Below are 112,129 nucleotides of genomic sequence, written 5' to 3'. Positions count from 1 at the left end.
TCCACCGCTTCGGCGTCGCGCAGGCCCATGCGCGGATCGCGCGATTTGAGCGAACGATCGAAGGCGGCATTGCTGTCGCTGGTGAAGCGGCCGCCGCGGTTGAAAGGACCGTAGATGGCCAGCACGGCATCGTCGGTGGTGGCCTGCGGCAGGTGCGCGAACAGGCGCTCCACCTCCGACCAGCCCATGATGTGCAGCGTGTTCGCGCTGAACACCGCGTCGTAGCGCGCGGATGGCCAATCGCCGGTCACGTCGAGCTCGATCGGCGGAAGGGTGTTGGGCAAAGCGGCATCGTCCAGCCAGGCGCGGATACCGGGCAGGTGCGCGGCGCGGTCGGAACACTGCCAGGTCAACCACGGCATCGCGGAGGCGAAGTGCACCGCATGCTGGCCGGTGCCGCTGCCGATCTCCAGCACCCGCGTGCATCGCGCAAAGGCCGCGCGCAGCACCGCCAGGATCGGTTCGCGGTTGCGTTCGCAGGCAGGCGCAAACGGCTTGTCCGCCATCAGGCCGGGCGACCGCGCAGCACCCGCGCCGGCAGCATCAGCAGTGCGCCGAGGAAGGCAAACACCGCGTGCAGCGTGATGCCCACCAGCCGGAACGGCAACGCGATCAGCCAGACCACCGGATAAAGCACCAGCGCCAGCAACGCCAGCGGCCAGCAGAACACCAGCAGCAGCAACCAGAGCAGGAAACCGACCATGAGCGGTCCTCCGACGGTGGGGAAGAGCCGACTTTAGCGCGGGCGCGCGCTGCCGCGTAGATGACTGGCGGCATCCCCCGGGATGCGTCAGTGCATGCCCGCCATCGGATCGACGCCGATCAGCCAGCGGTGCAGCCAGAACGCGAAGATCGCCCAGGCAACCACGCCGATCACCACCGCCAGCAGGTCCCCACGCAGCGTGCCGGCCGCATAGCGAACGCCGGTCAGTCGATCGCGCTGGCGCAGCCAGACCGCCATCGGCAGCGACCACGACAGGAACGCGCCGAACAGCACCACGTCGTACAGCATGCCGGTGGCCAGCAGGTGGCCGGAAGCCCACACCAGCACACCCAGCAGCATCGGCTGCCCCAGCGCCGCCTTGATGTGGTTGCGCGGCACGTAGGCCGCGGCCACCAGCACGAAGGCGACCAGGGTGAACAGCGCATTGAGGTGGTCCATCGACGGCGGCGGCGCGTACAGCACCAGCGGCAGGTCCCGCGCCCGGCCGAAACCCCAGCAGATGAGCACCAGGCCGGCCAGCGCCACCAGCGCGAACAGTCCCTTCCAGGTCCGCTCGCCGAAGCGGTCGATCTGCCGCTGGCGCCAGCGCGGGAAGACCAGGGGCAGCACGTGTACGCCGAGGAAGACGAACAGGCCGATGATCATGAGCTGCATCGTGCTTCTCCTTGGAGCGGAACGCGCATGATAGGCGGGCGTCGGCGATGCGCCGTGACGGATGGAGCGATCGCGGCGGGCCGGCTCAGCCGCAGGATGCCACGTCCACCGCCAGCACCGCGCTTCCCGGCGCCAGCGTCGCGCGTACCGGCGCCGCGGTCGGGTGCCGCCAGGCGTCGCCTGGCTCCAGCACAAGATCGTCCAGCTGCAGCCGGCCCTGCGCGCAATACAGCAGCACGGTGTGCGGACCCGGCACGACGTCGGCCGGATCGCGCCATACCGACACCTTCCCGCGCGCGCGCTGGCGGCGGACCATCAGGTTGAAGTCACGGGTGGCGCCGCCGGCCAGCGTCACGGCCACCTGCGCCTCGCCCGGAAAGGCGAACGGCGCGAACGGCTCGGTCAGCGCGTGCGTGCGGCCATCACCCAGCGCCATGGCGAAGCCGGCGCCATCGAGCAGCACGATGGTGCGGTCGATGCCGGGAAAGGCGGAGAACGGCGCGGCGCTGTCGACCTCGGCCACGCTGACGCGCCACAGGAAGTCGTCCATGCCGGCGCCGGGCGGGTCCACGGCCAGCTCGCGGGTGCGACCCTGGCCGTTTTTCCAGGAGCGCGCGGGGCAGTCGCGCAGGTTCAGGATCGGATCGGACACGGCAGGCCTCGACGGCTGAAACCGCCATTGTAGAGTGGGCTTCAGCCCACCATCGGCTCGCGGCAGGTGCTTCGCTTCGGCGTTACGCGCCTACGCTCGGCATGATCGGTTCTGGAAAAGATTCGCCCTTGAACATGGCCAAGCGAATCTGAAAAACAGCCGTGCGTCCTGGACTTGGCGAAGCGATTCTGAAAACCAGCCGTGCGCCCTGGACATGGCGAAGCGATTTTGAAAACCAGCCGTTCGCCCCGAGCGTAGCGGAGCGAAGTCGAAGGGGTGCGTAGCCAGACCGCCGCCCTGCGAGCGGCCAGCTCTGCTCCCATCGGGCGTACCCTGTCCGGGGGGCGCAGGAACCCGGTCCGATGAGGTGAGGCCCACCCTACGCGACGTGTTCGATCACCCGCTCGAACGGCGGCAGCGCGCGCAGCATGCCCGCGCCGTAGCGCTTGGTCACCACGCGCCGGTCCAGCAGCACGATGCGTCCGCGATCGGTCTCGCTGCGGATCAGGCGGCCGCAGTACTGCGTGAGCAGCCGCGTGGCCTCCGGAATGCTGACCTCGAGGAACGGGTTGCGCCCGCGTGATTCGAGCCATTCGGCATAGGTTGCGCCCACCGGATCGGTCGGCACCGCGAACGGCAGCTGCGTGATCACCACCGTCTCGCACAGCTTGCCGGGCAGGTCCAGGCCCTCGCCGAAGGAGGCCAGGCCGAACAGCGTGCTGCCCTTGCCCGCCTCGATGTCGGCGATGTGTTCGGCGATCAACTGCGCCTTGCCCAGCGAACCCTGCGCGCGCACCTTGCGCACCTTGTCGATCGGCAGGCGCTGCAGCACGCGGTCGAGCTTGGCGCGCGAGGTGAACAGCACCAGGTTGCCGGCACTCCAGTCCAGCGACCCGGCCAGCCAGTCGCAGATCGCCTGCGCGTGCGCTTCGCGTGCCTCGGGCAGCGCGTCGATCGCCGGCACCTCCAGACGCGCCTGCCGGCCCAGGTCGAACGGCGAGGGCAGGCTCAGCGTGACGGCCTCGTTCGGCAGTCCGACCGCATCGGCGTAACCGCGGAAGTTGCCGCCCGCGCTCAAGGTGGCCGAGGTCAGCACCACGCCGCTGGCGTTGCCCCACAGCACGTGGCGCAGCAAGCCGCCGGCGGAGACGGAGGAGGCGTGGCAGACCAGCTGCTGGTCGCCGGCCAGGGTCACCCAGCGCGCCAGCGGCGGCGCGTTGTCGGCGTCCTCGCCGGCCCAGGCGCGCCAGGTGCGTTCCTGCCGGTCGAGTCGCTCCAGCGCCATGCCCAGCTCGCGCGAGAGCGCCTCCTGGGTCGGGCCGCCGTCGGTCATTTCCACCACCGCGCGGCGTACGGCGGTGAGCCAGCGCTGGATCTCGGCGGTCTGCAGGTGCAGTGCCTGCGCCTGCATCACCCAGTCCTCCGGCAACTGGCCGAGCGAGCCGCGGTAGATCGGCTCCTTCTCGCCCGGATCGGGCAGCCAGGCCAGGCGGATCGCCTTTTCCAGCTCTTCCAGCCCGTCGCTCAGTTCCTGCAGTCTGGCATCGCCCGCATCGAGGGCGAGCTTGCCCAGCGATTCCTTGTCGGTCAGCGAGTAGGCCGCGTGGACCTGGCGCGCCAGGCGGCTCAACTGGCGCACGCTGGCGCCCAGGTAGACCTCGGCGGCGCCGCGGTCGATCGCCTTGGCCGGCACGTGGTGCGCCTCGTCGAACACGTACACCGTCTCGGCCGGCTTGGGCAGGATCACGCCGCCCCAACCCTCGTCCTCGCCGGGCATGGTCAGGTCGGCCAGCACCAGGTCCTGGTTGGCCACGATCAGTTCGGCATCGGCCACGGCGCGGCGCGCGGCGAAGAACGGGCAATTCATGAAATGGACGCACTTGCGCCCGGTGCAGCCGCCCGCGCTGGTGGTGAGCATCGGCCGCAGCAGGTCGCCGACCGGCTCGGGCGCGGCGTCCATGTCGCCGTTCCACTCGCTGCGCTCGAACGCGCCGGCCAGCTTGGCCAGCGCCTGCTTGTCGCGTTCGGCCGGCGGCCGGGACCACAACGCCAAATCCGCGTCGAAACCCAGGCCGAGCTGGCTGGCCTCCGCACCCATGCTCTGGCGCGCCATCGCCAGGTTGCGCGGGCACAGGTAGCGGCCGCGGCCCTTGGCCAGCGCCACCTTGACCTCGTGCCCGGAAAGCTTCAGGTACAGCGGGATGTCGCGCTCGACCAGCTGTTCCTGCAGCGCCACCGTGGCGGTGGCGATCAGCAGTTTTTTCTTCTGTGCGCGGGCCACCTCCATGCCGGCGATCAGGTAGGCCATCGACTTGCCGGTGCCGGTGGGGGCCTCGATCGCGGCCGCGCCGCCTTCGCTGGCCAGCGCCTTGGCCACTTCGGCGATCATCCGCCCCTGCGCGGCGCGGGGGCGGAAGCCGGGCAGGCCTTCCTTCAGGCGCGCGTAGGCGGCGCGGATCGCGTCCTTGGTGGCATCGGTGAGCATCGTGCGATTCTAGCCCGGGGGGAAGGCTGCCGCCGGCTGCTTGCGCGGCGTGCACGCGGCTAAAGATAGGTTCGTTCCGGTCGATCTTGTGGTAAGCATCAGGCTGGCGGGAAGGGGGAAACGGCAATTCCATGAAACGGCGCTGTTGCCATGCGTGGGCGCATGGCCGGATCGCTTGCCACGGCAAGCGGTCGGGTCGACACGGAGCGCGCGCATGAACCTGCCCCGCGCCACGCCCCTGCAGCCGTTCCGGCACGATCAGGCCGCCTGGCTGGCCCGGCTGGTCGATGCGGCCACGCCGGCCGGCGTCGCCGCGGTGATCGCCGCGTTCGCCCAGTCGCTTGCCGGCTGCCGCGACGCCGCGGTGGTCTGGTCCAGCAGTGGCCGGCCATGGGCCTACAGCGGAAGCGACCGGGCGCCGGACCCGGAGCGCATCGATCGCGCCCAGGATCTGCTGGCCGGCACCGCGTACGACGTGGCCCGGGAAGGCTGCCAGCTGGTGGTGCGGCTGGTGCCGCCCGATCACGCGATGCTGCTGCTGGAACTGGAATGCGAGCAGCGCAGCGAGCCGCTGCAGGCGCAGCTCGAACCGTTCCTGGCGATGGCCGCGCCGCATCTGCAGCGCGTGCTGAAGCTGACCGAGCTGGAGAATTCGCACACCCAGCTGGTGCGTTCCGAGGCGCTGCAGCGGGCGCTGTTCGCCATCGCCGACCTGTCCGGTTCCGAGCTGGACATGACGGACATGCTCAAGCGCATCCACGACATCATCTGCACGCTGATGTACGCGGAGAACTTCTTCCTCGTGCGCCGCGATCTGCAGCGGGACACGATCCGTTTCCTCTACTACGCCGACGCCAAGGACACCGACGCCCCCGATACCAGCGAAGACCTGCCGCTGGAGAGCCTGCGCAACTCGCTCACCTGGCACCTGCTGACCGGCGGCAAGGCACTGCGCGGCAGCCACGAGCAGCTGCGCGAGCAGGTCAGCGGCACCTTCGCCCCCTCCGGCCCCGACAGCGTGGACTGGCTCGGCGTACCGATGCTGCGCGATGGCCAGGCGCATGGCGCGCTGGTGGTGCAGAGCTACCAGCCGGGCATCGGTTTTTCCGACGACGATCGCGCGCTGCTCGAGTTCGTCGGCAACCACGTGCTCACCGCGCTGGAGCGCAAGCAGAGCAAGGACGAGCTGGAGGAACGCGTGCTTCTGCGCACGCGGGAACTGGCCGCCGCCAACCGCGGGCTGCAGCAGGAAGTGCTCGAGCGCCAGCGCGCCGAACGCCTGCAGGCCACGCTGTTCCATCTTGCGCAGCTGGCTACCGCCGACATCGACGAAAGCGAGTTCTACCAGCGCACGCACGCGGTGGTCGGCGAGCTGATCAACGCGGAGAACTTCTTCATCGCGCTGATCTCGGACGATCGCAAGAACCTGGTGTTTCCCTATTACGTCGACGCCGGCGTGCGCAAGGCGCAGGAGCGTCCGCTGGGGCGCGGCCTGAGCGAGTACGTGTTGCGCGCCGGGCAACCGCTGCTGGCCTTCCTCGAGGACACCGTGGCGCTGGCCGGGCAGGGCGAGATCGACCTGGTGCGCGTGGGCCGCCCGGCGGTGTGCTGGCTGGGCGTGCCGCTGCGGGTCGACGAGGAGGTGATCGGCCTGGTCACCGTGCAGAGCTACACACCCTCCGTCGACTACGACCAGGCCGACCAGGAGCTGCTCACCTTCGCCGCCCTGCAGATCGCCAACAGCATCCATCGCCGCCGTGCCGCCGCCTCGCTGCAGCGCGCCTACGCGGAACTCGAGCTGCGCGTGGCCGAGCGCACCTCCGAGCTGCGCCAGGAGATCGCCGAGCGCGAGCGCGTGCAGCACCAGCTTCGCCACGAGGTGATGCATGACGCGCTCACCGGCCTGCCCAACCGCGGTTTCCTGCGCGACCGGCTCGAACGCGTGCTGGGCATCCTGCAGCGCGAGCCGGGCCGGCGCTGCGCGCTGCTGTACCTGGACGTGGACCGCTTCAAGGTCATCAACGACAGCCTCGGCCACCTGGCCGGCGATGCCTTCCTGCAGGAGATCGCCCGCCGCCTGCACGGCTGCGTGCGCGAGCCGGACGTGGTGGCGCGGCTGTCCGGCGACGAGTTCGCGATCCTGCTGGAGGACGTGGAGATCCCCGCCGCCGCGGTAGCGGTGGCCCAGCGCGTGCTCGACGTGCTGAGCGTGCCGATGCAGGTTGCCGGGCGCGAACTGGCGCCTTCGGCCAGCATGGGCATCGCCATCGGCGACAGCACCTACGCCACCGCCGACGAGGTGCTGCGTGATGCGGATATCGCGCTGTACCGCGCCAAGGAGCAGGGCCGCAATCGTTACGAGATGTTCGACGAGACCCTGGCCAAGAACGTCATCGACGTGCTGACCATGGAAGGCGAGCTGCGCCAGGCGCTGCAGCGCGACGAGTTCGAGCCCTACCTGCAGCCGTTCTGCCGGCTCGGGGACGGCGCGGTGGTCGGTTACGAGGCGCTGCTGCGCTGGAACCACCCGGAACTGGGCGTGCTCGGGCCGGCCGATTTCCTGAAGGTGGCGCAGGACAGCGGGCACATCGAAACGATCGACTGGCGGCTGTTCGAACGCGGCTGCGAGCGCTTCCTGCAACTGGCGGACGAAGACACCTTCCTGACCTTCAACGTCTCGGCGCTGCACCTGCGCCACGGCGACTTCGACACGCGCCTGGTGCAGCTGCTGGAGCGCACCGGGCTGCCGCCGTGGCGGCTGATCGTGGAGGTCACCGAAGGGTCGCTGCTGGACAACCCCGAGCAAGTACGCGCCATGCTCGAGCGGCTGCGCGCGATCGGCGTGGGCGCCGCGCTGGACGATTTCGGCACCGGCTATTCCTCGCTGAGCTACCTGCACTCGCTGCCGCTGCGCATGCTCAAGATCGACCGCGCGTTCGTGCACGCGTTGGGCGAGGACGAACACACCACCGCCATCACCGTGGTCGCCGCGATCCTGGCGCTGGCCCGCGCGCTGGGCATCCAGGTGATCGCCGAGGGCATCGAGACGCCGGCGCAGCGGCAGGCATTGCTGAACATGGGCTGCGAGCTGGGCCAGGGCTACCTGCTCGGGCGCCCGGCGCCGATCGGGAAGTGGTTGGCACGCGAGCACGACGCGGAGTGAAGCCCCGGGCGTAGCGGGATGTCGCGCTCCGCCCGTACCCTCTCCCGCCCTCGACGGGCGCCCTCTCCCGGGGGGAGAGGAAACCGCTATGCGACGCCCGTGATATCCCGCGCCACCGCCTCTGCCACGCGGATGCCATCGACCGCGGCCGACAGGATGCCGCCGGCATACCCAGCCCCTTCGCCGGCCGGAAACAGCCCGCGCGTGTTGAGGCTCTGGTAGTCGCCCTCGTTGCGCCGCACCCGCACCGGCGAGGACGTACGCGTCTCCACTCCGGTCAGCAACGCATCGTGCATGGCGAACCCGCGGATCTGCCGGTCGAACAGCGGCAGCGCCTCGCGGATGGCGCCGATGGCGTAGCCGGGCAGGGCCGTGGCCAGGTCGGTCAGATGCACGCCCGGCTTGTACGAAGGCAACACCTCGCCCAGCGTCTGCGAGGGCCGTCCGGCCAGGAAATCGCCCACGCGCTGCGCTGGGGCGCTGTAGTTGCCGCCGCCCATGGCGAACGCATGCGACTCCCAATGCCGCTGCAACGCGATGCCGGCCAGCGGACCGTCGCCGTAGGGCGCGAAATCCTCCGGCACGATGCCGCAGACGAGCGCGGCGTTGGCGTTGCGCTCGTTGCGCGAATACTGGCTCATGCCGTTGGTCACCACACGCCCCGGCTCGGAGGTGGCAGCCACCACGGTGCCGCCGGGGCACATGCAGAAGCTGTACACCGAACGACCGCTCTGGCCGGCCTTGTTGCCGTGGTGGACCAGCTTGTAGTCGGCCGCGCCGAGGATCGGATGGCCCGCCTGCGGGCCGAACCGCGCACGGTCGATCACCGATTGCGGGTGCTCGACGCGGAAGCCGATCGAGAACGGCTTGGCTTCCAGGTACACCCCGCGCGCGTGCAACATCTCGAAGGTGTCGCGCGCGCTGTGGCCGACCGCCAGCACGACGTGGTCCGTGCGCAACTCGCCGCCGCCGGCCAGCCGCACACCGCGCACGTGGCGCGCGCCGGCCGTGTCGGTGTCGACCAGCAGGTCTTCCACGCGCTGGCTGAAGCGGATCTCGCCGCCCAGCGACTCGATCGTCGCGCGCATGGTCTCCACCATTGTCACCAGCCGGAAGGTGCCGATGTGCGGCTTGCTGACGTAGAGGATCTCCTCCGGCGCGCCGGCCTTGACGAACTCGGTCAGCACCTTGCGGCCGTGGTGGTGCGGGTCGGAGATCTGGCTGTGCAGCTTGCCGTCGGAAAAGGTGCCCGCGCCACCCTCGCCGAACTGCACGTTCGACTCCGGATGCAGTTCGCGCTTGCGCCACAGGTCCCAGGTATCTTTGGTGCGCTCGCGCACGGCCTTGCCGCGATCGAGCACGATCGGCCGGAAGCCCATCTCGGCCAGGATCAGCGCGGCAAAGATGCCGCACGGGCCGAAGCCGACCACCACCGGGCGATGCGCCAGCTGCTCCGGCGCCCGCGCGACCGGGTGATAGCTCGTGTCCGGCGTCGGCTGCACGTGGTGGTCATCGGCGAAGCGCGCCAGTAACGCGGCCTCGTCGGCCACGTCCACGTCCAGCGTGTAGATCAGCGCGATCGCGCCGCGCTTGCGCGCGTCGTAGCCGCGGCGGAACACGCTGTAGTCATGCAGCGATGCGGCCGGCAGCTTCAAGCGCGCGAGGATCGCTGACGCCAGCGCCTCGGGCGGGTGGTCGAGCGGCAGCTTGAGGTCGGTCAGTCGCAGCATGGGCTCGCAGGACGTTGGCTGGCACGGGCATGACGCCCGGCTGCGTATTGTCCTTGCGGCGACGGCGCCGGGACAAGGTGCAAGGGGGCGGACCCGCAACACGCCTCCGTAGGGTGGGCTTCAGCCCACCGGCCTCGTGGCGGGAAGCGGTGGGCTGAAGCCCACCCTACGACTGCCCCGGCGCAGTGACGCGTTGCGCCACTTACGCGGCGAGGATGGTCAGGAATTGCTCGCCGGTGGCCTGCGGGTGCAGCAACACCACGCGCGAGCCGTACTTGCGCGCGGCGGGCGTGCACAACTGGCCGTCCTCGGTGACGACCGCCATGGGCGTGGGCTGGCTGGGCTCGCGCCGGCGCCGGTAGACCAGCCCGTGTTGCGGGCCGCCGGCGATGATGCATTCGTAGAAGCTGTCCATGGATCTGCTCGATGGGTTGGAACTCGCGCAGGGACAAGCAGGGCGCGCGCCATCGGGCGACGTCGAATGTGCGGCCGGTCACGCTTCGCGACGTGCCGGAAAACCGGCGCATCGCTTGCGTTCAGCCAGGCGCGACGGCGGGCCGTCGCGCCCGCTTCGTTTACTGCTGGGCGCCGGCCACGAAGTCGGTCTTGCCCAGCTCCGCGCCGGCCTCGCGCAGGATCACGTAGGTGGTCGTGCAGTGGAAATACAGGTTCGGGATCAGGAAGGTGAACAGGTAATCCTGGCCGCTGAAATCCAGCTCGCCGTTGCGCATCTTCAGATGGATCGCCCGCGCCTCGCTGCCGTCGATCTGGCCGGAGTCGAAACCCTGGATGTACTCGATCACGCGGTGGATGCGCGCATGCAGCTGTTCCAGCGTGGTCTCGTTGTCCTCGAACGAGGCCGGCTCCACGCCGGCCAGCCGGGCGGTGCCACGCGCAGCCATGTCGCAGGCGATCTGCACCTGCTTGGCCAGCGGCAGCATGTCCGGGATCAGGCGGGTGCCCAGCAGCACCTCGTCAGTGACGCCCTTGGCCTTGGCGTGCGCCTCGCCCTTGCGCAGCACGTGCGCCAGGTTGGACAGCGCGCGTACGAACACGGGAACGGAAGCCTGGTACATGGAAAGCGACATGGAAAACTCCAGCGTCAGTGGGAAGGATCCTGGGGCAGCGGCGCGGGCGAGCCGGCCGGTTCGGCCAGTGGCACGGTACGCGCGGTGACCCGCGCCGCGATCACCGCGCCGATGGCCAGCATCACTGCCGACAACACGAAGGCCAGCCCCGGCAGGTGCACCGGCGAGGCGGGCGCGATCGAGAAGGCGAACACCTGCGCAAACAGGTACGGGCCGAAGATGCCGGCGAAACTGCCCAGGCTGGTGATCGCGCCCTGCAGGCGGCCCTGCTCGGACGGATCGACCTGGTGGGTCATGATCGCCTGGATCGGCGGCCCGGACAGGCTCCACAGCGCCATCAGCGGGATGCCGGCGAGAAACACCCAGCCCTGGCCGGCCACGCCCATCAGCAGAAAGGCGCCGACGCCGCAGAGCAACCCGGCCAGCAGCACCCGCCGCTCGCCGAAGCGTGGCGTCAGCCGGCCGGTGAGGAAGGCCTGCACCGAGCCGTCGCAGGCGCCCACCAGCATCAGCACGAAGCCGACCGCCTGCGGGCCCCAGCCGTAGCGGTAGTCGGCGTACAGCACGAAGGTGGTCTGCAGCACGTAGTGCGCGAGATAGACCAGGAACATCACCACGCCCAGGCCGAGCACCTGCGGGTAGCGCCGTAGCAGCTTGAGCGAACCCAGCGGATGCGCGCTGTGCAGTTCGAAGCGCGGCGTGCGGCGTTCCTTCGGCAGCGACTCGGGCAGGATGAAAAAGCCGTACAGGAAGTTGCACAGCGCCAGCGCGCCGGCCACCCAGAACGGCAGTCGCAGCGAGATGTCGCCGAGGAATCCGCCCAATCCCGGCCCGACGATGAAGCCCAGCCCGAACGCGCCGCCCAGCACGCCATAGGCCGCGGCGCGCTTCTCCTTCGGCGTGATGTCGGCGATGTAGGCGTTGGCGGTGGTGAAGCTCGCCGCGGTCATGCCGAGCAGCGCCCGACTGACGAACAGCAGCCACAGCGTGGGCGCCAGCGCCAGCACCACGAAGTCGAGCGCCAGGCCGAGGTTGGAGATCAGGATCACCGGCCGCCGCCCGAACCGGTCCGACAGCGCGCCCTGCACCGGCGAGAACGCGAACTGCACTACCGCGAACACGGTGGAGAACACGCCCACCCACCAGGCGGCCTCCGCGATGCCGCCGCCGGCCAGCTGCTCGATCAGGTGCGGCAGCACGGGTATGACGATGCCGAATGCCAGCATGTCCAGCAGCACCGTGACGAAGATGAAGGCCACCGCCGCGCGGCGGCGGCTGTCGCTCAGTTCGGTGTGGGTCGGGTCCATGCGCGGGCCGGGGCGGACGAAGCGCGCACGATAGCGCATCGATGCGCGGCCATTGCTGCACCCCGCGCAACGTCCCATGTCCCCGCGCGCCGCAATGCAGTCGTAGGGTGGGCTTCAGCCCACCATTGGGCACGGTGGGCTGAAGCCCACCCTACGTTTCAGCGGGGCGGTTGCGCGAGTTCGCGCGCGTCGAGATAGCCGTCGCGGTCCCGGTCCATGCGCCGGAACTGCGCCCGCACGTCGGTCTGGAACGCGACCAGCGTACGCGGCGTGCGGCGCGGCCCGGCAGGCAGCTCGGCCGCATCGAGCACGCCATCGCCGTTGGCGTCCATGCGCAGGAAACCGGTGCTCAGGTAGTCGACGTACTCCTGCACGCCGATGCGCCCGTCGCCGTCATGGTCGAACAAGGTCAGGTAGGCCGACGTCGTGGCCGGGTAATCGGCCGCCTCGGCGGCGGTGCCGAGCAGGGCGAGTGAAAGAAGCAGGCAACGCATCGGCGCATTGGAGCACAGCCGCGGCCCGGTCAGGCCGGACACGCCGCGCCGGCTACCCGGTTGCGACCGGCGCGCTTGGCCTCGTACAGCGCGCGGTCGGCGCGGCGCACCAGCGCGTCGGCGTTGGCATCGGTGCCTTCGCGCGCCGCCACGCCGATCGACACGGTAATGGCCTGCGCCAGTCCGTCGAACTCCAGCGGCAACGAAGCGACGTGCGCGCGCAGGTCTTCGGCCAGGGCGGCCGCCGCCGCCAGGCCGGTATGCGGCAGCAGCACCAGGAACTCCTCGCCGCCGATCCGGCCGAGCAGGTCGCCCGGCCGCAGCCGTGTGCCCAGGCAGCGGGCCAGCGCCGCCAGCACGCGGTCGCCACCGGCGTGGCCGTGCCGGTCGTTGATCGCCTTGAAGTGATCCGCGTCGAGCATCAGCACGGCCAGCCCGTGCGGGTCATCGAACCGTTGCCGCGCCGCCTCGTCCAGTCCGAGCCGGTTGAGCGTGCCGGTGAGCGGGTCGGTGCGCGCGAGCCGGCGCAGGTCGGCCTGCGCGAACTCGTTGTACATCAGCAGGAAGGCGATGCTGGCGACCACCGGCTCGATCGCGCTGTAGAGCATGTTGACCACGTTGCCGGGCGTGGGCACCAGGTGGCCCGGCTGCAGCGCGGCGTCGCCGTGCAGCTCGTGCAGGCGCAGGTACCACGCCACGGCGGCCGCCACCAGCACCAGCAGCATCACCCGTTGCGCGATGGAACCGCCCGCCCGCAGCGCATGGCGCAACGGCCAGGCCAGCAGCGCCGAATAGGCGGCCACCATCAGCGCGGCCAGGTCCACCCGCATGCGGTAGTCCGGCTGCACCACGCCAAACCAGACGATGCCCAGCCAGATCACCACACCGATTGCCAGCAGCCACCGGCGGCGCTGGGGCACGCCCAGCAGCAGGCGCAGCGCGCGCGTGGTCTCGGCATAGGAGGCGATCAACACGCCATTGGCCAGCACGATCGACAGCCAGTCGCTGACCTGGCCGCGCAGCGCGGCCAGGATCCAGCCCAGCGCCTGCAACAGCAGCACCACGCCCCAGATGCGCAGGCTGGTGCGCGCGACGCCGGTGTAGGCGCGCGTGGCGACCAGCAGCAGCGGCGCGAGCAGTAGCGCCTGCAGGGCGCCGAGCAGGGCCAGGGTGGCAAGGTCCAGATGCAAAGCGGTGATCGGACGGCGCGCCGGGGTGGCGACGCGCCTTAATCGGCCGCCCGCGGAAAAACTTCAGCGCGCGCCGTGGATGCCTATGAACTGCAGGAATTCGGCGCGGGTGCGGGCGTCGTCGCGGAAGGCGCCCAGCATCTGGCTGGTCACCATCGACACGCCGCGCTTGTGCACGCCGCGGGTCGTCATGCACTCGTGGCTGGCGTCGATCACCACCGCCACGCCGGCCGGGCGCAGGTGTTCCTGGATGCAATGAGCGATTTGCGCGGTGAGCTTCTCCTGCACCTGGAAGCGGCGTGCGTAGCCATCGACCACGCGGGCGAGCTTGCTGATGCCGACCACGCGGTTGGTCGGCAGGTAGCCCACGTGCGCGCGGCCGATGATCGGCGCCATGTGGTGCTCGCAGTGGCTTTCGAACTCGATGTCGCGCAACACCACCATCTCGTCGTAGCCCTCGACCTCCTTGAAGGTGCGCTTGAGGAACTCGGCCGGGTCGTCGGCGTAGCCGGAAAACCAGTCGCGGTAGGCCTTGGTCACGCGGCGCGGCGTGTCCAGCAGGCCTTCGCGCGAAGGGTCCTCGCCGGCCCAGCGCAGCAGCGTGCGCACGGCCTCCTCGGCCTGGGCCTGGGTGACGTCGTTGGGGGTGCCGGGGTCGCTCATGCGGGTGCCTTTGGGCCAGGGGAGTGGCTTGCCACCGGAGTGGCGTTCGCAGCAATCCAGTGTAGCGGCGCTGTCAAGCCGGCGGCCGGAGGGGTGTGCAAAGCGCCGGGCGCAGGACGAACGTAATGTTGACAGTACACAATGTCATGTGTAGCTTACATTCCGAATCTGGAGCGATGCCATGAAACGATCCCTGCGCTACGCCGTGCTGGTCCCGCTGTCGGTGCTCGCGTTCTATGTGTTGTTCGTGCTGCCGGACGTGGACCTGGGCTGGCCGGGTGGGCTGGCCGTGCTGGTCGGCGCCTGGGTGGTCTGGTACCTGCTGTGGGCGACCTGGCAAAGCCCGGCGGCGAATGCCGGCGAGGCGGTGGCCGCCATCTCGCCCGGCGAGCAGCGCGCGTGGATCGGACTGATGTTCACTCTGGCGATCCTGCTCTATTTCGGGCTGCGCGCCCCGCAGATGGTTGCCGCGGATGGCGGCCGGGCGCCGGAGGCGGGCGCGATCGGCGGGCACATCGCGATGCTGGTGATCGCCTGGCTGGTGGTGATGCAGGTGCTGCGCCAGCGCTGGCGCGACAAGGTGCAGGCGGACGAGCGCGACCGCGCCATCCAGGCGCGTGCCACCGAGTGGGCGCGCAGCGGGCTGGCCATCTTCGTCATCGCGCTGGCGGTGACGTTCGCTTTTTCGCCGGTCGACCGGCTGGCCTGGGCAAAGCCGATGACCCTCTCCAACCTGTTGATGGCCGGGCTGATCGGCTCGTGCCTGCTCGAGTACCTGGTGACCGGGCTCGCGTACTGGCGCGACCGGCATTGAGCGCGACCGGCACCCCGATCACCAACGCCATCCGCCGGCTGCGTTTCGAGCACGGCGAGATGACCCAGCAGGCGCTGGCCGATGCCTGCGGCATCACCCGGCAGACGGTGATCGCGCTGGAGGGCGGCAAGTACGCGCCGTCGCTGGAACTGGCCTTCCGCATCGCGCGCACGTTCGGCGCGGGGCTGGAGGATGTGTTCCAGTGGAAGGAATGACAAATTCCGGCCTGCCGGGTACCGGTCTGTTTCCAGGTTGTCTGTAGGGGCCCACAAGTGGGCTCCTACAAGGGGGCGGCGGGCCTGGCTAGACGGTGTCTTCCTCGACGTCGTCGCTCACTTCCGCCGCCACGCCCAGCAACTCCTCCGTGACGTCGCCCGAGAGCGTCTCCACGCCCCGCAGCTTGCGTTCGATCGCACGCGTGCGCACACCGGTCGCGTCGATGTGCTTGCCGGCTTCGTCCAGCTTCTTCTTGACCTTGTCCAGCACGTCGCCGAACTTGCCGAACTCGGTCTTCACCGCGCCCAGGATGCTCCACACCTCCGAACTGCGCTTGGCGATGGCCAGCGTGCGGAAGCCCATCTGCAGGCTGTTGAGCAGGGCGCTGAGCGTGGTCGGCCCGGCCACCACCACGCGGTGCTCGCGCTGCAGCAGCTCGAACAGGCCGGGGCGGCGGATCACCTCGGCGTACAGGCCTTCGGTGGGCAGGAACAACACGGCGAAATCGGTGGTGTGCGGCACCGACACGTATTTGCTCTTGATCCGCTTGGCTTCCTCGCGCACGCGCAGTTCCAGCGCCCGCCCGGCCACCATCGCGGCCTCAGCGTCAGCCAGTTCCTGCGCTTCGAGCAGGCGCTGGTAATCCTCCACCGGAAATTTCGCGTCGATCGGCAGGTACAACTGCTCGGCATCACCCTGGCCGGGCATGCGGATGGCGAATTCGACGCGCTCGTTGCTGCCGGGCACGGTGATCACGTTGGACTCGTACTGCTCGGCCGTGAGCAACTGCTCGAGCAACGCCGCCAGCTGCACCTCGCCCAGGATGCCGCGGCTCTTGACGTTGGTGAGCACGCGCTTGAGGTCGCCCACGCCGCTGGCCAGGCTCTGCATCTCGCCGAGACCGCGCTGCACCGCCTCGAGCCGCTCGGACACCAGCTGGAAGGACTGGCCCAGGCGCGTCTCCAGCGTGCTCTGCAGCTTCTCGTCGACGGTGGCGCGCATCTGCTCCAGCTTGGCCGCGTTGTCCTGCTGGATCGCGCCGAGCTTGGCCTCCAGCGTGGCGCGCACCTCGCCCATCCGTTTTTCGTTGTCGGCGGTGAGCGCGGCCAGGCGTTGCTGCTGTTGCTCGCTGACGCGGTTGAGCGTGAGGGTGACTTCCTCGCGGCTCTTGCGGGCGTCGTCAGTCAGCCGCTGGGCCAGCGCCTGCAGGCCGGCATCGGTGCGCGCGGTGAGGCCGTCCAGGCGCTGGCCGAAGCCGTCGATGCGCTCGGCCTGCTGGCGCGACATGCCGCCGAGCTGCTCGGCGACGTGGTTGCGGAAGCGGTCGAAGCCCTGCTGCAGCTCCTCGCGGCCGGCGCGCTGTTCCTCGCGCAGTGCGCGCTGCAAACGTTCGCCGTCGTCCTTGATCGCATCCAGGCGAACGGTCAGGCCGCTGTCGGCGCGGCCGCGGCGCAGCAGCACCAACTGCAGCGCGAGGATGGCCACGGCGGCCAGAAGCAGGAGAACAAGGATGACGTCGGCAAAAGGCATGGCGGGTTCCGGCAAGTTACCCGCCCAGTTTACGCGCTGGCGTCTCGCCTGCCGCGACGCGACGGACGCAGGCGTTGCCGCAGGAAGCGCAGCGTGGCCTGTTCGAGCTGGCGCGGATGGCCCGCGCAGACCGGGCTGATCGCGCGGTGCAGGCTGCCGTCCTGCCAGCCTTCGAACACCTGCGGATGGATGTAGGACTTGCGGCACACGGCCGGCGTATTGCCGAGCACCCCGGCCACCTGCTTGACCGCGGTCATCAGCGCGTGGCGGCGGGCGCGCTCGCCGCCGGTCTCCGGCAGCGGCGTACAGGCGAGCACGCCGGCGGCCTGCGCGGTGCCGCCCCAGGTACGGAAATCCTTGGCGCTGAAGTCCTCGCCGCAGACCGCGTGCAGGTACTCGTTGACCATGCCCGAATCGACGCTCTGGCGCGCGCCCTCGTCATCCAGGTACTGGAACAGCCGCTGCCCGGGCAGGTGCTGCACGCGGCGCACGATGCGCGCCAGCCGGCGGTCGTCCAGCTCGACCTCCTGTTCCTGCCCGCTCTTGCCGCGAAAGCAGAAGCGCAGGCGTCCGCGCACCACGCGCACGTGGCGCGAGCGCAGCGTGGTCAGACCGTAGCTGTGGTTGTCGCGCGCATAGGCCTCGTTGCCCACGCGGATCAGCGTCTCGTCCAGCAACCGCACCAGCAGCGCCAGCACCTTCTCGCGCGGCAGCCCGGCGCGCGCCAGGTCCTGGCGGACGCGCCGGCGCAGTTTCGGCAAGGCCGCACCGAAGGCCAGCAGGCGATCGAACTTGCCGTGGTCGCGCTGCGTGCGCCAGTCCGCGTGGTAGCGGTACTGCTTGCGACCGCGCGCGTCGCGCCCGGTGGCCTGCAGGTGGCCATCCGGGCTGGGGCAGATCCACACGTCCCGGTACGCCGGCGGGATCGCCAGCGCGCGGATGCGCGCCAGCTCCGCGCGGTCGGCCAGCGGCTGGCCGTCGGCATCGAGGTAGCTGAAGCCCTTGCCCCGGCGCAGCCGGCGGATGCCCGGTTGCGCATCGCTGACATAGACCAGCCCGGCCGCGCGCGCTTGCGCACGCAGGGCGGGATCGGGGGCGCTCGGAAGGCTGCTCATCGCCTGCGAGTGTGGCGGTGGCCTCGATCAAGGCCGCGTGCAGGCGGCTTTGCACCATGCCTGCTGCCCATCGGCGCCAACGGGCGCATGATGGGCCGGTGGTCCGGGCACGGGAGCGGAACATGGAACACGCATACGACTATCTGATCGTCGGCGGTGGCATGGCCGGCGACGCGGCGGCCAAGGCGATCCGCGCCGCCGACGCGACGGCATTCATCGGCCTGGTCGGCGCGGAAACCTCGCCGCCCTACCAGCGGCCACCCTTGTCCAAGGCGTTGTGGAAGGGCGACACGGCGCTCGATTCGGTCGACCTGGGCACCGCCGCCACCGGCGCCGTGCTGCACCTGGGGCGCCGTGTGACGTCGCTGGACCCGGCCGCCCGCCGCGTGCGCGACGAGCGCGGCGACAGCTACGGCTACCGCCGGCTGCTGCTGGCTACCGGCGCCACGCCACGGCGGTTGCCGTTCGCCGCCGGCGACCGGTTGATCCACTACCGCACCGTCGACGATTACCGCCGGCTGCGCCGCTACGCGGTGGCCGGCGCGCACGTCGCGGTGATCGGCGGCGGCTTCATCGGCAGCGAGCTGGCCGCTTCGCTCGCGGGTGTCGGTTGCAAGGTGAGCATGCTGTTCCCGGGCGAGTCGATCGGCAGCGGGCGCTATCCGCCGACTCTGGCGGCATTCCTGGACGATTACTACCGTGGGCGGGGCGTGGATCTGCTGGCTGGCGTCAAGGTGGTCGACGGCCGCGCCGACGACACCGGCGTCGAGCTGGTGTTGTCCGATGGCCGCCACTTGCGCGTGGACGCGGCGGTGGCCGGGCTCGGCGTGACGCCGGACACCGCGCTGGCCGAGCACGCCGGCCTGGCCGTGGCCGATGGCGTGGTGGTCGACGCGCAGCTGCGCACCAGCGACCCGGATATCTGGGCCGCCGGCGATCTGGCCAACTTCTTCAATCCTTCGCTCGGCCGCCGGCTGCGCGTGGAACACGAGAACGCGGCGGTGGAGATGGGCGCGCACGCCGGCCGCGCGATGGCGGGCGCGGGCGGGGACTACACCACCCTGCCGTACTTCTACTCGGACCTGTTCGACCTTGGCTACGAGGCCGTCGGCCTGCTCGATGCGCGGCTACAGGTGGTCGAGGACTGGAGCGAGCCGCATCGCAAGGGCGTCGTCTACTACCTCGAGGGCGGCCGCGTGCGCGGCGTCCTGCTGTGGAACGTCTGGGACCAGGTGGATGCCGCCCGCGCGCTGATCGCGCAGCCGGGGCCGTTCGACGCGGCGTCGCTGCGCGGGCGCATCCCGCACGATGGCTGAACGGGCGACTTTCCTCCCCCGCCCCGGCCCAGCTGCGTAGGGTGGGCTTCAGCCCACCGCCGGCCCGAGCGGGCCTCCCGGCGGGCGTGTTGGTGGGCTGAAGCCCACCCTACGAGAGCCTCGTCGGGAGGCGGTCATTCCACCCGGCAGAACACCGCCTTGAGGTAGCGGCCTTCGGGCACGTCGGCGCGCACCGGATGGTCGGCGCCGGCACCGGCCACCTGCAGCACCTGGATCTCGCGCCCGGCGTTGAGCGCCACGCGGCGCAGCATCTCCAGGAAATCCGCCTCCGCTACCAGGCCCGTGCACGAGCAGGTCAGCAGCAGGCCGCCGGGTGCGATCACGTCCAGCGCCAGGCGGTTCATCGCGAAGTACTTCTTCAGCGCGTCGAACACCTTGCTGCGGTCGCGGGTGAGCTTGGCCGGATCGAGGATCACCGCGTCGTAGCGCTCGCCACGCGCGGCCGCCTGGCGCAGCCAGTCGAAGATATCGGCCTGCTGGAAGTCGACCTCGAGCCGGTTGGCCGCGGCGTTGGCGCGGGCGATGTCCAGGATGCCGGCATCCATGTCCACACCGGTCGCCTCTCGCGCGCCGGCGGCCATCGCGTGTACCGCGAAACCACCCGCATTGCAGCACAGGTCAAGCACGCGCCGGCCGCGGGCCAGCTCGGCAAAGCGGCGGCGGTTCTCGCGCTGGTCGGCGAAGAAGCCGGTCTTGTGGCCGTAGCCGGGAGCGGCGTGGAAGGCCAGTCCGTGCTCGTGCACTTCGACCGGTGCCGGCGGCTCCGAGCTGCGGCAGTCGAACGATTCCTGCTTCTGCACGTGGCTCTCGGCGAACCAGTACAGCCGCGCGCCGGGGAAGTGCTCGAGCAGCGCGGCGTGGATCGCCTCGCGGAATTTCCACATGCCGGCGGCGAAGTATTCGATCACCAGGATGTCCGCGTAGCGGTCCACCACCAGGCCGGACAGGCCGTCGCCCTCGCTGTGCACCACGCGCCAGGCATCGCTGGTGCGGTCCAGTTGCAGCAGTTCGCGGCGCAGTTGCACGGCGCGCGCGATGCGTGCGGCGATCCACTCGGCGTCGACCGCCTCTTCCGGGTCGTTGCTAAGCAGCCGCAGCGCGATGCGCGCATGGCCGTTCCAGAAGCCGCGGCCGACGAAGCGGTCCTTGCTGTCGACCACCTCGACCACGCTCCCCGGCGGCAGCCGCGATTCGGGCTTGTAGACCTGCGCCGACCACACCCAGGGATGGCCGGGCGCGCGGTCGGATTTGAGACGGATGCGCGGCAGCGCGACGGGGTCATGCGGGGAGGGGACGTTCATCGCGACATGATAGCCGGCGTCGCTACCCCCCTGTAGGAGCGCACTTGTGCGCGACCGCCATGCCCGTCGGCGAGGAGCTGCGGCGTTGCCTCTGACCACGTAGGGTGTACGGCAAGGGGCGGTGGGCTGAAGCCCACCCTACGGGTTCCGGGCTAGCGCAGCTTCAACACCAGCCACGACACCACCGCCAGAAGGTTCACGCCGATGCGCGACACCGACGGCCCGGCTACCGCCAGCATGAAACCCTGCGTGCCGAAGCTCCAGTCCAGCCACGGCCGCGCCAGGTGCAAGGTGGTGTGGACGTTGAGGTACGCACCGGCATGCAGCGCGTAGCTGAAAACCGGCGTGGCGATCAGCGGCAGTTGCAGCAACTGCGCCACGCGCGAGAACGCCACGCCGCGATCGCTGCCCTCGACCAGCCACACGCCGGCGACCAGCACGAAGCCGAAAGCGGCCAGCGCCAGCAGCGCATGCAGGGTGTCGTAGGTCGAGCCCATCGCCAGCACGCGCCGCAGCGCACCGGCGGCGCCGTACAGGCCACCGGCGATTTCGAGGATGCCGATGAGGCGGAAAAGGATGTTGCGCACGGGCGGTACCTGCCTGGAAAGCGCGCAGCATAGCGCGAGCTGGCTGCGCTATTCCGCCGATTCCGGCGCGTCGCGTGGCAACATCGGCGGCAAGGCTGCGGGCGCCCGGCCGACACTAGAAGGCAGCCAGCACCAGCAGTCGGACCCCGGCGAGAATCCTTCCGGACCATCGACCGAACGCACCGTCCACTGGAATTCCGCGGCCGGCCGGCAACCGTCAGGGCGTGTCGGCCAGCTCATGCAGGTCGGCGACATGCTGTTCCCACCAGCGGGGCTCGGCGGCGAACGGGAACGCGGCGGGGAAGGCGGGGTCGGCCCAGCGCTGGGCGATCCAGCCGGCATGGTGGACCTGGCGCATCGCGCGCAGCGCGGGCACCAGGGCGAGTTCGGACGGATCGAAGTCGCACATTGAGGTGTAGCCCTCCAGCAGCGCGTCCATCGCGGCGTCGTCGTGCGCCAGCATCCACAGATCCTGCACCGCCGGCCCCGTGCGCGCGTCGTCGAGGTCGACGAAGTGCGGGCCGGCGTCGGTCCACAGCAGGTTGCCGGGGTGGCAATCACCGTGCAGGCGCAACTGGCGCACGGGGCCAATCGCCTCCATCCGTGCGGCGAGGGCTGCATCGAGTCGCTGCACGCCCGCACGGTAGGCCTCGGCCAGGTGCGGCGGCAGCAGCGCAGAGGCCAGCACCGCCTGCGCCGGACGTGTCATCAGCGTGGCGCGGTCGATCCGCTCGCGATGCGCGAAGGCGCGGCGCGAGCCCACGCCATGCAGGCGGGCGATCAGGCGGCCGAGCCACTGCAACTGCTCGGCCGATTCCAGCGAGGGCGCGCGGCCGCCGCGGCGCGGGTAGAGCGCGTAGCGGTAGCCGCCGTGCTCGAGCAGGGTACGGCCGTCGAACGCCAGCGGCGCCACCACCGGCAGTTCGTCCGCCGCCAGTTCGAGCGCGAAGGCGTGTTCCTCGGCGATCGCCGCATCGCTCCAGCGGTTCGGCCGGTAGAACTTGGCGATCACCGGCACGGCGTCCTCGATGCCGATCTGCCAGACCCGGTTCTCGTAGCTGTTGAGCGCGAGCAGGCGCCCGTCCGGCCACAGGCCGCAGGCACCGGCCGCGTCGAGGACGAGATCGGGGGTGAGGTTGACGTAGGGGGCGGCGGTCATGCTTCAGCTACCTCTCCCCGCAGGGGAGACGGAGCTACACGCGCGTTCACCGCACTACCGCCCGCCGCGGCACCACCGCCATGGTCAATCGCGAAACACACACCAGCGCGCCATCCTCGTTCTCGATGCGGATCTCCCACACCTGCGTCGAGCGCCCCAGGTGCAGCGCCCTGGCGGTGCCGGTGACGATCCCGCTGCGCACGCCGCGCATATGGTTGGCGTTGATGTCCAGCCCCACCGCCACCTCCTGCTCGGGATCGAGCGTGAGCAGCGCCGCGGAGCTGCCCAGTGTCTCGGCCAGCGCCACCGAGGCACCGCCATGGAGCAACCCGAACGGCTGGTGCGTGCGCGCGTCGACCGGCATGGTGCCGGCCAGCCAGTCCTCGCCGATCGCGGTGAAGCGGATGCCGAGCGCCTGCATCAGCGTGTTGTCGCTCCAGCCGTTGATGCGTTCGAGGTCGGGTGCCTGCTTCCAGATCGCCATGGGAAAGACCGCGTGAGGGGAAGCGTGCATTGTCCGTCCACGGTGGTCGCGGCGACAATGCACGGGTGTTCACCATCACCTTGTCCCATTCCGGTCGCACCTTTCCCGCCGCGCCGGGCGAAACCGTGCTCGAGGCGGCGCAGCGCGCCGGCATTGCCTTGCCCTACTCGTGCCGCGCCGGCGTCTGCGGCAGTTGCAAGGCCACCTTGCTGGACGGACGCTGTGGCTACCCGCGCAACCCGCCGGTGGCGCTGAGCGGCAGCGCGGGGTCGGCGCACGCGATCCTGATGTGCCAGGCGGTGCCGGCCAGCGACCTGACCATCGCCGCACGCGAGGTGACCTCGGTGGAGGACATCGCGCGCCGGCGACTCACCGTCGAAGTCGCCACCAAACACCCGCTGGCACCGGGCGTCATCGGCCTGGTGCTCAAGCCGGTACCCGGCGGCAAGCCGCTGACCTGGCTGCCCGGCCAGTACCTGGACGTGCTGCTGGAGGAGGGCAAGCGCCGGCCGTTCTCGATCGCCGGCGGCCCGCGCCCGGACGGCAGCATCGAACTGCACGTGCGCCACGTCGCCGGCGGCGGTTTCACCTCATGGGTGCACGAAGGGCTGGTGCCGGGGGCGCGGCTGCATATCGAGGGGCCGCTGGGCACGTTCGTGCCGCGCGAGGATTCGGAGCGACCGATGATCTTCATGGCCGGCGGCACCGGCTTCGCGCCGGTCAAGGCGATCGTCGAGCACTTCCTGGCGTTGGGCACGCGCCGGCCGATGGCGCTGTACTGGGGCGCGCGCAGCGCGGGCGACCTGTACCTGCGCGGGCTGGCCGAACGCTGGGCACGCGAGGCGCCGCACCTGGTCTTTCGCCCGGTGCTGTCCGACCCCGAACAGGCCGCCGCCGCGGGCCTGCGCGCCGGCCTGGTGCACGAGGCGGTGCTGGAAGACCAGCCGGACCTGTCCGGCCACGAGGTCTACATGAGCGGTCCGCCGGCGATGATCGACGCGGGCCGCCGATTGTTCGCCGACGCCGGCCTGCCCGACGAGCGGCTGTACTTCGATTCGTTCGACTACGCGCCGGATGTGCTGGCGCAGATCCTGGCCGGCCGCGCTGGCATCGGCGGATAGAGCGCCATTTGCCGTTGGCTTACTTGCTGCCCTTGGCGACCGGCAACTGCGCCTGCTGCCACGCCAGCACGCCGCCGCCCAGCGTATAGACCTTGCTGAAGCCGGCCTTGACCAGCCGCTGCGCGGCCTTGTCGGAGCCGCGGCCGTCCTTGTCCATCACCACCACCGGCAGTTCCCGCGCCTTGACCAGGTCCTTGTGCTCGGGGTCGAACTGGCTGGGCAGCACGTGGCGCGCGCCGGGCACGTGCATCTTTTCGAAATCCGCGCGGGCGGACAGGTCCACCAGCAGCGGGTTTTCGCGGTTGATCAGCAGCGTGAGCCCGGACGGCGAGAGTTCCTTGTACTTGCGTAGCAGGCGGCCGAATTCCATCGCCACCAGCGCGACCAGGATGATCACGAACAGCGCCGACAGCGCCATGTGATTGCCCACGAACGTGGGGAGCTTGTGCAGGAAGTCGTTCATTGCTCGATGGGCCCGGCCGGATGCGCAAACCGGCGATTATCCGGTAGCGGCGCGGCAGGCGCAAAGGTGGCCCGTATGGAACCCCTTTCGCCGCCGGCGCGAGGGAACAGACGCTACTCGCGCGTGATATCCGGCAGCCCGCTGGTCAGCCACCAGCGCTTCTTCTCCGGATCGAACCGCCAGGTCTGACGGTCGGTCACCGTACGCTCGGCCTGGGTATTGATGTTGACCAGCCCGATCTGCACCACCTGGCGCACCTGCAGCTCGCCATCGGGCACCGGACCGGCGCCTTCGTCGTAGCCCACCACGCGCACTTGCCGGTAGCGCGCCAGGTCCAGCGGCGTCAGCGGACTGGAATCGCGCACCTTTGGATCGACGAACTGCCGCGCGTTCTGGAAATCGCCCCAGCGCAGCGCGCTGGCGTACGCGTTGAGCGTGGTGACCAGCGACTGGTTGCGCTGGTCGGTGGCGCAGCCGGCGCACAGCATGGCGACGGCAGCGAGCAACGGAAGCAGGTAGCGGCGCATGGCGGATCCCCCTCGAGTACCAGGCTTCATTGTGCCCCAGCGCGCCGCTTGGCGACGAAACGCGCCTCCAGCGTGGCGGCCGGGCGCGCGCCGCTGCCGGGCACGGCGCAACGCACGTCGATGCGCGCCTTGCCGCGCTCGGCCAGCGTGGCGAAGAAAGTGCCGAAGTCGGCCTCTTCGGCCAGCCGCGCCTCGGCGCGGAAATCGCTCCATACCGGTTCGAGGTAGCGTACGCGCGAATCGCCCACGAACACGTCGCAGGCTTCGCCGCGGCGCTGCAATGCCAGTTCCACCAGCGCCCAGCCCGCCAGCGTCATCACGCTGGCCAGGCTGCCGCCGAACGCGCAGCCCTTGTCGTTGACGTTCGGCGCCAGCGGCGCGGCCAACGCGAGGCTGTCCCGCGCGACATGGTCCAGGCGCAGGTCCATGGCGCGGGCGAGCGGGATCCTGTCGCGGATGAAGTGCAGCAGGTCGTCGGCGAGCAGTTGGGGATCGGTCACGGCAAAGGCTTCGGTCGAAAAGCGGCAAGTGTAGCGAGCGGCTTACACTGGCGGCCTGTTTGTTGCGTGGATGGCGCGGTGCCACAGGCTTGTTCCAACGGGCAATTGCACGGCCGGCAAATCGTGATCACCCGGCCTGCCGGCACCGCCGCGACCTTCGCGCGCCAGGTGCGTGCGCGCGGCGGCATGCCGCTGTTGCTGCCGGGCCTGGCGCTGCGGCCGGTCGATGATGCCGACCAGGCCCGTGGGCAGTTGCGTGAGGCGCTGCACGCGGACGAGCTGTTGCTGTTCACCAGCCCGGCCGCGGTGCGCTTCGCCGCCGCATGGGAGCCGTTGCACACGCACGCCACGGTGCTGGCGGTGGGGCAGGGCACCGCCGCCGCATTGCGTCGCCACGGAGTGACCGTGCAGGCGCCCACCCGGCACCAGGACAGCGAAGGCCTGCTCGACCTGCCCGCCCTGCACGACGTGCGCCGGCGCCGCGTGGCGCTGATCGGTGCCCCCGGCGGACGCGGCCTGCTTCAGCAGCGCCTGCGCGACGGCGGCGCACGGCTGCGCGAGGTGTGGGTGTACCGGCGCGCCGCGCCGCGACTGGATCGGCGCCACGTCGACGCCGTGCGGCAATTGCGGCCGGACGCGCGGGTGCTGCTGTCCAGCGCGCAGGCTCTGGCGAATCTGCGCCACGCCTTGCCGCCGCAGGCCTGGTCGCGCCTGTGCGCGGTGGTCGCAGTGGTCAGCAGCGAGCGGCTGGAAGAGGCCGCCCGCGATGCCGGCTTTCACCAAGTGCTTCGTGCCGCCTCGGCGATGCCGGCCGACCTGCTCGCCGCTGCCGCGGGCACCCCCCCGTAGGGAACCTCGAACAACTTCCTTTCGCGCGATGCTTTGTAGGGGCCCACTGGTGGGCGATGCTCTTACGCCTGATCGCACCGCCAAAAGCATCGCCCACCAGTGGGCTCCTACAGTTGCCGGAAGCTTACGGAGCTTTTCGAGGTGCCTTGTATGAGCGCACACCGCTTCACGCCGACCATGCGAAGCCCGCCATGCGGGCTGCTAGCATGGCGCGCATGAGCCAAGACGACCTCGCTTCCGACCGTCCCGCCGCGACGCCGGTTCCGGCCGCGACGCCCGCCCCGCGCCCCGCGCGGGCACCCGCCGCGGCTCCGCGCCGCGGCGGCACGCTTGCGCTGGCCCTGTTGCTGGCCCTGCTTGCGCTCGGCCTGGCCGGTTACGTGGCCTGGCGCCAGTGGCAGCAGGCGCAGGGCAGCGCCAGCGACAATCTCGACCAGCGGGTCGGACAGCTCGAAGGCACCCTCGGTACCCTCGGCGATGAACGCAGCTCGCTACGCCAGCGCCTGGGCGACGCCGAGCAGGTCAACCGCAGCCTGCGCGAGGAAATGCTTGGCCAGTCCGAGCGCCTGCGCAACCTGGAGGACGCGGTCGCCAAGCTCTCGGAAAAGAGCCTCTCCGGCCATGACGCGATGTTGCTGGACGAGACCGGAACGCTGTTGCGCATGGGCCAGCAACGCTACGTGCTGTTCCACGACGCGCAGGGCGCCGCGGCCGCCTACGCGCTGGCCGACCAGGCGCTGGCGGCGGTCAACGACGGCGCCTTCTCCGGCGTGCGCCAGAGCATCGCCGCGGAGCGCGAGGCGCTGGAGCAGGGCCTGCCGCGGACCCGGGCGGTCGATACCCTGCAGCAACTGCGCGGCGCGCTGGAAACGCTCCCGCTCGCGCCGCGGGATACGTCCGGCGGCCAAGTCAACCCGGGTGCCTGGGCGCGGATCGGCCGGGCGCTCGGCAGCGTGGTCAGCGTGCAGCGCGACAACGGCGCGCCGCTGGCGATGGCCGACGCCCGCTTCGCCCGCGAACTGGCCGCGCTGGATTTGGCCCAGGCGCAGGCCGCGCTGTTGGCCGCCGACGTCGACGCCGCGCGTGATGCGGTTGCCCGTGCCCAGGCCAGCCTGGCCGCGCAGTTCGATACCCATGACCCCGCCGTCGCCCATGCGCAGGCGCAACTGGCCAGCCTGGCCAAGACCCTGGCGCCGGCTACCCCGGTGCAACTGGGTGCCGCGCTGGCCGAACTGCGCAACCTGCGTGCGGTGCATGCGCTCAGGGCGGCCGACGCCACGCCGGCCCCCGCCGCCAGCACGGGGCAGCGGCCGTGAAGCCGTGGCGCTGGCTGTTGCTGCTGATCGTGGTCGCGGCGCTGGCTGCGTTCGGCTGGCATTGGGTCGCCGAAGATCCGGGTTATGTCCTGGTGCGCCTGCGTGGCTGGCGGGTGGAAACCACCGTGGTAGCGGCGCTGGTCATCGTGCTGCTGGCCTGGGCCATCCTCACCGGGCTGTGGCGGCTGGCGCGCTGGCCGTTCGGCGCGATGACGCGGCGGCACCGCCGGGTCAGCCGGCAGCGCCTGGGCAGCGGCCTGGTTGCGTTGATGGAAGGCCGCCATGGCGAAGCCGAGCGCGACCTGGAACGTGCCGCGCGGCTGGATGACCTGCGCGGTCCCGCCCTGCTCGCGTCGGCCGAAGCCGCCTCGCGTCGCGGCGAGCCGGCGCGCGCACTCGAAGCCCTCAACCGCGCCGGCCAGGCCGCGCCGCAGGCCGCCCGCGTGGTGCGCGCCCGCGTGCTGCGCCGCGACGGCAAGCCGGCCGAGGCACTGGCGCTGCTGGGCCCGGAAGCCGACAGCGGCAACCTCACCCCCGGCGGCTGGCACGAACTGGCGCTCGCCGCGCTCGCCGCCGGCGAGCCCCGCCGCGCCATGGCCGCACTCGAACCGCTGCACAAGAGCGGCGCGCTCGGCTCCCAGCGCTACGCCGCGCTGGAAACGCAGGTGCTGGTCGCCGCCATCAACGCGGCTACGGAAGGCCCATCGCTCAACGCACTGTGGTCGCAGCTGGGCAAGGGCCAGCGCCGTGCGCCGACGGTGATCGACGCCTACGCCCGCCGCGCGGCGGCTTTCGGCCTGACGCTGCCGGCGATGGACGAACTCGAATCCGCGCTGCGCCGCGAGTGGTCGCCGCAACTGGCCGAAACCTGGGGCGCGCTCGACAGCGACGACCTCGACGCCCGCCTGCGCCGCGCCGAAGGCTGGCTCGACGCCCATCCCAACGACCCCGGCCTGCTGCTTGCACTGGGCCGCATGTGCGTGCGCCAGCAACTGTGGGGCAAGGCACGCACCTATCTGGAACGCTCGCTCGCCATCGCGCCCAGTCCCGGCGCCTGGGAGGCCATGGGCGACGCCTGCGTCGGCCAGGGCGACATCCCCCTCGCCCAGCGCTGCTACCGCAATGCGCTGGCGCTCGCCCGCGGCGAGGCCACCGTCGAGCTGCCGCGCGACAGCCGGCTCTCGCATCCGGATACCCGCTCGCTGGCGGTGGAAGAACGCGACGAGCACGGCATGCCGCGGCTGCGCGGCTAAGGCGTCCGCTCGCCATCCGAAGTCCTCTCCCCGTCGGGGAGAAGGTTCGGGTGAGGGCCGGGGCTCGCGGGAAAGGCGGTCGGACACGTTGGCCCGCGAGCGGGCGACCTCGTCCGGACCACCACGCCAGCCACTCGGCACAGGCGTACCATCGCCCCGTTGAAGACCTGCATCGACGGGGTACTTCGCCATGCCCGAATCCCGGCAGACACCGCTCGACCAGTCGGCGGAAGAACTTTTCGTCACCGTCTACGCACGCCTGAAGGCCATGGCCGCCAAGCAGCTGGCCGGACGTCCCCACGGCACCCTGGACACCACCGAGCTGGTGCATGAGCTGTACCTGCGCATGGGGCAGCGCGAAGGGCTGCAGTTCGAACATCCCGCGCAGTTCTTCAGCTATGCCGCGCGCGCCATGCGCCATCTGTTGATCAACCGGGCGCGCGACCGCCTGCGGTTGTGTGCCGGCGGGCAGTGGCAGCGCGTCACGCTGGACCATCGCGCGCTGAAACTGGCCCTGGACACCGCCGAGCAGGCGCTGGCGCTGGATGCCGCGCTGGACGAGCTCGAGCAGGCCGACCCGCGCGCCGCGCAGGTCGTGGAGCTGCGCTTCTTCGCCGGGCTGAGCCTGGAGCAGGTCGGTGAAACGCTCGGGCTCTGCCGGCGCACGATCGATCGCGACTGGCGTTTCGCGCGCGCCTTCATCAAGGCGCGCATGGACTAGCAGGCAGGGCGATCGAGGCCGTCCGGCTGCAAGGTTTCGCCCCGCGCGCTTCTGCCGCCCGAGGTCGTGGACGGGCACGCTGCGGTCCAGGTCGCAAACCGCGCGCATTCGGGGTTTATCGAAGCGCGGGGCATCGTCGGAGAAGGTCGCCATGGCATCCCTACCGTCCTTGCGCGAGCTGTTCGAGGCAGCGCTCCCGCTGCCGGCCGACGCGCGCGCGAACCTGCTGGCCGAACGCTGCCCGGACCCGCGGCTACGCGCGCAACTGGAACGCATGCTGGTGGCCGACGCCACCGAGGGCGAGTTGCTGTCCACCGGCGATGCGGCGCGGGCGGCGCATGCGATCGGCGACGCCAGCGTGGCCGAGGCGCTGCCCGCCGGCAGCTGCATCGGTCCGTTCGAGCTGATCGAGGTGCTCGGCGAAGGCGGCTCGTCCACGGTGTTCCGCGCATGCCGCGAAAACGACGGCGTGCGCCAGGAGGTGGCGATCAAGCTGCTGGCGCGTGGCCTTTACACGGCCGAGGCCCAGCGGCAGTTCCGCCGCGAGCGCGAGGCGCTGGCGCGGCTGCGCCATCCGGGCATCGCGCGGCTGATCGAGGGCGGCATCGCCGATGGCGGCCTGGCCTACATCGCGCTGGAACTGGTCGACGGCCAGCCGATCACGGACTACGCGCGCGAGCGCGCGCTCGGCCTGCGCCAGCGGCTGGTGCTGTTCCTGATGGTGTGCCGCGCGGTGGAGACGGCCCATCGCGCGCTGATCGTGCACCGCGACCTCAAGCCATCGAACGTGCTGGTCACCGCCGAAGGCGACGTCAAGCTGCTGGATTTCGGCATCGCCAAGCTGCTCGACGAGGACATGACCGGCGCCCCCCGCACCCAGCATCGCGCGCTCACCCCGGCTTACGCCGCGCCGGAGCAGTTCGCCCAGCAGCCGGTCACCACCGCCACCGACGTCTATGCGCTGGGCATCCTGCTGGACGAACTGATCAGTGGTCGCCGCCGTGCCATCGGCGCCACGGCGACCACCACCACGCTGCCCTCGCGCACCGATGCGCGGTCGATCGCCAACGCCTACGGGCTCGCGCCGTCGCCGGCCGCGGTGATGCCGATCCGGCGCAAGCTTCGCGGCGACCTCGACAACATCGTGCGCAAGGCCGCGTGCGCCGAACCGGACCGCCGCTACGCCTCGGCCGGCGCGCTGGCCGAGGACCTCGAGCGGCACCTCGACAATGAACCGGTGCAGGCGCACCCGCCCTCGCGCTGGTACCGCGCCGGCAAGTTCGTGGCGCGGCACCGTGGCGGCGTGGCGATCACCGTGGTGTTCCTGCTGGCCATCCTCGTGTCGCTGTCGGTCGCCCTGTGGCAGGCCAGCGTGGCGCGCCACGAAGCGCAGCGGGCCGAGGCGATCCGCGACTTCGTGGTGAACCTGCTCGGCAACACCGCGCCGGACGTGCCCGCCAGCCAGCGCCCGGACGTGCCGACGCTGGTCTACACCGCCGCCGAAAGCCTGCCGCAGGAACTGCGCGACCAGCCCGAGCTGCACGCCGAGTTGCTCTACACGCTGGGCAACGTGCTGCGCGACATGGGCGACTACGAACGATCCGAGAAGCTGCTGCGTGCCGCCGACGCCAACGCCGCGGATCTGCCGGCAAGCTCGTCCGTGCGCGTGCAGAGCCGCATGGGGCTGGTGCGCACGCTGATCCGTCGCAGCCGCTACGACGAGGCCGCACAGCGCCTCGGGCCGTTGTTGGCGATCCCGGCGCGGCGCCTGCCGGCCGACGCGCCGCACGCCGAACTGCTGAAGATCGCGATGGTGGTGGAGGACGGCCGCGGCCACATGGATCGCGCGGTGGCCTACGGCCGCCAGATGATTGCCGCCTATCGCGCCGACTGCGCCGCCGGCCAGCGCTGTGCCGCACTGGCCTTCGCCACCCACGACCTGGCCAGCGTGCTGCTGGACGCCGACCGTATCGCCGAAGCCGGCGTGCTGGCCAACGAGGCACTGGCGCGCAAGCGGCGCGGGGCCACGCCGATGAGCCTGGCCAACACCATCGAGCTGCAATCGAAGATCGCCCTCTACCGCGGCGAGCTCGATGCCGCCGAGGCGTATGCGCGCAAGGCCCAGGCGCTGGTCGATTCGCTCGGCAACAGCCTGCATCGCAAGCCGCTGGAACCAAGGGTGCAGCGCATCGACGTGTTGCTGGCGCGGGAGGACGCCGGCGCCGCGCTGGCCCAGTCGCTCGCCGTGATCGACACGCAGCGCGCGCGCAACGCATCGCGCTGCTCGATCGCCTGGAGCGAACTGCAACAGGCGCGCGCCCGGCTCCTGCTGCAGCATCCGCAAGCCGCCGCCGCACATGCCGCGCGCGCCCTCGCCGATGGCGCCAGCTGCCACCGCGGCCGTGACGTCTCCCTCGCGTTGGCCGAACTCGCCCACGGCCGCGCGCTGGCCGCCACGGGCGACACCAGGGGCGCGGAGGCGGCCTATGCCCGGGCCGCCGCCTCGAACGCGCGCGTGCACGCCGACGACCCGTTGTCGTGGCCGCTGTACCTGATCGAATCCACGCGCCTGGCCCGCGCCCTCGGACATGGCGGGGCCGCCGCGCGCGATGCACGGCAACTGGTCGCCGCGCTGGATCGCGCCCAGGCGCCGTCCAGCCACCCCTGGCGCCTGGAATCGCAACTCACGCTGGCCGCGGTCGCGGTCGACGACCCGGCGTTCGAAACCGCGCTCGGCCGCATCCGCCATTGGCCTGTCGGCACCCGGCTGGCCCGTTGGCACGCCGGCATGAAGCCGCGCCGGTGACGCTGCGGTACGGCGGCCCCGCTCCTTTTGCCGCCAACCTTGAAAGGCCGCTCGATCCTGCGCCATCGCGGGTTCGGCGCTCCGGGCGGTCGTGCACAGGTGCGCTCCTGCAAGTCATCGGGCCGGTGGGCAATTCAGGAATGCCTGGCCGGCGCCGCCGGCATGTCGCAGTTCCCGGTTACGCGGTGTTCCCCGTCCTGAAGCCCTCCTGGCCAGACCAGGCACGGAGGCGCACCACTACACGGGGCAGCATCATGTTCGATCACCGCACTTTCCGGTTCGCCGCCTGCCGGCGCCTGGCCACCAGGCTGGCCATCCTGCTGCTGGCCGCGGCCGGCACCGCGCAGGCGCAACAGCGCAACCGTCCGCTGACCACCGCCAACGCCTCCGGCTGGCTGCAGACCCGCACGCCCAGCGGACGTATCGACAGCGACAATCCATTCTTCCAGCCGCTCGGCAGCAACGGCCGTTCGTGCAACTCCTGCCATCGCCAGGCGCAAGGCTGGACGATCACCCCGAAAGAGCTGCGCCAGCGCTTCGACCGCACGAACGGCATGGATCCGGTGTTCTCGCCGGTCGACGGCGCCGTCTCGCCGCTGGCCGACGTCTCCAGCGTCGAGGCCCGCCGCAGCGCCTACGCCATGCTGCTCGACCGTGGCCTGGTGCGCATCGGCATGCCGATGCCGGACAACGCGCAGTTCCGCCTGACCGCGGTCGACGATCCCTACGGCTACGCCAGCGCGCGCGAGCTGTCGCTGTTCCGCCGGCCGCTGCCGGCGGCCAACCTGATCTGGCTCACCGCGGTGATGTGGGATGGCCGCGAAACCTTCACCCCGTTCAACCCGCCGATGGACGCCGGCATCGACCTGCAGAACCTGCGCACCAGCCTGGCCGCGCAGGCGCGCCACGCCATCGTCGGCCACGAGCAGGCGTCGAGCGCGCCGGGCGGGGACATCATCGAGCGCATCGTCGAGTTCGAGCTGCACCTGGTGGCCGCGCAGATCGATGACAACGCCGCCGGCCGGCTCAACGAGGACGACGCCATGGGTGGCGCCAACATCCTCGCCCAGCAGCGCTTCTGGATCGGGATCAACGACACCCTGGGCAACGACCCCAGCGGCGATGCGTTCGACGCGAAGACCATGCGCCTGTTCGACAGCTGGGACGATCCCGGCGCGCCGTTCCGCCGCGACCGGCGCGGTCGCGCGCGGGCCGCCATCGCGCGCGGCGAGAAGCTGTTCAACTCGATGCCCATCGACATCCGCGGCGTGCGCGGGCTCAACGACCTCACCGGCCAGCGGGTGATCCGCGGCAGTTGCAGCAGCTGTCACAACGCACCCAACATCGGCAACCACTCGGTCGCCTTGCCGGTCGATATCGGCATCGCCGCCGCCAGCCGCCGCACTCCCGACCTGCCGCTGTACACGCTCACCAACATCGCCACCGGCAAGAGCGTGCAGACCACCGACCCCGGCCTGGCCATGCTCACCGGCAAGTGGGCCGACATCGGCAAGTTCAAGGGCCCGATCCTGCGCGGCCTGGCCGCCCGCGCGCCGTACTTCCACAACGGCTCGGCCGCCAGTCTGCGCGACGTCGTCGATTTCTACGACCACCGCTTCGGGATCCACATGAGCACGCGGCAGAAGCGTGACCTGGTGACCTTCCTCTCCGCGCTGTAAAGGCCCGTCGAACCCCGACCCACTGCGAAACCCCATCACCCTCCACACGAGGTCGCCACCATGTCCCGCCCGCTCGCCATCCTCTACGGCGCCGTCGCCTACGGTCTCTTCCTGCTCACGTTCCTCTACGCCATCGGTTTCGTCAGCGGCTTCGCCGTCCCCCGCACCATCGATACCGGCACGACGGCGCCACCGGCCGCCACGCTGGCGATCGATCTGCTGTTGCTGGGACTCTTCGCCGTGCAGCACAGCGGCATGGCCCGGCCGGCGTTCAAGCGCTGGTGGACCCGGTACGTCCCCGCACCGGTCGAGCGCAGCACCTACGTTCTTCTGAGCAGCCTGGCGCTGATCCTGCTGTTCTGGCAGTGGCGCGCGCTGCCTGCGACGGTCTGGCAGGTGGATCATGAGATCGCCCGCTGGGTGCTCTACGCACTGGCCGCAGCTGGATGGCTGCTGGTGCTTTCGAGCACCTTCCTGATCAACCATTTCGACCTGTTCGGCCTGCGCCAGGTCTGGTACTACGCCCACCACCGCCGCGCCGGGTGCGACACGCCGTTTGTCACGCGCGCTTTCTACCGCCTGGTGCGGCACCCGCTGATGCTGGGATTCCTGATCGCGTTCTGGTCCACCCCGGACATGAGCCAGGGCCACCTGCTGTTCGCCGTGATGACAACCGGCTACATCCTGGTCGCGGTCAAGTTTCTCGAGGAGCGCGACCTGGTCGCCCAGTTCGGCGACACCTACCGCAGCTACCAGCGCGACGTGCCGATGCTGTTGCCGTGGCGCGCGGCGCGTGGCCGGCACAACGCGCCGACGGCGTGCCCGTTGGGGCATGCCGCGGGAACGGAGCCACGTCTGCATCGGTGATCCTGCCGGGCTGTCACGCTCTGCTTGCAGGGGCCTACTGGTGGGCAGTCCGGCGGCCGGAAAAGCATCGCCCACCAATGGGCCCCTGCAGGTCCCAGACCCGCTGGTGGGGGCTAGCCGACGACGGGCCGGACCATCACGACATCCCGCTGGGGATCGCTACCCAGGGGAAAGACGTGGTCGCCGACTTCGACGAATCCGCATTTGCGATAGAACGCGATCGCCCGCGGGTTGTGCTCCCACACGCCCAGCCAGGCCACGTCCGAGCCGCGCACCCGCATTGCCGCGAGGCAGGCGTCCATGAGTTGTCGCGCAACGCCCTGGCCGTGCCGGTCGGTGACCACGTACAGGCGCTGGATCTCGCCGGGCGCACGGGCCGCCACGCAAGCCGGCGCGTCCTCCCAGCGAAGCTGGGCAAACCCCACCAGGCGGCTTTTCTCTTCGCACAGCAGGGTAAGCCGGGCCGGGTCGGCGATCTCCCTTGCCTGGATGTCCGGGCCGTAGCTGGTGCGGCAATGATCCGCCATGTCTTCGGGCGCGTTGGTGGCGCCGAAGGTGTCCCGGAAGGTGTGTTCGGCGAACGCTGAAAGTCGCGTGGCGTCGCCGCGGTCGGCCGTTCTCAACGTAGGCAAGCAAACCTCCGACCGCCCGGGGACCATGACTGTGGAACCTGCCCGCAACGCACCCGCGGCCCGGTCCTCACTCAAGATCCACCAGAGCGCAGGTAATCAGGCGCCATCCAGCCCGCGCGCACCCGCGCGCGTTACCGGCGACCGTCACGATACGGCCGCGAACGTCGGGAGTATGTCCGAAACATGGAACTCCAACAGATCCTGTTTCTGGTCATCCTGGTGGGGGCACTGGTCCTGCTGGTGACCGAGTGGGTGCGCATCGACCTGACCGGCGTGCTGATCGTGGTGGCGCTGGCCGCCAGCGGCGTGCTGAAGCCGGCCGAGGCGTTGTCCGGGTTCTCCAGCGATCCGGCGATCCTGCTGGCGGCGATGTTCGTGCTGTCGGCGGGGCTGGCCCAGACCGGCCTGACCGCGCGGCTGGGTTCCTGGATCGGCCGCATGGCCGGCGCGAGCGTCTGGCGGGCGGTGCTGGTGATCATGCCCTGCGTGGCGCTGATGGCCGCCTTCAGCCACCACCTGATGGTGACGGCGATGATGCTGCCCGTGATCCTGGAGCTCAATCGCTCGCACAACCTGCCGGCCTCGCGGCTGATGATGCCGATGGCCTTCGCCGCGTCGCTGGGCACCACCGTGACGGTGATCGCCGCGCCGGCCTTCCTGGTCGCGCGCGATCTGCTGGAGCGCGGCGGCGCCCACGACATCGGCATCTTCTCGATCGCCCCAGCCGGCATCGTGCTCAGCCTGATCGGCACCGCCTACGTGCTGCTGTTCGGGCGCTGGCTGCTGCCCAGCCGCGCGGGCAAGGCCGGCATCGAAGACCGCTTCCGCCTCGAGCGCTACTACACCGAGCTGGTGGTGCTGGCGGACTCGCCTCACGCCGGCAAGACCATGCAGGCGTTCAGCGAAGAGCACGCCGGCCGTTTCCAGGTGGTGGACTGGCTGCGCCACGGCGACTCCCGCCGGCGGCCGTGGCGGCGCAAGCAGTTGGGCGTTGGCGACCTGCTGCTGGTGCGGGCCAGCCCGGACGAACTGGCCGAGCTGCGGAACCAGCAGGGCCTGGCCTTGAGCGCGGTCGTGCAATACGGCGAGGAGATCAAGGACGATGCGCGCGAAGGCCGGGAGGACGACGAGCGCCTGTTGCAAGCCGTCGTCGCGCCGGATTCGGAACTGGTCGGGCGGACCATCGGTACCGTGGACTTCCTGCGCCGCTACGGCGTGGTGGTGGTCGGCCTGTGGCGCAAGCACGGTTTCATTCGCAAGGAACTGTCCAAGATCCAGCTCAAAGGCGGCGACCTGGTCGTGCTCTGGGGCAACCGTGACGCGCTGGACCAGCTCGCGCACGAGCCGTCGTTCCTGCTGCTGGTGCCGTTCTCGCGCAGCGTGCGCGCCCGTCGTGGCCGCGGCTGGCTGGCCGCGATGATCATGGGGCTGAGCGTCGTGGGCGCGGCATCGGGCCTGCTGCCGGTGACGATATCGTTCATGGCCGGGGCGGCGGCGATGGTGGCAAGCGGCTGCCTGACGCTGAAGCAGGCCTACGCGTCGATGGAAATACGCATCTTCGTGTTCATCGCCGGTGCCATTCCGCTGGGCCTGGCGATGGAACAGACCGGCACCGCGACATTGTTCGCCGGGTGGCTTTCCGGCGTGGTGTCCGGCTGGTCGCCGACCTGGGTGCTGCTGGCGATGTTCCTGACCGCCGCGGTGTTCACCCAGATACTGTCCGACACCGCCACCACGATCCTGCTCGGTCCCATTGCGCTGGGCATGGCCGCGCTGCTGCATCTGTCCGCGCCGGCCATGGTCTTCAGCGTCGCCATGGGCGCGGTGGCCGCGTTTCTTACTCCGATCGGGCACCACGGCAACCTGCTGGTGTACGAGCCCGGCAACTACCGCTTCGTCGACTTCGTGCGCGTCGGCACGCCGTTGACCCTGATCCTGGGCCTGGCGCTGGCGTGGCTGGCGCCACTGATCTGGCCCGCGGAGTGACGTCGCCGCCAGCCACCGCCCCTGCAGGAGCCCACTTGTGGGCGATGCTCCTGTCCCCGCCGCCCCACGCTGGAACGCCCGCCCACCCGGCGCGCCAGCGCCCGATGCCGTCCTACTCCGCCGCCTCGGGCGCCCGGAAACTCTTGCTGTAGTAGCCGGACTGGTCGAAACAGCAAACCCGCCGCTTTCCGGAAGCCAGCATGTCGCATGCGTTATCGACGCGGCTCTGGCGGGTCTTGGCCTGTTTGGCCGATTCGACCCAGTGGATCCAGTCCAGGCGGGCGATGGTGGTGGTGTCCTCCCACACCGCCCTGGCCTCCGGAGCGGCAGCGAGGGCGTCGTGCAGGTCGGCCGGCAGTTTCGGCTCCGGCTCCTGCGCCACGGGCGCGATCTCCAGCGTCACCCTCTCGCCCACCTGCGCACCGGCGGCTTCGCGAAGCGCTTCGTCCACCTTGAGCCAGTGGCTCAACTGGCCGTCCGGCTCGAGCGTGGCCTGGAAAGGGTGGCCGTTGATGCTGGCGTCGATCGTCGTCCTGCCGCGTCGCGGCAGGATATCGCTGGCGGCCTTGGGCAGGACCAGAAAGCTCCAGCCGCCATCCTTGCCGGGCTTGGCCGGGCGATGCAGCAAGGCCTCGAACCGGTACGTTGCGGTTGTCTCATGCATGGGCGATGTCCGTAGTGGTCGGGCGCCAGGCCGCGCCGCACCGGTTGCGAAATGCGTTCCGAGCACGGTGACAGGCTCTCGGCCGACGATCCTGGCTCAGGGGCAACAAGACGGCAGGGCGAACAGGTCCGACGATGCGATCGATCGTCGGTGCGGACAGCGCGAGGGTCAAGCCGTGGTCTGCATTGGCCTGGTTTGCAGCTGGGCTAAACCAGCCAGCCGCGTGCGATGCCCTTGCGAGCGAGGATGACAAGTCCGATGCCGACCAGCAGGACGATCGTCTGCATGACGAGCGCCACGGGCCCGGCCAGACGAGCGCCGTCCACCAGCACGAAAAGGCCGAAGTCCTGGATCACGATGCCGATCAGCGACAGGGCCAGGATGACCCACGCCCACTTCCTGCGCAAAAGCAGGCCGATGCAACCGAGCACCCCGCCAAGGACCGCAAGTCCGGTTGCCGCGACGGCCCAGGCCGGCCGCGCGGCGTAAAGGGCTTGCTGGGATGCCGGCAGCCTGGCCAGGTCTTCCGCGGAGAGCCGAAGGTCCGAGACGAAGGCCAGGCAGCCGAGCAGGTTCCATAGCAGCGCGACCACGGCGACAACCTTGAACCAGACGGGTGACGTGTTCATTTCGACCTCCCCAAGTGCGAACGAGCGGGCTGGAAACCGACGGAGTCAAGCAGATCCGTGCAGCGACCGAACAAGGCGATGCGCCGTTGGCCCGGCGGTTGGTGCTATCGCGGTTCGGTGCGCTGCGGTATGACCGCCTGCACCGATATCTCCAGCATCAATTCCGGGCGGAACAAGGAATCGACCTTGACCAGGTTGGCCGCTGGCGGGTTCCTGGCAGGCAGATAGCGGGTGCGGCATTCCCGCAGATCCGAAAGGTGGCCCAGATCGGTCACGAACATGTCCGTGCGCGTGACGTTTCCAAAGGTCAGGCCGACGGCTTGCAATGCCTCACGGATGTTCCTGAATACCTGGTCGCATTGGGCCTTGAAGTCGCCTTTGCCGACGATCTCGCCTTTGCTGTCCATCGAGACTTGTCCCGACAGGGTGACAAGTCGTCCAACCGGCGCGATGACGATGTGCGAGTACCCATGGGCCGGGGGAAGAGCGGCAGGGTTGAGTGCCTGGAAGCCACGTTCCTGCCCGTGCGCGATGCCCGAAAAGCCGAACGCCACGGAGAACACGGCGAAAGCCGCGCCGATGGTCAATGTGGAAGCGCTTGTCTTTCTCATCGCGTGGCTCCTTCGGTTTGATGAGGAATAGTAAGTTCGCCCGGATGATTACAGCGGAGTGAGGTTGGCGTAGGCCGCTACCAGCCACTTGCTGCCGGCGCCTTCGAAGTTCACTTGCAGGCGCGTATGCGCGCCGCTGCCCTCGGCGCTGGTCACTACGCCCTCGCCGAAGCTCGGGTGACTGACGCGTTGGCCGAGTTTGACCGGCAGGGTTTCCTCGAGCGAGGACGTGTCGGTGTAGCGGCCGGCGTAGGCCGGACGGCTGACCTGCACGCGCGGGCGTACCTCGTCGACCAGGCTGGGCGGCATTTCGGCGAGGAAACGCGAGGGGCGGGCGAGCATCTCGGTGCCGTGCATGCGGCGCGATTCGGCGTGGGTGACGACCAGCCGCTCGCGCGCGCGGGTGATGCCGACGTAGGCCAGGCGGCGTTCTTCTTCCAGCCGGCTTTCGTCTTCGGTCGAGCGCTGGCTGGGAAACAGGCCTTCCTCCATCCCGACCAGGAACACCAGCGGGAACTCCAGGCCCTTGGCCGAATGCAGCGTCATCAGTTGCACGCAGTCGTCCCACGCCTCGCCCTGGCCCTCGCCGGCCTCGAGCGCGGCGTGGGAGAGGAAGGCGGAGAGTTCCGTGAGGCCGGCTTCGACGTCGTCCGGGGTCATGGCGAAGCGGCTGGCGACGTTGACCAGCTCGTCCAGGTTCTCCACGCGCGCCTCACCGTTGCCGCGGCTGTCCTTTTCGTAGTGGTCGCGCAGGCCGGTGTGGCTGATGGCGTGGTCGACCTGTTCGGCGATGGTGAGGTTTGGGCTCCCCTCTCCGTCCGGGAGAGGGACCGGGGGTGAGGCTTCGGTCGGAGCAGGAGCACCCGGCGTACCCGCACCCTCACCCCAACCGTTCTCCCGGGGGGAGAGGGTTTGAAAGTCGCGGGCCATCTGGTCGATCAGCGTCAGGAAGGCTTTGACGGCATTCTTGGCGCGGCCGGCCAGTTCGCGGCCATCGGCGAGTTCGCCCAGTGCAGCCTCCCACATCGACGTGTTTTCGGTGCGCGCGCGCCGGCGCAATACATCCAGCGTGCGGTCGCCGATGCCGCGCGGCGGGGTGTTCACCGCGCGCTCGAAGGCGGCGTCGTCATGCCGGTTGGCGGTCAGGCGCAGGTAGGCCAGCGCGTCCTTGATCTCGGCGCGATCGAAGAAGCGCAGGCCGCCGTAGACGCGGTAGGGGATGCTGCGCTGGCTGAGCTGTTCCTCGAAGTTGCGCGACTGGGCGTTGGAGCGGTAGAGGATCGCGCAGTCCTTCGCGTTGCCGTGCTCGTTGACGTATTCGCGGATGCGCTCGATCACGAAGCGCGCCTCGTCCTGCTCGTTGTAGGCGGCGTACAGCGCGATGCGCTCACCGTCCTCGCCCGCGGTCCACAGTTGCTTGCCCAGCCGGCCGCCGTTGCGTGCGATCACGCTGTTGGCGGCTTTGAGGATGGTCGCGGTGGAGCGGTAGTTCTGCTCCAGCTTGATCGTGCGCGCGCCGGGGAAGTCGCGCAGGAACTGCTGCATGTTCTCCACCTTGGCGCCGCGCCAGCCGTAGATCGACTGGTCGTCGTCGCCGACGGCGAACACCTTGCCGACGTTGCCGGCGAGTACGCGGATCCAGGCGTACTGCAGCGCGTTGGTGTCCTGGAACTCGTCGATCAGCAGGTGCCGCCAGCGCTGCTGGTAATGCTCCAGCACGGCCGGGTTCTTCAGCCACAGTTCGTGCGCGCGCAGCAGCAGTTCGGCGAAGTCGACCAGGCCGGCGCGGCGGCAGGCCTCCTCGTACGCCTGGTAGATCTGCACCAGCGTGCGGGTGACCGGGTGGTTGCCGTGCTCGATGGCGTCCGGGCGCTTGCCCTCGTCCTTCCAGCCGTTGATCTGCCAGGTGGCCTGGCGCGGTGGGAAGCGCGACTCGTCCAGCCCCAGCCCGGCCACCACGCGCTTGACCAGCCGCTGTTGGTCATCGGAGTCCAGGATCTGGAAGCCCTCCGGCAGGCCGGCCTCGCGCCAGTGCCGGCGCAGCAGGCGGTGGGCGATGCCGTGGAAGGTGCCGACGGTGAGGCCGGTGGTGCCGCCGGGAACCAGCTGGTCCAGCCGCGCGCGCATCTCGCCGGCGGCCTTGTTGGTGAAGGTGACCGCCAGGATCGCCCACGGCGGCACGTGCTCGACCTGGGTCAGCCAGCCGATGCGGTGGGTCAGTACGCGGGTCTTGCCGGAACCGGCGCCGGCCAGCACCAGGTAGTGGCCGGGCGGCGCGCAGACGGCTTCGCGCTGCGCGTCGTTGAGCGAGTCGATCAGGTACGAAACATCCATTCACCGATTGTAGCGGTGCCTGTCAACCGCGCCGCGCCGCGCGGACGCGGCGCGGCCGGGTTCAACCTTTCTTCACGACGCCGCCGATCACCAGCAGGCCGCCGACCACGATGCCGGCGATGCCCAGCCACTGCGGCACGGCTTTCTCGTGCGTCGCCTCAATCTTCGCGGGACCCAGTTGCGCCACGGTATCGGTCTGCTTGTAGCTGCCGTTGCCCACGGTCACCCAGATGCCGGCGACCAACAGGATGATGCCTACGATGATGAGTCCTGCACGCATGAGCCGTCTCCTCGGTGGTGTTGCGTCCCGATCATAGCGAGCTCGGCCGTGAACAAACGAAAAAAAAGCCCCGAAGGCTAGGGGGAACCTTCGGGGCCGGGGGTTGGATACGAAGCCCAGGGGAGAGGTTCGTATCCTTGGTGACCCGCTCAGGGAGGTGGGCGGGTCGGGGGATGCCGTTGCGTGCATCCGAAACCTTGGATGCGGATCAGGGAGGAAAGTTTCAAGGACGGCGTTCGCGATATCGGGAACAGGTCAGCATCTGTTCATCCGCCGCGCCCTGGCTCCCTCTCCCGCTCGGGAGAGGGCAGGGGTGAGGGGCGGGGCTCGCGGGGAGGCCCGCGCTTGTGCGCTCGTTAAAAACCGCTAACAAAAAATTTTGCAAGCCCCAGCCCCTCACCCAACCCTCTCCCCGGAGGGGAAGGGCGCCAAAGCTGCGTGCTAGTGCGCCTGCTCCCAGTTCGCCCCGACCCCGACATCCACCACCAGCGGCACAGCCAGCTCGGCGGCGCCGGACATGCGCTCGACCACCGCCTGGCGCAGGGTGTCCACGGCGTCTTCCTGCACCTCGAACACCAGTTCGTCGTGCACCTGCATCAGCATGTGCGCGTCGGTGCGCTCGGAAAGGAAGGAGCCCATCGCGATCATGGCGCGCTTGATGATGTCCGCCGCGCTGCCCTGCATCGGCGCGTTGACCGCGGCGCGCTCGGCACCGGCGCGCAGTGCCTGGTTGCGGGCCTTGAGGTTCTCCAGGTACAGCCGGCGGCCGAAGATGGTCTCGACGAAGCCGTCGCGATGGGCCTGCTCGCGGGTGGCGTCCATGAAGGCGCGCACGCCGGCGAAGCGCGAGAAGTAGCGCGCCATGTAATCGCTGGCCTCGCCGCGGTCCACGCCCAGCTGGCGGGCCAGGCCGAAGGCGCTCATGCCGTACATCAGGCCGAAGTTGATCGCCTTGGCCGCGCGTCGCTGGTTGAGCGTGATCTCCTCCGGCGCCACGCCGAACACCTCGGCCGCGGTGGCGCGGTGCACGTCGCCGCCGCTCCTGAATGCGCGCAGCAGCGCTTCGTCGCCGGACAGGTGCGCCATGATGCGCAATTCGATCTGCGAGTAGTCGGCCGCCATCACCACCCAGCCGGGCGGTGCGATGAACGCTGCGCGGATGCGCCGGCCCTCGTCGGTGCGTACCGGGATGTTCTGCAGGTTCGGATCCGACGAGGAGATCCGCCCGGTCGCCACCGCCGCCTGGTGGTAGCAGGTGTGCACGCGGCCGGTGCGCGGGTTGACCATGGAGGCCAGCTTGTCGGTATACGTGGAGCGCAGCTTGGCCAGGCCGCGGTAGTCCAGGATCAGCCGCGGCAGCGCGTGGTCGTCGGCGATCGCTTCCAGCGCCTCCTCGTTGGTGGAAGGCTGGCCCTTGGGCGTCTTCAGCTTGGCGCGCAGGCCCAGTTCGTCGAACAGGATCGCCTGCAGTTGCTTGGGCGAATCCAGGCTGAAGTCGCGTCCGGCGTGCGTGTAGGCGTGGCGCTGCAGTTCCAGCATGCGCTTGCCCAGCTCCTGGCTTTGCTTGCGCAACTCGTCGACGTCGATCAGCACGCCCTTGCGCTCCATGCCCGCAAGGATCGGCGCCAGCGGTACTTCGATCTGCTCGTACACGCGCTTGAGCGCCGGCACGGAGGCGAGCATCGGCTGCAGTGCCTGGTGCAGGCGCAGGGTGATGTCCGCGTCCTCGGCGGCGTAGCGGCAAGCGGTGTCCAGGTCGACCTGCGAGAACGGGATCTGTTTGGCGCCCTTGCCGGCCACCTCTTCGTACTTGATGGTCTGGTAGCCCAGGTAGCGGCTGGCCAGCGAATCCATGTCATGGCGCGTGGCGGTGGCGTTCCAGGCGTAGGAGGCGAGCATCGAATCGTGCGCCAGGCCCTGCACGCCGATGCCGTAATGCGACAGCACGTTGATGTCGTACTTGGCGTGCTGGCCGAGCTTGGGCCGCGCGGGGTCTTCGAAGAGCGGTTTGAGCGCGTGCAGCACCTGATCGCGGTCCAGCTGCCAGGGTGCGCCCGGGTAGTCGTGCGCGACCGGGATGTAGCACGCCTTGCCCGGTTCGATGGAGAAGGACAGGCCGATCAGTTCGGCGCGCATGGCGTCGATGCTGCTGGTCTCGGTGTCGAAGGCTATCAGCGGCGCCTCGCGCAGACGCGCGAGCCAGCGCTCGAACTGTTCGGGCGTGGTGACCAGCTCGTATTCGCCGGGCCGCGCGTCGGCGGCGGTCGGCGCGGCCTGCATCGGCGGCGCGGATGCGACCTCGGGCGCCGGCGTGGCGCCGCCGGTCTCGGCGTCCAGGTCTTTCAGCGCCGCCTTGAACTCGTAGCGGGTGAACAACTCGCGCAGCGCGGCGGTGTCGCGCTCGCGCAGGCTCAGGTCGGTGGGACCCTGCTCGAGTTCCAGGTCGGTGCGGATGGTCACCAGCTCGCGCGAGAGCGGCAGCGTGGGCAGCGCCTCGCGCAGGTAGCCGCCGATCTTGCCGCCGACCTTGTCGGCGTTGGCGATCACGCCCTCCAGCGAACCGTACTCGGCCAGCCATTTGGCCGCGGTCTTGGGTCCGCATTTGGTCACGCCCGGCACGTTGTCGATGCTGTCGCCGGTCAGGCTGAGGAAGTCGACGATGCGCCCGGGCGGCACGCCGAACTTCTCGGTGACGCCGGCGATGTCCAGCGTCACGTTGGTCATGGTGTTGACCAGCGTGACGCGCGGATCGACCAGCTGGGCCAGATCCTTGTCGCCGGTGGAGATGACCACGTCGATGCCCTGCGCCGCCGCGGCGCGGGCCAGCGTGCCGATCACGTCGTCGGCCTCCACGCCGGGCACGCACAGGATCGGAAAACCCAGCGCGCCGACGATCGCCATCATCGGTTCGACCTGCGCGCGCAGGTCATCGGGCATCGGCGGGCGGTTGGCCTTGTACTCGGGGTAGATGTCGTCGCGGAACGTACGCCCGGGCGCGTCGCAGACGAAGGCCAGGTACTCCGGCTGCGCCTTCAGCGTGGCGCGCAGCATGTTGACCACGCCGAACAGCGCGCCGGTGGGCTCGCCGCGCGCGTTGGTCAGCGGCGGCAGCGCATGGAAGGCGCGGTAAAGGTAGGAAGAGCCGTCGATCAGGATGAGCTGTGCCATCGGGCCATTCTCGCACGCGTGCCATGGCGCCGCGGTTCACCGGCCCGCGCCGGGGCCGCTGCTATGCTCGCGCGCACATCCCCGGAGCCATGCCATGAAGCTTCCCGCCGCGCTCGTCCTCGTCCCCGCGCTGCTTGCCGCGCCCGCTTTCGCCCAGTCGGCGCCGCCGCCGGCCAACGTGCCGCCGCCGCCGGGCATGAACGATCCGGGCGTGCAGGCGACCGCGCCCGCTTCGGCGCCGGTGCCGACCGCGGCGCCGGCGCAAAGCGGCACGTCGCTACTGCCGCGCAAGCCCGAACCGATCCGCTCGGGCCAGCCGATGCCCGAGGTCAGCGTGCACAAGCAGGGCGAGGACACCGTGCAGGAATACCGTCGCAACGGCCGGCTCTACATGGTGGTGATCACCCCGCCCAGCGGCATCGCGCAGACGTACATGGTCGATCCGAGCGGCCGGCTGGTGGACGACCACGGCCAGAAACCCACGCGGCCGGTGATGTACAAAGTGCTGGAGTGGGGCAAGTCCAAGCCTGCGCCGGCGGCCTCCACGGGCGACTGAGCCGGACATGGACCTGCGCCAGAGCTGGCTGCTGTTCGCGCTGGGCTCGGCGTTCTTCGCCGCGCTCACCGCGCTGTTCGGCAAGCTCGGCGTGGCGGGGATCAACTCCAACCTGGCCACCTTCATCCGCACGGTGGTGATCCTCGCGGTCACCGCCGGCATCGTGAGCCTGCGTGGCGAGTGGGCAAGGCCGGCGGGCCTGCCATGGCACAGCTGGCTGTTCCTGGTCCTCTCGGGCATCGCCACCGGCCTGTCCTGGCTGTGCTACTACCGCGCGTTGCAGCTCGGGCCGGTGAGCAAGGTCGCGCCGATCGACAAGCTCAGCGTGGCGATGGTGATCGTATTGGGACTGGTGTTCCTCGGCGAGAAGCCGAGCCTGCCGCTGCTGTTGGGCGGCGGGCTGATCGTCGCCGGCGCCATCGTCATCGCGGTGTTTTGAGGGCTGGTGGGCTGAAGCCCGCCCACAAGCCGCTAACCGTAGGGTGGGCTTCAGCCGACCGTCTTCATTCGCCAAAGCGCGTGCGTGAACCGCCTTCCTTGATTCCGGCCCAATCGGGCGGCAAGAACCCCGTGGTCACGAACCGATGAAAGGTGGACCAGGGCCAGTCCCGGACCTGGTCCACATGGCCATGCTTGACCGGGTTGTAATGAATGTAGTCGATATGGGTTCGCAGGTCGCGCTCGTCGCGGATCGCGTGCTCCCAATAGCGTCGCTGCCAGATGCCGCGCTCGCGGCGCGCAGAGCGGGCGGACGAACCACGCCCCGGTAGGTCCCGCGAAAAGCCGGCCTTCAAGTGCGCGATGCGTGTGGCGTAGTCCGCATCGGTGTGCGGCAATGTGCAAAGCAGGTGCAGGTGTTCCGGGAGCACGACCATGGCGTTCACGCGGAAAGGGCGGGCTCGTCGCGCTTCGCGAAGGGTGCTTCGTAACAGCTCGATATGCCTCGTCAGCAAGGCGCTTTCCCGGTTGGCCAGGGTCAAGGTGAAGAAAAAGGTGCCGCCCGGCTGCCATGCGCGCAAGTAATTGCTCATGGCGAACAGAATGAGCTGTCTGGTCGCAGCGCAGGATCAGGGGAGAGCGTCCGGGGAAGTAGGGTTTGGGCGGAGGTGCGGTGGGCTGAAGCCCACCCTACGCCGCCGGACCGTAGGGTGGGCTTCAGCCCACCGTGCCCCCTCAGGCCGGATCGTCCAGCTCGGGATAGTGGCGGAAGATGCCTTGTTCGTTGAACGGCAGGCGACGCGGGGACGCGAGGTAGGCGGCGATGCGCGGGCGCTGGGCGATCTCGTCGGCCAGTGCGCCCAGGCGTGGCGAGCCCTGGCGCAGGCGCCGCATGGCCCGCGGAAAGGCGTAGTCCAGCCCGGCCATCAGCTGGAACAATGACAGGTCGACGTAGGAGTGTTCGCCCAGCGCATGGCGGCCATCGGAGCGCGCGAGTACCTGCTCGAAATAGCCCAGGTACTTGGGCAGCCGGTGCTTGCGCAGGTCGGCCGCGCGCCGCTGCGCTTCCTGCCGCTGGTCCTCGTAGTACAGGCTGGCGGCAATCGGGTGATGGCTGTCGTGCACCTCGGCGACCACGTCGGCGATGGTCAACTGCAACTGGTTGGCGTAGATGCGGCGCGCCTCGCCCTCGGGCACCAGCCGCAGGTGCTGGCCCAGGTAGGCCAGGATGGCGGCGGTCTGCGCGATCAGCAGGTGGCCGGCGCGCAGGATGGGGGGCGCGAACGGCAGCGCGTCCTCGGTGCTGTCGCCGGCGAGGAAGGGATCCATCACCGCGTCGCCGCGGTTGCGGGCGACGTCTACGTAGTCGGCGCCGGCGTCTTCCAGCGCCAGCCGCACGAATTCGCCGCGCCCCGGGATGCCGGTCCAGTAGTAAAGCTCGTATTGCATGACCCTTGCCGTCGCGAGCGGTGTCCGCCCGACCCCGCAGGCTAGGCCAAGGTGTTTCCAGCGGCCGTGAACGGTGCCGTTTGTCGCGCCTGGGCGCGGTCTGGCCCGGCCGATCCGCCGTTCGTCGCAACGGGGCTGTCGGCAGCGGCCGGCCGGCGGGCAGGATCGTTGGGTCGGCCGGCATCGGCCATCGAAGGAGTTCCCCCATGGCCAAGGCACTCGTCCTCGATGCCGAGCTGTCCGCCGCGCCGCGACCTGGCCGCGTGGCGTCCGCGCCGGAGCGGCTCGACCGGCTGGCCGGATCGGCGCTCAGGAAGGCGGTCACCGGCTGGTTCGCCGTGGCGGTGCTCGGCCAGTTCGCCTTCGCCGCTTATCTGTTCGGCTTCTACGGGCGCTCGGCACTGCAGGGCGACTGGGCAGCGTGGAACGATGTCATGCCCCACGGCTACGTGCCCGGCGATGGCCCAGGCAACGCGCTGGTGGCGGTGCACCTGGCGTTCGCCGCCCTGATCATCGCCAGTGGTGCGCTGCAGTTGATGCCGTGGATACGCCGGACGTGGCCGCGCTTTCATCGCTGGAACGGCCGCGGCTACCTGTTTTCCGCGCTGTTGCTGAGCCTGGGCGGGCTGGCGATGGTGTGGGGCCGCGGCGGCGTCGGTGATCTGTCCCAGAACGTGGCGATCAGCCTGAACGCGCTGTTGATCGTATTGTTCGCCAGCCTGGCCTGGCGCGAGGCGCTGGCGCGCCGCATCGACCGGCACCGGCGCTGGGCGATCCGGCTGTTCCTGGCGGTGAGCGGGGTGTGGTTCTTCCGCATCGGGCTGACCCTGTGGATCGCGCTCAACCAGGGACCGGCCGGCTTCGATCCCGAGACCTTCACGGGCCCGGCGCTGACGGTCATCGCATTCGCCCAGTACGCGCTGCCGCTGGCGATCGCCGAACTGTACTTCCGCGCGCAGCGAAGCCGGCGGCCGGCGGCGCAGCTGGCGATGGCGGCGGGCCTGGCGGTGGCGACGCTGGCGACCGGGGCGGGCATCGCCACCGCATCGATGATGCTGTGGCTGCCGCATCTGTAGCATTCCCGCCCGCCGCGGCGATTCGTTGCTATCGTCTGCGCATGCGCACTTCGCCCACCCCTGTAGCACGGCACTGGCTCGTCCTGATGCTGGGCTGGCGCCGGCTGCTGCTCGGGTTGGGCGTGGCGGCCATGCTGGGCTTGCTGCAAAGCACCTGGTGCCCGATGCCGACGGTGCCGCTGGTCGGCCGCGCGATGATCGTGGGGCTGGCCGCTTTGATCGGTTTCGGTTTGTTCGAACGCTGGCCGGCGCGCCTGCCGCGCTGGCTCGCGCGCTGGGTACTGCAGGTGTGGGGCGTGGCGATGGCGGTGCCGCTGGCGGCGCTGGGGCTGTATCTGCTGGACGGCCCCGGTTCGGGCATGCCCTGGCTCGATCCCGACAAATGCGGATTCGTGGCGATGGCCCTGCTCGGCTTGTTGCTGGGGCCGTGGATCGCGGTCGCCGCGCTGTTTCGCCAGCGCGACGATGCGGTGCGCGCCCAGGCACTGGCCTTCGAACTGCAGCGCAGCGAACTGGAGCGCCGCGCCGCCGACGCCCGCTTGCGCCTGTTGCAGGCGCAGGTGGAGCCGCACTTCCTGTTCAATACGCTGGCCAACGTACGCGAACTGGTCGAGGCCGGCTCGCCGCAGGCCTCGCAGGTACTGGACAGCCTGATCGTCTATCTGCGCGCCGCGGTGCCGCGCCTGCAGCAGGCGGCCACCACGCTGGGGCAGGAGATGGAGCTGGTGCGGGTCTACCTGGAAGTAATGCACATGCGCATGCCCGACCGCCTGCATTTCTCGTTGCAGGCCGAGCAGGCGGCACTGGCCTTGCGCTGCCCGCCGATGACCTTGCTTACGCTGGTGGAGAACGCCGTTCGCCATGGCGTCGATCCGAGCGAGGAGGGCGGCCGGATCGAGGTGCGCGCCTGCGTGCGGGAAGGGCGCTGCCGCGCCGAAGTGGTGGATACCGGGATCGGCCTGCAGGCTTCCAGCCGGGGCTTGGGTACCGGGCTTTCGACACTTCGCGAACGCCTGCAACTGGCCTTCGGTGGCGACGCGCAAGTCACGCTGGCGGGGCTCGAGCCGCATGGCGTATGCGCCGGCGTGGATTTCCCGGCGCAGGCCGTCGTCGCATGAGGGATGATCGTCCGACCGCGCTGATCGCGGACGACGAGCCCTTGCTGCGCGCATCGCTGGTACGCCTGTTAGCGCAGGCCTGGCCGCAGCTGGAGGTAGTGGCGCAGGCGCGCAACGGCCGCGAGGCCGTGGCCGCGTTCGAGGCGCAGCAGCCGGACATCTGCTTCCTCGACGTGCACATGCCCGGGCTGTCCGGCGTGGAGGCGGCCCGCCAGATCGGCGACCGTGCGCACCTGGTGTTCGTCACCGCCCACCGCCAGTACGCCGTGGAGGCGTTCGAGCAGGGCGCGCTCGACTATCTGGTCAAGCCGGTCGAGGCGGTACGCCTGGACGCCACGGTGGCACGCCTGCGCGAACGGTTGCGCACGGCGCAGCCGGCGTCCAACACCGAGGCCCTGCTGGAGCAGCTGGCCGCGCGTCTGCTCAAGCCGGAGGCGGCCGGTCCGCTGCGCTGGATCCGGGCGTCGGTAGGGCAGGCACTGCGGCTGATTCCGGTTGAGCAGATCGACTACCTGCGTGCCGAGGAAAAATACACGCGGATCGCCTGGCGCGACGAGTCTGGCAAGCCGGGCGAGGCGCTGATCCGCACGCCGCTGAAGGAACTGGCGGCTCAGCTGGACGGCGGGCAGTTCATGCAGGTGCACCGCGCGGCGCTGGTGAACCTGCACGCGGTGAGCCACGTCACGCGCGGTGCCAATGAAACGGCGCAGGTGCACCTGAAAGGCCGCACCGAGGTGTTGCCGGTCAGCCGCAGCTATCTGCATTTGTTCCGGCAGATGTGAGGGGCGCCGCTCTGAAGCCTTCTCCCCTTCAGGGAGAGGGTTTGGGTGAGGGACGGGGCTGCGGGGAGGGGTCCTGGGAACAGGGCTCCCCCCCTCTCCCCAGCCATCTTTCCGGCGTCGCTGGGGAAGAGGGAGCTGGGCTTTTGGCAAGCCTGGACGGCCGGCATCAATGCCGGAAATGGCGCATGCCGGTAAACACCATCGCCAGGTCGTGCTCGTCGGCGGCGGCGATCACTTCGGCGTCGCGCATCGACCCGCCCGGCTGGATCACGGCGGCGATACCCGCCTCGGCGGCCGCATCGATGCCGTCGCGGAAGGGAAAGAACGCATCGCTCGCCATGACCGAGCCGCGTACTTCCAGCTTCTCGTCGGCCGCCTTGATGCCGGCAATCTTCGCGCTGTACACGCGGCTCATCTGGCCGGCGCCGACGCCGATGGTCTGGCGGTCCTTCGCATAGACGATGGCATTGGACTTGACGAACTTGGCCACCTTCCAGGCGAAGATCAGGTCGTCGATCTGCGCCGGCGTGGGGGCACGTTTGGTCACTACCTTGAGGTCGGTCGCGCTGATCATGCCGGTGTCGGCGCTCTGCAGCAGCAGACCCGAGCCCACGCGCTTGGAGTGCATGCCCGGATGGGCGGCGCGCAGGTCGCCGTCCGCCGGCGCGGGGATCACCAGCACGCGCACGTTGGCCTTCTTCGCGAACGCCGCGAGCGCGTCGTCGGCGTAGCCGGGCGCCAGTACCACCTCGACGAACTGGCGCTCGACAATGGCGCGCGCGGTGACACCATCGACCTCGCGGTTGAACGCGATGATGCCACCGAAGGCGGAGGTGGGGTCGGTCTGGAAGGCCAGGTCATAGGCCTTGGCCGTCCCCTCCAGGCTCACCGCCACGCCGCACGGGTTGGCGTGCTTGACGATCACGCAGGCCGGCTTGACGAAGCTGCGTACGCATTCCCACGCCGCGTCGGCGTCGGCGATGTTGTTGAACGACAGCTCCTTGCCCTGCAGCTGGCGGAATGCCGCCAGCGTGCCCGGCGCCGGGAACATGTCGCGGTAGAACGCCGCGCCCTGGTGCGGATTCTCGCCGTAGCGCAGGTCCATCAGCTTGACGAAGCGGCTGTTGACCTGGCCCGGAAAGGCCTCGTGACCGGCAATGGCGTCATGCGCTTCGTTGAGTTTCAGGCCCGACAGGTAATCGCTGATCGCGCCGTCGTAGTCGGACACGCGGTTGAACGCGGCCACCGCCAGCTTGAATCGGGTGGCGCGCGAAAGGCCGCCCTCGCGCTCGATCGCGGCGAGTGTTTCTTCGTACTGCTCCGGCGAGGTCAACACCGCTACGTCCGCCCAGTTCTTCGCCGCCGAGCGCAGCATCGCCGGGCCGCCGATGTCGATGTTCTCGATCGCCTGTTCCAGCGTGCAGTCGGGCCGGGCCACGGTCTGCTCGAACGGGTAGAGGTTGAGCACCAGCAGATCGATCGGGGCGATGCCCAGCCCGGCCATCACCGCGTCGTCGGTGCCGCGCCGGCCGAGCAGGCCGCCATGCACCTTCGGATGCAGCGTCTTGACGCGGCCATCCATGATTTCCGGGAAGCCGGTGGCGTCGCTGACGTCGGTCACCGCGATGCCCGCCTCGCGCAGGGCTTTCGCGCTGCCGCCGGTGGACAGCAGTTCCACGCCGCTGGCGGCGAGGCGGCGGCCCAGGTCGATCAGCCCGGTCTTGTCGGAGACGCTGAGCAGGGCGCGGCGGATCGGGGTGACGGCGGGCATGGCGGCTTCCAGGGTGGGGGAAGCCGGCGATTATAACGCGGGCAGGCTGGGTTGTCGTTTGGACGTCCAGGCGTCCAAATGCAGTGTACGTGCCCTTCCTAGGAGCCCGCTTGTGGGCGATGCCCTTCGTGCGCGTTCCCCCATAAAGCATCGCCCACAATTGGGCTCCTACAAGGGCGCGGTCGAAAAAGGGGGCTACAGCAGGCCGTGTGCGGCCAGCTTCTTGCGCAGCGTGGCGCGGTTGATGCCGAGCGCGGCGGCGGCGCGGCTCTGGTTGCCGTCGTGGAACGCCAGTACCTCGCGCAGCAGCGGGCCTTCGACTTCGCGGATCACCAGCGCATGCAGGCCTTCGGCGCACTCGGTGTCGCCGATGTCGGCCAGGTAGCGGCGCACGGTACGGCTGACGCACTCGCCCAGCGCGCTCTGCGACGACTGGGTCTCCCGGACGGCCTCGGCAGCAGGCAATCGGACGGCGTTCACAGGCAGTACCTCACGAGCGATGCGGCGGCTGCGTGGGCCGCTGCAAGAGTTTATGGCGGATCCGCGCCGGCAGCGGCGCGCCTGGCATGCGACGGCGCATGCGCGAGAGGGCGAGTGTACCGGCGCGCGCCGATAAATTTAAGTGCTGGCGTCGGCGGCGGGTCTTTTCATTCGAAACCGAATTCGAACGCCACCGCGCGCGTGCCGGGGTCGGCCACCTCGATCAGCAACGCCGCGCTCGCGCCGGGCGCCAGGCCTGCGCGCAGTGCCGCGTTGTCATCGAGGTAGTCGGTCGGATGCAGCCGGCGCATCGCCACGCGGTGGCCGTCGGCATCGGACAGGATCATCGTGACCACCGGATAAGGCTGCGCGAAGGGTGCGTCGTTGCGGACGGTGGCGCTGATCATCAAGGCGCCGGGCACGCTGGGATGCGCCTGCACGTCGCGCGCGACCAGGTGCAGCCGGTGCACGTCGCGCACCAGCGGCAGCTTGCAGCCGAGCGAGGCGCAGGCCTGGCGCAACCAGGTACCGATGGCCGGATCGGCGACCAGCAGGTCGCGCTTGGCCCAGGCGACCTGTGCCGCCAGCAGCAGCGTCAGCAGCGCGCAGGTCAGCACCCAGGGCCACCGCCGCGCGCGTTGGCGCGGCGCGCGCCGCTCGTGCGCGAAGCGTGGGGTAAAGGCCGGCGCGGCGGGCGGCGGTTCGGCCGCGACCGGCACGTCCTCGCGCGGTCGGTAGATCGCCAGTTCGAGCCTGGGGGCTTCCTCCGAGCGCCTGTTTTCCGCCAGCAGCCGGAACGGTTCGGGCGGCAACTGGTCGGCCAGCGTGTCCAGTGCGTCGAACAGGGTTTCGCAGTTGCCGCAGATCACGCCCCCACGCGCCTGCGCCAGCGCGCTCGCGTCGAGCGAGAAGACGGTGCGGCAGTCGGGGCATTGGGCGTACATGCGCGCAAGAGTAAATGGTAAGCCGGCGTTTGTCGGGACCGGTCGTGTGCGCCGGTGCACGGTGCGGCGCCGGATCCCGTCCTTTCCCGGAAGCGGGAGAGGAGGCCTGTCGACTGGGGTGCTTTTTGAAGGAGCGCACCTGTGCGCGACCGCCCTGCATCGCGGTCGCGCACAGGTGCGCCGCTACCGGAGGCTTCGGCTCAGCGGCGGTGCCCGCTGATGCGGACCCAGTCCTCGCGCGTATCCACGCGCAGCTCGTCGAACCATTCGCCGTAGCGCGCCAGCAGTTCGTCCTGCTGGCCGGCCAGGATGCCGGAGATGGCGAATGGCGCACCCGGTTTGCAGGCAGCGGCGAAGGTGGGCGCCAGTTCGCCCAGCGGCCCGGCCAGGATGTTGGCGACGAACACGTCGGCCGGCGCGTGCGGTTCCTCGCCGGGCAGGTACACAGAGAGGCGGTCGGCCACGCCGTTGCGTTCGGCGTTGTCGGCCGAGGCGGTCAGCGCCTGCGGATCGTTGTCCACGCCGACCGCGCCCGGCGCGCCCAGCTTGAGTGCGGCGATGGCCAGGATGCCCGAACCGCAGCCGTAGTCGACCACCTGCTTTCCGGCCAGATCCAGGCCATCGAGCCATTCCAGGCACAGCGCGGTGGTCGGGTGGGTGCCGCTGCCGAAGGCCAGGCCCGGATCCAGTCGCACCACCACCAGGTCCTCGTCGGCGGGTGGCTCGATGTTCCACGGATAGATCCACAGCCGCCGGCCGAACGGCATCGGCCTGAACTGGTCCATCCAGGCGCGCTCCCAGTCCTCGTCGGCGACCTCGCGGAAGGCGAGCTGATCGGGTTCGAGCCACGGCAGCAGTTCGCCCAGCGCCTCGACCAGGCCGCGGCGGTCGGTGCCGGCGTCGAACAGCGCGTCCAGAGTGAGCGTGGGCCACAGCGGCAACTCACCGACGCCAGGCTCGAAGATCGCCTGTTCGTCGGGCGTTTCGGCCTCGGCGTCGCGCAGCGTGATGGAGAGGGCGCCCAGGTCATCGAGGGCTTCCTCCACGCGCGGCTGCTGCTCGGCGCGGAGGGTGAGGGCGAGTTCGAGGAAGGGCATGGGATGGTCTGTGTACTGCGCTTGTTGATCACCGCAGGAGCGCACCCTGTGCGCGACCGTGAGCACGGCGGTCGCGCACAGGGTGCGCTCCTACAGGGGCTGCTGCCGGTCGGACTATTCGCCGCCGGCCTTCTGTTCCTTCTGCTCGGCCATGCGCTTTTCCAGGTAATGGATGTTCTGGCCGCCGTGCTGGAAGCCGGCGTCGGCCATGATGCGTTGCTGCAGCGGGATGTTGCACTTGACGCCTTCGATGACGGTCTCGGCCAGCGCCAGGCGCATGCGGCAGATCGCGGTCTCGCGGTCGGGGCCGTAGACGATCAGCTTGCCGATCATCGAGTCGTAGTTGGGCGGGATGCGGTAGCCGTCGTACAGGTGGGTGTCCACGCGCACGCCCGGGCCGCCCGGCGCCTCGAAGCGCTTGACCGTGCCGGGGCTGGGCATGAAGGTGTCCGGATCCTCGGCGTTGATGCGGCATTCGATGGCGTGGCCGCGGATCTGGATGTCTTCCTGCTTGATCGAGAGCTTCTCGCCGCCGGCGATCAGCAACTGTTCGCGCACCAGGTCCACGCCGGTGATGAACTCGGTCACCGGGTGCTCCACCTGGATGCGGGTGTTCATCTCGATGAAATAGAAGCGGCCGTTCTCGAACAGGAACTCGAACGTGCCGGCGCCGCGGTAGCCGATGCGGATGCAGGCCTCCACGCACACCTTGCCGATCTGTGCACGCTGCTCGGGCGTGATGCCTGGCGCTGGCGCTTCCTCGACCACCTTCTGGTGGCGCCGCTGCATGGAGCAGTCGCGCTCGCCCAGGTGGATCGCGTTGCCCTGGCCGTCGGCCAGCACCTGGATCTCCACGTGGCGCGGGTTCTCCAGGAATTTCTCCATGTACACCATGTCGTTGCCGAAGGCCGCCTTGGCCTCGGACTTGGTCATGGTGACGGCGTTGGCCAGGTGCGCCTCGGTGCGCACCACGCGCATGCCGCGGCCACCGCCGCCACCGGCGGCCTTGATGATCACCGGATAGCCGATCTCGCGGGCGATGCGCATGTTCTCGTCGGTGTTGTCGCCCAGCGGACCACCGGAGCCCGGCACACACGGCACGCCGGCAGCCTGCATCGCCTTGATCGCCTCGACCTTGTCGCCCATCAGGCGGATCACGTCGGCGGTCGGGCCGACGAAGATGAAGCCGGACTGCTCGACCTGCTCGGCGAAGTCCGCGCGCTCGGAGAGGAAGCCGTAGCCGGGGTGGATCGCCTGCGCGTCGGTGATTTCCGCCGCGGCGATGATGCGCGGGATGTTGAGGTAGCTGTCGACCGATGGCGCCGGGCCGATGCAGATCGCCTCGTCCGCCAGGCCCACGTGCTTGAGGTTGCGGTCGGCGGTGGAGTGCACCGCGACCGTCTTGATGCCAAGGCTGTGGCACGCGCGCAGCACGCGCAGCGCGATCTCACCGCGGTTGGCAATAACGACTTTTTCTAGCATCGGTAATGTCCCGCCGGATCAGGCAATCACGAACATCGGCTGGTCGAATTCGACCGGCTGGCCGTTTTCGACCACGATCGCCTGCACGGTGCCGGCGACGTCGGCTTCGATCTGGTTGAACATCTTCATCGCCTCGATGATGCCCAGCGTCTCGCCGGCCTTGACCTGCTGGCCGACCTTGACGAAGGCGGCCGCGCCCGGTGTGGCCGAGGCGTAGAAGGTGCCGACCATCGGTGCCTTGACCACGTGGCCCTCAGGCAGGGCGTTGGCGGGCGGGGTGGTATCGATCGCCGGCGCGGCGGCGGCGACGGGGGCCGGGGCCGGGGCTGCCTGCAGCGCGACCGGCGCGGCCACGGCCATGCCACCGGTGGGCACGCGCGACAGGCGCACCACTTCCTCGCCTTCCTTGATTTCCAGTTCCGCGAGGTTGGATTCCTCGAGCAGGTCGATCAGCTTCTTGATCTTGCGCAGATCCATGGGAGTGCCTTTGTTTCAGGGGCCGCCGCGGCGGCCAGGGTTCAAGGGGAATGCGTGCAAACGGAATTCAGGTGAGGCGGCGCAGCGCCGCATCCAGCGCCAATGCGTAGCTGTCGGCGCCGAAGCCGCCGACCACGCCGACCGCCAGGTCCGAGAGATAGGAGTGGCGCCGGAACGGTTCTCGCGCATGCACGTTGGACAGGTGCACTTCGATGAACGGGATGGCCACCGCCGCCAGAGCGTCGCGCAGGGCGACGCTGGTATGGGTGAAGGCGGCCGGGTTGATCACGATCCAGGCGATGCCCTCGGCGCCGGCCTGCTGCACGCGCTCGACCAGGGCGTGTTCGGCGTTGGACTGGAAGCTCGACAATTGGTGCCCGGCCGCCTGCGCCTGGCGGGCCAGTCGCGCGTCGATGTCCGCGAGCGTGTCACGCCCGTAGACCTCGGGCTCGCGCGAGCCCAGCAGGTTGAGGTTGGGGCCATGCAGGACCAGCAGTTTTGCCACGCCACACCTTGCAGCCAGCCGGACGGGTCCGGCGAGGGGGCGAAGTGTGCGCGCGCCGGCCGATGTTGTCCACTTCGACGCAGTTCGGCGATGTTTGGCGGAGAACTGGCGCACAAACCGTGCGTGGGCGTATGTGGGCGATACCATGGGCCAGGGCATTCCTGACGGAGCGCACCCTGTGCGCGACCGCCCTATATCGACCGGTCGCGCGGTCGCGCGGTCGCGCACAGGGTGCGCTCCTACAAGGAGTTCGCCTCGCCGCCCAGCCAGCGCTCCAGCTTGGCCGCATCTAGCACGCCGGCATGAGTCGCCAGCACCGTGCCGCTGGCATCCAGCAGCACGCTGTAGGGCAGCACGCTGGCGCCGTCACCCAGCTGCCGCGCGCTGTCGGGCGCGTCGAGCCGGCCGAGCAGGATCGGGTAATTGACCGGATGCGCCTGCAGATATGCGCGCACGTTGTCGGGCGTATCCATGGCGATGCCGACCACGACCGGGCGATCGCCGCCAAACCGCCGCTGCGCCGCGGCCAGCGCCGGCATTTCCTTCAGGCACGGGCCGCACCAACTGGCCCAGAAGTTCACCAGCACACGGCGTCCGGTGTAGTCCGACAGCGCATGCGTGCGCCCGTCCAGGTCGGGCAGGCGCAGTGCCGGCGCCGGCTGGCCGACCAGGTCCGGTCCGCGCCGCTCGCGCGAAGCGTGCTGCAGCCAGCCGCCGGCCGCGGCGGCAAGCACCGCCAGCAGCAGGATCAGCCAGCTTGCACGGGTCATCATGTCAGCGCGCCGCTTCGGTCAATGCCTGTTCGACCAATCCGGAGGTGAGCACGGTGGGCAGCTTGCGCCCCTCGCCGCCGCCGCGGGGGAACACCACGTACAACGGTACGCCGGGCGAGTGGTATTGCTCCAGGAAGGCGGCGATGGTGGGGTTGACGTCGGTCCAGTCGCCTTTCATGTAGACCGCGCCGGTGCGCTCGAGCAGGGCGCGGAAGGCGTCGGTGTCCAGCACGGTATGTTCGTTCGCCTTGCAGGTGACGCACCAGTCGGCGGTCATGTCGACGAACACCGGCGTGCCGGCGCCGCGCAGCTGGGCCAGCTTCTCCGGGCTGTAGGCGACCGTGCCGCTGTCCGCCTGGGCGGCGCGCGCCGGCGGCGGCAACTGCGCCAGCGCGTACAGCGGTAGCGCGGTGGCCAGCAGCGCCAGCAGCACCGGCGCGCGCACCAGCCCGCCGCGGCCGCGGCTGCGCTCGAACCACCACAGGCTCAAGGCCAGGAATACCGCGGCGACCAGCAACAGGCCGACCGCGTCGGCGCCGCGCTGGTTGGCCAGCACCCAGGCCAGCCAGGCGGCGGTCAGATACATCGGGAAGGCCAGCAACTGCTTGAGCGTTTCCATCCAGCGGCCCGGTCGCGGCAGCCGCCGGGCCAGTGCGGGCACGAAACCGATGGCCAGGAATGGCAGTGCCAGGCCGACGCCCAGGGCGAGGAACACCAGCAAGGCATACATCGCCGGCGCGGCGAAGGCGTAGGCCAGCGCGCTGCCCATGAACGGCGCGGTGCAGGGACTGGCCACCACCACCGCCAGCACGCCGGTGAAGAAGTCTCCCGCCACGCCGCCGCGCGTGGCCAGCTTCGCGCCGGTGTTGCCCAACGAAGCGCCGAATTGCACCAGCCCCGACATCGACAGACCGACCGCCAGCATCACCAGCGCCAGCACGCCGACCAGCAGCGGCTGCTGCAATTGCGTGCCCCAGCCCAGCGCGTGGCCGGCCGAACGCAAGGCGAGGATGCCCAGGCCCAACGCCACGAAGCTCAGCAGCACGCCGGCGGTGTAGGCCAGCGCATGCGCCCGCGCGCGGGCCGGGCTCTCGCCGCTTTCCAGCAGGCCTACCGCCTTGATCGACAGCACCGGCAGCACGCAAGGCATCAGGTTGAGCACCAGGCCGCCGCCGAGGGCGAGCAGCAGGGCGAGCCACAGGCTGGTGCGCAGCGGGCCCTGCGCGGCAGGGGCCGGCGGGGCTTGCGGTGCCGTCGTGATCGGCGTGCCGCTGGCCGGCGCCGCACTGCCGAGCTGCACATCCAGCGCGCGGGTCATCAGCGGATAGCACAGGCCGCCGTCCTGGCAGCCCTGGAAGCTCGCTTCCAGGGCCAGGTGCGTGCGCCCGGCGAGGTCGCCGGCGATCGTCACCGGCAGGTCCAGTTCATTGAAGTAGACCGTGACGCTGCCGAAGTGCGGGTCGTCCTTGCGGGTGCCGGTGGGCCATTGCGGCGTGAGCGCCAGATCGCCGTCATCGCGAAGGCGCAATCGGGTCTGGTCACGGTAGAGGTAGTAGCCCGGCGGCATCGTCCAGCGCAGCAACAGGTGCTGTCCGTCCTGCGCCAGCGCCTCGAGCTTGAATGCCTGCTCGGCAGGCAGCGGCGCATCGCCGCCGCTGGCGCCATGCGTGGCGCCGAGCTGTTCGAGCGCGGCGCCGAGCGAGCCGCCGCCTGCCGCGGCCACGCCGCCGGTGGCCGGCAGCGCCAGGTCCAGCTGCTCGGTATGCGGCGGATAGCAGATCTTCGGATCGACCTCGTGGCAGCCCTGGAACTGCACGCCCAGTCGCAGCCGCGTGGCGCCGGGCGCCACCGTGTAGGGCACGCTGGCGTCGATCGCGTGGTGGTAGATCTCCACGTCGCCCAGGTACTGGTCGTGGTGCTTCTCGCCGTCCGGAAAGGCCGGCTCGCCCAGCGTCACGCCGCCGGCCGGCTTGAACTTCATGCGGCCGCGGTAGAGGTAATAGTCCGGCGCGATTTCCCAGTGCAGCTTCAGCACCCCGGGCGTGGAGGCGTCGGCGGAAAGCCGGTAGGCCTGGGTGACCGGCAACAGGCCGTCTTCCTCCTGCGCCGGCGCGGGAAGCGTGAACAGCAGACCCAGCAACAGCAGGGCGAAGGCGGCCAGGCGGCCGGAAAGCATCGATCGCATCATGGGGACCCTTGTGGGGTTGTCGGGGATTATGGCGCAGGTACGCCGCGCTGCCGCGGCGTGCGGCCTTATGCCTGCCGCGCCGCCGCGCGCGGTTGCAGCAGGCCGGTGGTGAGCGCGACGCCAAGCAGGATCACCGCGCAGCCGCCGGCCACGGCCAGGGTCACCGGCTCGCCGAGGAACAGCGCACCCCACAGCACGGCGAAGGCAGGGATCAGATACAGCACCACCATCGTGCGCGGCGCACCGATACGCCCGATCAGCCGAAAGAACAACACGTACGCGACCGCTGTGCACAGCACCGCCAGGCCGGCCATCGCCATCCACGCGCGCAGGCCGGGCGGCTGCGCAGGCCACAGCCACGCCGTCGGCGCCGCCAGCAACAGTGCCGAGGCGAACTGCCCGCCCGCTGCCGCGGTCAGCGGCGACACGGCCGGCAGCCGCCGCTCGGCGTAGTGCGCGGTAAAGGCATAGCAGGCCACCGCACCCAGGCAGGCCGCCATCGCCCAGCCGCTGCCGGCCGCGCCGTGGACGAGACCGCCGCTGCCGGCAATCAGCCACAGCACGCCGATCAGCCCGACCAGCAGCCCGGCCACGCGCGGCGCGTCCAGCCGCTGGCCCAGCCACAGCCAGCCGGAGGCGGCCACCAGCAACGGAGTGATCGCGTCGAAGATCGCCGACAATCCCGCCGGCAGGCTGCGCGCGGCCAGCGAGAACAGCACGTAGGGCAGCGCGCCGTTGCTCAGGCCGACCACGGCGATCGGCCAGGCATGCCGGCGCAGTTCGGCGCGGCGGCCGGCCGAGGCGAGCAACGGCAGGAAACACAACGCGGCGCCGATCGCACGCAACCCGGCCAGCGCCATGCCGCCGAACGCCCCGGCGCCCATGCGCATGAACAGGAACGAGCCACCCCACAGGGCGCCGAGCAGCAACAGTGCGGCCAGGTCGGTGCGTTTCATCGGCGGCTCCGGAGGGTGTCAAAGGCTGCAGGCTAGGCCCACATGTGGACTTGAAAAAGGACCACGAGAAGGCAAGTCTATGGGTCCAATTTTGGGGCGGAGCAACCCGTGCACCCGTTCGAGTTTCCGCTGGACCTGCCCGCGCGCGGCTCGCGCCAGCGCCTGCATGCGCTGCACGCGCAACTGCGCGCGGCGATCCTGGACGGGCGCCTGAAGAGCGGCCTGCGCCTGCCGGCCACGCGCGAGCTGGCGCTCGCGCTCGGGCTGTCGCGCAACACCGTGGTGGCCGCCTACGAGCGGCTGTTCAGCGAGGGCTACCTCGAGGCACGCCGCGGTGCCGGCAACTTCGTGGCGACGCTCGGTGCGCCGCGCGTGCCACCGCCCGATAGCGGTTCTGCCGACCGCCGCCTGGCCGCGCCCTGGCGTGGCCTCGCCGTGCCGATGCAGGCGGCCATGGTCCCGGGCGCCTGCGATTTCCGGCTTGGCATCCCGGACCAGCGCGCGTTCCCGTTCGACGTGTGGCGGCGGCTGTCGATGCGTGCCTGGCGCACGGCCGCACGGCTGCCGCCGATGTACGACGCGCCGCAGGGGCGTCCGGCGCTGCGCGAGGCGATCGCGCGGCACGTGGCGTTCGCCCGGGCGGTGGCTTGCGGCCCGGACGACGTGATCGTCACCCAGGGCGCGCAGCAGGCTTTCGACCTGCTGGCCCGCGTGCTGGTCACACCCGGCCGCACCGTGGTGGCGGTGGAGGATCCAGGCTATCCGCCGGTGCGCGAGGCCTTCGCCGCCGCCGGCGCCAGCGTGGTCGGCGTGCCGGTCGACGACGAAGGCTTGGTGGTCGAACGGCTGCCGGCGCAGGCGCGGGTGGTTTACGTGACGCCCTCGCACCAGTTCCCGCTGGGCGTAGCGATGTCGCCGCCGCGCCGCGCCGCGCTGCTCGACTTCGCCCGCGCGCATGGCGCCACCGTGATCGAGGACGACTACGACAGCGAATTCCGCTACGGCCAGCGGCCGCTGGAGGCGCTGCAGACGCTGGATCGCGCCGGCAGCGTCTGCTACGTCGGCACCTTCTCCAAATGCTTGTTTCCGTCGCTGCGGCTGGGCTACGCGGTGGCGCCGGCCTGGCTGCAGCCGGCGCTGGCCCACGCGCGGCGGCTGGCCGACGGTTTCGGCGATCCGGTCGCGCAGGAAACGCTCGCCGCGTTCATCGCCGAAGGCCACCTGGCCCGCCACGTGCGCCGCATGCGGCGGCTCTACGCGCAGCGGCGCGAGCGGCTGCTGGAGGCGCTGCACCGCCACAGTGACGGACGCATGGACGTGTGGCCGTCCGGGGCCGGCCTGCACCTGGCCGCTCGCCTGCCGCGCGACATCGACGCCGGCGGGGTGGCCGCGCGGGCGGCGCAGCAGGGCATCCAGCTGGAGGCGCTGGACGGCTATGCGCTGGACCGTCCGGGCCCCAATGGCCTGGCGTTCGGCTACGGGCGGGTGGAAGAGGGTGGCATCGAGGAGGCCGTGCGGCGTATCGCGCGCCTGCTGGGGTAGCGACGCGGCATGCGGGCGTGGCTCCCCGGTTTTGGCCCGGATTGGCTCTTATCCACGCGCATGGCGCGGGCCAGCATGACGGCATCGCCTTTTTGCGGAGTGCCCCATGCGCCAGTTCGTTCTCCTCCTCGGCCTGTACTTGCTGGCCATGCCGCTGTGGGCCGACAGCGGCCAGCAGCGCGCCGAAGCGGCCGGCCGCGGCCTGGTCGGCACACCGGCGCCGCCGCTGGTGCTGACCACCATCGACGGCAAGACCATCGACCTCGGCCAGCTGTACGGGAAAAAGGCCGTGTACCTGAAGTTCTGGGCCACCTGGTGCGTGCCCTGCCGCGAGCAGATGCCGCACTTCGAGAAGACCTACGAGCAGGCCGGGCCGGAGCTGGCGGTGATCGCCATCGACGTCGGCTTCGAGGACTCGGTGGCGCAGGTGCGCAAGTACCGGCGCGAGGTAGGCCTGAAGATGCCGATCGTGTTCGACCACGACGGCCGCCTGGGCGAGGCGTTCCGCCTGCGGGTGACGCCGCAGCACGTGGTGATCGGCCGCGATGGCCGCATCGCCTACGTCGGCCACCAGACCAATGCCGCGCTGGAGGCGGCGCTTGCCGCGGCACGGCGCGCGCCGGTGGCGCCTGCCGGCGTGGTCGCCACCGCGCCGGCGAGCGGCGGAGCAGGAGTCGATCGCCTGCCGGCGCTGGCGATTTCCACCCTCGATGGCCAGGTCTTCCGCACTGGCGCGCCGGCACCCGCGCAGCCGACCGTGCTGGTGTTCCTCTCGCCCTGGTGCGAAAGCTACCTGGCCGACAGCCGTCCAGAGTACGCCGAAGCCTGCCGCCGAATGCGCGAACAGGTAACCGCGCTGGCCGCCACGCCGGGCGTGCACTGGCTGGGCATCGCCTCGGGACTGTGGACCGATCGCGACGATCTGGAGGGCTGGCGGCGCAAACACCGCATTCCCGTGCCGCTTGCCCTGGATGCCGACGGCGCGCTGTTCCGCCGCTTCGGAGTCATGCACGTGCCGACCGTGCTGCTGGCGGACGGCCAGGGCCGCATCGTGCGGCGGCTGGAAGGCCGGGCCGACCTCGCCGCCGCGCTGCGGTCGTTGCCCGGTGCGGGGACGCGGCGGTGAGGTGGTCCTCCCATCGGCTACGTCCGGTCAGGCCTCGCCGGCGGCCAGTCGCGGCGACCGTCGGCGCGGACCGACCAGGCCGGTGGTGAGCGCCGTGCCCAGCAGGATCACCGCGCAGCCGCCGAGCATGCGCATCGTCACCGGCTCGTCCAGCAGCAGCCCGCCCCACGCCACGCCGAAGGCCGGGATCAGGTAGGGAATCACCATGATCCGCTGCGCGCCCACGCGTGCCAGCACCCAGAAGAACAGCACGTAGGCCAGCGCGGTGCACAGCACGGCCAGCCCGGCGGCGGCAAGCCAGGCCTGCAGCGGCGGTGCCTGCGTCGGCCAGGCCAGCAGCGTCGTCGGCAGCAGCGCGAGTGCGGCGACCAGGTGACTGCCGACGGTCACCACCAGCGGCGTGACGCCGTCCAGCCGCAGCCGCGTGTAATGCACGGAATAGCCGTACAGCACGGTGGCCGCGACACAGGCGAGCAGCGCCAGGCCCGCGCCCGGCGCCAGTGCCAGGCTGCCCTCGCCCAGCCAGAGGATGCCGGCGAAACCGGCGGCCCGGCCGGCACCGCGCCAGGCGTCCAGCCGCTGGCCCAGCCACAGCCAGCCGATCAGCGCGGCGAACATCGGCGTCATGCCGTCGATGATCGAGGCCAGCCCCGCCGGCAGGCTGCGCGTGGCGAAGGTGAACAGCAGGAACGGCAGCGCCGAGTTGGCCACGCCGACCACGGCGATCGGCCACCAATGCGCGCGCCATTCGGCCAGGCGCCGGCGCGAGGCCAGCAGCGGCAGGAAGCACAGCGCCGCGCCGATAGCGCGCAGGCCGGCCAGCGGCAACGCACCGAAGGCGTCCGCGCCCATGCGCATGAACAGGAACGAGCCGCCCCACAGTGCGCCCAGCGACACCAGGACGGTAAGGTCGATCTTCTTCATTTCAGGCGGCGGCGGTCGGGGAGCGGCAAGTCTGCCGCGGTGCCACTGACAAGGGCTGTCAGCAGTCTTGCGATGCCTCGCCGGTGGCTTCGCGCACCCAGGCCAGGTACGGGGCGTGGGCGTGGGCGACGGGTACGGCGATGAGTTCGGGCAGGTCGTACGGATGCAGCGCCAGCAGGCGTTCGCGGAGGGCGTCGAAGCGGGCGGCGGTGGTCTTGATCAGCAGCAGGTGCTCGCTGTCGGTGGTGACCTGGCCTTGCCAGCGGTAGGTCGAGGCAATGCCCGGCAGGTGATTCACGCAGGCGGCCAGCCGCTTGGCCACCAGCGCCTCGGCGATGCGCCGGGCGCTGTCGGCGTCGGGACAAGTGCAGTAGCAGAGCAGGACGGTGTCGGGCATGGCGGGCCATGGTAGTCGCTCCTCCGTTGAAGCATCCCCGCAGGAATTCTGTAGGAGCGCACCCTGTGCGCGACCGCCATGCACCGGCGTGCCGCGCGGTCGCGCACAAGGTGCGCTCCTACAAGGGCGTTCGGGGTGTGGGTTCGCGGCTCACGGGCGCGGCCTTCGCAAGGCGATGGGCGGGCACCCTTGAAACCCCGTACGCGCCGCCCCACTTGCAAGTCCATCGCGTTTGCAGCCCCTTGCAGGGGCCGCTCGCATCGCTAGAATTGGCACTCACCGTCACCGAGTGCTAACAGCCACCCGGTGATCCTCACCCTCTTTCAACCTGAAAAGCTGGAGTCCTCCATGAGCAAACTGCGTCCGCTCCACGATCGCGTCATCGTCAAGCGCCTGGAAGAGGAGCGTGTCTCCGCCGGCGGCATCGTGATCCCCGACAGCGCCACCGAGAAGCCGACCCGCGGCAAGGTCGTCGCCGCCGGCACCGGCCTGATCATGAGCGACGGCAAGGTCCGTCCGATGTCGCTGAAGGAAGGCGACACCGTGCTGTTCGGCAAGTACGCCGGGCAGGAAATCAAGATCGACGGTGAAGAGCTGGTCTTCCTCAAGGAAGACGACATCGTGGCCGTGATCGAGGGCTGATCGGATGTGCGATTGGCTGAGCGCGTAGAAAAAGAGCGCGCACGCCAGTCGCCTTCGGCTCCTTCTTGTAGATCTCCGCGGAATTTTCCGTACCTATTTCAATTTTTTTCGAGGCAAAAAATTCATGGCAGCCAAAGAAGTCCGCTTCGGCGAAGACGCCCGCTCGCGCATCCTCAAGGGCGTGAACACCCTGGCCAACGCGGTCAAGGTCACCCTGGGTCCCAAGGGCCGCAACGTCGTGCTCGAGAAGAGCTTCGGCGCCCCGACGATCACCAAGGACGGCGTGTCCGTCGCCAAGGAGATCGAGCTGGCCGACAAGTACGAGAACCTGGGCGCGCAGATCGTCAAGGAAGCCGCCTCCAAGACTTCCGACGTCGCCGGTGACGGCACCACCACCGCCACCGTGCTGGCGCAGGCGTTCATCCAGGAAGGCCTCAAGGCGGTCGCCGCCGGCATGAACCCGATGGATCTGAAGCGCGGCATCGACAAGGCCGTGACCGCGGCCGTGGGCGAGCTCAAGAAGCTCTCCAACCCGACCGCCGACGACAAGGCGATCGCGCAGGTCGGCACCATCTCCGCCAACTCCGACACCAACATCGGCGACATCATCGCCACCGCGATGAAGAAGGTCGGCAAGGAAGGCGTGATCACGGTCGAGGAGGGCTCGGGCCTGGACAATGAGCTCGACGTGGTCGAGGGCATGCAGTTCGACCGCGGCTACCTGTCGCCGTATTTCATCAACAACCAGCAGAGCCAGCAGGTCGAGCTGGATGACCCGTACATCCTGATCCACGACAAGAAGATCTCGAACGTTCGCGAGCTGCTGCCGATCCTCGAAGGCGTGGCCAAGGCCGGCAAGCCGCTGCTGATCGTCGCCGAGGAAGTCGAGGGCGAGGCGCTGGCCACGCTGGTGGTCAACACCATCCGCGGCATCGTCAAGGTCGCCGCCGTCAAGGCGCCGGGCTTCGGTGACCGCCGCAAGGCGATCCTCGAGGACATCGCGATCCTGACCAACGGCCAGGTGATCTCCGAGGAAGTGGGCCTGCAGCTGGAGAAGGCCACGATCAACGATCTGGGCCGTGCCAAGCGCGTGGTGATCACCAAGGAAAACACCACGATCATCGACGGCGCCGGCGAAGCCGAGCGCATCCAGTCGCGCATCGGCCAGATCAAGGCGCAGATCGAGGAGACCTCCTCCGACTACGACCGCGAGAAGCTGCAGGAGCGCGTGGCCAAGCTGGCCGGCGGCGTGGCCGTCATCAAGGTCGGTGCTGCCACCGAAGTGGAGATGAAGGAAAAGAAGGCGCGCGTCGAAGACGCCCTGCACGCCACGCGTGCGGCGGTCGAGGAAGGCGTGGTCCCGGGCGGCGGCGTCGCCCTGATCCGTGCGCTCAAGGCGGTCGAGGGCCTGACCGGTGACAACACCGACCAGAACCTCGGCATCGCGATCACCCGCCGCGCGCTGGAAGCGCCGCTGCGCGCGATCGTCGCCAACGCCGGCGAAGAGCCCTCCGTGATCCTCAACAAGGTCAAGGACGGCTCGGGCAACTTCGGCTACAACGCGGCCACCGGCGAGTTCGGCGACATGGTGCAGATGGGCATCCTGGATCCGACCAAGGTCACCCGCACCGCGCTGCAGCACGCCGCGTCGGTTGCCGGCCTGGCGATCACCACCGAGGCGATCGTGGCCGAGCTGCCGAAGAAGGATGAAGGCCACGGCGGCGGCGCCGGTGGCATGGGCGGCGGCATGGGTGGCATGGGCGGCATGGACTTCTAAGTCCTTCGCTCGATCGCTGTACCTGAGGAAAACCCCGCCTTGTGCGGGGTTTTTCTTTGAGCCCCTCTCCCTTCGGGAGAGGGGGTTGGGGAGAGGGATTCACTCCCGTGGCCCTGTCGATGATTCAGAATGTCGGTTCGCCCCACGAGAACATCCCCATGCTCTTCCGCTGGTTCGAATCCCTGATCGATCCGTTCAAGGAACCGGTCGACGTGATGCCTCCGCCGTCGCCCGGCCGCTTCTACCTGTTCTATCTGCGCCAGGTCTGGCCGATGTTCGCGGCGGTGCTGGTGGTGGGTTTCTTCGTCTCGATCATCGAAGTGTCGCTGTTCGCCTTCATCGGGCGGCTGGTGGACATGGCCAAGGTGGCCGACGGCACGGCGTTCTTCCGCCGGCACGGCAACGAACTGGCCTGGATGGCGTTCGTGGCGCTCATCGCGCGGCCGGTGTTCAACGCGCTGCACGACCTGCTGGTCAACCAGGCGATCGTGCCCAACGTGACCGCGCGCATCCGCTGGCAGAACCACCGCTACGTGATCCGCCAGAGCCTGGGTTTCTTCCAGAACGATTTCGCCGGGCGCATCGCCAACCGCATCATGCAGACCGGCAGCTCGCTGCGCGAATCGGCGGTGCAGATCGTCGATGCGATCTGGTACGTGGCGATCTACACCGGCAGCGCGATCGTGATGTTCGCTCAGGCCGACGCCTGGCTGGCGGCGCCGCTGGTGGCGTGGCTGTTCCTCTATGTCGGCACGCTGGCGTACTTCATCCCGCGCACGCGCCAGCGCTCGTGGAAGGCGTCGGAGGCACGCTCGAAGCTGATGGGGCGCATCGTCGACGGCTACAGCAACGTGCTCACGCTGAAACTGTTCGCCCACACGCGACGCGAAGAGGCCTACGTGGCCGAGGCGCTGGGCGAGCAGGTGGAACGGACCCGCGGGATGACCCGGCTGACCACCGCGATGGACGCGACCATCACCACGCTCAACGGCTTCCTGGTCGTCGGCACCTCGGGGCTGGCGCTGTGGCTGTGGAGCCGCGGGCAGGTGACGGTGGGCGCGATCGCGCTGTCGACCGGGCTGGTCATCCGCATCAACAACATGTCCGGCTGGATCATGTGGGTGGTCAACGGCATCTTCGAGAACATCGGCACGGTGCAGGATGGCATGCAGACCATCGCGCAGCCGCGCGCGGTGCAGGACGCGGCCGGCGCGATGCCGCTGCAGGTGACCCGCGGCGAGGTGCGCTTCGAGGACATCCATTTCCACTACGGCAAGGCCGGCGGGGTGATCGCCGGGCTGGGCCTGGTCGTGCACGCGGGCGAGAAGATCGGCGTGGTCGGGCCCTCCGGCGCGGGGAAGTCCACCCTGGTCAACGTGCTGTTGCGGCTGTACGACCTGGAGGACGGGCGCATCCTGATCGATGGCCAGGACATCGCCGGCGTCAGCCAGGAAAGCCTGCGCTCGCAGATCGGCGTGGTCACCCAGGACACCTCGCTGCTGCACCGCTCGATCCGCGACAACCTGCTGTACGGGCGGCCCGACGCCACCGCGGCGCAGATCGCCGAAGCGGTGCGCAAGGCGCGCGCGGACGAGTTCATTCCGCAGCTATCCGACGGCGAGGGCCGGCAGGGTTACGACGCCTACGTGGGCGAGCGCGGGGTCAAGCTCTCCGGCGGCCAGCGCCAGCGCATCGCGATCGCCCGCGTGCTGCTCAAGGACGCGCCGATCCTGATCCTGGACGAGGCCACCAGCGCGCTGGATTCGGAGGCCGAGGCGGCGATCCAGGACAGCCTGGACCTGCTGATGCAGGGCAAGACGGTGATCGCCATCGCTCACCGGCTCTCCACCATCGCGCGCATGGATCGGCTGGTGGTGCTGGACAAGGGGCGCATCGTGGAGAGCGGCACGCACACGCAATTGATCGCCCGCGGCGGGCTGTATGCGCGGTTGTGGGAACGGCAGACGGGCGGCTTCGTGGCGGCGGAGGATGCGCTTGGCTGACCCGCGAGGACGGGCGGCGGCGTTGCGGGCGTGCCGTCGTCCGCCTGTCGGCACCTTCCCCCGCCAGTCGGGGGAAGGTGCGATGGCAGGCTGGTTGGATCAGTGGCCGTGGGCGTGGGCCTTGGCGCGCGCCTTGGCCTCGAGCGAGCCGGTGGGCCCGGCACCGTCGGTGCTGCTGTCGATGGCGGGGCTGGTGTCGTGTGCCCGGCTCTGCTGCTTGAGCAGGTCGCCCAGGCCCATCGGCTGGGTGCCGGACGTGGCGGTCGCGCTCGTACCCGCGCCAACGCCGGCGGCGGTCGGAGTCGTCGTGCCGGACGCGCTGGCGCCGGCTCTTGCCGATGCGGCGGTCGCACCGGGGTCGACCTGGGCGAACGTGGGGGCCGCGAACACGCCGGCGGCGGCGATGGCGGCAAACAGGATCTTGCGCATGGTGTGCTCCGTGGGTGGGTGGCATCCCGACCCTAGGCGGCCCTCCCCGAGCGCTTTCTGAATCGACGCCGCCGCCCTTAAGCGGCCGGATAAGTGGCTGAATGGGCGACTGTGCAGCCGCGATGAATCCATGCCCCGGTAGGGTGGGCTTCAGCCCACCGCTGCCGATTTCCGGCGGGGTGCTGGTGGGCTGAAGCCCACCCTACGCGGGCAGCCATCCTGTCAGGGGCGGGCGCCGTAGGCTGCGATCCGCGCCTGCGGCCGTGCTGGCGGGGCGGCGGCGCTGGCGGCAAGCGGCGGCATCAGCGCGTCCAGCTTGCCCTTCATGCGAAGCAGCGCGACGCTGGCCATGTCCTGGTCGATCACCTTCTGCTCGGCGGTCATCTCCGGCTGCGGGGCGCCGGGGGCGCGGGTGAGCGCGGCCAGTTGCGGCGCCAGCACCTGGGTCAGCGCGTAATAGGGATCGGCGCGGATGCCGGCCGCTTCCAGCAACTTGCCCGGCAGCATCCACGAAGCCAGGCTCTCGCGCGTGGCCTTGCCGGGGTTGCGCGGGTCGACCAGCAGCCACACGCCCGGCTCGCTCAACATGTCGCCGCCGTCGACGAAGCCGGTGGCGTGGAAGCTGTTGGTCAGCGCCGGCAGGTGGTCGCCGTAGAACAGCAGCAGCGTGGGCCGCGCGCGCCGGGCGAGCAGCTTGGCCAGTCGGCCCAGTTCCGCGTCGGCGTGCTCGGCGTGATAGAGGTAGGTCTGCAGTTCCAGCTTGTCCCGGCCGGTGATGCCCGCTGGCACCTCAATCGCGTCGCGCGCGTCGGTATCCGTCGGCGGTACGTCGTACGGGCCGTGCGCCTCGATGCTGATCGCGAACAGGAACTGCGGCGGGCCGGCGTCGCGCAGCTGGCGCATGATCTCGTCGGTCATCGCGCTGTCGGCCATGTACTTGCCGTCGTTCGGGGCGTTTTTCGGAAACTGGCCCTTGGAGACGAATCGGTCGAAGCCGATCGCCTTGAACGCCGCCGTGCGATTCCAGAACGCCGGGTCGTTGCCGTGGATGGCGGTGGTCGTGTAACCGTGCGCGCGCAGCGTGCGCACCAGGCTGGGCACCACTTTCTGGTTGAGCGTCAGGTAGGGGAACTGCAGTTCGTCGAAGTACCGCAACGACAGGCCGGTCAGCATCTCGAACTCGGTGCGGATGGTGCCGCCGCCGAAGGTCGGCACGTGCAGTGCGCCGCTGGAGCCCTGCCGCTCCAGCCGGTCCAGGTTGGGCGTGAATTGGCTTTCCTGGTAGCCGCGCATGATGGCCGGGTCGAAGAACGATTCGCTCTGCACCACCACGATGTCCGGCCGCTCGCCCCCCGTGGGCAGCGAGGCCAGGCGCTTGCGCAGTTCGTCGCGGGTCTGCGCGATCAGCGCCTTGGCCGCGGCCGGATTGGCCTTGTGCTGGCCCTGGCCGTACTGCAGGTGATACAGCATCAGCGAGCTGACCAGGCCCGAATGGTTCGCCGTGGAGGTGGCCGACCATGGCTCCAGCCACAGCACGCGCGCGTTGTAGAGCTTGTTCCACAGGGTGATCCCGCCGAGCAGGCTGGCCAGCAGCACCAGGCTCACCGCCCCGCTGGCCAGCCGCTTGCCGCGCGTGCGGCGGGCGAACAACGGCGGCTCCAGCCGCCACAACGCCACGATCAGGGCGATGCCTGCCAGCAGCCCCAGGTAGGGCCAGGGGCTGTGCGGCAGGTAGCCGACCAGCAGGTGCGCGCCGCCCTTGCGCAGCTGGCCGATGATCTGGAAATCCGCCGGCATCAGCGGGTTGCCCAGGTTGGCCACCTTCAGCGCGTTGACCTGGTAGAGCAGCGCTTCGAACAACAGCACCAGGCCGAAGGAGAACAGCAGGCGGCGCGTCAGCGCCAGCAGCAACCAGGCCGCCAGCAGGCCGGGCAGGGCATTGGCCAGCGGGTAGCGCGCCTGGTCGAAAATACGCAGCGGCGTCACGCCCACGCCACCGTCCATCAGGCCGGTCAGCAGTGCGAAGGCCAGGCTCATCGAAACGACGGCCGCGACGCGCGTGGCCGGGGGGCGCCAGTGCGTCATCGTGGAGCGGGCGAACGGGGGCATGGCAGGTCTGCGGCGTTAGGGGAATGTGACTGTAATCGCCCGGAAATGAATCATGCGTTCGCTCCTTTCCCCGGGTTGCTGGCGGTTCATGCGGCCTTCGGCTGCGGCACAATGGCGCGATGAGCGTCCCGGAAAGCCCTGCGCTGCGCGCGCTGATCGACGACCGCTACGCCGAACTGGCCGCCCGCTGCCGCGCGGCGGGCGTGGCGCTGCATGACGACGCCGGCGTGGCCGAGCGCATCCGCCGCACGCTCGCCGCCAGCGATTTCGCCTTCGAGGTGTGGCGGCGCCAACCACAGTTGCTCGCCCCGGCCGGGCTGGAGCGCCTGCGCGCCGCCGGCGACGCGGGCACGCGCATCGGCGCGCTCGCCCTGCCGGAAGACGAGGCGGTCACGCTGGCCACGCTGCGCCGGTTCCGCCATGCCGAAGCGCTGCGGCTGGTGTTCCGCGACGTCAACGGGCTGGACGACCTGGCCGAGACGCTCTCGGCCACCAGCGTGCTGTACGAGGCCCTGCTGGGCGCGGCGTTGGGCTGGTCCGAACGCGCCCTGGCCACGCGCTATGGCCACGCACGCAACGACGAAGGCGCGTTGCAGCGACTGGTGGTGGTCGGCTTCGGCAAGCTCGGCGGCGCGGAACTCAATTTTTCCTCCGACATCGATCTGGTGCTGGCCTATCCGCAGGGCGGGCAGAGCGACGGCGCGCGTCCGCTGGACAACAGCGAGTACTTCGTGCGGCTAGGCCGGCAGCTGGTGCGCCTGCTCAACGAGCCCACCGACGACGGCATCTGCGCGCGGGTGGACCTGCGCCTGCGCCCGTTCGGCAACGCCGGGCGGCTGGCGTTGTCCTTCGCGGCGATGGAGCAGTACTACCAGAGCGAGGGCCGCGACTGGGAGCGCTATGCCTGGATCAAGGCGCGCCCGGTGGCCGGCGATCGCGCCGCCGGCAAGCAGCTGCAGGAGCTGCTGCGGCCGTTCGTCTATCGCAGGTACCTGGACTACACCGCCTTCGCCGGCCTGCGCGAGATGAAGGCGCTGATCGACGCCGAGGTCGCGCGCAAGGATCTGGCCGACAACCTCAAGCTCGGCCCCGGCGGCATCCGCGAGATCGAATTCATCGTGCAGCTGGCGCAGCTGATCCGCGGCGGGCGGGAGCCTTCCTTACGCGTGCGCGGGCTGCTGCCGGCGCTGGCCGCCTGCGAGGCACGCGGGCACATCGGCGCGGTGCGCGCCAAGGCGCTGCGCGAGGCCTACCGCTGCCTGCGCCGGGTGGAAAACCGAGTGCAGATGCTGCGCGACGCGCAGACCCACGACCTGCCCGAGGACGCGCTCAGTCGCGAGCGCATCGCGCGTGGCCTGGACCACGACCACTGGGAGGCCTTGCAGGCGGAAGTGGCGCACTACCGCGCCATCGTCAGCGAAGAATTTTCCAGCGTGCTGATGCCCAGCGGTGGTCGCGCCGCACGCGTGGCAATCGCCGACACCGCGTTGTGGCAGCAGGCCTGCGAAGGCACGCCGGAGGCCGGCGTGCTGGAGGCGTCCGGCTTCGTGCCCGGCATCGAGGCGGCCGACGCGCTGGCCAAACTGCCCCAGGCCGCCTCGGTGCGCGCGATGTCGCCGCGCTCGCGCGAGCGGCTGGACCACTTGATGCCGCACCTGATAGCCGCCGCGCGCGACAGCGCCGCACCGCTGCCCTGCCTGTTGCGGCTGTGCCGGCTGGTGCAGGCGGTGGCGCGGCGCTCGGCCTACCTGGCGTTGCTGGAGGAGCAACCGGCCGCGCGCGCGCGGCTGGCGCGGCTGTTCGCCGACAGCGCGTTCCTGGCCGAATGCGTGATCGCCCAGCCGCTGCTGCTGGACGACGTGCTCGACCCGCGCATCGACCAGCTGCCACTCAAGCGTGCCGACATCAGCGCCGAGATCCGTCGCGTGCTGTCCACGCTGGACGAGCGCGAGGCCGAGGCCGAGCTCGATCGCATCAACGAGTTCAAGGCCAGCATCGCGTTCCGGCTGGGGCTGGCCTTCAACGACGGTCGCGCCGACGCGGTGGCCACCGCGCGCCGTCTCGCCGCGCTGGCCAGCTCCGTGGTCGAAGCGGTCACCGCGCTGGCCGAGCGCGAGCTCATCGCGCAGCATGGACGGCTGCCTGGCGAAGGCTCGGGCTTCGCCGTGCTCGGCTACGGCAGCCTGGGGGGCGAGGAGCTGGGGTTCGCCTCCGACCTGGACCTGGTGTTCGTGTTCGACGGCACGCGCACCCAGGCCAGCAGCGATGGCGCGCGGCCGCTGGATGGCGCGCGCTGGTACCAGCGCCTGGCCCAGCGGGTGATGAACTGGCTGGGCCTGCTCACCCGCGCCGGGCGCATGTATGAGGTCGACACGCGGTTACGCCCGGACGGTTCCAAGGGCCTGCTGGTGAGTAGCCTGGAAGCCTTCGATGCCTACCAGCGCAGCCGCGCCTGGACCTGGGAGCACCAGGCCTTGCTGCGCGCCCGCCCGGTAGCCGGCGACGCCGCGCTGGGCCGGGCGCTGGGCGAGGTGCGCCACGATGTGCTGGCGGTGCCGCGCGAGCCGGCCGCGGTACGCGCCGAGGTGAGCCAGATGCGCCAGCGCTGGCGCGCGGAACGCGATCGCTCGGACGCGTCCCGGTTCGACCTCAAGCAGGGCGTCGGCGGCTTGCTGGACATCGAGTTCGCGCTGCAGGGGCTGGTGCTGGCCCACGCCGCCGATCATCCGCAACTGCTCGCCAACACGGCCAACGCCTCGCTCATCGCGGCCTGCCATCGCGCCGGCCTGCTCGATGACGCGCGGGCCGACACCCTCGCCCACGCTCACGCCGACCTGCTGCGGCGCGCGCTGGCCTGCACGCTGGACCTGCGTCCGCGGATCGCGCCGCGCGAGGTGGCGCTGGAGGAGCTGACTGCGCAGGTGCGATCGGTGACCGCGGCGCTGGGCTTCGATTTCGGCTGAGTTTGCCGTGACCAGCGCTTCGTGGAGCTCACTTGGGTGATGCTTCCCGGGCGAGAGCATCGCCCACAAGTGGGCTCCTACAGGGGCGAGGTGCGGCGGTTTCGCGCGCATGGATGGATCGGTCGTGCGCCTTGCGGCTTTGCTCGGCCTGGCGTCAGCGGTGCGCCAGCCGATGCCGCACGGTGGACGCGATGCGTTCGGTCTCGCGCAAGGGCGGTTGGCGTGCTGGCGCATCGGCTTCGAGGTCGTGGAGCAGCCCGCCCTCGCGCAGGACGCGGTGGAAGCGGGCGAGTTTGTCCGGTAGCGGTACGGGCGCGAACGTGCGCACGGCGCAACCGACCGCGCAGGCTTCGGAGAGCATGTTGACCGAATCGGGCGTCACCACCAGGCCGTCGGCCCAGGCCAGCACGCCGGGGTAGGGATTGAGGCCGTCGGCGGGGCCATGCCAGTGCAGGCCGGCGATGCCGTGCGTGGCCTCGCGCAAGAGGGCGGCCAGTGGCGCCGGCGTGCGGCGCGAGGCGAGCACCAGCAGGCTGCCGTCATGGCGCCGCTGCAGCGCATGCAGGCCATCGGCGAAGCCGCGGGCCCATGCTTCGTCCAGTGCGATGCCATGGCGCGGGCCGCCGAGCAGCACGCCGATGCGCGGTGCGGGCAGCTCGGCCAGCTGCGGCCAGGCGTCGCGCGCATCGGCCAGCCATGCCTCGTCGACCGGGTTGAGCGAGCCCAGTGGCGTGAGTACGTTGGCACCCGCCAGGCCGTCGTGGCGCGGCGCGACGACCGTGTCCCAATGCCGCGGATCGATCCGCGGGTCGAGGATCTGCACGGTATGGCAGCGCCCGTGCGACAACCGCCGCAGTACCCGCGTGAACAGCGCCGCGGCGCGACCGCAACCGACCGCCACGCGCGGCCACGGTGGCACGAAGCCCGCGCGGTCGGCCGGCGGCAGTGCCAGCTCGCCACCCAGCGTCAGCCGCGGCGCGAGCCACGACCACGGCGCGCGCGGCACCAGCACCAGCGGGCGCACCGGCAAACCCAGCCGCTCGGCCAGCGCCAACGCCTGGCGCTGGTTGCCGGCGGCCTCGTCGGCGATCGCCCAGCACTCCTCGCGCAGCGCGCTCACGCGGGCGCGGTCCCGCTGATTGTTGTCGGATCCTGCACGCTGGGTTCCCCGTTCCTCACCCGACCATCCGCCGTCGTGGCCTTACACTAGAGGCTTGTTGCGCCCGATGGCGCGCCTGTTGCCCAAAGGATACCCATGAGCGAAGTGCTTTCCGAGGCCGCCCTGGACCAGTTGTTCCGCACCGCCCGCACCTACAACGCGTTCCTGCCCAAGCCGGTGGATGACGCGATCCTGCACCGGTTGTACGACCTGGCCAAGTTCGGTCCGACCAGTGCCAACTCGTCGCCGATGCGGGTGGTGTTCGTCAAGTCCCCGGACGCCAAGGCCAAGCTCTCGCCGTTCCTCTCCGAAGGCAACCGCGCCAAGACGATAGCCGCGCCGGTCACCGCGATCATCGCCAACGACCACGCGTTCTACGAAAAGCTGCCGCAGTTGTTCCCGCACGCCGATGCGCGCAGCTGGTTCGCCGGCAACCAGCCGCTGATCGACACCACCGCCTTCCGCAACGCGACCCTGCAGGGCGCCTATGTGATCATGGCCGCGCGCGCGGTCGGGCTCGATTGCGGGCCGATGTCCGGTTTCGACAATGCGGGCGTCGACGCGGCGTTTTTCGCCGGCAGCACGGTCAAGTCGAACTTCCTGATCAACCTCGGGTACGGCGACGCCAGTCGCGACCTGTTCCCCCGCAGCCCGCGCCTGTCCTTCGACGAAGCCTGCGCGATCGCCTGACCACCCACGTCCATCGGAGAAGCCCATGCGTGCACTGAAGATCCTCGCCCTGGCCGGTCTGTTCGCCGCCGCCTCTGCTGCCCAGGCGGCGCCGGTCACCTACAAGCTCGATCCGGGCCATACGATGGTGCTGTTCAGCTGGAGCCATTTCGGTTTCTCCCACCCGACCGCCGAACTGGGTCTGGGGCAGGGCACGCTGGTGTTCGACCCGGATCATCCGGAGCAGGCCACGGTCGAGGTGACCCTGCCGCTGGCCGACCTGGATACGCATGTGCCGGCACTGGACGAGCACCTGGCCAAGCCCGACTTCCTGGATACGGCCAAGTACCCGCAGGTGACCTACAAGAGCACCCGGGTCGAGCCGCTGGGCAAGGATCATTTCCGCATCACCGGCGACCTCACCGTGCACGGCGTGACCCGGCCGGTGGTGCTCGATGCCACGCTCAACCGCATCGGCAAGCACCCGATGAGCGGCAAGCCGTCGATCGGCTTCAATGCCACCGGCACGCTCAGGCGCTCGGATTTCGGCGTGTCGATGTATACGCCCAACGTGAGTGACGAGATCACCCTGCACATCACCACCGAGGGGTCGGCCAAGTAACTCGGATGGTCTGAACGAAAAAGCCCGCGCCGGTGACGACGCGGGCTTTTTTTGGGTTCATCGCGTGTGCGCAGGAAGGCGTCGACCGTCCAGCGCTTCCCCGGCACGCGGCCGCGTAGGCCTGCCGGCATCGGTCAGCGCCGCGTCACGCCCTCGTCGCGCAGGGCCTCGAGGCTATCCAGGTCGACGCTGGCCACGGCCTGCTTGAGCTCGTCGATGCTGACGGCATCGCCGTGCGCCTTGACCGTGAAGCGCTGGCCGACCACCACGCTGTATTCGCCATTGCCGGACTCGTCCCACTCCTCGTGGGTCAGCCGGCCGTCGGCGGTGTAGGTCTTCTCGTAGCCATGGTCGGTCGTGCGCTCCTGCTGCGGCGCCATGGCGCCGGCCACCGCCATCAGGCCCTTGGCGGTGCCCATGTCGGCGACCTCCAGCGTGACCGAGCGGCCGCTGTCGTCGCCGTATTCGGCGTGCGCCTCGGTGATCTGCATGCCCATGGCGTTGTTGCGCTGGGCCGAACTGCGGGTGCGCTTGAGGCCGAGCAGGGTATCGGGCAGGAACGCCTTGACCTGTTCGGTGGACAGCGCCTGCACGGTGCCGTCGTTGCCCATGGCCGCGCCCATCATCTTGCCCATCGCGGCCTGTTGCGCGGCACCGTCGCCGGACTTCTGCGCCGCTTCGAGCTCCTTGCTGGCCTGCTCGGCACGCGCACCCATTGCAGCCAGCCTGCCCAGCGCGCTCTCCGGATCGACCGTGACGTTGTCGTCGGTGCTGCCCAGGTGCGCGCCACTCATGGCCGCGCCGGTGTAGGCCGCGGTGCCGATCACGCCGGCCACGATCAGGCCCACGATCCAGCTGAGCACGATCGCGATGATCACGGTCAGCGCGGTGTAGCCGCCGGACTTCTCGGGCGGACATTTCATGGTGAAAGGCAGGCCCAGGTACAGCAGGTAGATACCGTAGATGGCGCCGGCAATGGCGATCAGCCAGCCGATCCACGGGATGATCACGGCGATGCCGGCGATCCAGGCGGCGGTCCACGAGTAGGCCACCGTCTTGAGCGCCTGCACCATGTCCTTCTGGCCGTTGAAGGTGCCGGCCAGCGCGTTGATGATCAGAGCCATGACGTAGGCCACGACCAGCGACAGCACGTACTTGAGCACCATGCCACCGATGCCCGCGGCGACCGGCACGCGCACGACGACGCCGAGAAAACCGGTGCCGATCAGGCTGCTCTTGATGAAGCCGGCGATCGCGGGCAGTGCGGCGATCCAGACGATGTAGCCGACGTACAGGCTGCCGATGCTGGCCGGCTCGGCGGCGGCCACGGGCCATTCGGTCCTGGGCGTGGCGAGCATGGCTTTGGCGCGCGCGATAGTCTTTCCGAAGTCCATAGGTATTCCCCTTGCGACGGATGAATCGGCGACGGATGGCCGTCGGCCGGGTGGCGGCCATCCGTCCGCCGCCTGCCCATCCACGGTCGTCCCCCCAGGTGGCCCCCGCCCCTCCGGGCGCCACCAGCGCACAGTTGATGGCAACTGGGCGGGGAAGTCCAGTGCGCGCCGCGCCCGCGCCCGTCACCGCACGCTTGCGCGGGCGTGCGCCTGCTACCATGCGCTGTTTCGATATCCTTCCTGGAGCCTGCCATGTCGCGCCCCCTGTCCGAGGCCGCGCCGATCCCGGCGAATGCCGAAAATCGTTACGAAGTGACGCGCAACGACCTGCCGCTGTCCTGTCCGATGCCGGCGATGTCGCTGTGGAATTCGCATCCGAAGGTGTATCTGCCGATCGTCGAGGATGGCGGCGAGTCCGTCTGTCCTTACTGTGGCGCGCATTACGTCCTGCGCGACTGACCGGCGCCCCGTGGCCGGCCCCGGATCGGGCGCCATCGGCACGATCGCTGCTTGTCTCGGCGGATGAAGGCCACCCAACAACCCCTCATGTCTGCCGTCGTCACCCCCACCCGGCGTCTGGTTGTCGTCCAGCTGATCCCTGCGCTGCATTCGGGAGGGGCGGAGCGTTCCGCCATGGAAGTGGGTCGGGCGCTGGTGGCAGCGGGGCACCGCTCGATCGTGATCTCCGGCGGCGGTCGCCTGGTGGCTCAACTGGAGGCCGAGGGCAGCGAGCACATCACCCTGGACATCGGCACCAAGGCGCCGCGCACCTTGTTGCGCCTGGGTGCGCTGCGGCGGCGACTGCGGGAGCTGCGGCCGGACATCGTGCACGCCCGCTCGCGCCTGCCGGGGTGGCTGGGCTGGTGGGCGCTGCGCGGGATGACGCCGCGGCCGCATTTCATCACCACCGTGCATGGGCTCAACTCGCCCGGCCGCTACAGCTCGATCCTGCTGCGCGGCGAGCGGGTGATCGCGGTGTCGCAGACCATGCGCGACTACGCGCTCAGTCACTATCCGTGGCTGGACCCGGCGCGGGTGAAGGTGATCCCGCGCGGCATCGATCCGGATGCGTTCCCCTACGGTCATCGCCCGGACGATGCCTGGCAGAAGGGCTTCTTCGCCGAGTTCCCGCAACTGGCCGGCGCGCCGCTGCTAACCCTGCCTGGCCGTGGCACGCGGCTGAAGGGCCACCACGAGGCGATCGAGCTGGTCGCCGAACTCAAGCGCCGCGGCATCGAGGCGCGCCTGTTGCTGCTGGGCGTGATCGAGCCGGGCCGCGAGGCCTACGTGGAAGAACTCAGGCGGCTGATCGGCGAGCGCGGCGTCGAGACGCAGGTAGTGCTGACGCCGCCGCGCAACGACGTGCGCGACATCTACGCGGTGTCCTCACTGATCCTGCAGTTGTCGACCAAGCCCGAATCGTTCGGGCGCACCGTGGTCGAAGCCCTCTCGTTGTGCCGCCCGGTGCTGGGCTATGCCCATGGCGGCGTGGGCGAGCTGTTGGCCGAGCTCTATCCGGCCGGCCGCGTGCCGCTGGGCGATCGCGAAAAGCTGGTCGAGCGCGCGGCCGAGTTGCTTCGCGTGGCGCCGCCGATCCCGATGCTGCAGAGCTACCGGCTCTCGGACATGCAGCAGGCGGTGCTGGCGCTGTACGGTGAAGTCGCCGGCTGACCGCCGCGCCGCCCGCCCGCCGCGGGCGCTGCCATTGCGTCATCCGGGGCCCGGCACCCGCGCGCGGGCGCCTGCAAGGGGATTGCGGGCGTCCTCTACAATCGCCCGATGCCCGTGACCCGCCACCTCGCCGCCGCCCTGCGCTCGCCACTGCTGCCGTTCTGGCTGGTGATCGCGCTGCTGCCGGTGGGGCGCAGCTCCGAACTGGGCACGCTGCTGTGCCTGATCGGCACGGTGCTGCTGTTCCTGCGCCACCCGGACGCCCTGCGCGGGCATGCCGGCGCGCGCCTGCTGCTGGTGTTGCTGGCCTGCTATGTCGGCGCGGCGTTGCTGTCGTCGGTCGATGCGGTGGCGCCCGGCAAGAGCTGGGGCACCACCGCGGGGTTGCTGCGCTACGCGCCGCTGGGTTTGTATGCCTGCTTCGCGATGCGGCGCGAGGACAAGTTGCGCGCGCTGTATGTCGCCGTGGCGGCGGTCGTCGCGCTGTGGGTCGCCGATGCCTGGCTGCAGGCATTCACCGGTTGGAGCCTGGGCGGCCATGCCCAGGCCGAGCGCGTCTCCGGCATCTTCGGCGCGGACAACCTCAAGCTCGGGCCGACCCTGGCGGTGCTTGCGCCGTTCGCATTGTGGGCGGCGCGCGAGCGTTGGGGGCGCATGGGAATGGTGCTGGCGTTCGCCGTGCTGCTGGGGCCGGTGCTGCTGGCCGGCTCGCGCGCGGGCTGGCTCTGCTACGGCCTGGTCGGGCTCGCGTTCGCCTGGCGCGAGGCCGGTTCGGCCCGGCGCTTCACGCTGTGGTGCGGCCTGGGCCTGCTGCTGGTGGCACTGGCTGGCGCGCTGGCCTGGTGCACCTCCGGTCGCTTCCACGAGCGGATGGAACGCACTCTGGCGGTGTTCGCGGGCAGTCCGCAGGGCTTCGACGAGGCGCTGACCGGCCGGCCAGCGATCTGGCGCGCCAGCGTACGGATGGCCGCTGACCATCCGTGGAACGGCGTGGGTGTGCGCGGCTTCCGCTATGCTTATCCCGATTACGCGCCGGCCAACGACCACTTCCTTGTGCAGGAGGCCTGCGGCGCGGGCGAGGGCGCCTGCCACGCGCACCAGCTGGTGCTGGAGGTGCTGAGCGAGACCGGCGCGATCGGCCTGTTGCTGTGGCTGGCCGGCATGGTGCTGGCCGTGCGCGCCTGGCATCGGCGCGATGACCCGGCGCGCGCGCGGGCGTTTCCGGTAACGGTGGCGCTGGGCGTCATGCTGTTCCCGCTCAACACGCACCTGGCCTTCTATTCGGCGTGGTGGGGCCTGCTGTTCGCCTGGCTGCTGGGGCTGTGGTGCGCGGCGCTCCACGTGGTGGAGGACGACCATGCGTGAGCCGTTGTCGGTGGTGGTCACCACGTACAACAGCGCCGACACGCTGGAGGCCTGTCTCGGTTCCGTCGACTGGGCCGACGAGATCGTGGTGCTCGATTCAGGCTCGATCGATGCCACGGCCGCGATCGCGCAGCGCCATGGCGCACGCGTGCATGTGCAGCCGTTCGCCGGCTACAGCGCGCAGAAGCAGGCCGCGATCGACCTGGCCCGGCATCGCTGGGTGCTGCTGCTGGATTCGGACGAGGCCCTGCCGCCCGGCGCTTCCGAGGCCGTGCAACACGTGCTGGAGGAGCCGGCCTGCGCCGGCTACCAGCTATGGCGGCGCGAATGGGTGTTCTGGCGCTGGCAGTCGCCGCGCGCGCGGCTGAACCACTACGTACGGCTGTTCGACCGCGGGCGCGCGCGCATGAGCGGGCACAGCGTGCACGAGTCGGTGCGCGTGGACGGCCCGGTCGGTACGCTGGATGTCGTGCTGGATCACTACGGCGAAGCGGACATCTCCGGCCGCGTGGACAAGGCCAACCGCTACTCGTCGCTGCAGGCGGCCGGGGATGCGCGCCGCCTGCGCGGCCGGCTGGGTTGGCGGCTGGTCGCCTATCCGAGCATCGCCTTCCTGCGCTACTACCTGCTGCGTGGACACTGGCGCGCCGGCTGGGCCGGCTTCATCGCCGCGCGGGTGCACGCGTTCTACGCTTTCCTCAAGTACGCCAAGCTCCACGAGGCACGCGTGCGCGCCGCACAGGGCGCGCCGCGCCATCCGCGTCAGCGGTAGATGCGAGCAGCCCCCGGCGGACGCGTCTTGAAACGCTTGTGCACCCACAGGTATTGCGCCGGCGCGGCGCGCACCATCTGCTCGATGCTGGCGTTGACGCGGGCGGTGTCGGTCGCCGCATCGCCGCCCATGGCCAGCGGCGCACCCAGCCGCATCGCATAGCCGCCACCGGGCAGGCGCTGGTGGAAGAACGGGATCACCTGCGCCTGGCCCATGCGCGCCAGGTGGTGGGTGGCGGTGATGGTCGCCGCCGGCACGCCGAAGAACGGCACGAACACGCTGTCCTTGCTGCGCATGTCCTGGTCGGGCGCGTACCACAGGGTGCCGCCGCCACGCAGGTACTTCACCGTGCCGCGGATGTCATCCTTCTCGAACATCGCCGCCGCGTAGTGCAGCCGCGCGCGCAGCACGGTCCACTCGAACACCGCCGAATCCATGCGCCGGTACATGCCGGCGATGGGTATGCGCCGCGAGATCAGCCGCGCGCATAGTTCGAGATGCGAGAAGTGTCCGCCCACCAGCAGCACGCCCTGGTCCCGGGCGCGCGCCGCCTCCAGGTGTTCCAGGCCCTCGATGCGGGTGGGGATGCGCGCGATGGCGCGATCGGAGCCCATCCAGCCCAGCGCGAATTCCACCAGCATCAGGCCGATGTCGGTCAGGTGCGCATCGACCAGCGCCGCCTGCTCGCCAGCACCGAGTTCGGGAAAGCACAGCGCGATGTTGGCCTCGGCCACATGGCGGCGGCGCGAGGGCAGCTTGCGGATCAGCGCGCCGAGCAGCCGGCCCAGCCGCAGCAGCAGCGGGTAGGGCAGGCGCGCGATCAGCCAGATCGCGCCCACGCCGAGCCACGCGGGCCAGTGGCGGGGTGCGAGCAGGGAGGCGTCGAAGGAGGGGCGGGGCATGCCGGGCATCCGGGCGATTGTAGCCTTTGAAGGTTTGTTCCCTGCCACTTGTCAGGGGCAGGAAAGGGTCGCCAGGCCTCGCGCAGGGATTCTCAAAGCGCCACCTCGGTGGCGCTCCCTGCAAGCCTTGGTCCCCTCACCCAACCCCTTCGACAAACCCGGAGCGGTGCTCTTCCCGAGGGCAGAGCGCGCAGAGGGCTTCCGGCAGGTTCCAGCCATCGCCCCGGGGGAGCAGGGCGCGCGGCCTATAATTCCCGCCACTTTCCCGCCGCTGGCCTCCCGTTGCGCTACCTCTACACCTTCGTGATGTACCTGGCGACGCCGTTGATCGTGCTGCGCCTGCTGGTCCGTGGCGTGCGCTACGGCAACTACCATCGGCGCTGGCCGGAGCGTTTCGGGCTGTTCCAGAAGCCCGAATTCAGCGGCAGCCTGTGGGTGCACGCGGTGTCGGTGGGCGAGGTCAACGCGGCCGAACCGCTGATCAAGGCGCTCAAGCGCGATTATCCCGAAGCGCCGCTGGTGGTCACCACGGTCACGCCGACCGGCTCGGCGCGGGTGCACCAGTTGTTCGACGACAGCGTGTTCCACGTCTACCTGCCTTACGACCTGCCTTTCGCGGTGCACCGCTTTCTCAAGCGGGTGCGGCCGCGGCTGGCGCTGATCGTGGAGACGGAGATCTGGCCGAACCTGTATTTCGCCTGCCGCCGCCGTGGAATCCCACTGATGATCGTCAACGCGCGATTGTCCGAGCGTTCGATGCGCGGGTACCGGCCGCTGCGTTCGCTGGTGAGCGCGGCGCTGCGCAGCGTGCGCCAGATCGCGGCGCAGTCGCGCACCGACGCGGCGCGCTACCGGTTGCTCGGTGCCGAGCCCTCGCAGCTGGTGGTCAGCGGCAACCTGAAGTTCGACATGCCGGTGCCCGACGGCGCGCTCGACAAGGGCGCGGCGCTGCGCGCGCAATGGGGCCCGCGGCGGCCGGTGTGGATCGCCGCCAGCACGCACGAAGGCGAGGAGCTGGCCGTGCTGGAAGCGCACCTGGATGTGCTGCGGCGCCTGCCCGACGCGCTGTTGCTGATCGCGCCGCGGCACCCGGAGCGTTTCAAGCTGGTCGAGCACTCCGCGCGCAGCCTGGGCTTCACCGTGGCCACGCGCAGCGTGGACCGGGTACCCGGGCCGCATCGGGTGTTCGTGATCGATGCGATGGGCGAGCTGATGCCGTTCTTCGCCGCGGCGGACCTGGCCTTCGTCGGCGGTAGCCTGGTGCCGATCGGCGGGCATAACGTGCTCGAACCTGCCTCGCTGGCGCGGCCGGTGCTGGTGGGGCCGCACACGTTCAATTTCGAGGAGATCACCCTGACGCTGATCCGCGAGGGCGGCGGCAACCGGGTGGCGCACGTGAACCAGCTCGGCCACGACGTGCTGGAGCTGCTGCGTGACGAGCGGTTGCGCGAGCGGATGGGGCAGAGCGCGCGGCGCGTGTTCGACAGCGAGCGCGGCGCGGTGGGGCGGGTGATGGAGCTGATCGACCGGGTGCTGGAGGAGTAGAGAGCCTTGCAGGAGCCCACAAGTGGGCTCCTGCGGGAGCAGGGCTTATTCGAGCAGCTTATTGACCGCCTCGATGTCTTTCACGTCGATCGTGCCGGCGGCCTGCTTGAGCAGCAACTGGTCCATGATCAGCGCATGGCGCGATTGCGAGTAGCTGCTTTCGGCCTGGGTCAGGGTCTGGATCGCGTTGAGCACGTTGAGCATGGTCTGCGTGCCCACGTCGAAGCCGGCGCGAGTGGCTTCCAGTGCCTTCTGGCCCGACTCGACCGAGGCCTTGTTCGCCTCCACCTGGCTGATGCCGGCGATCACCGAACGGTAGTAGTTGAGCGTGTCGCGGGTGACCGCGCGGCGCTGGGCTTCGAGCGAATCCTCGGCGGCGTCGCGCTGGTAGATCGACTGGCGCACGCGCGACTGCGTGGCGAAACCGGAGAAGATCGGCACGTTCAGCGTGATGCCCACGGTGGTGCCGTAGCGGCCGTTGGTGGCGGCGAAGGTGCCGGGCCGGTTTTCCAGCCAGCTGGCCGAGGTGCCGCGGCTGACCGAGGCGCTGATCGTCGGCAGGTGGTTCGCGCGCGCCGAATTGACGCTGTGCGAGGCCGCTTCGACGTTGTACTGCTGGGCGATCACCGCGGGGTTGCTCTTGAGCGCTTCCTGCACCCACGCATTGGGGTCGGCCGGCTTGGGCGGCACCATCGGCAGATCCTTGCGCAATTGCTTCAGGTCGCCGACCGGCTTGCCGGTGATCTGCGCCAGCGCCTCGCGCGCGTCGTTGAGTGCATTGTTCGCGGCGACCGTCTGCGCCTTGGCCAGCTCGTAGTAGGACTTGGCCTGGTAGACGTCGGTCACCGCCGACAGGCCGACGTTGAAGCGCTGTTCGGCCTGCTCGTAGGACTGCCGGAAGGCGTCCTCGTTGGCCTTGGCGTAGGCCAGCTCGTCCTGGCTGGTGAGCACGCCGAAGTAGGCCGAAGTCACGCGCACGAACAATTCCTGCAACGACGCCTGGTACTGCGCGTCCTGCGAGTCGGACTGCGATTCGGCCGCGTGCAGGTCGGCGATCTTGCTCAGGTCCAGGATGGTCTGGCTCAGTTCCAGCGACTCGTCGCGGCTGCGCAGGTGGCCGCCGTTGAGTGGAGCGACGTCGTCGGTGGTGGTCCGAGCGCTGGAACCGCTGGACTGGCTGAACGTGGCGCGTGCAGACAGTTGCGGCAGCAGCAGGGCACGCGTCTGGGTCACGGTCTCGCCCACCGAAAGGCGCTGCGCCTCGGCTTGCGACAGCACCGGGTCATTGGCGCGCGCTTGGCGGTAGGCATCCAGCAGGTCCTCGCCGTGGCTGGGCAGCGAGATCGCCGACACGGCCAGGGCGAGGGTCAGAAGCTTCAAGCGCATCGTGGGTTGCCTCATGCAATCGACAGGGGGAAATTCAGAAAACGAAACGGCGCGGCGGTTCGGCGTGAGCCATGTACGGCAGGTCGGTCTCGAACAGGTATTCCTCGCGGAAACCGCCGGCGCCGGCCTGGGTCAGCAGCACGGCTTGCTGCGCCGGCGACTCGCCGCGGATCGCCAGCAAGCGGCCGCCCGGCTTGAGCCAGCCGAGGAAGCGCGGCGGAACCTGCCACACCGCGCCGGTGACCACGATCGCCTCGAAGCTTTCCTGCGGCTGCCAGCCGTTGATCGCGTCGCCGGTGACCAGGTCGACGTTGGCGACGCCGGCCGCGTCCAGGCGCGCCCGCGCCGCGGCGGTGAAATCAGCCTGCAGGTCGATGCTGGTCACGTGCGCGCACAACTGCGCCATGCAGGCGGCGAGGAAGCCCGAACCGGTGCCGATCTCCAGCACGCGGTCGGTGGGCTTGAGGTCCAGCGCCTGCAGCACGCGCCCTTCGATCACCGGCTTCATCATCACCTGGCCGTGGCCGATCGGCAGGCAGGCGTCGGCAAAGGCCAGCTGGCGATACTGCGGCGGCACGAATTCTTCGCGACGCACCTGCGCCAGCGCGTCGAGCACGCGCGCGTCGAGGACGTCCCAGGGTCGCACCTGGTTCTCGACCATGTTCTGCCGCGCCTGTTCGAAGTTCATCGCCATGGTCGTACGTCCGCAAGAATCAAAAAAGATCAAAAGGATAAGCGTTCGAGGCCCGCCGCGACAGTGCGTTTAGCCTGCGGCTTGGCGGCTGGTGCCCGAAGTGCCGGAAGTCACCGCGCCCGATTGACGGAAGTCATGCGTGGCGCGGTGTCCGCGGACACCCGCCGCGCCTGGCGCAGCGCATCCGTTACGGGGCCCGTGCCTGCCACCATTGCCGCCAGGCGCCTGGCGGGTACCGGGGGTGGCGGTACACTGCGCGCATGGATGGCCGCGGAACGGTCGAGGGCATGGTCGCTCCCGGGGAACTGGAAATAAGTAAACCGATCCGTATAATAAAGTTCTTGCCGTTTTTTGTGAAGCCGTTTCCGCCCAAGGTGTATCCATGAATTGTCCCGCCCATGCCAAGACCCCCGGCCCCGGCCGTCCGAAGGACATGGAGAAGCGCGCGGCGATCCTGGAGGCGGCCAAGGCGTTGTTCATCCGCAACGCCTTCGCCGGCACCAGCATGGACGCCGTGGCGGCCGAGGCGGGCGTCTCCAAGCTCACCGTCTACAGTCACTTCGGCGACAAGGACAACCTGTTCCGCGAAGTGATCCGGGCCCGCGTGCAGGACCTGCTGCCGGAAGAGACCTATCACTTCGATCCGGCCGAGGACATCACCGAGACGCTGCTGCGCGTGGCGCTGACCCATGCCCGGCTCGACTGCAACGCCGAAACCGTGGGCACCTTCCGCGCGATCCTGTCCGACTGCCGCCAGGGCAATCCCCGTTACGGCCGGCTGATGTGGGAAGAGGGCGCCGCACGCACGCATGGCCTGATGGAACGCCTGCTGCAGCAGGCGGTTGACGCCGGCCGACTGGACATCGACGACGTGCCGCGCGCCTGCGTGCAGTTCCTCACCCTGATCAAGGGCAACCTGATGATGCGGCAGATGTTCGGCTGCTGCGAATGCCCCGAGAGCTACGCCGCGGAGATCGAGGCCACCGCCCGTTCCGGCGTGAAGATGTTCCTGCGCGCCTACCTGCGGCGTTAGCGCGTGGGATGGACGAAGGGGGGCTTCAGCCCACCATCGAACCTGCGACGCAAGCCCATGGTGGGTTGAAGCCCACCCTACGGGGCCCCGCTTCACCACGGTTTCGCGCCACCGCCACTAGCCTGCCCCGGATATCCACTCCCGAGGGACAGACATGGCAAGCAAGCCGTTCCTGACCGATATCGAAGCCATCCGCAAGCGCGCCCGCGAGCACATCGACCGGGGTGCGATCACCGCCGGCTACAGCGCCGACCGCGAGACGGTGATCAAGCTGCTCAACGAAGCGCTGGCTACCGAGATCGTCTGCACGCTGCGCTACAAGTACCACTACTACATGGCCTCGGGGATCCACTCGCAGGCGGTCAAGGCCGAGTTCCTGGAACACGCGCAGCAGGAGCAGGAGCATGCTGACCGGATCGCCGAGCGCATCACGCAACTGGACGGCAAGCCGAACTTCAATCCCGACGGCCTGCTCAGCCGCGCGCACGCCGATTACGCCGAAGGCGCCGACCTGGTCGACATGATCAAGGAAGACCTCATCGCCGAGCGCATCGCCATCGACACCTACCGCGCCATTGTCGAATACATCGGTGCCGACGATCCGACCACCCGCCGCATCATGGAAGAGGTGCTGGCGCAGGAGGAGGAGCACGCCGAGGACATGGCCACCCTGCTCGCGCAACTGGGCCAGAAAGGCGAGCCCGCGCATCCGGCGCAGGCCCAGCCGGCCGCGCAACCCTCGCCCAACGCCGGCTCCGGCTGGCAGCACTGATCACCAGCCGGCGAGCACCAGCTTGCCGATGCTGCGGCCCGATTCGATGCACGCGTGTGCCTGGCGCAGGCGGGCGGCGTCGATCGGCGAAAGCGTCTCGCGCGCGATGTCGCGCAGCTGGCCGGCATCGACCAGCGCGGCCACCCGCGCGAGGATGCGGCCCTGTTCGGCCAGGTCCGCCGTACCCGCCCCCGAGCGGGTGAACATCGACTCCCAGTGGATGCCGATCGACTTGGTCTTGTAGGCGCCGCCGACGGGCAGCGGCCCGCGCGGCTCGACGATCAGGCCCACGTGTCCCTGCGGGGCGATGGCCTCCCCGAGGACCTCCCAGTAGCGGTCGGTGTCGGCCAGGTTCAGCGCGGCGTCGACCTGCGCCAGCCCCAGTGCCGCCAGTTGCGGCAGCAGCGGATGGCGATGGTCGATCACCTCCGCCGCGCCGAGCTCGCGGCACCACGCCGCCGTCTGCGGCCGCGATGCGGTGGCGACGACGCGGAATCCCGCCAGCCGCGCGAGCTGAATCGCCATCGAACCCACGCCACCGGCACCGGCGATCACCAGCAAGCTGCGGCCTTCGCCGCCATGCTCGCTGTCGAACGGCATGCGCTGGAACAACAGCTCCCAGGCGGTCAGCGAAACCAGCGGCAAGGCGGCCGCCTGCGCGGCATCGAGCGTACGCGGTGCGTGCGCCACCAGGCGCGCATCGACCGCCTGGCATTGCGCGTTGCTGCCCTGGCGGGTGGCATCGCCCGCGTAATACACGCGATCGCCGACGGCGAAATCCTGGACGAGGCCGCCGACCGCCAGCACGGTGCCGGCCGCATCGAAGCCCAGCACCCGCGGTGTCGTCGGCGGCGGGCCGTGCGCGCGCAGTTTGGTGTCCACCGGATTGACCGAAACAGCCTCGACCTGGACAAGCAGGTCGTGGCCGCCGTGGCGGGGCACGGGAAGTTCCAGGTCGAGCAGCGAGCCCGGAACGTCGATGGCGAGCCGGTGGGTAAAGGCGACGGCCTTCATACGGCGGTTCCTCCGATGGGCAGTGCGGCCGGCACCGGCGGCGGATTGCGCTCGGCGAACATGCCGTTCCAGTACGGGTAGTAGGGATAGGGCGGCATGACCGCGCTGGCCGCGTCGAGGCGGGCCATCTGCGTCTCGTCCAGCGTCGCGTCCAGCGCGCCCAGGTTGTCCAGCAGCTGGGCTTCGTTGCGCGCGCCGATCAGCACGGTGGCCACCGTCGGGCGCTGCAGCAGCCAGCGGATCGCGATCTGCGGAATGCTGCGGCCGGTTTCGGCGGCAATGGCCTCCAGTGCATCGACCACGCGATAGAGCCGCTCGGCGTCCACCGGCGGCGCGAACTGCGCCGTTTCGTGCAGGCGGCTGCCGACCGGCAGCGGCTGGCCGCGACGGATCCTGCCGGTCAGCCGGCCCCAGCCCAGCGGACTCCAAACCACCGCGCCCAGGCCCTGGTCCAGGCCCAGCGGCATCAGCTCCCATTCGTAGTCGCGGCCGACCAACGAGTAGTACGCCTGGTTCGCCACGAATCGCGACCCGCCGCGCCGATCGGCCGCCGCCTGCGATTTCATCAACTGCCAGCCGGAGAAGTTGGACGCACCCAGGTAGCGCACCTTGCCCGCGCGCACCAGCTCGTCCAGCGTGGCCATCACGCTTTCCACGGGCGTCATGGCGTCGAAGTGGTGCAGTTGCAGCAGGTCGATGTAATCGGTGCCCAGCCGCTTGAGCGCACGCTCGACGCCGCCGATCAGGTGGTGGCGCGAGGCGCCCACGTCGTTCGGTCCGTCGCCCGCGCGCAGGGTGAGCTTGGTCGACAGGATCGCGCGGTCGCGCCGGCCCTTCAGCGCGGCGCCGAGAATCTCCTCCGAGGCGCCATCGGAATAGACGTCCGCGCTGTCGAACAGATTGGCGCCGGCCTCCAGGCAGAGATCGACCAGCCGACGCGCCCCGGCCGTGTCGGTCGCGCCCCAGGCGCTGAAAAGCGGCCCCTTGCCGCCGAACGTGCCGGCGCCGAAGCCGAGTGCGGGTACCTTGAAGCCGGAGGTGCCGAGAAAGCGGTATTCCATGACATCGGTTCCTTGCGTGGGAAGGGAATCAGCGTTCGCAGGTAACGAGCTGCGCGGGGGCCGGCCGTGCGGTGCGAAGGCCGGCCAGCGCCGTGGCCGCGCCGGCGAGCGTGATTAGCGCGGCGGCGAACGGCACGGCGGCGAGCCCGGCGCCGTGCTCGATGACGAAGCCGCCGAGCCAGGCGCCGAACGCATTGCCGAGGTTGAAGGCGCCGATGTTCAGGCTGGAGGCGAGGTTCTGCGCTCCCTCGGCCTTGTGCAGCACCCACAACTGCAGCGGCGGCACGGTCGCGAACCCGGCCACGCCGAGCAGGCCGATTGCCAGCACGGCCGACACGCGGGCGTGCAAGGCCAGGCCGGCCAGTCCCAGCACCGCGGCCAGCACCAGCAGCGTCCCGACGAGCGCCGGCGCCAGGTGGCGGTCGGCCAGGCGGCCGCCGAGCAAGTTGCCGATGATCAAGCCCACGCCGAGCACCAGCAGGATCGGCGAGACTGCGGTGTCGGCAAAGCCGCTCACGCCGGTCAGCAACGGCTGGATGTAGGTGAATACGGTGAACACGCCGGCGAAGCCGAGCACGGTAGTCAGGAGCCCCAGCAGCACGGCCGGGCGCCCGATCGCGCGCAGCTCGGCGCGCAGCGCGATCGGCTCGCCCTGGCCCTCGTCCGCCGGCACCAGCGCCGCGATCACCAGCCACGCCAGCACGCCGATGGCGGCGACCGCCCAGAAGGTGGCGCGCCATCCGGCCAGATGGCCCAGCCACGCGCCGGCGGGTACACCGAGCAGGGTGGCCAGGGTCAGTCCGGTGAACATGATCGAAATGGCCGAGGCGCGGCGGTCGGCCGCGACCAGCCCGGCGGCGACCACTGACCCCACGCCGAAGAAGGTGCCATGCGCCAGCGAAGTGACCACGCGCGCGATCATCAGCAGCGTGTAGTTCGGTGCCAGCGCGCAGGCCACGTTGCCCAGCGTGAAAATCGCCATCAACGCCAGCAGCACCGCCTTGCGCGGCATGCGGCTGGTCGCCACGGTCAACAGCGGCGCGCCGACGAACACGCCCAGTGCGTAGCCGGAGATCAGCAGTCCGGCCGCGGCAATGCCCACGTGCAGGTCGGCGGCCACCTGCAACAGCAGGCCCATGATCACGAATTCGGTGGTGCCGATGCCGAAGGCGCCGGCGGCCAGCGCGTACAGCGCCGGCGGCATGCGCGAACGGGAAACGGAGGAAGCCATGGCGCGCTCCGGAGACGGAAAGCGCGCAGCCTAGGCGCTTGCATCCTCAGCAAAAACCAGCAATATGACCAATCACTTTCAACAAGCAGTTGATAGTCTTGGACCGTCTGGACGACCTGACCCTGTTCCTGCGCGTGCTCGACCAGGGCTCGATCAGCGCCGCCGCGCGCAGCCTGGACCTGTCGGTGGCGGTGGCCAGCCAACGCCTGAAACGGCTGGAACGCTCGCTCGGCGTGCGCCTGCTGCAACGGACCACGCGCCGCCTGCACCCCACGCCCGAGGGGCTGGCGCTGGCCGGGCAGGGCCGCGTGCTGGTGGAAGACCTCGAAGCGCTCACCTCCGGCCTGCGCCAGGGCGCCGGCGAGGTGAGCGGCACCCTGCGAGTGACCCTTTCCGCGTCGTTCGGCCGCCAGTACATCTCGCCGTTGCTGCCGCAATTCCTCGAGCGTTATCCGCGCGTGCGCCTGAACGTGCACCTGAGCGACGAGATGCTGGACCTGGTCAGCGCGGGTTTCGACCTGGCCATCCGCATCGGCGCGCTGGGTGATTCCAGTCTGGTGGCGCGCAAGCTGTCGGTGAACCGGCGCGTGCTGTGCGCCGCGCCTACCTACCTGCAGCGGCATGGCCACCCGCGCACGCCGGAGGATCTCGCCGCGCACGAATGCCTTGTGCTGGTCGGCAGTGGCGGGCGGCAGGACGTGTGGCGGCTCACCGATGCACAGGGGCGCGAGCATGCGGTGAAGGTGGGCGGCCGTTTCGAAACCACGCTGGGCGAGGTGATCCGCGATGCCTCGATCGCGGGCCTGGGCATCTCGCACCATTCGGTCTGGCACGTGCAGGAGGACCTGCGCGCCGGCCGGCTGGCGGTGGTGCTGCCGGACTATCCGATCGCCGATACCGGCATCTACGCGGTGATGCCGCAGCGCCGGCTGGTGCCGCCGCGCGTGCGCGCCTTCGTCGATTTCCTGGCCGAGTGTTTCGGCGAGATACCGCCGTGGGAACACCGCTGAACAGGCATGAAAAAGCGCGCCGCCATCGCTGGCGGCGCGCTTGGGGCGGAACGTGTGTCTACTTGGTGGCCTGGTAACGCTCGACGCCCGCCAGGATCTCGGCCTTCGCCGCGTCGGCTCCGACCCAGCCCTCGACCTTCACCCACTTACCCTTCTCCAGATCCTTGTAGTGCTCGAAGAAGTGGCCGATGCGCTCGAGCCAGTGCGGCGAGACGCCCTTGATGTCGCTGATGTGCGCGTAGCCGGGGAAGATCTTCGGCGCGGGGATCACGATCAGCTTCTCGTCGCTGCCGGCCTCGTCGGACATCTTGAGCATGCCGACCGGAATGCAGCGGATGACCGAGGCGGGGATCAGCGGCAGCGGCAGGATCACCAGCGCGTCCAGCGGATCGCCATCGCCGCCCAGCGTGCCCGGGACGTAACCGTAATTGCACGGGTAGCGCATCGGCGTGGACAGGATGCGGTCGACGAAAATCGCGTCGCTTTCCTTGTCCACTTCGTACTTGACCGGCTCGGCATCCTTGGGAATTTCGATGACGACGTTGATTTCGTCCGGCACGTTGCGGCCGGCGGGGACGTGATGCAGACCCATGGGAATCCTTCGGGGGGAACGAAAAAGCGAGGCGCGCAAGGATACGGCAAAGGCTGCTGCGATGCAGCGAACGGGGTGTCGGGTGTTTAGCGGGCGGCCAGCAGCTGGCCGTGAAACGTAGGGTGGGCTTCAGCCCACCGACCTTCGTGCGGGAAACGGTGGGTCGAAGCCCACCTACGGAAACTGCTCAGCGCAACGATCGCTCGCGCAGCCACTTGGTGGCGATCCACTTCTCGCCCCGGACCACCGGCAGGCCCGCGTGCAGCGAGCTGGTGTCGCCACCCTCGTAGGCGAAATAGACGGCCGACCCGGCGAGGGCCGTGACCGTCAGCCCGACGTTCGGAAAGCCGGTGCTGCCACCTTCCTCGGGCGTGTTGAGATACATCACCACGCTGGCGATGCGCTGGCCACCCTTGGCGGTCACCGCGGCGAAGCCCGGCTGGGTGGGATCGAACCAGTCGTAGTGCGGTTCGTATTCCTGGCCGGGCAGGTAATGCAGCACCTGCAGGCCCTCGCCGTGTTCGACCGGCAGATCCAACAGCCGGGCCAGGCGCTGCTCGATGGCGCGCACCAGCGGTGTCTCGCCGAGCTTGAAGAACATCCCCGCGCTGGTGCGTCGCTCGTCCACCTGGTGTTTGCCGTCGTCGGCCACGGTCATGGCGCGAGCCAACCGAGGCCGTGCGGCGTCGATCAACCCGGCGCACTCGCCGGTATCGAGAAGGCCGTCCAGCACACGCACGATCGGCGCCTCCGTGCCGGCGCTCACGCGCACCTCGCGGCCATCGACGATCACCCGCGGTGCGGATGGCACGCGGGTGCGCCGGCCGCTGGGCGCGGTGGCGTTGATCGAGCTGAGCGGAATCTTCAGCACCTCGGCCACCGCGCTGCGGCATTGCGCCGGCGGGTAGCCAGCGTCCTTGAGCAGCTTGAGCACTTCCGGCACGCCATGGCCCGCGCGCGCGGTGGCGAGGATCCATTCGCGCAATTGGGGGCTGATGCTGCCGGAAGAAGCTTTCATGCGTTGGATGCAGGTGGCTGCGGCGGCCGGATGGCCGCCGCCGGGGATCTCATTTTACGTGCTGCCACAACCAGGTGTATTCGAGCGCGTGCATGAAGGCCGACTGCTTGTTGTCCGCCGCACCCCCGTGGCCGCCCTCGATGTTCTCGTAGAAATCCGCGTCGTAGCCCATCGCCTGCATCTTGGCCGCCATCTTGCGCGCGTGCGCCGGGCCGACGCGGTCGTCGCGGGTGGAGGTGGTGAACAGCACCGGCGGGTAATGCTGACCCGGCCGCGCGTTCTGGTAGGGCGAGAACGCCTGGATCCAGGCCCACTCGGCCGGCTTGTCCGGGTCGCCGTACTCGGCGATCCAGGAGGCGCCGGCAGACAGGTGGGTGTAGCGCTTCATGTCCAGCAGCGCCACCTGGCTGACGATGGCGCCGTAGAGCTGCGGGTAGAGCGTGAGCATGTTGCCCATCAGCAAGCCGCCGTTGCTGCCGCCCATCGCGGCAAGATGGCCGGGCGAGGTGACCTTGCGCTTGATCAGATCCTGCGAGATTGCGGCGAAGTCCTCGTAGGCACGCAGACGTTGAGCCTTGAGCGCGGCCTTGTGCCAGCGCGGCCCGTACTCGCCGCCGCCGCGGATGTTGGCGATCACGTAGACGCCGCCGTGTTCCAGCCAGGCGCGGCCGATGCTGCCGCTGTAGCTCGGCTGCAGCGAGATCTCGAAGCCACCGTAGCCGTACTGCAGGGTCGGGTTGCTGCCGTCGAGCTTCAGATTCTTCGGCGCGATCTCGAAATACGGCACGCGGGTGCCGTCCTTCGAATGCACGAAGTGCTGGCTCACCTGGTACTTCGAGGCGTCGAAGAAGCTCGGGCTGTGCTTGATCGCCTCGGCGTCCCCGTCGCCGAGCGTGCCGTAATACAGCGTGGTCGGCTGCAGGAAGCCGGTGACGGTGAGGAAATATTCGTCGCTATCGTCCGCATCGATGCCGCCGGCGTCGATCGACGACAGTGCCGGCGCGCCGCCCAGCGGCTCGCGCTGCCACGCGCCCGGCTGCGGCGTGAGCACTTCGAGCTTGTTCACCACGTCGTCCATCACGTTCAGGATCAGGTGATGGCGGGTCCACGAATAGCCGTCCAGCGCGGTCGTGTCGGTCGGCTCGAACAGCACGGTGATGTCGCGCTTGCCGGCCATGAAGTCGTCGAAGTTCGTGGCCAGCAGTGAGCCGGCCTGGTAGCTGTGGCCGCCGACGCTCCAGTCGCTGCGCGGTTCGATCAGAAGCCATTCGCGCTCGACGCTGGTCTCGGCGTCGGTAGGCACGTCGATGCGCACGAGCTTGCCGCCCTTGTCCAGCAGGTAGCTCTCGCTGTCATAGAAGGCCAGCGCGCGCTGCACGAAGCTGCGCTCGTAGCCGGGCGTGAGGTCGCGATAGGCGCTGACCGCCAGGTCGTCGGGCTTGCCTTCGTAGATGGTCTTCGCCTCGGCCAGCGGCGTGCCGCGCGTCCACAGCTTGGCGATGCGCGGGTAGCTCGACTCGGTCATCGAGCCCGGACCGAAGTCGGTGCCGACGAAGATATGGTCCTGGTCGGCCCAGGCGACCTGGCTCTTGGCTTCGGGCAGCTCGAAGCCGCCCTGGACAAAGGTCTTGTCGGCGAGGTCGAACTCGCGCACCACCTCGGCGTCGGCGCCGCCTCGCGAGAGCGACAGCAGGCAGCGGCGATAGTCCGGCCTGAGGCATTGCGCGCCGTGCCAGATCCAGTTCTCGTGCTCGGCCGCGGCCAGCGCGTCCAGATCCAGCACCGTCTCCCAGGCCGGCTCCGCCTTGCGGTATTCGGCCAGCGTCGTGCGCCGCCACAAGCCCTTGGGGTGGGCCTTGTCGCGCCAAAAGTTGTAGTAGTGCTCGCCGATTTTATCGACGTAGGGGATGCGCGCGTCGGAGTCGAGCACTTCCAGCAGGCGCGCGTCGAGGCGCTTGAATTCGGGTGATTGGGCGTAGCCGGCGACGGTGGTCGCGTCCTGTTGCTTGACCCAGTCCATCGCGCGGTTGCCGTCGATGTCCTCGAGCCAGAGGTAGGCGTCGTCGGGAGTGTGCGCGCCGGCTGGCGCGGAAGTCTGTGCGTGTGTCATGCCTGCGAGTGTGAAGCCTAGGACCAGAGTGAGCCAACGCGCGGTGTGGGTCATGTCGGTTTTTCGCCTGTGGAACGGGTGAGTGTGGCGGTCGGAATGGAGCGGTGCTTGTGGGGAAAGTCACCGCGCTCAGCTCCCTGCATCCAACAAAAGCGAAGGCCCGTGAAGGGCCTTCGGTAGTGGTCAATCGCAAGAGCAGCCCCTCACCCAAACCTCTGCCCGGAGGGGAGAGGGAGCTGGTCCCGAGCCGGTTACAACAACGGGATCAACAAAAGCGCCACGATATTGATGATCTTGATCAGCGGATTGACCGCGGGGCCGGCGGTGTCCTTGTACGGATCGCCCACGGTGTCGCCGGTGACCGCCGCCTTGTGCGCCTCCGAGCCCTTGCCGCCGTGGTTGCCGTCTTCGATGTACTTCTTGGCATTGTCCCAGGCACCGCCGCCGGTGGTCATCGAGATGGCCACGAACAGGCCGGTGACGATGGTGCCGATCAGCACGCCGCCCAACGCTTTCGGCCCCAGCACCAGGCCGACCACGATCGGCACGGCGACCGGCAACAGCGAGGGCACGATCATTTCGCGGATCGCCGAGCGGGTGAGCATGTCCACCGCGCGCGAGTAGTCCGGCTTGCCGGTGCCCTGCATGATGCCGGGGATGTCGCGGAACTGGCGGCGCACTTCCTCCACCACCGCGCCGGCGGCGCGACCGACCGCTTCCATCGCCATGGCGCTGAACAGGTAGGGGATCAGGCCGCCGATCAGCAGCCCGATGATCACCATGTGGTCGGACAGGTCGAAGGCGAAGGTCTGCCCGGCGTTGTTCACCGCCAGGTTGTGCGTGTAGTCGGCGAACAGCACCAGCGCCGCGAGCGCGGCCGAGCCGATCGCGTAACCCTTGGTCACCGCCTTGGTGGTGTTGCCCACCGCATCGAGCGGGTCGGTGATGCCGCGCACTTCCGGCGGCAGGTCGGCCATCTCGGCGATGCCGCCGGCGTTGTCGGTGATCGGGCCGTAGGCGTCCAGCGCCACGATCATGCCGGCCATCGACAGCATGGCGGTGGCCGCGATGGCGATGCCGTAGAGGCCGGCCAGGTAGTGCGCGCCCCAGATCGCGGCGCAGACCACGATCACCGGCCACGCGGTGGATTTCATCGACACGCCAAGGCCCGCGATGATGTTGGTGCCGTGGCCGGTGGTGGAGGCCTGTGCGATGTGTCGCACAGGCTTGTACTGCGTGCCGGTGTAGTACTCGGTGATCCACACGATCAGGCCGGTCAGCACCAGGCCGATCAACGCGCACCAGAAGATCGACATGCTGCTGATGCCGCCGTCGGCCGTGGGCAGGCCCTGCGGCAGCAGCTCGCGGGTGACGAACCAGAAGCCGACCGCGGAAAGCACCGCCGAGACAATCACGCCCTTGTACAGCGCGCCCATGATCGAGCCGCCCTCGCGCACCTTGACGAAGAAGGTGGCGATGATCGAGGCGATGATGGAGACGCCGCCGAGCACCAGCGGGTAGAGCACCGCGTGCGGGTCGTTGGTAAACATCAGCCCGCCGAGCAGCATGGTGGCGATCACCGTCACCGCGTAGGTCTCGAACAGGTCGGCGGCCATGCCGGCGCAGTCGCCGACGTTGTCGCCCACGTTGTCGGCGATCACCGCCGGATTGCGCGGGTCGTCCTCGGGAATGCCGGCCTCGACCTTGCCGACCAGGTCGGCGCCGACGTCGGCACCCTTGGTGAAGATGCCGCCCCCCAGGCGCGCGAAGATCGAGATCAGCGAGCTGCCGAAGGCCAGGCCCACCAGCGGGTGCAGCGGGTCGGGCACGCCCAGCTTGTTGAGGATCAGCCAGTAGCCGGTCACGCCCAGCAGCGCCAGGCCGACCACCAGCATGCCGGTGATCGCGCCACCGCGGAACGCCACGTCCATCGCCGCACGCATGCCGCTGCGCGCAGCCTCGGCGGTACGCACGTTGGCGCGCACCGAGACGTTCATGCCGATGTAGCCGGTGGCGCCGGAAAGCACCGCGCCGATCAGGAACCCGATCGCCGTGTACCAGCTGAGGAAGAAGCCGATGAGAACCAGCAGGACGATGCCCGCCAGCGCGATGGTGCCGTACTGGCGATTGAGGTAGGCGCGCGCGCCTTCCTGGATGGCCGCGGCAATTGCCTGCATGCGCTCGTTGCCCGCCGAACGGCTGAGCACCCAGCGTACCGAGACCAAACCGTAGAGTATCGCCAGGACCGCGCACCCCAGCGCGATCCACAACCACATACCGTCCTGCTGCTGCATTCGGTGCCTCCCCAGGTGAGTGGATACCGCGGCAGGCGGGTTGCCTCACGGGCAGCTCGCCCCAAGACCGCTTCGATAGCGGCCTCGGCGAGTATAGGCAGGGGAGACGTGATTGATTGTTGTGCGCCGCAGCGCCGAGCCATCGAGGGGCGCTGCCCGCCCGGCCTCCAGTGTTCTCACCTCCGGCGAAGCTCGAGGGAAGAGCGGGGCAGAGCGGGAGGCCGTCGCCTGGATGGGACGATGGGCCAGGGGCGCAACCTGCGGCGCGCAAGCCAAGCATTGAAAAGCACGCGGCCGAAGCGTCACCGCCCCGGCCGCGAGACGTACCGCATGCCTCAGTTGAGCACGTAGTCCAGGATGATGCCGGTGGCGATGGCGACCAGCACGTAGTCGTTGTTGTCGTCACGCACCCAGTGGTAGCCGCGCGGCGGCGGACGCAGACGGACGCGCTCGTAGTCGTGCACGATCACGACGCGGCCATCGTAGCGATGGCCGCGCTCCCAATGGTGGTGGCGATGGCCATGCCAGCCCTGGTCGTGGCCGTGATGCTTGTCGTGACCGTGGCCGTGGCCGCGACCATGGTCGTGGTCGGCCAGCGCGGCGCCGCTGGCGGCCAGCAGGGGTAGGGCAAGCAGCGCGCTCAGCAGGATCTTCATCGTGTTTCTCCCTTGGCCGGTCGCAGGGATCCGGGTGATTCGCAGCCTAGGAAGCCGCAACTGAATACATGGTAGCCGCCTGCACGCGGCCTTCACGTGATGCTCAGCAAAGAAACCGGCGCCCGCAGGCTCACGGGAAGGCAGGCAGCCGCCTGGTTACCCCCGCGTTGCGCAGGACGGCGTACGCCGGCAGACCGTCCTTGCCGTAGGGTGGCGGCGCCTCGCCGCGGATCAGCGGCGACAGGTAGCGCCGCGCGGCCGCGGTGATGCCGAAACCGTCCCGCCGGATGAAGCCCTTGGGCAGCTTCTTCTCGCGGTTGGCGATCTTCTTCAGTTCCGCCGGCTCGATCTTCCAGCGATAGGGCGTCTCGGAGGTGCGCACGATCACCGGCATCACCGCGTTCATTCCGCCCAGCGCGAACTCCACCGCCGCGCGGCCGACCGCATAGGCCTGCAGCGCATCGGTGGCCGAGGCCAGATGCCGTGCCGAGCGCTGCAGATAATCGGGCAGCGCCCAGTGCACCTTGTACTGGAGCTTGTCCTTGACCCGTTGCGCCAGCACCGAGGCCACGCCGCCCAGTTGCGCATGGCCGAACGCATCGCGCGTGCCGCCCTCGGCCAGGAAGCGCCCGGCCGCGTCGCGCACACCCTCGGAGGCGACCACCGTGCACCAGCCCACGCGCTCGACCGTGGCCTTGACCTTGGCCAGGAAAGCAGCCTCGTCGAACACGTTCTCGGGAAACAGGATCAGGTGCGGCGGCGCATCCGCGCCATCCCCGGCCAGGCCCGCGGCGGCGGCGATCCAGCCGGCATGGCGACCCATCACCTCCAGGATGAACACCTTGGTCGAGGTATCGGCCATCGAGGCCACGTCCAGGCTGGCCTCCAGCACCGAGACCGCCGTGTACTTGGCGACCGAGCCGAAACCCGGGCAGCAGTCGGTCACCGCCAGGTCGTTGTCCACCGTCTTGGGCACGCCGATGCAGCGGATGTCGTAGTCCATCGCCTTGCCCAGTTGCGAAATCTTCAGCGCGGTGTCGGCCGAATCGTTGCCGCCGTTGTAGAGGAACCAGCGGATGTCATGTGCGCGCAGTACGTCGATCAGCCGCTCGTACTCGGCGCGGTTGGCCTCCAGCGACTTGAGCTTGTAGCGGCACGAACCGAAGGCCCCGCCGGGCGTATGGCGCAGCGCCGCGATGGCCGATTTGGGTTCCTTGCCGGTATCGATCAGGTCCTCGCGCAACACGCCGAGGATGCCGTTGCGCGCCGCATAGACCGGCACTCCCCTGGACCGCGCCGTTTCGATCACGCCGGCGGCGGTGGCATTGATCACGGCGGTGACGCCACCGGACTGTGCGTAGAGCAGGCGGCCAGGGTGGGAGGGCATGCGTGATCTCCTTGTGGAACAGTGGCTTGGCGCCGATCGGGCGGCGCGCTCGTTTGACTGGGCCGGGTCCAGACGCTAATTTGACACCCCTTGGGTGAAATCTGGCGAACCGCCGCAGCGTGCGCGCGGACCTCACGCCCCGGAGCATTATGCGACTCGTCCTACTCGGTGCGCCCGGTTCGGGCAAAGGCACGCAGGCGGCGCGGCTGAAGGCCGACCTCAACGTACCGCACATCTCCACTGGCGACATGCTGCGCGCCGCGGTTGCCGCTGGCACGCCGCTCGGTATCAAGGCCAAGGCAGTGATGGACGCTGGCCAACTGGTCTCCGACGACATCCTGCTCGGCATGCTGGAAGAGCGACTGGCGCAGGACGACGCTCGCAACGGCTTCATCCTCGACGGCTACCCGCGCAACCTGGCCCAGGCCGACGCGCTGGACCACCTGCTGGCCCGCATCGGCCAGCCGCTGGATGCGGTGGTCAAGCTGGAAGTGCCCAGCGAGGCAATCATCGGCCGCTGTCAGATCCGCTTCCAGGCCGAGAACCGCGCCGACGACAACCCCGATACGGTGCGCCGGCGCCTGGGCATCTACGCCGAGCAGACCGCGCCGGTGGCGGACTTCTACGCCAAGCGCGGCAAGCTGCAGGTGGTCGACGGCGTCGGCGAGCTGGATGAAGTCACCGCGCGCATCAAGCGCGCGCTGGAGAGCGAGTCCGCCGCCGCCAACGGCTGACACGCACTCCGCCTCCTCTCCCCATTTATGGTCAAACACGGGGGAGAGGGTTGAGGTGAGGGGCCGGGCGCAGCGAGTGGCCGCCGATTCATCGAAAGCCCCACCTCCCCGCAAGCCCCGTACCCTCACCCCCAGCCCCTCTCCCGGCGGGAGAGGGGAGCCCCAACCGGCGAGAGGGAGGGTCTCCAAACACATGCGCCTGCACATCCTCGGCATCTGCGGCACCTTCATGGGCGGCGTCGCCGCGCTCGCGCGCGAGCTCGGCCTCGCCGTCGAAGGCTCCGACGCCAGCGTCTACCCGCCGATGAGCACCCAGCTCGAGGCGCTCGGCATCCGTCTGATGGACGGCTATACGGCCGGACACCTGCAGCCGGCACCGGACCTGGTGGTGGTCGGCAACGCGATGACCCGCGGCAATCCGGCGGTCGAACACATGCTCGACCACCGCCTGCGCTACGTCTCCGGACCGCAGTGGCTGGGCGAGACGGTGCTGGCCGGGCGCGACGTGCTGGCGGTGGCCGGCACGCACGGCAAGACCACCACCACCAGCCTGCTGGCGCACCTGCTGGACAGTGCCGGGATGGCGCCGGGCTTCCTGATCGGCGGCGTGCCGGGCAACTTCGGCGTCTCCGCGCGGCTGGGCGAGCGCACGGCGCCGTTCGCCATCGAGGCGGACGAGTACGACACCGCGTTCTTCGACAAGCGTTCGAAGTTCGTGCATTACCGTCCGCGCGTCGCCATCCTCAACAACCTCGAGTACGACCACGCGGACATCTTCCCGGACCTGGCCGCGATCCAGCGCCAGTTCCACCATCTGGTACGCATCGTGCCCGGCAACGGCCGGCTGATCGTCAACGCGCACGACGCCAACCTCGCCGAAGTACTGGCGATGGGCTGCTGGACGCCGGTGGAAACCTTCGGCATCGGCGAGGGGGACTGGCAGGCGCGGTTGATCGAGGCCGACGGTTCGGCGTTCGCGGTGGCATACCGGGGCGAGACGATCGGCGACGTGCGCTGGTCGCTGCTGGGCAACCACAGCGTGCTCAACGCGCTGGCCGCGCTGGCCGCGGCCGCGGCCGGCGGCGCCGAGCCGCGCGCGCTGCTGCCGGCCTTCGCCGATTTCCACAGCGTCAAGCGACGCATGGAGCTGGTGGGCGAGGAGGCCGGCGTGCGCGTCTACGACGACTTCGCCCATCATCCAACGGCCATCGCCACCACGCTGGCAGGCCTGCGTGCCAGGGTCGGCAAGGCGCGCATCCTGGTCGCGCTGGAGCCGCGCTCGAACTCGATGCGCCTGGGTGCGCATGCGGCGGGGTTGGCGCCATCGCTGGCCGATGCCGACTCCGTAGTGTTCCTGCATCGTCCGGAACTGCCCTGGGACGCCGCCCGCGTCACCGGCGCATTGCAGGGGCGCGGACGCACCGTGCCGGGTGTGGATGCGCTGATCGAAGCGCTGCGCGCGCAGGCCCAGCCCGGTGACCACGTGGTGTTCATGTCCAATGGTGGCTTCGAGAACGCACCGCGCCGTTTCGTCGAGGCGCTCGCCCGCCCGGACGACAATCTGTAGGAGCCTCCTACAAGGAACAGTGGCGGGCCAGGCAGCGAAGTGGTCCGGGACTCGCTGCAGGGCGTGCTTACGACAGCGGTGCGTCGAAACACGGATCGCGCCGCAGATACTCGCGTTGCGCCGCGAACCACACGCCGAGCCCGAACCCGAGCACCACCAGCGCCAGCAGGCCGCCGCCGGCGACATGCCCCAGCGTGTCGACCGCCCACACGCCGGCCCAGTACATCGCCACGGTCCCCATCAGCACCACCGCATTGACTACCTGCCGTCCCACCGCGCCCTGCGGTCCGATCAGGTGGACCGCCAGCGACACCAGCCCGCCGCCCGTGGCGACGATCAACGTGACCAGCAGCATCAGCCCCGGCTGGGCCGCGCGGATGAGCACGATGCCCAGCGCGGTATAGGCCAGCGCGGTGAGCGTGCCGATCGGTACCAGCACCAGCAGCGCATCGGCCAGGGCCTGCTGGTATTGCGAACGCGTGCCGGGCGCCATCGTCAGATAGAGGTCGGCCAGGTTGGGCCGCATGCGCTGCATGCCGCGGCCGACCTGCGGAAAGCGGGCCAGTGCGATCAGCACCGCGTAGGCGCCCACGACGGTCGCGTTGAAGTGCTGGCGATGCAACGCCACCACCACGTACAGCGTGGCGAACAGCGCCATGATCGCCACGCGCAAGGCGATTGCCACCGGATTGTCATGCGGCAACAGCAGGCGGCGCAGCAGCACGCGACGGCGCCTCGTGCCGGGCCGCTCGCGATAGCGCGCCAGCGCCCGTTCCATCGATTGCTGCGCGATCGCATCGAACCATCCCTCGAAGCGTCGCCCCAGTGCGCTGCGCCGCGGCACGTTGTCGGAAGTGGCGCCGCGCCCCAGGCTCAACCCTTCCAGCGGCGAAGTGTCCGGCGGCCGGTCGTTAATCCGCAACATCGGATGCAGCGCCAGCCGCAGCAGCAATGCGGCGACGAGCAACAACAGCGGCAGCGTCATTGGCGAGGCAAGCGCATCGTGCACGATCGCGACCATCAACCCGGGCATCCAGCCGGCCAGCACCAGCAGCGGCCAGAACAGCAGGCTGATCCAGCGCTCCACGCCCATTGCGAAACCCATCGCCGCGGCGAGCAGCAGCAGCGTCCCGCCCAATAAGGCGTGCGGTACGCCGAAAGCCAGTGCCACTACGACAGGCAGGCCGACCCAGATCGTCGCGTCGACCAGCCCGAAGACCGCCAGGTGGCGGCGGAATGCCGGCAGCAGGAAGCTTTCCGGCTGGCACGCGCCGCGCAACGTGGAGGCCAGGCCCAGGTGCCAGAACCAGCTGCCCATCGCCAGCACGCCGGCGCCGATCGACGCGCCCTCGGCGCGCGGCGTGATGCCGATCAGGCAGGCCAGCGCGGTCAGCCAGGCCAGATGGGCGACTACGCCAAGCAGCGGCATCTGCCGGGACGGCAGCAGCCACAGCTGGGCGACCGCCTTCATGCCAGTTCCACGAACAGATCCTCCAGCGTGGGCATGTCGATGCGCAGGCTGGCGTCTTCGTCCTTGGCAAGCTGGTGCAACCGTTCGGCCGGCACGTCTTCCAGCAGCAGGTGCACGCTGGCGCCGGCCACGCGCGACTTGAGTACGCCCGCGATGGCGGGCGGCGCGGTCCAGCCGGCGGGTCGGCTGAGTATCGCGCGGGACAGTCGCGACTTCAGCTCCGCCAGTGGCCGGGTGAACTGGATGCGGCCATCGCGCAACAGCGCGATGTCGGCGTCGGCGCGTTCCAGGTCGGCGGTGATGTGGGTGGAGAAAATCACGGTCTTGCCGGGCGCGTCCATCAGCGCCAGCAGTTCGCCCATGAAGGCACGGCGTGCCTGCGGATCGAGGCTGGCGACCGGCTCGTCCAGCACCAGCAGGTCTGGTTCTGGCGCGATCGCGCGCACGATCGCCAGTTTCTGCCGCTGGCCCTGCGAAAGCCGGCCGATCTTCTGCGTCGGGTCGAGTTGCCATTCCCGCAGCAGGCGCCCGGCGAGCGCGTGGTTCCAGCGCGCATAGAAGGCCGCGGTGAAATCCAGGTACGCGCCGGCCTTCATCCACGGAAACAGCTCGAAGCTCTGCGGCACGAAGCCGACCCGGTGCAGGCGCTCGCCGCCCGGTTCGGCCATCGGCTCGCCGAACAGCTCGATCGTGCCGCCGTCGACCGGAGCCAGTCCGAGCAGGCAGCGCAGCAGGGTCGTCTTGCCCGCGCCGTTGCGGCCGAGCAGGCCGATCACGCGGCCGGTCGGCACCTCCCAGTCGACGCCGCACAGCACTTCGCGCCGTTCGAACGCCTTGCGCAGGCCCTGCACGCGCAGCACCGGGGCCGGCCTGGCGGTAGACGCGGGCGGGGCGGGAAAGGGCAGCAGGGTGGCCATCGGCGCGGGCTCCGGTGTGACCGCCGCACTGTGGAGTGCCGTGCCCGTCGCGTCCAGTGATGGTTGTCATCCGGGCCGGCGCGGCGGCGGGGGTATTCTGTGCTCCCCTGCGAAACTCGGCACCCTCATGGATAACTCGCTGGCCGGCAAGACCCTGTTCATCACCGGCGCCTCGCGCGGCATTGGCCTGGCGATCGCGCTGCGTGCCGCCCGCGATGGCGCCAATGTGGCGATCGCCGCCAAGAGCAGCGTGCCCAATCCGCGGCTGCCCGGCACCATCCATACCGCCGCGGCCGCCGTGGAGGAGGCCGGCGGACGGGCGCTGGCGCTCAAGGTGGACATCCGCGACGAGTCCCAGGTCCAGGCCGCCGTGACGCAGGCGGCCGACCATTTCGGCGGCATCGACATCGTGGTCAACAACGCCAGCGCGATCTGGCTGGCCGGGGTGGAAGGCACCCCGGCCAAGCGCTTCGATTTGATGCAGCAGGTGAACACGCGCGGCACTTTCCTGGTTACCCAGGCCTGCCTGCCGCATCTCAAGCGCGCGACCAACCCGCATGTGCTGATGCTGGCGCCGCCGCCCAGCCTGGACCCCAAGTGGTACGCGCCGCACACCGCCTACACCATCGCCAAGATGGGCATGAGCCTGTGCGTGCTCGGCATGAGCGCGGAGTTCGCGCCGCTCGGCATCGCGGTAAACGCGCTGTGGCCGCGTACGGTGATCGCTACCGCGGCGATCGGCATGATCGAAGGCGTGCGCGCGGAACAGTGCCGCCGTCCGGAGATCGTCGCCGACGCTGCCCACGCCCTGCTGACCCGCCCGGCGAGCGAGTACAGCGGGTACTTCGCCCTCGACGAAGAAGTACTTCGCGATGAGGGCGTGGTCGACTTCGAGCGCTACGCCGTCCAGCCCGGAACCCCTTTGCTACCGGACCTGTTCCTGGATTGACCTGCCTTGGCGGAATGACGCCTTCCGCCCGGCGTCTCATGCAGCCTCCGGTCAGCGGCCCGGGCCGCCGCCGGTGCTAGCATGTGCGCACGACGTCCCGGTCGTATTCCCTGCATGTTGCGACGGTGCCCCCGCGCCGCCGGAGAGGCCATGTCCCCGCACGACGAATCGCTGATCGACCTGGCCCGGCGCTATTGGCTGCCGGTGTATCGTCCACGCGAGATGGTGCTCGACCACGGCCGCGGTGCACGGCTGTGGGATGTCCAGGGGCGGGACTACGTCGATTTCGGTGCCGGCATCGCGGTGAACGGCCTCGGCCACCAGGATCCGGACCTGCTCGCCGCGCTCACCGCGCAGGCGCACAAGCTCTGGCACAGCAGCAATGTGTTCTACACCGAGCCGCCGCTGCTGCTGGCACAGGAGCTGGTGGAGGCCTCCGGCTTCGCCGAGCGCGTGTTCCTGTGCAATTCGGGCGCCGAGGCGAACGAGGCCGCGATCAAGCTCGTGCGTCGCTGTGCCACGGCGCAGGGGCGCGCGCCCGACCGGCGCGTGATCGTCACCTTCCGCGGCTCCTTCCACGGCCGCACGCTGGCCACCGTGACCGCCACCGCGCAGCCGAAATACCAGGAAGGCTACGAGCCGCTGCCGGGGGGCTTCCGCTACATCGACTTCAACGACGTCTCCGCGCTCGAAGGAGCTTTTGCGCCCGGCGACGTTGCCGCGGTGATGCTCGAGCCGGTGCAGGGCGAGGGCGGCGTGCGCCCGGCCGCCCCCGGCTTCCTGGCGCAGGTGCGCGAGCTATGCGATCGCCACGGCGCATTGCTGGTGCTGGACGAGATCCAGTGCGGCATGGCGCGCACCGGCACCTTGTTCGCGCATGCGCAGGATGGCGTGACACCGGACATCGTGACGCTGGCCAAGGCGCTCGGCGCCGGGTTCCCGATCGGCGCCATGCTGGCCGGGCCGAAGGTTGCCCAGGTCATGCAGGTGGGCGCGCACGGCTCGACCTTTGGCGGCAACCCGCTGGCGGCGGCGGTGGCGCGCGTGGCGCTCGCCAAGCTGGGCTCGCCGGCGGTGCTGCTCAACGTCGAACGCCAGGCCAACCAGTTGCGCGAGGGTCTGGCGGCCATCGACGCCGAGCTGGGCCTGTTCGAGGAAGTGCGCGGGCGCGGCCTGATGCTGGGTGCGGCCCTGGCCGGAGCGCATCGCGGCAAAGCCGGGGCCATCCTCGACATGGCCGCCGCCCATGGCGTGCTGCTGTTGCAGGCCGGCCCCGACGTGCTGCGCCTGCTGCCGCCGTTGACCATTACCGACGAGGAACTGGCCGAAGGTTTGGAGCGCCTGCGCGCGGCCCTCGCCGCTTTTCTCGCGCCAGACGGAGAGACGCCATGAAATACCTGCACACGATGGTTCGCGTACACGACCTGGACGCCTCGCTGCGCTTCTACTGCGAGGGCTTGGGATTGCGCGAGGTGCGCCGCAAGGAAGTCCCCGAGGGCAAGTACACCCTGGTGTTCCTGGCCGCGCCAGAGAGTCCCGGGGCGGAAATCGAACTCACGTACAACTGGGCTTCGGACGAGGACTACGGCTCGGCGCGCAACTTCGGCCACCTGGCTTTCCGTGTGGAAGACATCTATGCCACCTGCCAGCGCCTGAAGGATATGGGCTTCACCATCCACCGCCCGCCCCGCGATGGCCACATGGCATTTGTGCGCTCGCCCGACCGGATCTCGATCGAGCTCCTGCAGGACGGCCATCTGCCGCCACAGGAGCCATGGGCGTCCATGCCCAACACCGGCAACTGGTAGCGCGAGCCACCGGAACCGCAGGAGCCCCCAAGCGGGCTCCTGCCGCGAGGACATCCGATTCTATGCCTGCTTCGCCTCGTGCAGCGCTCCGCGCGCCGCTTCCAGCGTGTCGGCGATGTCCTTTTCGCTGTGCGCGCTGGAAAGGAATCCGGCCTCGAACGCGCTCGGCGCCAGATACACGCCGCGCTTGAGCATGCCGTGGAAGAAGCGGTTGAACAGCGCCGAGTCGGCGGCGGTCGCCTGCGCGTAGCTCTGCACGGTTTCGCCGGTGAAGAACAGGCCGAACATGCCGCCCACGCGGTTGGTACTGAACGGCACGCCTTCACCATCGGCGACCGCCTGCAGCCCATCGCACAACAGCCGCGTGCGTGCGGCCAGCGCGTCGTGGAAGCCCGGCGCCTGGATCAACTCGAGCATCGCCAGGCCCGCGGCCATCGCCACCGGATTGCCCGAGAGCGTGCCCGCCTGGTAGATCGGGCCGGACGGCGCGATCTGTTCCATCAGATCGCGCCGTCCACCGTAGGCGCCCACCGGCATGCCGCCGCCGATGACCTTGCCGAACGTGGTCAGGTCCGGGGTCACGCCGTAATGGGCCTGTGCGCCGCCGAGCGCCACGCGGAAGCCGGTCATCACTTCGTCGAAGATCAGCAGCGCACCATGACGCGAGCACAGTTCGCGCAGGCCGCGCAGATAACCATCCCCGGGCGGGATGCAATTCATGTTGCCGGCGACCGGTTCGATGATCAGGCCGGCGATATCGGCGCCGTGTTCGGCGAACAGCGCCTCGGCCGCGGCCAGGTCGTTGTAGGGCACGGTGAGGGTGAGATCGGCCGCCGCCTTGGGCACGCCCGGCGAGGTTGGCACGCCGAGGGTCAATGCGCCGGAGCCGGCCTTGACCAGGAAACTGTCGCCGTGGCCGTGGTAGCAGCCCTCGAACTTCACGATCTTGCTGCGGCCGGTGGCGCCGCGCGCCAGCCGGATCGCCGACATGGTCGCTTCGGTGCCGGAGTTGACCATCCGCACCATTTCCACCGAAGGCACCAGCCGCGTGATCATCTCGGCCATGGTCACTTCGGCCGGCGAGGGCGTGCCGAACGAAAGGCCATCGCGCACCGCGCGCTCGACCGCCTCGCGCACGCGCGGATGATTGTGGCCGACGATCATCGGACCCCACGACCCGACGTAGTCGATGTAGCGGGTGCCCTCGACGTCCCACAGATAGGCGCCGTCGGCGCGCGCGGTGAAAAAGGGTTCGCCACCGACCGATTTGAAAGCGCGCACCGGCGAGTTGACGCCGCCGGGCATCAACTGCTGCGCGCGCTGGAAGAGTTCATGGTTGCTGGTCATCGGGGGGACTCGCTTGATGGGGGACGGTAGAGGCCGGCCATGCGCTGTGCGGCGGCGCGCACATCGGCATGGCCGAATACGGCCGATATCGCGGCGAGGTAGTCCGCGCCGGCGTCGACCAGGATCGCGCCATTTTCCGGCGTGATGCCGCCGATCGCCACCCGCGGTACGCCCAATGCGGCGCTCTGCCTCATCACGTCCGGCAAGACCAGCTTCGCGTGCGGCAACGTCGGCGAGGGAAAGAAGGCACCAAAGGAGACATAACTGGCGCCCGCCGCCACCATCGCGCGGGCCCGCTCCAGCGAGCCGAAACAGGACACGCCGACGAGCGCGCGCGGCCCAAGTCGCTCGCGCGCGCTCGCCACATCCTCGGTGGTCTCGCCCAGGTGCACGCCGGCCGCACCAACGGCCTGCGCCAGCGCCGCATCGCCGTTGACCAGCAACGGCACGCCGCGCTCATCGCACACGCGCTTGAGCGCCTGGGCTTCGGCGAGGCGACGCGGCTGGTCGGCGCTGAGATCCCGGTACTGCAGCAGCCGCGCGCCGCCGGCCAGCGCCTGTTGCGCGACGTGGAGCAGATCGGGCCGCGGGCCGTCGGTGATCGCGTACAGGCCGCGCGATGGAAAGTCGGGCATGGTGAAATCCTGTCGTGTGTCGCCGAGCTTCCGCTCGGGCGGGGGAGTTGCGAGAATGACCCATTCACTTGCTGACGAAGACACCAGACGATGAGCACCGCTGCCCAACCTTCCGCGACGCGCAAATGGATGTGCGTGGTCTGCGGCTTCATCTATGACGAAGCGCTAGGCGTGCCTGAAGAGGGCATCGAGCCGGGCACGCGCTGGGAAGACGTGCCCGATACCTGGACCTGCCCCGATTGCGGTGCGACCAAGGACGATTTCGAGATGGTCGAGATCGACTGATCCGCGCCCTGCGAACGTCATCAAACGGCCCGGTTCCGTCATCGTGCGGACCGGGCCGTTTGCTTTGCTGTCTCCGTGCACAGCCACAGGAGGCACGCCATGAAACAGTTCATTCCGTTCGAGGATGAGTGGGACGCGCTGGACCGCATCGATCCGTCGCGGCTGGTTCCCTATCAGGTGGGGCTGCCCTGCCGGCGTGGTGCCGCAGTTCAGCGCACCGCACCGATGTCGCCCTCGACCGTCAGCTTGTCGCCCGTCTCCGCGCCGATGCGTCGTGCAGTGCCGGCCGGCAACTCCAGGACATAGCGCGCCGGCGCGTCGCTCGGGTAGCTCGGGCAGGGATCGGCCTTGCACGGCGGCACATCCAGCTGCATCGACACCAGCTTGCGGTCGGTATCGAAGTAGAGGATGTCCAACGATATAAGCGTGTTCTTCATCCAGAACCAGCGTGGCTGGCTGTCGGGGAACACGAACAGCATGCTGTGATCGGCGGCCAGTTCCGTGCGCATCATCAGGCCGTGCTCGCGGCTGGCGTCATCCGTGGCCAGCTCGGTGGAGAAGCGGTGGCCATGCAGCTCGACTGTTGCGGGTGCCTGCGGCATGGCCGCCGCGCAGCCGGCAACGATCAGCAACAGGGTCGCAAGCGGCCATCGGTTCATCGCGGACGTCCTATAAGAAGGTGGGTTTTCGAGTGTAGCGGTTGAACCGCACCCGAACGGCCCCGAAAAATGCTCCACGCCCCCTTCACAGGGTGCCCGGTCGGCGCTATGATTCTCGCCCCTTCGACGAGGCGCCCCTCGCGAAGCGGTTCTCCCCCACCCTCCGACGAAAAATTCTTCGCAAAAGGGTGTTGACGAACTGGCAAGGGAATGTAGAATGGGCGGCTCACCCGGGACGAAACGTCTCGGGGCGATTCAGAAGAAAGAGTCGCAAGTGATTGATCTTTGACAGTGTGC

The 112,129-nt window shown here is 69.7% G+C and carries 103 protein-coding genes (1 of these 103 cut by a window edge); 40 read left to right on the top strand and 63 right to left on the bottom strand.

The features are described 5' to 3' along the window. From OSC30_RS12200 to dinG, 5 genes are all read right to left on the bottom strand, one after another. A protein-coding gene (locus OSC30_RS12200; RefSeq protein ID WP_267172125.1) for a DUF938 domain-containing protein crosses the window boundary here: on the bottom strand, window positions 1-506 show its 5' portion. It extends 145 nt beyond the left edge of the window; the window shows 506 of its 651 coding nt (coding positions 1-506); the start codon lies at window positions 504-506; its stop codon lies beyond the left edge, outside the window. Continuing rightward, entirely contained in the window at window positions 506-703 is a 198-nt protein-coding gene (locus OSC30_RS12195; protein ID WP_267172124.1) for a hypothetical protein, read from the bottom strand. The genes OSC30_RS12200 and OSC30_RS12195 overlap by 1 nt, the downstream gene beginning before the upstream one ends. Before the next feature lie 87 nt (window positions 704-790). Continuing rightward, the gene (locus OSC30_RS12190) at window positions 791-1,378 is read right to left on the bottom strand and encodes an NnrU family protein (protein WP_267172123.1); all 588 of its coding nucleotides are present in this window, start codon (window positions 1,376-1,378) and stop codon (window positions 791-793) included. An 85-nt stretch (window positions 1,379-1,463) separates the two neighbouring features. Further along, window positions 1,464-2,030 (bottom strand): HutD/Ves family protein, encoded by a 567-nt coding sequence (locus OSC30_RS12185; protein ID WP_267172122.1) that lies wholly within the window; start codon window positions 2,028-2,030, stop codon window positions 1,464-1,466. Between the two features lie 379 nt (window positions 2,031-2,409). Further along, window positions 2,410-4,515 carry an ATP-dependent DNA helicase DinG gene (gene dinG, locus OSC30_RS12180; RefSeq protein WP_267172121.1) on the bottom strand — a complete coding sequence of 702 codons (2,106 nt, stop codon included), beginning with the start codon at window positions 4,513-4,515 and terminating at the stop codon, window positions 2,410-2,412. A 214-nt stretch (window positions 4,516-4,729) separates the two neighbouring features. On the opposite strand from dinG, the gene OSC30_RS12175 reads away from it, so the two are divergent. Further along, entirely contained in the window at window positions 4,730-7,678 is a 2,949-nt protein-coding gene (locus tag OSC30_RS12175) for a bifunctional diguanylate cyclase/phosphodiesterase (protein WP_267172120.1), read from the top strand. An 86-nt stretch (window positions 7,679-7,764) separates the two neighbouring features. Here OSC30_RS12175 and OSC30_RS12170 read toward each other — a convergent pair whose 3' ends face one another. The 7 genes from OSC30_RS12170 to folE form a co-directional block, all read right to left on the bottom strand. Further along, on the bottom strand, window positions 7,765-9,408 hold the full coding sequence (locus tag OSC30_RS12170; RefSeq protein ID WP_267172119.1) for an NAD(P)/FAD-dependent oxidoreductase: 1,644 nt from the start codon (window positions 9,406-9,408) through the stop codon (window positions 7,765-7,767). Between the two features lie 202 nt (window positions 9,409-9,610). Beyond that, window positions 9,611-9,823 (bottom strand): hypothetical protein, encoded by a 213-nt coding sequence (locus OSC30_RS12165; protein WP_267172118.1) that lies wholly within the window; start codon window positions 9,821-9,823, stop codon window positions 9,611-9,613. A gap of 160 nt (window positions 9,824-9,983) precedes the next feature. Continuing rightward, window positions 9,984-10,496 carry a DUF1993 domain-containing protein gene (locus tag OSC30_RS12160; protein ID WP_267172117.1) on the bottom strand — a complete coding sequence of 171 codons (513 nt, stop codon included), beginning with the start codon at window positions 10,494-10,496 and terminating at the stop codon, window positions 9,984-9,986. Window positions 10,497-10,510: 14 nt separating this feature from the next. Next, window positions 10,511-11,803, bottom strand: coding sequence for a TCR/Tet family MFS transporter (locus tag OSC30_RS12155; RefSeq protein WP_267172116.1), 1,293 nt, complete (start codon window positions 11,801-11,803; stop codon window positions 10,511-10,513). 158 nt (window positions 11,804-11,961) lie between these two features. Next, window positions 11,962-12,339, bottom strand: a complete 378-nt coding sequence (locus tag OSC30_RS12150) for an EF-hand domain-containing protein (protein WP_267172115.1) — start codon at window positions 12,337-12,339, stop codon at window positions 11,962-11,964. Then, window positions 12,327-13,487, bottom strand: a complete 1,161-nt coding sequence (locus OSC30_RS12145) for a GGDEF domain-containing protein (RefSeq protein WP_267172114.1) — start codon at window positions 13,485-13,487, stop codon at window positions 12,327-12,329. The genes OSC30_RS12150 and OSC30_RS12145 overlap by 13 nt, the downstream gene beginning before the upstream one ends. A 63-nt stretch (window positions 13,488-13,550) precedes the next feature. Next, window positions 13,551-14,150: a GTP cyclohydrolase I FolE gene (gene folE / locus OSC30_RS12140; RefSeq protein ID WP_267172113.1), complete on the bottom strand. Its 600-nt coding sequence runs from the start codon at window positions 14,148-14,150 to the stop codon at window positions 13,551-13,553. Between the two features lie 181 nt (window positions 14,151-14,331). Between folE and OSC30_RS12135 the strand changes: the two genes are divergently transcribed. Further along, on the top strand, window positions 14,332-14,964 hold the full coding sequence (locus tag OSC30_RS12135) for a hypothetical protein (protein ID WP_267172112.1): 633 nt from the start codon (window positions 14,332-14,334) through the stop codon (window positions 14,962-14,964). After that, window positions 14,961-15,179: a helix-turn-helix transcriptional regulator gene (locus OSC30_RS12130; protein ID WP_425474751.1), complete on the top strand. Its 219-nt coding sequence runs from the start codon at window positions 14,961-14,963 to the stop codon at window positions 15,177-15,179. The genes OSC30_RS12135 and OSC30_RS12130 overlap by 4 nt, the downstream gene beginning before the upstream one ends. An 88-nt stretch (window positions 15,180-15,267) precedes the next feature. Here the strand turns inward: OSC30_RS12130 and OSC30_RS12125 are convergent, their stop codons facing one another. Both OSC30_RS12125 and OSC30_RS12120 read right to left on the bottom strand, forming a co-directional pair. After that, window positions 15,268-16,710: a DNA recombination protein RmuC gene (locus OSC30_RS12125; RefSeq protein ID WP_267172111.1), complete on the bottom strand. Its 1,443-nt coding sequence runs from the start codon at window positions 16,708-16,710 to the stop codon at window positions 15,268-15,270. A gap of 29 nt (window positions 16,711-16,739) precedes the next feature. Next, complete coding sequence (locus OSC30_RS12120) at window positions 16,740-17,825, bottom strand: DNA topoisomerase IB (protein WP_267172110.1); 1,086 nt, start codon at window positions 17,823-17,825, stop codon at window positions 16,740-16,742. Between the two features lie 122 nt (window positions 17,826-17,947). On the opposite strand from OSC30_RS12120, the gene OSC30_RS12115 reads away from it, so the two are divergent. Further along, complete coding sequence (locus OSC30_RS12115; protein WP_267172109.1) at window positions 17,948-19,141, top strand: NAD(P)/FAD-dependent oxidoreductase; 1,194 nt, start codon at window positions 17,948-17,950, stop codon at window positions 19,139-19,141. Between the two features lie 134 nt (window positions 19,142-19,275). On the opposite strand, the gene OSC30_RS12110 is transcribed toward OSC30_RS12115, so the two are convergent. From OSC30_RS12110 to OSC30_RS12095, 4 genes are all read right to left on the bottom strand, one after another. Next, complete coding sequence (locus tag OSC30_RS12110) at window positions 19,276-20,463, bottom strand: class I SAM-dependent rRNA methyltransferase (protein WP_267172108.1); 1,188 nt, start codon at window positions 20,461-20,463, stop codon at window positions 19,276-19,278. A gap of 152 nt (window positions 20,464-20,615) precedes the next feature. After that, on the bottom strand, window positions 20,616-21,050 hold the full coding sequence (locus OSC30_RS12105) for a hypothetical protein (RefSeq protein WP_267172107.1): 435 nt from the start codon (window positions 21,048-21,050) through the stop codon (window positions 20,616-20,618). Between the two features lie 217 nt (window positions 21,051-21,267). Then, window positions 21,268-22,209, bottom strand: coding sequence for a serine/threonine protein kinase (locus OSC30_RS12100; RefSeq protein WP_267172106.1), 942 nt, complete (start codon window positions 22,207-22,209; stop codon window positions 21,268-21,270). 46 nt (window positions 22,210-22,255) lie between these two features. Then, the gene (locus OSC30_RS12095) at window positions 22,256-22,693 is read right to left on the bottom strand and encodes a hotdog fold thioesterase (protein WP_267172105.1); all 438 of its coding nucleotides are present in this window, start codon (window positions 22,691-22,693) and stop codon (window positions 22,256-22,258) included. 29 nt (window positions 22,694-22,722) lie between these two features. Here OSC30_RS12095 and OSC30_RS12090 point away from each other — a divergent pair, with 29 nt between their 5' ends. Then, window positions 22,723-23,814, top strand: coding sequence for a 2Fe-2S iron-sulfur cluster-binding protein (locus tag OSC30_RS12090; RefSeq protein WP_425474750.1), 1,092 nt, complete (start codon window positions 22,723-22,725; stop codon window positions 23,812-23,814). A gap of 19 nt (window positions 23,815-23,833) precedes the next feature. Here the strand turns inward: OSC30_RS12090 and OSC30_RS12085 are convergent, their stop codons facing one another. The 3 genes from OSC30_RS12085 to OSC30_RS12075 all read right to left on the bottom strand — a co-directional run bounded on the left by OSC30_RS12085 (window position 23,834) and on the right by OSC30_RS12075 (window position 25,304). After that, window positions 23,834-24,277, bottom strand: coding sequence for a rhodanese-like domain-containing protein (locus OSC30_RS12085; RefSeq protein WP_267172104.1), 444 nt, complete (start codon window positions 24,275-24,277; stop codon window positions 23,834-23,836). 113 nt (window positions 24,278-24,390) lie between these two features. Further along, window positions 24,391-24,804 (bottom strand): hypothetical protein, encoded by a 414-nt coding sequence (locus tag OSC30_RS12080; RefSeq protein WP_267172103.1) that lies wholly within the window; start codon window positions 24,802-24,804, stop codon window positions 24,391-24,393. Window positions 24,805-24,830: 26 nt separating this feature from the next. After that, window positions 24,831-25,304, bottom strand: coding sequence for a YiiD C-terminal domain-containing protein (locus OSC30_RS12075; RefSeq protein WP_267172102.1), 474 nt, complete (start codon window positions 25,302-25,304; stop codon window positions 24,831-24,833). Between the two features lie 78 nt (window positions 25,305-25,382). Between OSC30_RS12075 and OSC30_RS12070 the strand changes: the two genes are divergently transcribed. The 7 genes from OSC30_RS12070 to mddA all read left to right on the top strand — a co-directional run bounded on the left by OSC30_RS12070 (window position 25,383) and on the right by mddA (window position 34,795). Continuing rightward, window positions 25,383-26,153 carry a uroporphyrinogen-III synthase gene (locus OSC30_RS12070; RefSeq protein ID WP_267172101.1) on the top strand — a complete coding sequence of 257 codons (771 nt, stop codon included), beginning with the start codon at window positions 25,383-25,385 and terminating at the stop codon, window positions 26,151-26,153. Between the two features lie 215 nt (window positions 26,154-26,368). Continuing rightward, window positions 26,369-27,469: a uroporphyrinogen-III C-methyltransferase gene (locus OSC30_RS12065; RefSeq protein WP_267172100.1), complete on the top strand. Its 1,101-nt coding sequence runs from the start codon at window positions 26,369-26,371 to the stop codon at window positions 27,467-27,469. Beyond that, a complete protein-coding gene (locus OSC30_RS12060; protein WP_267172099.1) occupies window positions 27,466-28,722 on the top strand; it encodes a heme biosynthesis HemY N-terminal domain-containing protein in 1,257 nt (418 codons plus the stop codon). Before OSC30_RS12065 ends, OSC30_RS12060 begins: the two co-directional genes overlap by 4 nt. Before the next feature lie 190 nt (window positions 28,723-28,912). Further along, window positions 28,913-29,443 carry an ECF-type sigma factor gene (locus OSC30_RS12055; protein ID WP_267172098.1) on the top strand — a complete coding sequence of 177 codons (531 nt, stop codon included), beginning with the start codon at window positions 28,913-28,915 and terminating at the stop codon, window positions 29,441-29,443. 151 nt (window positions 29,444-29,594) lie between these two features. Further along, on the top strand, window positions 29,595-32,249 hold the full coding sequence (locus OSC30_RS12050) for a serine/threonine-protein kinase (RefSeq protein WP_267172097.1): 2,655 nt from the start codon (window positions 29,595-29,597) through the stop codon (window positions 32,247-32,249). A 254-nt stretch (window positions 32,250-32,503) separates the two neighbouring features. Beyond that, a complete protein-coding gene (locus OSC30_RS12045; protein WP_267172096.1) occupies window positions 32,504-33,928 on the top strand; it encodes a hypothetical protein in 1,425 nt (474 codons plus the stop codon). Between the two features lie 60 nt (window positions 33,929-33,988). After that, on the top strand, window positions 33,989-34,795 hold the full coding sequence (mddA, locus tag OSC30_RS12040) for a methanethiol S-methyltransferase (protein WP_267172095.1): 807 nt from the start codon (window positions 33,989-33,991) through the stop codon (window positions 34,793-34,795). A 113-nt stretch (window positions 34,796-34,908) separates the two neighbouring features. Here the strand turns inward: mddA and OSC30_RS12035 are convergent, their stop codons facing one another. Further along, a complete protein-coding gene (locus OSC30_RS12035) occupies window positions 34,909-35,427 on the bottom strand; it encodes a GNAT family N-acetyltransferase (RefSeq protein ID WP_267172094.1) in 519 nt (172 codons plus the stop codon). Between the two features lie 183 nt (window positions 35,428-35,610). On the opposite strand from OSC30_RS12035, the gene OSC30_RS12030 reads away from it, so the two are divergent. Further along, on the top strand, window positions 35,611-37,413 hold the full coding sequence (locus OSC30_RS12030) for an SLC13 family permease (RefSeq protein WP_267172093.1): 1,803 nt from the start codon (window positions 35,611-35,613) through the stop codon (window positions 37,411-37,413). Between the two features lie 112 nt (window positions 37,414-37,525). Here OSC30_RS12030 and OSC30_RS12025 read toward each other — a convergent pair whose 3' ends face one another. From OSC30_RS12025 to polA, 6 genes are all read right to left on the bottom strand, one after another. Next, entirely contained in the window at window positions 37,526-38,077 is a 552-nt protein-coding gene (locus OSC30_RS12025) for a YdeI/OmpD-associated family protein (RefSeq protein ID WP_267172092.1), read from the bottom strand. 206 nt (window positions 38,078-38,283) lie between these two features. After that, window positions 38,284-38,706 (bottom strand): hypothetical protein, encoded by a 423-nt coding sequence (locus OSC30_RS12020; protein ID WP_267172091.1) that lies wholly within the window; start codon window positions 38,704-38,706, stop codon window positions 38,284-38,286. Window positions 38,707-38,810: 104 nt separating this feature from the next. Beyond that, a complete protein-coding gene (locus tag OSC30_RS12015) occupies window positions 38,811-39,317 on the bottom strand; it encodes a RidA family protein (RefSeq protein ID WP_267172090.1) in 507 nt (168 codons plus the stop codon). 48 nt (window positions 39,318-39,365) lie between these two features. Next, window positions 39,366-41,651, bottom strand: a complete 2,286-nt coding sequence (locus OSC30_RS12010) for a DNA helicase II (protein WP_267172089.1) — start codon at window positions 41,649-41,651, stop codon at window positions 39,366-39,368. Window positions 41,652-41,712: 61 nt separating this feature from the next. Then, window positions 41,713-41,931 (bottom strand): hypothetical protein, encoded by a 219-nt coding sequence (locus OSC30_RS12005; protein WP_267172088.1) that lies wholly within the window; start codon window positions 41,929-41,931, stop codon window positions 41,713-41,715. Between the two features lie 441 nt (window positions 41,932-42,372). Continuing rightward, window positions 42,373-45,099 carry a DNA polymerase I gene (polA, locus tag OSC30_RS12000; RefSeq protein WP_267172087.1) on the bottom strand — a complete coding sequence of 909 codons (2,727 nt, stop codon included), beginning with the start codon at window positions 45,097-45,099 and terminating at the stop codon, window positions 42,373-42,375. A gap of 94 nt (window positions 45,100-45,193) precedes the next feature. On the opposite strand from polA, the gene OSC30_RS11995 reads away from it, so the two are divergent. Next, window positions 45,194-45,655, top strand: coding sequence for a DUF2782 domain-containing protein (locus tag OSC30_RS11995; protein ID WP_267172086.1), 462 nt, complete (start codon window positions 45,194-45,196; stop codon window positions 45,653-45,655). Window positions 45,656-45,662: 7 nt separating this feature from the next. Then, window positions 45,663-46,094, top strand: coding sequence for an EamA family transporter (locus tag OSC30_RS11990; protein WP_267172085.1), 432 nt, complete (start codon window positions 45,663-45,665; stop codon window positions 46,092-46,094). A 64-nt stretch (window positions 46,095-46,158) separates the two neighbouring features. On the opposite strand, the gene OSC30_RS11985 is transcribed toward OSC30_RS11990, so the two are convergent. After that, complete coding sequence (locus tag OSC30_RS11985) at window positions 46,159-46,686, bottom strand: REP-associated tyrosine transposase (RefSeq protein ID WP_267172084.1); 528 nt, start codon at window positions 46,684-46,686, stop codon at window positions 46,159-46,161. Window positions 46,687-46,828: 142 nt separating this feature from the next. After that, complete coding sequence (locus tag OSC30_RS11980; RefSeq protein WP_267172083.1) at window positions 46,829-47,542, bottom strand: glutathione S-transferase; 714 nt, start codon at window positions 47,540-47,542, stop codon at window positions 46,829-46,831. A 206-nt stretch (window positions 47,543-47,748) separates the two neighbouring features. Between OSC30_RS11980 and OSC30_RS11975 the strand changes: the two genes are divergently transcribed. From OSC30_RS11975 to OSC30_RS11965, 3 genes are read left to right on the top strand one after another with little or no spacing between them, the layout of a single operon-like run. Further along, entirely contained in the window at window positions 47,749-48,618 is an 870-nt protein-coding gene (locus OSC30_RS11975; protein ID WP_267172082.1) for a DUF2306 domain-containing protein, read from the top strand. Window positions 48,619-48,659: 41 nt separating this feature from the next. Continuing rightward, a complete protein-coding gene (locus OSC30_RS11970; RefSeq protein ID WP_267172081.1) occupies window positions 48,660-49,736 on the top strand; it encodes a sensor histidine kinase in 1,077 nt (358 codons plus the stop codon). Continuing rightward, complete coding sequence (locus tag OSC30_RS11965; protein WP_267172080.1) at window positions 49,733-50,518, top strand: LytR/AlgR family response regulator transcription factor; 786 nt, start codon at window positions 49,733-49,735, stop codon at window positions 50,516-50,518. Before OSC30_RS11970 ends, OSC30_RS11965 begins: the two co-directional genes overlap by 4 nt. A gap of 166 nt (window positions 50,519-50,684) precedes the next feature. Here the strand turns inward: OSC30_RS11965 and purH are convergent, their stop codons facing one another. From purH to OSC30_RS11915, 10 genes are all read right to left on the bottom strand, one after another. Next, on the bottom strand, window positions 50,685-52,289 hold the full coding sequence (purH, locus tag OSC30_RS11960; RefSeq protein ID WP_267172079.1) for a bifunctional phosphoribosylaminoimidazolecarboxamide formyltransferase/IMP cyclohydrolase: 1,605 nt from the start codon (window positions 52,287-52,289) through the stop codon (window positions 50,685-50,687). Window positions 52,290-52,484: 195 nt separating this feature from the next. Next, entirely contained in the window at window positions 52,485-52,775 is a 291-nt protein-coding gene (locus OSC30_RS11955) for a helix-turn-helix domain-containing protein (RefSeq protein WP_267172156.1), read from the bottom strand. 161 nt (window positions 52,776-52,936) lie between these two features. Beyond that, window positions 52,937-53,713 carry a zinc-ribbon and DUF3426 domain-containing protein gene (locus OSC30_RS11950; protein WP_267172078.1) on the bottom strand — a complete coding sequence of 259 codons (777 nt, stop codon included), beginning with the start codon at window positions 53,711-53,713 and terminating at the stop codon, window positions 52,937-52,939. A gap of 200 nt (window positions 53,714-53,913) precedes the next feature. After that, window positions 53,914-54,810 (bottom strand): 50S ribosomal protein L11 methyltransferase, encoded by an 897-nt coding sequence (gene prmA / locus OSC30_RS11945; protein ID WP_267172077.1) that lies wholly within the window; start codon window positions 54,808-54,810, stop codon window positions 53,914-53,916. A 114-nt stretch (window positions 54,811-54,924) separates the two neighbouring features. Next, window positions 54,925-56,292 (bottom strand): acetyl-CoA carboxylase biotin carboxylase subunit, encoded by a 1,368-nt coding sequence (gene accC / locus OSC30_RS11940; protein WP_267172076.1) that lies wholly within the window; start codon window positions 56,290-56,292, stop codon window positions 54,925-54,927. A gap of 18 nt (window positions 56,293-56,310) precedes the next feature. Next, entirely contained in the window at window positions 56,311-56,769 is a 459-nt protein-coding gene (accB, locus tag OSC30_RS11935) for an acetyl-CoA carboxylase biotin carboxyl carrier protein (protein ID WP_267172075.1), read from the bottom strand. Window positions 56,770-56,836: 67 nt separating this feature from the next. Next, window positions 56,837-57,274, bottom strand: a complete 438-nt coding sequence (gene aroQ / locus OSC30_RS11930) for a type II 3-dehydroquinate dehydratase (RefSeq protein ID WP_267172074.1) — start codon at window positions 57,272-57,274, stop codon at window positions 56,837-56,839. Between the two features lie 239 nt (window positions 57,275-57,513). Beyond that, complete coding sequence (locus OSC30_RS11925) at window positions 57,514-58,047, bottom strand: TlpA family protein disulfide reductase (protein ID WP_267172073.1); 534 nt, start codon at window positions 58,045-58,047, stop codon at window positions 57,514-57,516. Window position 58,048: 1 nt separating this feature from the next. Beyond that, window positions 58,049-60,232: a protein-disulfide reductase DsbD family protein gene (locus OSC30_RS11920; RefSeq protein WP_267172155.1), complete on the bottom strand. Its 2,184-nt coding sequence runs from the start codon at window positions 60,230-60,232 to the stop codon at window positions 58,049-58,051. 68 nt (window positions 60,233-60,300) lie between these two features. Beyond that, window positions 60,301-61,191 (bottom strand): DMT family transporter, encoded by an 891-nt coding sequence (locus OSC30_RS11915; RefSeq protein ID WP_267172072.1) that lies wholly within the window; start codon window positions 61,189-61,191, stop codon window positions 60,301-60,303. Window positions 61,192-61,299: 108 nt separating this feature from the next. Between OSC30_RS11915 and pdxR the strand changes: the two genes are divergently transcribed. Both pdxR and OSC30_RS16895 read left to right on the top strand, forming a co-directional pair. Further along, window positions 61,300-62,733 carry a MocR-like pyridoxine biosynthesis transcription factor PdxR gene (pdxR, locus tag OSC30_RS11910; protein WP_267172071.1) on the top strand — a complete coding sequence of 478 codons (1,434 nt, stop codon included), beginning with the start codon at window positions 61,300-61,302 and terminating at the stop codon, window positions 62,731-62,733. Window positions 62,734-62,839: 106 nt separating this feature from the next. Further along, window positions 62,840-63,859, top strand: coding sequence for a TlpA family protein disulfide reductase (locus OSC30_RS16895; protein ID WP_323374214.1), 1,020 nt, complete (start codon window positions 62,840-62,842; stop codon window positions 63,857-63,859). 27 nt (window positions 63,860-63,886) lie between these two features. Here OSC30_RS16895 and OSC30_RS11895 read toward each other — a convergent pair whose 3' ends face one another. Both OSC30_RS11895 and cutA read right to left on the bottom strand, forming a co-directional pair. Continuing rightward, window positions 63,887-64,783 (bottom strand): DMT family transporter, encoded by an 897-nt coding sequence (locus tag OSC30_RS11895; protein ID WP_267172070.1) that lies wholly within the window; start codon window positions 64,781-64,783, stop codon window positions 63,887-63,889. A 58-nt stretch (window positions 64,784-64,841) separates the two neighbouring features. Continuing rightward, complete coding sequence (cutA, locus tag OSC30_RS11890) at window positions 64,842-65,180, bottom strand: divalent-cation tolerance protein CutA (protein ID WP_267172069.1); 339 nt, start codon at window positions 65,178-65,180, stop codon at window positions 64,842-64,844. Between the two features lie 348 nt (window positions 65,181-65,528). On the opposite strand from cutA, the gene OSC30_RS11885 reads away from it, so the two are divergent. The 3 genes from OSC30_RS11885 (at window position 65,529) to OSC30_RS11875 (ending at window position 69,602) form a co-directional block, all read left to right on the top strand. Then, window positions 65,529-65,822, top strand: a complete 294-nt coding sequence (locus OSC30_RS11885; protein WP_267172068.1) for a co-chaperone GroES — start codon at window positions 65,529-65,531, stop codon at window positions 65,820-65,822. Window positions 65,823-65,946: 124 nt separating this feature from the next. Continuing rightward, entirely contained in the window at window positions 65,947-67,599 is a 1,653-nt protein-coding gene (gene groL / locus OSC30_RS11880) for a chaperonin GroEL (protein ID WP_267172067.1), read from the top strand. A gap of 158 nt (window positions 67,600-67,757) precedes the next feature. After that, window positions 67,758-69,602, top strand: a complete 1,845-nt coding sequence (locus OSC30_RS11875) for an ABC transporter ATP-binding protein (protein WP_267172153.1) — start codon at window positions 67,758-67,760, stop codon at window positions 69,600-69,602. Between the two features lie 99 nt (window positions 69,603-69,701). Here the strand turns inward: OSC30_RS11875 and OSC30_RS11870 are convergent, their stop codons facing one another. After that, the gene (locus OSC30_RS11870; protein ID WP_267172066.1) at window positions 69,702-70,031 is read right to left on the bottom strand and encodes a hypothetical protein; all 330 of its coding nucleotides are present in this window, start codon (window positions 70,029-70,031) and stop codon (window positions 69,702-69,704) included. A 222-nt stretch (window positions 70,032-70,253) separates the two neighbouring features. Then, a complete protein-coding gene (locus OSC30_RS11865) occupies window positions 70,254-72,140 on the bottom strand; it encodes an LTA synthase family protein (RefSeq protein WP_267172065.1) in 1,887 nt (628 codons plus the stop codon). Window positions 72,141-72,259: 119 nt separating this feature from the next. Between OSC30_RS11865 and glnE the strand changes: the two genes are divergently transcribed. Further along, a complete protein-coding gene (gene glnE, locus OSC30_RS11860) occupies window positions 72,260-75,103 on the top strand; it encodes a bifunctional [glutamate--ammonia ligase]-adenylyl-L-tyrosine phosphorylase/[glutamate--ammonia-ligase] adenylyltransferase (RefSeq protein WP_267172064.1) in 2,844 nt (947 codons plus the stop codon). Between the two features lie 154 nt (window positions 75,104-75,257). On the opposite strand, the gene OSC30_RS11855 is transcribed toward glnE, so the two are convergent. Continuing rightward, the gene (locus OSC30_RS11855; protein WP_267172063.1) at window positions 75,258-76,223 is read right to left on the bottom strand and encodes a mitochondrial fission ELM1 family protein; all 966 of its coding nucleotides are present in this window, start codon (window positions 76,221-76,223) and stop codon (window positions 75,258-75,260) included. Window positions 76,224-76,358: 135 nt separating this feature from the next. Here OSC30_RS11855 and OSC30_RS11850 point away from each other — a divergent pair, with 135 nt between their 5' ends. Both OSC30_RS11850 and OSC30_RS11845 read left to right on the top strand, forming a co-directional pair. Next, the gene (locus OSC30_RS11850) at window positions 76,359-76,952 is read left to right on the top strand and encodes a malonic semialdehyde reductase (protein ID WP_267172062.1); all 594 of its coding nucleotides are present in this window, start codon (window positions 76,359-76,361) and stop codon (window positions 76,950-76,952) included. 25 nt (window positions 76,953-76,977) lie between these two features. Continuing rightward, on the top strand, window positions 76,978-77,553 hold the full coding sequence (locus OSC30_RS11845) for a YceI family protein (RefSeq protein ID WP_267172061.1): 576 nt from the start codon (window positions 76,978-76,980) through the stop codon (window positions 77,551-77,553). A 134-nt stretch (window positions 77,554-77,687) separates the two neighbouring features. On the opposite strand, the gene OSC30_RS11840 is transcribed toward OSC30_RS11845, so the two are convergent. Next, on the bottom strand, window positions 77,688-78,947 hold the full coding sequence (locus tag OSC30_RS11840; protein ID WP_267172060.1) for a Yip1 family protein: 1,260 nt from the start codon (window positions 78,945-78,947) through the stop codon (window positions 77,688-77,690). Between the two features lie 252 nt (window positions 78,948-79,199). On the opposite strand from OSC30_RS11840, the gene OSC30_RS11835 reads away from it, so the two are divergent. The 4 genes from OSC30_RS11835 (at window position 79,200) to OSC30_RS11820 (ending at window position 82,755) form a co-directional block, all read left to right on the top strand. After that, window positions 79,200-79,406 (top strand): zinc-finger domain-containing protein, encoded by a 207-nt coding sequence (locus tag OSC30_RS11835; protein ID WP_267172059.1) that lies wholly within the window; start codon window positions 79,200-79,202, stop codon window positions 79,404-79,406. A gap of 87 nt (window positions 79,407-79,493) precedes the next feature. Further along, the gene (locus OSC30_RS11830; RefSeq protein WP_267172058.1) at window positions 79,494-80,618 is read left to right on the top strand and encodes a glycosyltransferase; all 1,125 of its coding nucleotides are present in this window, start codon (window positions 79,494-79,496) and stop codon (window positions 80,616-80,618) included. Between the two features lie 108 nt (window positions 80,619-80,726). Continuing rightward, window positions 80,727-81,983, top strand: a complete 1,257-nt coding sequence (locus OSC30_RS11825) for an O-antigen ligase family protein (RefSeq protein ID WP_267172057.1) — start codon at window positions 80,727-80,729, stop codon at window positions 81,981-81,983. Further along, complete coding sequence (locus OSC30_RS11820) at window positions 81,976-82,755, top strand: glycosyltransferase family 2 protein (RefSeq protein ID WP_267172056.1); 780 nt, start codon at window positions 81,976-81,978, stop codon at window positions 82,753-82,755. Before OSC30_RS11825 ends, OSC30_RS11820 begins: the two co-directional genes overlap by 8 nt. Here OSC30_RS11820 and lpxL read toward each other — a convergent pair. Further along, window positions 82,746-83,657 (bottom strand): LpxL/LpxP family Kdo(2)-lipid IV(A) lauroyl/palmitoleoyl acyltransferase, encoded by a 912-nt coding sequence (gene lpxL / locus OSC30_RS11815; protein ID WP_267172055.1) that lies wholly within the window; start codon window positions 83,655-83,657, stop codon window positions 82,746-82,748. The two genes, OSC30_RS11820 and lpxL, sit on opposite strands and share 10 nt — an antisense overlap. Before the next feature lie 282 nt (window positions 83,658-83,939). On the opposite strand from lpxL, the gene waaA reads away from it, so the two are divergent. Continuing rightward, entirely contained in the window at window positions 83,940-85,202 is a 1,263-nt protein-coding gene (waaA, locus tag OSC30_RS11810; RefSeq protein ID WP_267172054.1) for a lipid IV(A) 3-deoxy-D-manno-octulosonic acid transferase, read from the top strand. A gap of 45 nt (window positions 85,203-85,247) precedes the next feature. On the opposite strand, the gene OSC30_RS11805 is transcribed toward waaA, so the two are convergent. Together OSC30_RS11805 and OSC30_RS11800 are read right to left on the bottom strand one after the other, a co-directional pair. After that, window positions 85,248-86,588 carry a TolC family outer membrane protein gene (locus OSC30_RS11805; protein ID WP_267172053.1) on the bottom strand — a complete coding sequence of 447 codons (1,341 nt, stop codon included), beginning with the start codon at window positions 86,586-86,588 and terminating at the stop codon, window positions 85,248-85,250. A gap of 34 nt (window positions 86,589-86,622) precedes the next feature. Then, on the bottom strand, window positions 86,623-87,282 hold the full coding sequence (locus OSC30_RS11800; protein WP_267172052.1) for a protein-L-isoaspartate O-methyltransferase family protein: 660 nt from the start codon (window positions 87,280-87,282) through the stop codon (window positions 86,623-86,625). Between the two features lie 382 nt (window positions 87,283-87,664). Here OSC30_RS11800 and OSC30_RS11795 point away from each other — a divergent pair, with 382 nt between their 5' ends. Together OSC30_RS11795 and OSC30_RS11790 are read left to right on the top strand one after the other, a co-directional pair. Next, window positions 87,665-88,315, top strand: coding sequence for a TetR/AcrR family transcriptional regulator (locus OSC30_RS11795; RefSeq protein ID WP_267172051.1), 651 nt, complete (start codon window positions 87,665-87,667; stop codon window positions 88,313-88,315). Between the two features lie 154 nt (window positions 88,316-88,469). Next, window positions 88,470-89,087, top strand: coding sequence for a ferritin-like domain-containing protein (locus tag OSC30_RS11790; protein ID WP_267172050.1), 618 nt, complete (start codon window positions 88,470-88,472; stop codon window positions 89,085-89,087). Here the strand turns inward: OSC30_RS11790 and OSC30_RS11785 are convergent, their stop codons facing one another. The 3 genes from OSC30_RS11785 to OSC30_RS11775 are packed head-to-tail and all read right to left on the bottom strand — an operon-like array spanning window position 89,088 to window position 92,393. After that, the gene (locus OSC30_RS11785; RefSeq protein WP_267172049.1) at window positions 89,088-90,101 is read right to left on the bottom strand and encodes a zinc-binding alcohol dehydrogenase family protein; all 1,014 of its coding nucleotides are present in this window, start codon (window positions 90,099-90,101) and stop codon (window positions 89,088-89,090) included. Continuing rightward, a complete protein-coding gene (locus tag OSC30_RS11780) occupies window positions 90,098-91,162 on the bottom strand; it encodes an aldo/keto reductase (protein ID WP_267172048.1) in 1,065 nt (354 codons plus the stop codon). The genes OSC30_RS11785 and OSC30_RS11780 overlap by 4 nt, the downstream gene beginning before the upstream one ends. 28 nt (window positions 91,163-91,190) lie before the next feature. After that, window positions 91,191-92,393, bottom strand: a complete 1,203-nt coding sequence (locus OSC30_RS11775) for an MFS transporter (RefSeq protein WP_267172047.1) — start codon at window positions 92,391-92,393, stop codon at window positions 91,191-91,193. A gap of 98 nt (window positions 92,394-92,491) precedes the next feature. Here OSC30_RS11775 and OSC30_RS11770 point away from each other — a divergent pair, with 98 nt between their 5' ends. Further along, complete coding sequence (locus OSC30_RS11770) at window positions 92,492-93,403, top strand: LysR family transcriptional regulator (protein WP_267172046.1); 912 nt, start codon at window positions 92,492-92,494, stop codon at window positions 93,401-93,403. A gap of 58 nt (window positions 93,404-93,461) precedes the next feature. Here OSC30_RS11770 and ppa read toward each other — a convergent pair whose 3' ends face one another. The 6 genes from ppa to OSC30_RS11740 form a co-directional block, all read right to left on the bottom strand. Next, a complete protein-coding gene (ppa, locus tag OSC30_RS11765) occupies window positions 93,462-93,995 on the bottom strand; it encodes an inorganic diphosphatase (RefSeq protein ID WP_267172045.1) in 534 nt (177 codons plus the stop codon). Window positions 93,996-94,182: 187 nt separating this feature from the next. After that, the gene (locus tag OSC30_RS11760; RefSeq protein ID WP_267172044.1) at window positions 94,183-95,013 is read right to left on the bottom strand and encodes a 2OG-Fe(II) oxygenase; all 831 of its coding nucleotides are present in this window, start codon (window positions 95,011-95,013) and stop codon (window positions 94,183-94,185) included. 49 nt (window positions 95,014-95,062) lie between these two features. Further along, window positions 95,063-97,177, bottom strand: a complete 2,115-nt coding sequence (locus OSC30_RS11755; RefSeq protein ID WP_425474749.1) for a prolyl oligopeptidase family serine peptidase — start codon at window positions 97,175-97,177, stop codon at window positions 95,063-95,065. A gap of 197 nt (window positions 97,178-97,374) precedes the next feature. Then, complete coding sequence (locus OSC30_RS11750; RefSeq protein WP_267172152.1) at window positions 97,375-99,399, bottom strand: sodium-translocating pyrophosphatase; 2,025 nt, start codon at window positions 99,397-99,399, stop codon at window positions 97,375-97,377. A 353-nt stretch (window positions 99,400-99,752) separates the two neighbouring features. Then, window positions 99,753-100,073 carry an RcnB family protein gene (locus tag OSC30_RS11745; RefSeq protein ID WP_267172042.1) on the bottom strand — a complete coding sequence of 107 codons (321 nt, stop codon included), beginning with the start codon at window positions 100,071-100,073 and terminating at the stop codon, window positions 99,753-99,755. A gap of 130 nt (window positions 100,074-100,203) precedes the next feature. After that, window positions 100,204-101,460 (bottom strand): 6-phosphofructokinase, encoded by a 1,257-nt coding sequence (locus OSC30_RS11740; RefSeq protein WP_267172041.1) that lies wholly within the window; start codon window positions 101,458-101,460, stop codon window positions 100,204-100,206. Window positions 101,461-101,609: 149 nt separating this feature from the next. Here OSC30_RS11740 and OSC30_RS11735 point away from each other — a divergent pair, with 149 nt between their 5' ends. Continuing rightward, window positions 101,610-102,194 carry an adenylate kinase gene (locus tag OSC30_RS11735; RefSeq protein ID WP_267172040.1) on the top strand — a complete coding sequence of 195 codons (585 nt, stop codon included), beginning with the start codon at window positions 101,610-101,612 and terminating at the stop codon, window positions 102,192-102,194. Between the two features lie 193 nt (window positions 102,195-102,387). After that, window positions 102,388-103,761: a UDP-N-acetylmuramate:L-alanyl-gamma-D-glutamyl-meso-diaminopimelate ligase gene (gene mpl / locus OSC30_RS11730; RefSeq protein ID WP_267172039.1), complete on the top strand. Its 1,374-nt coding sequence runs from the start codon at window positions 102,388-102,390 to the stop codon at window positions 103,759-103,761. Between the two features lie 67 nt (window positions 103,762-103,828). Here mpl and OSC30_RS11725 read toward each other — a convergent pair whose 3' ends face one another. Together OSC30_RS11725 and OSC30_RS11720 are read right to left on the bottom strand one after the other, a co-directional pair. Continuing rightward, window positions 103,829-105,232 carry a hypothetical protein gene (locus tag OSC30_RS11725; RefSeq protein ID WP_267172038.1) on the bottom strand — a complete coding sequence of 468 codons (1,404 nt, stop codon included), beginning with the start codon at window positions 105,230-105,232 and terminating at the stop codon, window positions 103,829-103,831. Further along, window positions 105,229-106,149 carry an ABC transporter ATP-binding protein gene (locus tag OSC30_RS11720; RefSeq protein ID WP_267172037.1) on the bottom strand — a complete coding sequence of 307 codons (921 nt, stop codon included), beginning with the start codon at window positions 106,147-106,149 and terminating at the stop codon, window positions 105,229-105,231. Before OSC30_RS11720 ends, OSC30_RS11725 begins: the two co-directional genes overlap by 4 nt. Window positions 106,150-106,276: 127 nt before the next feature. On the opposite strand from OSC30_RS11720, the gene OSC30_RS11715 reads away from it, so the two are divergent. The 3 genes from OSC30_RS11715 to OSC30_RS11705 all read left to right on the top strand — a co-directional run bounded on the left by OSC30_RS11715 (window position 106,277) and on the right by OSC30_RS11705 (window position 108,906). After that, entirely contained in the window at window positions 106,277-107,098 is an 822-nt protein-coding gene (locus tag OSC30_RS11715; RefSeq protein WP_267172036.1) for an SDR family oxidoreductase, read from the top strand. A 150-nt stretch (window positions 107,099-107,248) separates the two neighbouring features. After that, on the top strand, window positions 107,249-108,490 hold the full coding sequence (locus OSC30_RS11710) for an acetylornithine/succinylornithine family transaminase (RefSeq protein ID WP_267172035.1): 1,242 nt from the start codon (window positions 107,249-107,251) through the stop codon (window positions 108,488-108,490). Beyond that, a complete protein-coding gene (locus OSC30_RS11705) occupies window positions 108,487-108,906 on the top strand; it encodes a VOC family protein (protein WP_267172034.1) in 420 nt (139 codons plus the stop codon). Before OSC30_RS11710 ends, OSC30_RS11705 begins: the two co-directional genes overlap by 4 nt. 60 nt (window positions 108,907-108,966) lie before the next feature. On the opposite strand, the gene hemL is transcribed toward OSC30_RS11705, so the two are convergent. Next, complete coding sequence (gene hemL, locus OSC30_RS11700) at window positions 108,967-110,253, bottom strand: glutamate-1-semialdehyde 2,1-aminomutase (RefSeq protein WP_267172033.1); 1,287 nt, start codon at window positions 110,251-110,253, stop codon at window positions 108,967-108,969. Continuing rightward, entirely contained in the window at window positions 110,250-110,888 is a 639-nt protein-coding gene (gene thiE / locus OSC30_RS11695) for a thiamine phosphate synthase (protein WP_267172032.1), read from the bottom strand. Before thiE ends, hemL begins: the two co-directional genes overlap by 4 nt. A gap of 90 nt (window positions 110,889-110,978) precedes the next feature. Between thiE and OSC30_RS11690 the strand changes: the two genes are divergently transcribed. Continuing rightward, window positions 110,979-111,173 (top strand): rubredoxin, encoded by a 195-nt coding sequence (locus OSC30_RS11690; RefSeq protein WP_267172031.1) that lies wholly within the window; start codon window positions 110,979-110,981, stop codon window positions 111,171-111,173. Window positions 111,174-111,382: 209 nt separating this feature from the next. Here OSC30_RS11690 and OSC30_RS11685 read toward each other — a convergent pair whose 3' ends face one another. Further along, window positions 111,383-111,832, bottom strand: coding sequence for a DUF192 domain-containing protein (locus tag OSC30_RS11685; protein WP_267172030.1), 450 nt, complete (start codon window positions 111,830-111,832; stop codon window positions 111,383-111,385). Between the last annotated feature and the right edge of the window lie 297 nt (window positions 111,833-112,129).

The organism is Frateuria hangzhouensis (genome assembly GCF_026410505.1).
Lineage (GTDB): Bacteria > Pseudomonadota > Gammaproteobacteria > Xanthomonadales > Rhodanobacteraceae > Frateuria_A > Frateuria_A hangzhouensis.
Note: the sequence above shows the minus strand (reverse complement) of the source record. Positions and strands in the feature narration are given on the sequence as shown.

Excerpts from the sequence above, each read along its gene's own strand:
- OSC30_RS11835 (WP_267172059.1), top strand. The coding sequence starts at position 79,200 with ATGTCGCGCCCCCTGTCCGAGGCCGCGCCGATCCCGGCGAATGCCGAA.
- accC (WP_267172076.1), bottom strand. The coding sequence starts at position 56,292 with ATGCTAGAAAAAGTCGTTATTGCCAACCGCGGTGAGATCGCGCTGCGC.
- OSC30_RS11800 (WP_267172052.1), bottom strand. The coding sequence starts at position 87,282 with ATGGCGATGAACTTCGAACAGGCGCGGCAGAACATGGTCGAGAACCAG.
- OSC30_RS11785 (WP_267172049.1), bottom strand. The coding sequence starts at position 90,101 with ATGAAGGCCGTCGCCTTTACCCACCGGCTCGCCATCGACGTTCCGGGC.
- OSC30_RS11715 (WP_267172036.1), top strand. The coding sequence starts at position 106,277 with ATGGATAACTCGCTGGCCGGCAAGACCCTGTTCATCACCGGCGCCTCG.
- OSC30_RS11970 (WP_267172081.1), top strand. The coding sequence starts at position 48,660 with ATGCGCACTTCGCCCACCCCTGTAGCACGGCACTGGCTCGTCCTGATG.
- OSC30_RS11685 (WP_267172030.1), bottom strand. The coding sequence starts at position 111,832 with ATGAACCGATGGCCGCTTGCGACCCTGTTGCTGATCGTTGCCGGCTGC.
- OSC30_RS12190 (WP_267172123.1), bottom strand. The coding sequence starts at position 1,378 with ATGCAGCTCATGATCATCGGCCTGTTCGTCTTCCTCGGCGTACACGTG.
- OSC30_RS12005 (WP_267172088.1), bottom strand. The coding sequence starts at position 41,931 with ATGCGTGCAGGACTCATCATCGTAGGCATCATCCTGTTGGTCGCCGGC.
- OSC30_RS11925 (WP_267172073.1), bottom strand. The coding sequence starts at position 58,047 with ATGATGACCCGTGCAAGCTGGCTGATCCTGCTGCTGGCGGTGCTTGCC.
- polA (WP_267172087.1), bottom strand. The coding sequence starts at position 45,099 with ATGGCACAGCTCATCCTGATCGACGGCTCTTCCTACCTTTACCGCGCC.
- OSC30_RS12175 (WP_267172120.1), top strand. The coding sequence starts at position 4,730 with ATGAACCTGCCCCGCGCCACGCCCCTGCAGCCGTTCCGGCACGATCAG.
- OSC30_RS11885 (WP_267172068.1), top strand. The coding sequence starts at position 65,529 with ATGAGCAAACTGCGTCCGCTCCACGATCGCGTCATCGTCAAGCGCCTG.
- OSC30_RS12020 (WP_267172091.1), bottom strand. The coding sequence starts at position 38,706 with ATGAACACGTCACCCGTCTGGTTCAAGGTTGTCGCCGTGGTCGCGCTG.
- OSC30_RS12115 (WP_267172109.1), top strand. The coding sequence starts at position 17,948 with ATGGAACACGCATACGACTATCTGATCGTCGGCGGTGGCATGGCCGGC.
- OSC30_RS11995 (WP_267172086.1), top strand. The coding sequence starts at position 45,194 with ATGAAGCTTCCCGCCGCGCTCGTCCTCGTCCCCGCGCTGCTTGCCGCG.
- OSC30_RS12080 (WP_267172103.1), bottom strand. The coding sequence starts at position 24,804 with ATGCGCCGCTACCTGCTTCCGTTGCTCGCTGCCGTCGCCATGCTGTGC.
- OSC30_RS11745 (WP_267172042.1), bottom strand. The coding sequence starts at position 100,073 with ATGAAGATCCTGCTGAGCGCGCTGCTTGCCCTACCCCTGCTGGCCGCC.
- cutA (WP_267172069.1), bottom strand. The coding sequence starts at position 65,180 with ATGCCCGACACCGTCCTGCTCTGCTACTGCACTTGTCCCGACGCCGAC.
- OSC30_RS11775 (WP_267172047.1), bottom strand. The coding sequence starts at position 92,393 with ATGGCTTCCTCCGTTTCCCGTTCGCGCATGCCGCCGGCGCTGTACGCG.
- OSC30_RS12025 (WP_267172092.1), bottom strand. The coding sequence starts at position 38,077 with ATGCATGAGACAACCGCAACGTACCGGTTCGAGGCCTTGCTGCATCGC.
- OSC30_RS12065 (WP_267172100.1), top strand. The coding sequence starts at position 26,369 with ATGAGCCAAGACGACCTCGCTTCCGACCGTCCCGCCGCGACGCCGGTT.
- folE (WP_267172113.1), bottom strand. The coding sequence starts at position 14,150 with ATGAGCGACCCCGGCACCCCCAACGACGTCACCCAGGCCCAGGCCGAG.
- accB (WP_267172075.1), bottom strand. The coding sequence starts at position 56,769 with ATGGATCTGCGCAAGATCAAGAAGCTGATCGACCTGCTCGAGGAATCC.
- OSC30_RS12055 (WP_267172098.1), top strand. The coding sequence starts at position 28,913 with ATGCCCGAATCCCGGCAGACACCGCTCGACCAGTCGGCGGAAGAACTT.
- OSC30_RS12135 (WP_267172112.1), top strand. The coding sequence starts at position 14,332 with ATGAAACGATCCCTGCGCTACGCCGTGCTGGTCCCGCTGTCGGTGCTC.
- OSC30_RS12050 (WP_267172097.1), top strand. The coding sequence starts at position 29,595 with ATGGCATCCCTACCGTCCTTGCGCGAGCTGTTCGAGGCAGCGCTCCCG.
- OSC30_RS12085 (WP_267172104.1), bottom strand. The coding sequence starts at position 24,277 with ATGAACGACTTCCTGCACAAGCTCCCCACGTTCGTGGGCAATCACATG.
- OSC30_RS12195 (WP_267172124.1), bottom strand. The coding sequence starts at position 703 with ATGGTCGGTTTCCTGCTCTGGTTGCTGCTGCTGGTGTTCTGCTGGCCG.
- OSC30_RS12160 (WP_267172117.1), bottom strand. The coding sequence starts at position 10,496 with ATGTCGCTTTCCATGTACCAGGCTTCCGTTCCCGTGTTCGTACGCGCG.
- OSC30_RS11735 (WP_267172040.1), top strand. The coding sequence starts at position 101,610 with ATGCGACTCGTCCTACTCGGTGCGCCCGGTTCGGGCAAAGGCACGCAG.
- OSC30_RS11820 (WP_267172056.1), top strand. The coding sequence starts at position 81,976 with ATGCGTGAGCCGTTGTCGGTGGTGGTCACCACGTACAACAGCGCCGAC.
- OSC30_RS11985 (WP_267172084.1), bottom strand. The coding sequence starts at position 46,686 with ATGAGCAATTACTTGCGCGCATGGCAGCCGGGCGGCACCTTTTTCTTC.
- OSC30_RS12045 (WP_267172096.1), top strand. The coding sequence starts at position 32,504 with ATGTTCGATCACCGCACTTTCCGGTTCGCCGCCTGCCGGCGCCTGGCC.
- OSC30_RS12010 (WP_267172089.1), bottom strand. The coding sequence starts at position 41,651 with ATGGATGTTTCGTACCTGATCGACTCGCTCAACGACGCGCAGCGCGAA.
- mddA (WP_267172095.1), top strand. The coding sequence starts at position 33,989 with ATGTCCCGCCCGCTCGCCATCCTCTACGGCGCCGTCGCCTACGGTCTC.
- OSC30_RS11850 (WP_267172062.1), top strand. The coding sequence starts at position 76,359 with ATGAGCGAAGTGCTTTCCGAGGCCGCCCTGGACCAGTTGTTCCGCACC.
- hemL (WP_267172033.1), bottom strand. The coding sequence starts at position 110,253 with ATGACCAGCAACCATGAACTCTTCCAGCGCGCGCAGCAGTTGATGCCC.
- OSC30_RS11795 (WP_267172051.1), top strand. The coding sequence starts at position 87,665 with ATGAATTGTCCCGCCCATGCCAAGACCCCCGGCCCCGGCCGTCCGAAG.
- OSC30_RS11830 (WP_267172058.1), top strand. The coding sequence starts at position 79,494 with ATGTCTGCCGTCGTCACCCCCACCCGGCGTCTGGTTGTCGTCCAGCTG.
- OSC30_RS11895 (WP_267172070.1), bottom strand. The coding sequence starts at position 64,783 with ATGAAGAAGATCGACCTTACCGTCCTGGTGTCGCTGGGCGCACTGTGG.
- OSC30_RS11975 (WP_267172082.1), top strand. The coding sequence starts at position 47,749 with ATGGCCAAGGCACTCGTCCTCGATGCCGAGCTGTCCGCCGCGCCGCGA.
- OSC30_RS11915 (WP_267172072.1), bottom strand. The coding sequence starts at position 61,191 with ATGAAACGCACCGACCTGGCCGCACTGTTGCTGCTCGGCGCCCTGTGG.
- OSC30_RS12100 (WP_267172106.1), bottom strand. The coding sequence starts at position 22,209 with ATGACCGCCGCCCCCTACGTCAACCTCACCCCCGATCTCGTCCTCGAC.
- OSC30_RS11755 (WP_425474749.1), bottom strand. The coding sequence starts at position 97,177 with ATGACCCACACCGCGCGTTGGCTCACTCTGGTCCTAGGCTTCACACTC.
- OSC30_RS11825 (WP_267172057.1), top strand. The coding sequence starts at position 80,727 with ATGCCCGTGACCCGCCACCTCGCCGCCGCCCTGCGCTCGCCACTGCTG.
- groL (WP_267172067.1), top strand. The coding sequence starts at position 65,947 with ATGGCAGCCAAAGAAGTCCGCTTCGGCGAAGACGCCCGCTCGCGCATC.
- OSC30_RS11740 (WP_267172041.1), bottom strand. The coding sequence starts at position 101,460 with ATGCCCTCCCACCCTGGCCGCCTGCTCTACGCACAGTCCGGTGGCGTC.
- OSC30_RS11805 (WP_267172053.1), bottom strand. The coding sequence starts at position 86,588 with ATGCGCTTGAAGCTTCTGACCCTCGCCCTGGCCGTGTCGGCGATCTCG.
- OSC30_RS12120 (WP_267172110.1), bottom strand. The coding sequence starts at position 17,825 with ATGAGCAGCCTTCCGAGCGCCCCCGATCCCGCCCTGCGTGCGCAAGCG.
- OSC30_RS11780 (WP_267172048.1), bottom strand. The coding sequence starts at position 91,162 with ATGGAATACCGCTTTCTCGGCACCTCCGGCTTCAAGGTACCCGCACTC.
- OSC30_RS11705 (WP_267172034.1), top strand. The coding sequence starts at position 108,487 with ATGAAATACCTGCACACGATGGTTCGCGTACACGACCTGGACGCCTCG.
- OSC30_RS11840 (WP_267172060.1), bottom strand. The coding sequence starts at position 78,947 with ATGGACTTCGGAAAGACTATCGCGCGCGCCAAAGCCATGCTCGCCACG.
- OSC30_RS12095 (WP_267172105.1), bottom strand. The coding sequence starts at position 22,693 with ATGGCGATCTGGAAGCAGGCACCCGACCTCGAACGCATCAACGGCTGG.
- OSC30_RS11690 (WP_267172031.1), top strand. The coding sequence starts at position 110,979 with ATGAGCACCGCTGCCCAACCTTCCGCGACGCGCAAATGGATGTGCGTG.
- OSC30_RS11790 (WP_267172050.1), top strand. The coding sequence starts at position 88,470 with ATGGCAAGCAAGCCGTTCCTGACCGATATCGAAGCCATCCGCAAGCGC.
- OSC30_RS12165 (WP_267172118.1), bottom strand. The coding sequence starts at position 9,823 with ATGGACAGCTTCTACGAATGCATCATCGCCGGCGGCCCGCAACACGGG.
- OSC30_RS12155 (WP_267172116.1), bottom strand. The coding sequence starts at position 11,803 with ATGGACCCGACCCACACCGAACTGAGCGACAGCCGCCGCCGCGCGGCG.
- glnE (WP_267172064.1), top strand. The coding sequence starts at position 72,260 with ATGAGCGTCCCGGAAAGCCCTGCGCTGCGCGCGCTGATCGACGACCGC.
- OSC30_RS11980 (WP_267172083.1), bottom strand. The coding sequence starts at position 47,542 with ATGCAATACGAGCTTTACTACTGGACCGGCATCCCGGGGCGCGGCGAA.
- OSC30_RS11845 (WP_267172061.1), top strand. The coding sequence starts at position 76,978 with ATGCGTGCACTGAAGATCCTCGCCCTGGCCGGTCTGTTCGCCGCCGCC.
- OSC30_RS11760 (WP_267172044.1), bottom strand. The coding sequence starts at position 95,013 with ATGAAAGCTTCTTCCGGCAGCATCAGCCCCCAATTGCGCGAATGGATC.
- OSC30_RS11720 (WP_267172037.1), bottom strand. The coding sequence starts at position 106,149 with ATGGCCACCCTGCTGCCCTTTCCCGCCCCGCCCGCGTCTACCGCCAGG.
- dinG (WP_267172121.1), bottom strand. The coding sequence starts at position 4,515 with ATGCTCACCGATGCCACCAAGGACGCGATCCGCGCCGCCTACGCGCGC.
- OSC30_RS11870 (WP_267172066.1), bottom strand. The coding sequence starts at position 70,031 with ATGCGCAAGATCCTGTTTGCCGCCATCGCCGCCGCCGGCGTGTTCGCG.
- purH (WP_267172079.1), bottom strand. The coding sequence starts at position 52,289 with ATGCCCGCCGTCACCCCGATCCGCCGCGCCCTGCTCAGCGTCTCCGAC.
- OSC30_RS11865 (WP_267172065.1), bottom strand. The coding sequence starts at position 72,140 with ATGCCCCCGTTCGCCCGCTCCACGATGACGCACTGGCGCCCCCCGGCC.
- OSC30_RS11710 (WP_267172035.1), top strand. The coding sequence starts at position 107,249 with ATGTCCCCGCACGACGAATCGCTGATCGACCTGGCCCGGCGCTATTGG.
- OSC30_RS12170 (WP_267172119.1), bottom strand. The coding sequence starts at position 9,408 with ATGCTGCGACTGACCGACCTCAAGCTGCCGCTCGACCACCCGCCCGAG.
- prmA (WP_267172077.1), bottom strand. The coding sequence starts at position 54,810 with ATGCCCTTCCTCGAACTCGCCCTCACCCTCCGCGCCGAGCAGCAGCCG.
- OSC30_RS12015 (WP_267172090.1), bottom strand. The coding sequence starts at position 39,317 with ATGAGAAAGACAAGCGCTTCCACATTGACCATCGGCGCGGCTTTCGCC.
- mpl (WP_267172039.1), top strand. The coding sequence starts at position 102,388 with ATGCGCCTGCACATCCTCGGCATCTGCGGCACCTTCATGGGCGGCGTC.
- OSC30_RS12125 (WP_267172111.1), bottom strand. The coding sequence starts at position 16,710 with ATGCCTTTTGCCGACGTCATCCTTGTTCTCCTGCTTCTGGCCGCCGTG.
- OSC30_RS11725 (WP_267172038.1), bottom strand. The coding sequence starts at position 105,232 with ATGAAGGCGGTCGCCCAGCTGTGGCTGCTGCCGTCCCGGCAGATGCCG.
- OSC30_RS16895 (WP_323374214.1), top strand. The coding sequence starts at position 62,840 with ATGCGCCAGTTCGTTCTCCTCCTCGGCCTGTACTTGCTGGCCATGCCG.
- ppa (WP_267172045.1), bottom strand. The coding sequence starts at position 93,995 with ATGGGTCTGCATCACGTCCCCGCCGGCCGCAACGTGCCGGACGAAATC.
- OSC30_RS11965 (WP_267172080.1), top strand. The coding sequence starts at position 49,733 with ATGAGGGATGATCGTCCGACCGCGCTGATCGCGGACGACGAGCCCTTG.
- OSC30_RS12030 (WP_267172093.1), top strand. The coding sequence starts at position 35,611 with ATGGAACTCCAACAGATCCTGTTTCTGGTCATCCTGGTGGGGGCACTG.
- OSC30_RS12110 (WP_267172108.1), bottom strand. The coding sequence starts at position 20,463 with ATGAACGTCCCCTCCCCGCATGACCCCGTCGCGCTGCCGCGCATCCGT.
- OSC30_RS11875 (WP_267172153.1), top strand. The coding sequence starts at position 67,758 with ATGCTCTTCCGCTGGTTCGAATCCCTGATCGATCCGTTCAAGGAACCG.
- OSC30_RS11920 (WP_267172155.1), bottom strand. The coding sequence starts at position 60,232 with ATGCGATCGATGCTTTCCGGCCGCCTGGCCGCCTTCGCCCTGCTGTTG.
- OSC30_RS11950 (WP_267172078.1), bottom strand. The coding sequence starts at position 53,713 with ATGTACGCCCAATGCCCCGACTGCCGCACCGTCTTCTCGCTCGACGCG.
- OSC30_RS11750 (WP_267172152.1), bottom strand. The coding sequence starts at position 99,399 with ATGTGGTTGTGGATCGCGCTGGGGTGCGCGGTCCTGGCGATACTCTAC.
- OSC30_RS11990 (WP_267172085.1), top strand. The coding sequence starts at position 45,663 with ATGGACCTGCGCCAGAGCTGGCTGCTGTTCGCGCTGGGCTCGGCGTTC.
- lpxL (WP_267172055.1), bottom strand. The coding sequence starts at position 83,657 with ATGCCCCGCCCCTCCTTCGACGCCTCCCTGCTCGCACCCCGCCACTGG.
- thiE (WP_267172032.1), bottom strand. The coding sequence starts at position 110,888 with ATGCCCGACTTTCCATCGCGCGGCCTGTACGCGATCACCGACGGCCCG.